Source organism: Microbulbifer sp. CAU 1566, assembly GCF_023156515.1.
GTDB lineage: Bacteria > Pseudomonadota > Gammaproteobacteria > Pseudomonadales > Cellvibrionaceae > Microbulbifer.
Map to the genome: position 1 here is coordinate 288,357 of NZ_JALNMG010000005.1, position 115,343 is coordinate 403,699.

Annotated in this window: 100 protein-coding genes and 1 tRNA gene (1 of these 101 only partly in view); 55 read left to right on the forward strand and 46 right to left on the reverse strand. The window is 56.6% G+C overall.

Annotated features, from left to right (window positions below; all coding sequences use genetic code 11):
- Positions 1-290: 290 nt before the first annotated feature.
- Positions 291-1,202, reverse strand: coding sequence for a UTP--glucose-1-phosphate uridylyltransferase GalU (gene galU, locus M0G74_RS14115; RefSeq protein WP_248218666.1), 912 nt, complete (start codon positions 1,200-1,202; stop codon positions 291-293).
- 454 nt (positions 1,203-1,656) lie between these two features.
- Here galU and M0G74_RS14120 point away from each other — a divergent pair, with 454 nt between their 5' ends.
- From M0G74_RS14120 to M0G74_RS14135, 4 genes are all read left to right on the forward strand, one after another.
- A complete protein-coding gene (locus M0G74_RS14120; RefSeq protein WP_248218672.1) occupies positions 1,657-2,388 on the forward strand; it encodes a transglutaminase-like cysteine peptidase in 732 nt (243 codons plus the stop codon).
- Positions 2,389-2,391: 3 nt separating this feature from the next.
- Positions 2,392-3,099 carry a LapD/MoxY N-terminal periplasmic domain-containing protein gene (locus tag M0G74_RS14125; protein WP_248218679.1) on the forward strand — a complete coding sequence of 236 codons (708 nt, stop codon included), beginning with the start codon at positions 2,392-2,394 and terminating at the stop codon, positions 3,097-3,099.
- A gap of 219 nt (positions 3,100-3,318) precedes the next feature.
- Positions 3,319-4,206: a hypothetical protein gene (locus M0G74_RS14130; protein ID WP_248218681.1), complete on the forward strand. Its 888-nt coding sequence runs from the start codon at positions 3,319-3,321 to the stop codon at positions 4,204-4,206.
- Positions 4,207-4,323: 117 nt separating this feature from the next.
- Positions 4,324-5,745: an O-antigen ligase family protein gene (locus tag M0G74_RS14135; RefSeq protein ID WP_248218693.1), complete on the forward strand. Its 1,422-nt coding sequence runs from the start codon at positions 4,324-4,326 to the stop codon at positions 5,743-5,745.
- Between the two features lie 12 nt (positions 5,746-5,757).
- Here the strand turns inward: M0G74_RS14135 and M0G74_RS14140 are convergent, their stop codons facing one another.
- The 4 genes from M0G74_RS14140 to gltX form a co-directional block, all read right to left on the reverse strand.
- Complete coding sequence (locus tag M0G74_RS14140; RefSeq protein WP_248218695.1) at positions 5,758-6,102, reverse strand: type II toxin-antitoxin system RelE/ParE family toxin; 345 nt, start codon at positions 6,100-6,102, stop codon at positions 5,758-5,760.
- A complete protein-coding gene (locus tag M0G74_RS14145; RefSeq protein ID WP_248218701.1) occupies positions 6,102-6,368 on the reverse strand; it encodes a type II toxin-antitoxin system Phd/YefM family antitoxin in 267 nt (88 codons plus the stop codon). Before M0G74_RS14145 ends, M0G74_RS14140 begins: the two co-directional genes overlap by 1 nt.
- Before the next feature lie 289 nt (positions 6,369-6,657).
- A tRNA-Ala gene (locus tag M0G74_RS14150) sits at positions 6,658-6,733 on the reverse strand.
- Positions 6,734-6,886: 153 nt separating this feature from the next.
- Positions 6,887-8,362: a glutamate--tRNA ligase gene (gene gltX, locus M0G74_RS14155; protein WP_160154397.1), complete on the reverse strand. Its 1,476-nt coding sequence runs from the start codon at positions 8,360-8,362 to the stop codon at positions 6,887-6,889.
- Between the two features lie 334 nt (positions 8,363-8,696).
- Here gltX and M0G74_RS14160 point away from each other — a divergent pair, with 334 nt between their 5' ends.
- The 3 genes from M0G74_RS14160 to M0G74_RS14170 are packed head-to-tail and all read left to right on the forward strand — an operon-like array spanning position 8,697 to position 12,756.
- Entirely contained in the window at positions 8,697-9,224 is a 528-nt protein-coding gene (locus M0G74_RS14160; RefSeq protein ID WP_248218702.1) for a hypothetical protein, read from the forward strand.
- A gap of 48 nt (positions 9,225-9,272) precedes the next feature.
- Positions 9,273-11,798 (forward strand): TcfC E-set like domain-containing protein, encoded by a 2,526-nt coding sequence (locus M0G74_RS14165; protein WP_248218705.1) that lies wholly within the window; start codon positions 9,273-9,275, stop codon positions 11,796-11,798.
- On the forward strand, positions 11,791-12,756 hold the full coding sequence (locus tag M0G74_RS14170; RefSeq protein ID WP_248218716.1) for a hypothetical protein: 966 nt from the start codon (positions 11,791-11,793) through the stop codon (positions 12,754-12,756). Before M0G74_RS14165 ends, M0G74_RS14170 begins: the two co-directional genes overlap by 8 nt.
- A 46-nt stretch (positions 12,757-12,802) precedes the next feature.
- Here the strand turns inward: M0G74_RS14170 and M0G74_RS14175 are convergent, their stop codons facing one another.
- Complete coding sequence (locus M0G74_RS14175; protein WP_248218718.1) at positions 12,803-13,483, reverse strand: hypothetical protein; 681 nt, start codon at positions 13,481-13,483, stop codon at positions 12,803-12,805.
- A 600-nt stretch (positions 13,484-14,083) separates the two neighbouring features.
- On the opposite strand from M0G74_RS14175, the gene M0G74_RS14180 reads away from it, so the two are divergent.
- The gene (locus M0G74_RS14180; protein WP_248218733.1) at positions 14,084-14,776 is read left to right on the forward strand and encodes a glycerophosphodiester phosphodiesterase family protein; all 693 of its coding nucleotides are present in this window, start codon (positions 14,084-14,086) and stop codon (positions 14,774-14,776) included.
- The gene (locus M0G74_RS14185; protein WP_248218740.1) at positions 14,760-15,968 is read left to right on the forward strand and encodes an FAD-dependent oxidoreductase; all 1,209 of its coding nucleotides are present in this window, start codon (positions 14,760-14,762) and stop codon (positions 15,966-15,968) included. The genes M0G74_RS14180 and M0G74_RS14185 overlap by 17 nt, the downstream gene beginning before the upstream one ends.
- Positions 15,969-16,900: 932 nt before the next feature.
- Here the strand turns inward: M0G74_RS14185 and M0G74_RS14190 are convergent.
- Both M0G74_RS14190 and M0G74_RS14195 read right to left on the reverse strand, forming a co-directional pair.
- Positions 16,901-17,122: a hypothetical protein gene (locus tag M0G74_RS14190; protein ID WP_248218747.1), complete on the reverse strand. Its 222-nt coding sequence runs from the start codon at positions 17,120-17,122 to the stop codon at positions 16,901-16,903.
- Positions 17,123-17,174: 52 nt separating this feature from the next.
- Positions 17,175-18,032 carry a site-specific integrase gene (locus M0G74_RS14195; protein ID WP_248218767.1) on the reverse strand — a complete coding sequence of 286 codons (858 nt, stop codon included), beginning with the start codon at positions 18,030-18,032 and terminating at the stop codon, positions 17,175-17,177.
- 288 nt (positions 18,033-18,320) lie between these two features.
- Here M0G74_RS14195 and dusA point away from each other — a divergent pair, with 288 nt between their 5' ends.
- The 3 genes from dusA to M0G74_RS14210 all read left to right on the forward strand — a co-directional run bounded on the left by dusA (position 18,321) and on the right by M0G74_RS14210 (position 20,813).
- Positions 18,321-19,298, forward strand: a complete 978-nt coding sequence (gene dusA, locus M0G74_RS14200; protein WP_282450199.1) for a tRNA dihydrouridine(20/20a) synthase DusA — start codon at positions 18,321-18,323, stop codon at positions 19,296-19,298.
- A 35-nt stretch (positions 19,299-19,333) separates the two neighbouring features.
- A complete protein-coding gene (tal, locus tag M0G74_RS14205; protein WP_248218774.1) occupies positions 19,334-20,278 on the forward strand; it encodes a transaldolase in 945 nt (314 codons plus the stop codon).
- Between the two features lie 79 nt (positions 20,279-20,357).
- A complete protein-coding gene (locus M0G74_RS14210) occupies positions 20,358-20,813 on the forward strand; it encodes a TerB family tellurite resistance protein (RefSeq protein WP_248218789.1) in 456 nt (151 codons plus the stop codon).
- Between the two features lie 28 nt (positions 20,814-20,841).
- Here the strand turns inward: M0G74_RS14210 and M0G74_RS14215 are convergent, their stop codons facing one another.
- The 7 genes from M0G74_RS14215 to hrpA all read right to left on the reverse strand — a co-directional run bounded on the left by M0G74_RS14215 (position 20,842) and on the right by hrpA (position 30,661).
- Positions 20,842-21,390, reverse strand: coding sequence for an STAS domain-containing protein (locus tag M0G74_RS14215; RefSeq protein WP_248218791.1), 549 nt, complete (start codon positions 21,388-21,390; stop codon positions 20,842-20,844).
- 407 nt (positions 21,391-21,797) lie between these two features.
- Complete coding sequence (locus M0G74_RS14220) at positions 21,798-23,048, reverse strand: SpoIIE family protein phosphatase (protein ID WP_248218795.1); 1,251 nt, start codon at positions 23,046-23,048, stop codon at positions 21,798-21,800.
- A 74-nt stretch (positions 23,049-23,122) separates the two neighbouring features.
- Positions 23,123-24,097, reverse strand: coding sequence for a VacJ family lipoprotein (locus M0G74_RS14225; protein WP_248218797.1), 975 nt, complete (start codon positions 24,095-24,097; stop codon positions 23,123-23,125).
- A gap of 134 nt (positions 24,098-24,231) precedes the next feature.
- Positions 24,232-25,074 (reverse strand): putative DNA-binding domain-containing protein, encoded by an 843-nt coding sequence (locus M0G74_RS14230; RefSeq protein WP_248218799.1) that lies wholly within the window; start codon positions 25,072-25,074, stop codon positions 24,232-24,234.
- Complete coding sequence (locus tag M0G74_RS14235; protein ID WP_248218800.1) at positions 25,064-25,975, reverse strand: DUF692 domain-containing protein; 912 nt, start codon at positions 25,973-25,975, stop codon at positions 25,064-25,066. Before M0G74_RS14235 ends, M0G74_RS14230 begins: the two co-directional genes overlap by 11 nt.
- A 112-nt stretch (positions 25,976-26,087) precedes the next feature.
- Positions 26,088-26,417, reverse strand: a complete 330-nt coding sequence (locus M0G74_RS14240) for a hypothetical protein (protein WP_248218802.1) — start codon at positions 26,415-26,417, stop codon at positions 26,088-26,090.
- Positions 26,418-26,686: 269 nt separating this feature from the next.
- On the reverse strand, positions 26,687-30,661 hold the full coding sequence (gene hrpA / locus M0G74_RS14245) for an ATP-dependent RNA helicase HrpA (protein WP_282450200.1): 3,975 nt from the start codon (positions 30,659-30,661) through the stop codon (positions 26,687-26,689).
- 221 nt (positions 30,662-30,882) lie between these two features.
- Here hrpA and M0G74_RS14250 point away from each other — a divergent pair, with 221 nt between their 5' ends.
- From M0G74_RS14250 to M0G74_RS14260, 3 genes are all read left to right on the forward strand, one after another.
- The gene (locus M0G74_RS14250) at positions 30,883-32,361 is read left to right on the forward strand and encodes a peptide MFS transporter (RefSeq protein ID WP_248218804.1); all 1,479 of its coding nucleotides are present in this window, start codon (positions 30,883-30,885) and stop codon (positions 32,359-32,361) included.
- Positions 32,362-32,515: 154 nt separating this feature from the next.
- Positions 32,516-33,106 (forward strand): lytic transglycosylase domain-containing protein, encoded by a 591-nt coding sequence (locus M0G74_RS14255; protein WP_248218808.1) that lies wholly within the window; start codon positions 32,516-32,518, stop codon positions 33,104-33,106.
- Between the two features lie 49 nt (positions 33,107-33,155).
- Positions 33,156-34,196, forward strand: a complete 1,041-nt coding sequence (locus M0G74_RS14260) for a helix-turn-helix transcriptional regulator (protein ID WP_248218809.1) — start codon at positions 33,156-33,158, stop codon at positions 34,194-34,196.
- 180 nt (positions 34,197-34,376) lie between these two features.
- Here the strand turns inward: M0G74_RS14260 and M0G74_RS14265 are convergent, their stop codons facing one another.
- Positions 34,377-34,688 (reverse strand): c-type cytochrome, encoded by a 312-nt coding sequence (locus M0G74_RS14265; protein WP_282450201.1) that lies wholly within the window; start codon positions 34,686-34,688, stop codon positions 34,377-34,379.
- A gap of 229 nt (positions 34,689-34,917) precedes the next feature.
- Between M0G74_RS14265 and M0G74_RS14270 the strand changes: the two genes are divergently transcribed.
- Together M0G74_RS14270 and M0G74_RS14275 are read left to right on the forward strand one after the other, a co-directional pair.
- Positions 34,918-35,772 carry a peptidylprolyl isomerase gene (locus M0G74_RS14270; RefSeq protein WP_248218821.1) on the forward strand — a complete coding sequence of 285 codons (855 nt, stop codon included), beginning with the start codon at positions 34,918-34,920 and terminating at the stop codon, positions 35,770-35,772.
- Positions 35,772-36,788, forward strand: coding sequence for a HupE/UreJ family protein (locus tag M0G74_RS14275; protein WP_248218826.1), 1,017 nt, complete (start codon positions 35,772-35,774; stop codon positions 36,786-36,788). Before M0G74_RS14270 ends, M0G74_RS14275 begins: the two co-directional genes overlap by 1 nt.
- A gap of 180 nt (positions 36,789-36,968) precedes the next feature.
- Here M0G74_RS14275 and M0G74_RS14280 read toward each other — a convergent pair whose 3' ends face one another.
- The 6 genes from M0G74_RS14280 to M0G74_RS14305 form a co-directional block, all read right to left on the reverse strand.
- The gene (locus M0G74_RS14280; RefSeq protein ID WP_160154417.1) at positions 36,969-37,445 is read right to left on the reverse strand and encodes an Lrp/AsnC family transcriptional regulator; all 477 of its coding nucleotides are present in this window, start codon (positions 37,443-37,445) and stop codon (positions 36,969-36,971) included.
- Positions 37,446-37,601: 156 nt separating this feature from the next.
- A complete protein-coding gene (locus M0G74_RS14285; RefSeq protein WP_248218834.1) occupies positions 37,602-38,798 on the reverse strand; it encodes an aminotransferase class I/II-fold pyridoxal phosphate-dependent enzyme in 1,197 nt (398 codons plus the stop codon).
- Between the two features lie 263 nt (positions 38,799-39,061).
- Positions 39,062-41,251, reverse strand: coding sequence for an autotransporter domain-containing protein (locus M0G74_RS14290; protein ID WP_248218836.1), 2,190 nt, complete (start codon positions 41,249-41,251; stop codon positions 39,062-39,064).
- A 76-nt stretch (positions 41,252-41,327) separates the two neighbouring features.
- Positions 41,328-41,843, reverse strand: coding sequence for a DUF2878 domain-containing protein (locus M0G74_RS14295; protein ID WP_160154420.1), 516 nt, complete (start codon positions 41,841-41,843; stop codon positions 41,328-41,330).
- A 95-nt stretch (positions 41,844-41,938) separates the two neighbouring features.
- Positions 41,939-43,441, reverse strand: a complete 1,503-nt coding sequence (locus M0G74_RS14300) for an FAD-binding domain-containing protein (protein ID WP_248218838.1) — start codon at positions 43,439-43,441, stop codon at positions 41,939-41,941.
- A gap of 8 nt (positions 43,442-43,449) precedes the next feature.
- Entirely contained in the window at positions 43,450-44,562 is a 1,113-nt protein-coding gene (locus M0G74_RS14305; protein ID WP_248218840.1) for a DUF523 and DUF1722 domain-containing protein, read from the reverse strand.
- A gap of 426 nt (positions 44,563-44,988) precedes the next feature.
- Between M0G74_RS14305 and M0G74_RS14310 the strand changes: the two genes are divergently transcribed.
- From M0G74_RS14310 to M0G74_RS14320, 3 genes are all read left to right on the forward strand, one after another.
- Positions 44,989-48,066 carry an FAD-binding and (Fe-S)-binding domain-containing protein gene (locus M0G74_RS14310; protein WP_248218842.1) on the forward strand — a complete coding sequence of 1,026 codons (3,078 nt, stop codon included), beginning with the start codon at positions 44,989-44,991 and terminating at the stop codon, positions 48,064-48,066.
- A 49-nt stretch (positions 48,067-48,115) separates the two neighbouring features.
- Positions 48,116-48,832 (forward strand): tetratricopeptide repeat protein, encoded by a 717-nt coding sequence (locus M0G74_RS14315; RefSeq protein ID WP_248218843.1) that lies wholly within the window; start codon positions 48,116-48,118, stop codon positions 48,830-48,832.
- A 625-nt stretch (positions 48,833-49,457) separates the two neighbouring features.
- Positions 49,458-49,880: a 3D domain-containing protein gene (locus tag M0G74_RS14320; protein WP_160154424.1), complete on the forward strand. Its 423-nt coding sequence runs from the start codon at positions 49,458-49,460 to the stop codon at positions 49,878-49,880.
- 168 nt (positions 49,881-50,048) lie between these two features.
- Here M0G74_RS14320 and M0G74_RS14325 read toward each other — a convergent pair whose 3' ends face one another.
- Together M0G74_RS14325 and M0G74_RS14330 are read right to left on the reverse strand one after the other, a co-directional pair.
- A complete protein-coding gene (locus tag M0G74_RS14325; RefSeq protein WP_248218844.1) occupies positions 50,049-50,666 on the reverse strand; it encodes a hypothetical protein in 618 nt (205 codons plus the stop codon).
- A 339-nt stretch (positions 50,667-51,005) separates the two neighbouring features.
- Positions 51,006-51,275 (reverse strand): hypothetical protein, encoded by a 270-nt coding sequence (locus tag M0G74_RS14330; RefSeq protein WP_160154426.1) that lies wholly within the window; start codon positions 51,273-51,275, stop codon positions 51,006-51,008.
- Between the two features lie 219 nt (positions 51,276-51,494).
- Here M0G74_RS14330 and M0G74_RS14335 point away from each other — a divergent pair, with 219 nt between their 5' ends.
- Entirely contained in the window at positions 51,495-52,481 is a 987-nt protein-coding gene (locus M0G74_RS14335; protein WP_248218851.1) for a rhodanese-related sulfurtransferase, read from the forward strand.
- Between the two features lie 62 nt (positions 52,482-52,543).
- On the opposite strand, the gene M0G74_RS14340 is transcribed toward M0G74_RS14335, so the two are convergent.
- The 3 genes from M0G74_RS14340 to apbC all read right to left on the reverse strand — a co-directional run bounded on the left by M0G74_RS14340 (position 52,544) and on the right by apbC (position 54,909).
- Complete coding sequence (locus tag M0G74_RS14340) at positions 52,544-52,927, reverse strand: hypothetical protein (RefSeq protein WP_248218857.1); 384 nt, start codon at positions 52,925-52,927, stop codon at positions 52,544-52,546.
- Between the two features lie 379 nt (positions 52,928-53,306).
- The gene (locus tag M0G74_RS14345; protein ID WP_248218860.1) at positions 53,307-53,672 is read right to left on the reverse strand and encodes a hypothetical protein; all 366 of its coding nucleotides are present in this window, start codon (positions 53,670-53,672) and stop codon (positions 53,307-53,309) included.
- 67 nt (positions 53,673-53,739) lie between these two features.
- Positions 53,740-54,909, reverse strand: coding sequence for an iron-sulfur cluster carrier protein ApbC (gene apbC, locus M0G74_RS14350; protein ID WP_248218875.1), 1,170 nt, complete (start codon positions 54,907-54,909; stop codon positions 53,740-53,742).
- A gap of 249 nt (positions 54,910-55,158) precedes the next feature.
- Here apbC and metG point away from each other — a divergent pair, with 249 nt between their 5' ends.
- From metG to M0G74_RS14375, 5 genes are all read left to right on the forward strand, one after another.
- Positions 55,159-57,198, forward strand: coding sequence for a methionine--tRNA ligase (metG, locus tag M0G74_RS14355; RefSeq protein WP_248218877.1), 2,040 nt, complete (start codon positions 55,159-55,161; stop codon positions 57,196-57,198).
- A 78-nt stretch (positions 57,199-57,276) separates the two neighbouring features.
- Positions 57,277-58,209: a D-2-hydroxyacid dehydrogenase gene (locus M0G74_RS14360; RefSeq protein WP_248218878.1), complete on the forward strand. Its 933-nt coding sequence runs from the start codon at positions 57,277-57,279 to the stop codon at positions 58,207-58,209.
- A 159-nt stretch (positions 58,210-58,368) separates the two neighbouring features.
- A complete protein-coding gene (locus M0G74_RS14365; protein ID WP_248218880.1) occupies positions 58,369-58,683 on the forward strand; it encodes a hypothetical protein in 315 nt (104 codons plus the stop codon).
- A 113-nt stretch (positions 58,684-58,796) separates the two neighbouring features.
- The gene (locus tag M0G74_RS14370) at positions 58,797-59,291 is read left to right on the forward strand and encodes a hypothetical protein (protein ID WP_248218887.1); all 495 of its coding nucleotides are present in this window, start codon (positions 58,797-58,799) and stop codon (positions 59,289-59,291) included.
- Positions 59,260-59,502: a hypothetical protein gene (locus M0G74_RS14375; RefSeq protein ID WP_248218895.1), complete on the forward strand. Its 243-nt coding sequence runs from the start codon at positions 59,260-59,262 to the stop codon at positions 59,500-59,502. Before M0G74_RS14370 ends, M0G74_RS14375 begins: the two co-directional genes overlap by 32 nt.
- Positions 59,503-59,520: 18 nt before the next feature.
- Here M0G74_RS14375 and M0G74_RS14380 read toward each other — a convergent pair whose 3' ends face one another.
- Positions 59,521-60,861, reverse strand: coding sequence for a nitrate- and nitrite sensing domain-containing protein (locus M0G74_RS14380; protein ID WP_248218957.1), 1,341 nt, complete (start codon positions 60,859-60,861; stop codon positions 59,521-59,523).
- 483 nt (positions 60,862-61,344) lie between these two features.
- On the opposite strand from M0G74_RS14380, the gene M0G74_RS14385 reads away from it, so the two are divergent.
- The 4 genes from M0G74_RS14385 to M0G74_RS14400 all read left to right on the forward strand — a co-directional run bounded on the left by M0G74_RS14385 (position 61,345) and on the right by M0G74_RS14400 (position 65,451).
- A complete protein-coding gene (locus tag M0G74_RS14385; protein WP_160154436.1) occupies positions 61,345-62,193 on the forward strand; it encodes a formate/nitrite transporter family protein in 849 nt (282 codons plus the stop codon).
- Positions 62,194-62,233: 40 nt separating this feature from the next.
- On the forward strand, positions 62,234-63,964 hold the full coding sequence (locus M0G74_RS14390; RefSeq protein WP_248218966.1) for a bifunctional protein-serine/threonine kinase/phosphatase: 1,731 nt from the start codon (positions 62,234-62,236) through the stop codon (positions 63,962-63,964).
- 33 nt (positions 63,965-63,997) lie between these two features.
- On the forward strand, positions 63,998-64,447 hold the full coding sequence (gene cynS, locus M0G74_RS14395) for a cyanase (protein WP_248218967.1): 450 nt from the start codon (positions 63,998-64,000) through the stop codon (positions 64,445-64,447).
- Positions 64,448-64,563: 116 nt separating this feature from the next.
- On the forward strand, positions 64,564-65,451 hold the full coding sequence (locus M0G74_RS14400) for an NAD-dependent protein deacetylase (RefSeq protein ID WP_248218968.1): 888 nt from the start codon (positions 64,564-64,566) through the stop codon (positions 65,449-65,451).
- 29 nt (positions 65,452-65,480) lie between these two features.
- Here the strand turns inward: M0G74_RS14400 and yghU are convergent, their stop codons facing one another.
- From yghU to M0G74_RS14430, 6 genes are read right to left on the reverse strand one after another with little or no spacing between them, the layout of a single operon-like run.
- A complete protein-coding gene (yghU, locus tag M0G74_RS14405) occupies positions 65,481-66,356 on the reverse strand; it encodes a glutathione-dependent disulfide-bond oxidoreductase (protein WP_248218970.1) in 876 nt (291 codons plus the stop codon).
- Between the two features lie 42 nt (positions 66,357-66,398).
- On the reverse strand, positions 66,399-66,968 hold the full coding sequence (locus M0G74_RS14410) for a transglutaminase family protein (RefSeq protein ID WP_248218972.1): 570 nt from the start codon (positions 66,966-66,968) through the stop codon (positions 66,399-66,401).
- Between the two features lie 15 nt (positions 66,969-66,983).
- Positions 66,984-67,454 (reverse strand): GNAT family N-acetyltransferase, encoded by a 471-nt coding sequence (locus tag M0G74_RS14415; RefSeq protein WP_248218974.1) that lies wholly within the window; start codon positions 67,452-67,454, stop codon positions 66,984-66,986.
- A 52-nt stretch (positions 67,455-67,506) separates the two neighbouring features.
- Entirely contained in the window at positions 67,507-68,700 is a 1,194-nt protein-coding gene (locus tag M0G74_RS14420) for a DGQHR domain-containing protein (RefSeq protein WP_248218983.1), read from the reverse strand.
- Positions 68,701-68,705: 5 nt separating this feature from the next.
- The gene (locus tag M0G74_RS14425) at positions 68,706-69,362 is read right to left on the reverse strand and encodes a hypothetical protein (RefSeq protein ID WP_248218984.1); all 657 of its coding nucleotides are present in this window, start codon (positions 69,360-69,362) and stop codon (positions 68,706-68,708) included.
- Positions 69,353-70,162, reverse strand: a complete 810-nt coding sequence (locus M0G74_RS14430; protein WP_248219004.1) for a Dam family site-specific DNA-(adenine-N6)-methyltransferase — start codon at positions 70,160-70,162, stop codon at positions 69,353-69,355. The genes M0G74_RS14425 and M0G74_RS14430 overlap by 10 nt, the downstream gene beginning before the upstream one ends.
- 480 nt (positions 70,163-70,642) lie before the next feature.
- Here M0G74_RS14430 and rsxA point away from each other — a divergent pair, with 480 nt between their 5' ends.
- From rsxA to M0G74_RS14475, 9 genes are all read left to right on the forward strand, one after another.
- Positions 70,643-71,218: an electron transport complex subunit RsxA gene (gene rsxA, locus M0G74_RS14435; protein ID WP_160154442.1), complete on the forward strand. Its 576-nt coding sequence runs from the start codon at positions 70,643-70,645 to the stop codon at positions 71,216-71,218.
- Between the two features lie 13 nt (positions 71,219-71,231).
- A complete protein-coding gene (gene rsxB, locus M0G74_RS14440; RefSeq protein ID WP_160154443.1) occupies positions 71,232-71,840 on the forward strand; it encodes an electron transport complex subunit RsxB in 609 nt (202 codons plus the stop codon).
- Entirely contained in the window at positions 71,837-74,017 is a 2,181-nt protein-coding gene (rsxC, locus tag M0G74_RS14445; protein ID WP_248219008.1) for an electron transport complex subunit RsxC, read from the forward strand. The genes rsxB and rsxC overlap by 4 nt, the downstream gene beginning before the upstream one ends.
- Positions 74,018-74,052: 35 nt before the next feature.
- Positions 74,053-75,105 carry an electron transport complex subunit RsxD gene (rsxD, locus tag M0G74_RS14450; RefSeq protein WP_248219012.1) on the forward strand — a complete coding sequence of 351 codons (1,053 nt, stop codon included), beginning with the start codon at positions 74,053-74,055 and terminating at the stop codon, positions 75,103-75,105.
- Positions 75,105-75,797, forward strand: coding sequence for an electron transport complex subunit RsxG (rsxG, locus tag M0G74_RS14455; protein ID WP_248219027.1), 693 nt, complete (start codon positions 75,105-75,107; stop codon positions 75,795-75,797). Before rsxD ends, rsxG begins: the two co-directional genes overlap by 1 nt.
- Positions 75,797-76,522 carry an electron transport complex subunit E gene (locus tag M0G74_RS14460; protein WP_248219029.1) on the forward strand — a complete coding sequence of 242 codons (726 nt, stop codon included), beginning with the start codon at positions 75,797-75,799 and terminating at the stop codon, positions 76,520-76,522. The genes rsxG and M0G74_RS14460 overlap by 1 nt, the downstream gene beginning before the upstream one ends.
- A gap of 529 nt (positions 76,523-77,051) precedes the next feature.
- The gene (locus tag M0G74_RS14465) at positions 77,052-77,765 is read left to right on the forward strand and encodes a TetR/AcrR family transcriptional regulator (protein ID WP_248219033.1); all 714 of its coding nucleotides are present in this window, start codon (positions 77,052-77,054) and stop codon (positions 77,763-77,765) included.
- Positions 77,766-78,046: 281 nt separating this feature from the next.
- Positions 78,047-80,473: a transporter substrate-binding domain-containing protein gene (locus M0G74_RS14470; RefSeq protein WP_248219036.1), complete on the forward strand. Its 2,427-nt coding sequence runs from the start codon at positions 78,047-78,049 to the stop codon at positions 80,471-80,473.
- Positions 80,474-80,511: 38 nt separating this feature from the next.
- Positions 80,512-82,944, forward strand: a complete 2,433-nt coding sequence (locus M0G74_RS14475; protein WP_248219040.1) for a transporter substrate-binding domain-containing protein — start codon at positions 80,512-80,514, stop codon at positions 82,942-82,944.
- Here the strand turns inward: M0G74_RS14475 and M0G74_RS14480 are convergent.
- From M0G74_RS14480 to M0G74_RS14495, 4 genes are all read right to left on the reverse strand, one after another.
- Positions 82,921-84,066 (reverse strand): SO2930 family diheme c-type cytochrome, encoded by a 1,146-nt coding sequence (locus tag M0G74_RS14480; protein ID WP_248219043.1) that lies wholly within the window; start codon positions 84,064-84,066, stop codon positions 82,921-82,923. The genes M0G74_RS14475 and M0G74_RS14480 overlap by 24 nt on opposite strands.
- Positions 84,059-85,369, reverse strand: coding sequence for a parallel beta-helix domain-containing protein (locus M0G74_RS14485; protein ID WP_248219049.1), 1,311 nt, complete (start codon positions 85,367-85,369; stop codon positions 84,059-84,061). Before M0G74_RS14485 ends, M0G74_RS14480 begins: the two co-directional genes overlap by 8 nt.
- 453 nt (positions 85,370-85,822) lie before the next feature.
- On the reverse strand, positions 85,823-86,425 hold the full coding sequence (locus M0G74_RS14490; RefSeq protein ID WP_248219053.1) for a Yip1 family protein: 603 nt from the start codon (positions 86,423-86,425) through the stop codon (positions 85,823-85,825).
- Between the two features lie 481 nt (positions 86,426-86,906).
- Positions 86,907-87,971, reverse strand: a complete 1,065-nt coding sequence (locus tag M0G74_RS14495) for a branched-chain amino acid aminotransferase (RefSeq protein ID WP_248219054.1) — start codon at positions 87,969-87,971, stop codon at positions 86,907-86,909.
- A gap of 924 nt (positions 87,972-88,895) precedes the next feature.
- Between M0G74_RS14495 and M0G74_RS14500 the strand changes: the two genes are divergently transcribed.
- Positions 88,896-90,125, forward strand: coding sequence for a hypothetical protein (locus tag M0G74_RS14500; protein WP_236250450.1), 1,230 nt, complete (start codon positions 88,896-88,898; stop codon positions 90,123-90,125).
- A 112-nt stretch (positions 90,126-90,237) separates the two neighbouring features.
- On the opposite strand, the gene M0G74_RS14505 is transcribed toward M0G74_RS14500, so the two are convergent.
- Both M0G74_RS14505 and M0G74_RS14510 read right to left on the reverse strand, forming a co-directional pair.
- Positions 90,238-90,627 (reverse strand): hypothetical protein, encoded by a 390-nt coding sequence (locus M0G74_RS14505; RefSeq protein WP_248219056.1) that lies wholly within the window; start codon positions 90,625-90,627, stop codon positions 90,238-90,240.
- A gap of 69 nt (positions 90,628-90,696) precedes the next feature.
- A complete protein-coding gene (locus M0G74_RS14510) occupies positions 90,697-91,206 on the reverse strand; it encodes a hypothetical protein (RefSeq protein ID WP_248219058.1) in 510 nt (169 codons plus the stop codon).
- Between M0G74_RS14510 and M0G74_RS14515 the strand changes: the two genes are divergently transcribed.
- The 12 genes from M0G74_RS14515 (at position 91,205) to M0G74_RS14570 (ending at position 104,883) form a co-directional block, all read left to right on the forward strand.
- Positions 91,205-91,687, forward strand: a complete 483-nt coding sequence (locus tag M0G74_RS14515) for a hypothetical protein (RefSeq protein WP_248219059.1) — start codon at positions 91,205-91,207, stop codon at positions 91,685-91,687. The two genes, M0G74_RS14510 and M0G74_RS14515, sit on opposite strands and share 2 nt — an antisense overlap.
- A 30-nt stretch (positions 91,688-91,717) precedes the next feature.
- Positions 91,718-92,914 (forward strand): hypothetical protein, encoded by a 1,197-nt coding sequence (locus M0G74_RS14520; RefSeq protein ID WP_160154456.1) that lies wholly within the window; start codon positions 91,718-91,720, stop codon positions 92,912-92,914.
- A gap of 89 nt (positions 92,915-93,003) precedes the next feature.
- A complete protein-coding gene (locus tag M0G74_RS14525; RefSeq protein WP_248219061.1) occupies positions 93,004-94,620 on the forward strand; it encodes a hypothetical protein in 1,617 nt (538 codons plus the stop codon).
- A 419-nt stretch (positions 94,621-95,039) separates the two neighbouring features.
- Positions 95,040-97,130, forward strand: coding sequence for a PEGA domain-containing protein (locus M0G74_RS14530; RefSeq protein ID WP_248219063.1), 2,091 nt, complete (start codon positions 95,040-95,042; stop codon positions 97,128-97,130).
- Positions 97,131-97,188: 58 nt separating this feature from the next.
- Positions 97,189-97,473 carry a hypothetical protein gene (locus tag M0G74_RS14535; protein ID WP_248219065.1) on the forward strand — a complete coding sequence of 95 codons (285 nt, stop codon included), beginning with the start codon at positions 97,189-97,191 and terminating at the stop codon, positions 97,471-97,473.
- 161 nt (positions 97,474-97,634) lie between these two features.
- Positions 97,635-98,429, forward strand: a complete 795-nt coding sequence (locus tag M0G74_RS14540) for a MotA/TolQ/ExbB proton channel family protein (RefSeq protein WP_160154459.1) — start codon at positions 97,635-97,637, stop codon at positions 98,427-98,429.
- Positions 98,430-98,528: 99 nt separating this feature from the next.
- Positions 98,529-99,833, forward strand: a complete 1,305-nt coding sequence (locus M0G74_RS14545; protein ID WP_160154460.1) for a hypothetical protein — start codon at positions 98,529-98,531, stop codon at positions 99,831-99,833.
- A complete protein-coding gene (locus M0G74_RS14550; RefSeq protein WP_248219067.1) occupies positions 99,823-100,905 on the forward strand; it encodes a vWA domain-containing protein in 1,083 nt (360 codons plus the stop codon). Before M0G74_RS14545 ends, M0G74_RS14550 begins: the two co-directional genes overlap by 11 nt.
- Positions 100,902-101,906 carry a vWA domain-containing protein gene (locus tag M0G74_RS14555; protein ID WP_248219069.1) on the forward strand — a complete coding sequence of 335 codons (1,005 nt, stop codon included), beginning with the start codon at positions 100,902-100,904 and terminating at the stop codon, positions 101,904-101,906. The genes M0G74_RS14550 and M0G74_RS14555 overlap by 4 nt, the downstream gene beginning before the upstream one ends.
- A gap of 58 nt (positions 101,907-101,964) precedes the next feature.
- Positions 101,965-102,639, forward strand: coding sequence for a hypothetical protein (locus M0G74_RS14560; protein WP_248219070.1), 675 nt, complete (start codon positions 101,965-101,967; stop codon positions 102,637-102,639).
- A gap of 74 nt (positions 102,640-102,713) precedes the next feature.
- The gene (locus M0G74_RS14565; RefSeq protein ID WP_248219072.1) at positions 102,714-103,388 is read left to right on the forward strand and encodes a hypothetical protein; all 675 of its coding nucleotides are present in this window, start codon (positions 102,714-102,716) and stop codon (positions 103,386-103,388) included.
- 43 nt (positions 103,389-103,431) lie between these two features.
- The gene (locus M0G74_RS14570) at positions 103,432-104,883 is read left to right on the forward strand and encodes a M48 family metalloprotease (protein WP_248219074.1); all 1,452 of its coding nucleotides are present in this window, start codon (positions 103,432-103,434) and stop codon (positions 104,881-104,883) included.
- A 106-nt stretch (positions 104,884-104,989) separates the two neighbouring features.
- Here M0G74_RS14570 and M0G74_RS14575 read toward each other — a convergent pair whose 3' ends face one another.
- The gene (locus M0G74_RS14575; RefSeq protein ID WP_248219075.1) at positions 104,990-106,957 is read right to left on the reverse strand and encodes a diguanylate cyclase; all 1,968 of its coding nucleotides are present in this window, start codon (positions 106,955-106,957) and stop codon (positions 104,990-104,992) included.
- Positions 106,958-107,357: 400 nt separating this feature from the next.
- Positions 107,358-108,149, reverse strand: a complete 792-nt coding sequence (locus M0G74_RS14580; protein ID WP_160154465.1) for an enoyl-CoA hydratase — start codon at positions 108,147-108,149, stop codon at positions 107,358-107,360.
- A gap of 333 nt (positions 108,150-108,482) precedes the next feature.
- On the opposite strand from M0G74_RS14580, the gene M0G74_RS14585 reads away from it, so the two are divergent.
- Positions 108,483-109,265, forward strand: coding sequence for a tryptophan 2,3-dioxygenase family protein (locus tag M0G74_RS14585; protein ID WP_248219076.1), 783 nt, complete (start codon positions 108,483-108,485; stop codon positions 109,263-109,265).
- Positions 109,266-109,455: 190 nt separating this feature from the next.
- Here the strand turns inward: M0G74_RS14585 and M0G74_RS14590 are convergent, their stop codons facing one another.
- Both M0G74_RS14590 and M0G74_RS14595 read right to left on the reverse strand, forming a co-directional pair.
- Positions 109,456-109,881, reverse strand: coding sequence for a biopolymer transporter ExbD (locus tag M0G74_RS14590; RefSeq protein WP_160154467.1), 426 nt, complete (start codon positions 109,879-109,881; stop codon positions 109,456-109,458).
- A gap of 166 nt (positions 109,882-110,047) precedes the next feature.
- On the reverse strand, positions 110,048-110,518 hold the full coding sequence (locus M0G74_RS14595) for a methylglyoxal synthase (protein ID WP_248219081.1): 471 nt from the start codon (positions 110,516-110,518) through the stop codon (positions 110,048-110,050).
- 349 nt (positions 110,519-110,867) lie between these two features.
- Here M0G74_RS14595 and M0G74_RS14600 point away from each other — a divergent pair, with 349 nt between their 5' ends.
- Positions 110,868-111,311, forward strand: a complete 444-nt coding sequence (locus M0G74_RS14600) for a hypothetical protein (RefSeq protein ID WP_248219082.1) — start codon at positions 110,868-110,870, stop codon at positions 111,309-111,311.
- 331 nt (positions 111,312-111,642) lie between these two features.
- On the opposite strand, the gene M0G74_RS14605 is transcribed toward M0G74_RS14600, so the two are convergent.
- Positions 111,643-112,515, reverse strand: a complete 873-nt coding sequence (locus M0G74_RS14605; protein WP_248219083.1) for a hypothetical protein — start codon at positions 112,513-112,515, stop codon at positions 111,643-111,645.
- 123 nt (positions 112,516-112,638) lie between these two features.
- Here M0G74_RS14605 and M0G74_RS14610 point away from each other — a divergent pair, with 123 nt between their 5' ends.
- A complete protein-coding gene (locus M0G74_RS14610) occupies positions 112,639-113,532 on the forward strand; it encodes a hypothetical protein (protein ID WP_248219085.1) in 894 nt (297 codons plus the stop codon).
- Between the two features lie 96 nt (positions 113,533-113,628).
- Here the strand turns inward: M0G74_RS14610 and M0G74_RS14615 are convergent, their stop codons facing one another.
- A protein-coding gene (locus M0G74_RS14615; RefSeq protein ID WP_248219087.1) for an efflux RND transporter permease subunit crosses the window boundary here: on the reverse strand, positions 113,629-115,343 show its 3' portion. 1,423 nt of this gene lie beyond the right edge of the window; 1,715 of the gene's 3,138 nt are visible here — the last part of the coding sequence; its start codon lies beyond the right edge, outside the window; its stop codon occupies positions 113,629-113,631.

Sequence of the window (115,343 nt, forward strand, 5' to 3'; positions counted from 1 at the left end):
GCGCCCTGCCTAAACTGTGTTACTAACCGGAAACAGCCCGGAAGCACTGCACAGACAAGATGAGACAAGCGTCACACTTTATCAGTTATTCCGGGCTTTTCAAGGCTGGTTTGAGACCTGGGCGGTCATGAACGGTCAGCCTTGTCGGGCTTTTGCTTTGCCCGCCTCTTTCCAGCCTCTTGCCTTTCGTTTTCGTTTTGCTTTTAACACAGCCGGGCTTTCCGGGTAATAAACGGCAGTATCTAGTCATTTACTACCCGGTTTTGCCGTATCTCCGGCTTGGCCGTTGGTCAGGCAGTCTCGGCAACGGCTGCCGGGCGTCTTGCCAGTAGGGCTTTGAGGTCTGCACCGATTTCTGCGTGCTGCAGGCCGTATTCCAGTTGCGCCTTCATGTAACCGAGCTTGTTGCCGCAGTCGTGGCTGTGACCGACGATACGATATGCCTCTACAGTTTGTTTTTTGAGCAGCTCGTCGATGGCGTCGGTGAGCTGGATTTCACCGCCGGCACCGGGCTTGGTGTCTTCCAGCAGGCTCCAAATCTCCGCGGGCAGTACGTAGCGCCCTACAACCGCCATGTTGGAGGGGGCGGCGTCTACTTCCGGCTTTTCTACCATGCCGTCGATCTTGGCGGTGCCGCCGGTTTGCAGGTCTGCACCCAGGCAGTCCACCACACCGTATTTGCTGACCTGGCTCCACTCTACGGGCTCTACCATGATCTGGCTGGCTTTGCTGGTGGCGAAGTTTTTCACCATGTCGGCGAGGTTGCTGGCCTTGAGGTCTGCTGCGTACTGGTCGATCAGTACATCTGGCAGCAACACGGCGAAGGGGTTCTCCCCGACTACCGGGCGGGCACAGCTGATGGCGTGGCCCAGGCCTTTGGCCTCAGCCTGGCGCACGGAAATCACGGTGACGTCTTTGGGGACGATGGAGCGTACTTCTTCCAACAGCTGGCGCTTGAGGCGGTTTTCCAGCTGGGCTTCCAGCTCAAAGGAGGTATCGAAGTGGTTTTCGATGGCGTTTTTACTGGCGTGGGTGACCAGCACGATTTCTTTAATTCCGGCTGCGACGGCCTCGTTAACCACGTATTGGATCAGCGGCTTGTCAACGATAGGCAGCATCTCTTTCGGGATGGCCTTGGTGGCGGGGAGCATGCGGGTGCCCAGGCCAGCCACCGGGATTACAGCTTTTTTTACTTCGTTCATTCCTAAGTTCCTTTCCTTCATTCTTTTTATTTGGCATCCGGTCCAAATAAATTGGAGACACCCAAATCGTGACAGGCGTCACACTTTATCAGCAAATTATGACAATTCAACAAAAACGGGGACAAGCGTCAGGCTCTGACTCCATTGTATAGATTTGTCACTTTTACCTCGGTAACGCCCTCTATTTATTCGTCAGCAAGTTGCGTACCAACTGTACGGCTTGCGCATTTTCCAACCTATTTTCTGCGCGACATGGCCCTGGTTTCTACTTACCAATCCATTTGTGGCGGGCACTTCTGCCTCAGCGACTTCGCGCCGCCCTCACTTCTCCGGCGCAGTGCCAAACTTTTAGCCGGCTCGTTCATTTTTTGAGCGAAACAATTTGTGCGAAAGCAAAGACTTCCTTGTAACTGCACTTTGGCCAATTCGGCCGTATTACTGCGCAGGAGTTGTAATGGGTAGTACCTGTGACCGGCAAAAGCCCCATAGTGACCAATGTAGATTCACGCGCCACGCTCAGCTGGTGCTGATCATACCCTCCCTGGCCCTGCTCTTCACCAGCGGCCTGCTGATGGCCGCGGCGGCGGTTGCCCCCCTCAAGTTGCCAGATGGCCTGGTGCAGGAGATGAGCGACCACTACGGGCCGGAAGCGAGAGTCCGACTACTCAGCTGGCAGTTGATGGTGAAGGAACAGGCAGCTGTACTGGAGTGGCAACGCTTACAGCACATTAATGCATTCCTGAACCGAATCCCGTTTGCCGAAGACCAGGACCACTGGCACCAGCAGGACTACTGGGCCACACCGGTGCAGTTCCTCGCCTCTAACGGTGGCGATTGTGAAGACTTTGCCATTGCCAAACTCTTCAGCCTGCAAGGCGCCAACATAGATCCAGACAAACTGCGCCTGATGTACGTCACCGCCAAAGAGCTGGGCCAGGCGCATATGGTGCTGCTGTACCGGGCCAACTCTGGGGAGCACCCACTGGTACTGGACAATATGACCGGTGAAATCATGGCCGCTCGCGACCGCACAGACCTGGCTCCGGTGTACAGCTTCAACGCCAGTGGCCTGTGGCTGAATAAGCGTACAGAGCAAAACGAACACGAAGTAAAAGTCCGCAACCACTCCGGCTCCAGCCTGTGGCGAGAACTGGTGGCACGTATGGAAAAAGAAGGAGTGCTCTGAGCAATGACTGTTTACAAATCGAACAAACACCAGTCAATCATCGGCTGGGGGCGCTTTGCGCTCTGCTGCGTGCTGGCACTTGGAGCCCTGGCGCTGTTCGGTGTACTGGTGGTGCGCGCGCAGATATTGGCAATGCAGGAATTGCAGGCCCAGGACAGCGCCAATGCCATCAGCGCGGCGTTGCAGCCTTATATGCACAGTGGCGACGGCATCACAACGGATCCAGAAGATAAGCGTCACACCGGCAACCCGCTCATCCGGGACACCTTACTCAGCGCCATAGGCCAGAGCGGCGCCTATGGGCAGATCACGTTAACAGACCCGGCCGGTAACACTCTGTATGAGCAGCGATATGCCTTGGTTGAGCCGGGCGTGCCGCTGTGGTTTCAGCGTTTGTTGCCGATTAATCCGCCAATTGTGCAAGCCGAGGTACTGGCTGGCTGGGATATTGCAGGGACTCTATCGGTAAGCCGCCACCCGGCTGCGGGCTACCAGCTGGTGTGGCGTGCGGCATTGGGCCTGACCGGGCCGGGGCTGATTCTGTTGGCAGCAGCAATCTGGTTACGGCGCCGGCGACTCCAGGCGGAAGCGCAGAGAGTGGAGGAATGGCAACGCACTCAGGACTTGCTGCAAAACCGTGTTTACCAGTTAACCGCGCAGCTGGAGATGCTCGAAGAGCGCGCTTTGTATGAAAAAGAAGCGGCTGACTAGACAAGCTCTGAGTGGGCGCCCTTTTATGTACCGAGTGTGTACAGGATTTTTCTAGCCCTTTAGGGCTAAATTTTTTCCGTTTTGTGCGCTTGTTTTAAGACATTTGTGAATATTTGCGGTGAGGTAAGTGGCGCAGTCTTCCCATTTGCGGTATAGCCGCTACAATCCTCCGCTGTTTCGAAAGGAATCTACCGAAAATAATCTTCTTTAGGGGGAAGTATGAAAAAGTCAGCATTGGGGTTCGCACTGGGTGCGAGTTTGCTGAGCAGCGTAGCTTTTGCCGATGTGGCACAGTACATTCAGGCCGGCTACTCCATGGAACAAGTAATTGCGCTTGCCGCCGACGAAGGCCTGAGCGTAGAAGAGATTGTTGCGCAAGCCGTGGCCGCCTCTCCTGAGCAGGCCGGTGCTATTGTGGCGGCCGCCGTTGCCGCCAACCCGGACAGCGCGGCCAGCGTGGTGAGTGCTGCCGTTACTGCCAACCCGGCCGTTGCAGAGGCCGCGGTAAGTGCAGCGGTTGCAACCAACCCGGCTACCGCTTCAGCCGCGGTCAGTGGCGCCGTAGCAGCCAACCCGGAAACCGCCCAGGCAGCGGTAAGCGCTGCAGTAAAAACCAACCCGACAGTAGCAGACGCTGCGGTTAGCGGTGCGGTATCCACCAACTCCGCAACTGCGGCAGCGGCCGTGAGCGGCGCCGTTTCTGCGGGTGCCAACAGCGCGCAGGTTGCTAGCGCGGCCATTGCCAGCGGTGGCGACTCCAGCGCCGTTTCTGCGGCTACCGCCTCTTCTGGCCAGACTGCTGCGGCAAGTGAATCCACTTCCGGCGAGACTGCGGCTGAAAGCACTGCAGAATCCGCTTCTGCAGAAACTGCAAGCACCGCCGGCACCACCGAAACTGGCGCTGCTGAGACTGCAAGCTCTGGTGCTGCTGAGACTGGCGGTACCAGCACCGCAGGCACTACTACCGGTAGCTCCCTGACCTCACCAACTACCCCTGCGGCGCCTGCTCCAACCACCCCGGTTGCACCGCCGATCAACCTGCCCCCGCCCCCGCCCGCTGGCTGTGGTGGCGGCAATGATTGTGGTAGCACTGCCTCTCCTAGCTGATTTAGCATCCGCTAAACAAAAAAGGCCCATCAGGGCCTTTTTTGCGTTTTTATCTCTCGTCACAGAGTTAACCAATACAAAAACTAAAACATCTGACCAATTTTGCTGTAGTTGTCCATGCCCAATCCCAGCCTGATCTCCACAATTAGCGAGAGCACCGAGCGCCTTGAGCGCACACTTTTTTACGCTCTGCTCATCCTCCTTTTCTGGCTACCCATTCCTCTTGGGTCACACCGCCCCTGGGCCTGGTCCATTCTGGAGATTTACACTTTTGTGCTGATGGGAGGCTGGCTGCTGGTTAATGTCCATGCCCCACAACTACACAGATTGCGCCCCTACGCGCCGCTGCTGATCATTTTCGCTCTGATACAAGCCTGGGTATGCCTTCAACAGCTGCCGCTACCGATCAGCTGGCTCAACACCCTAGCGCCGGAAACTGCGCAGCAATTTTTGCTCAGTAATCCCTCAGCAACGGTGGCCACACTCTCACTGGATCCCGCGCAAACCCACATTGCTCTCATCAAGGGGCTCAGTTACTGGTGCCTGCTTTTTTTGATACTGGCTCTGGTAAACACTTCTCGAAGACTCAAAACCCTGGCACTAGTGGTTGTACTGACAGGGACTTTTCAAGCGTTTTACGGCGTACTGCAGGCGCTTTCCGGCGCTGAGACCAGCTGGGTAATGGGGTACCACAACAGTGGCATTGCCACCGGTGGCTTCCGCTACAAGAATCACTTTGGCAATTTCCTGGTGCTGTGCCTGTGCCTGGGTATCGGCCTGCTGATTGCCAGCCTGAGCAACAGCAAAGGCGGCAAGCTGAAAGACAAACTCAAGAACCTAATGAACATGTTGCTGGGCGGCAAAGCAGTGGTACGCATCTGCCTGGCGATGATGGTCATCGGCCTGGTGATGTCGCACTCGCGCATGGCCAACACGGCCTTCTTTGTAAGCCTCAGCGTTACCGGCGCGCTCGGCCTGCTTCTGATCCGCCATAAAAGCCGCAGCCTGACCATTTTGCTGGTGAGCCTGATGGTGATCGATCTGTTTATTGTGGGCAGCTGGTTTGGTGTGGATAAGTTGCGTCAGGAAATTGAAGAAACCAGCTTCACCCAGGAAACCCGCGATGAAGTAAACCAGTATGGAATGACGCTGATTGAACAGCACCCGCTTTCCGGTACTGGCGCTGGCAGTTTTTATTCCTCCTTCCCCAGCGTGAAAGGCCCGGGAATCAATCTCTTTTACGACCAGGGACACAACGACTACCTGCAATTCGCCATCGAATTCGGCCTGCCCGCAACCTTGCTCATGGGAGCGGTGATTTTGTGGAGCCTGTTTCACGCCTTTGTCGCCCTGCGCACCCGTCGAGACAGCTTGATGCAGGGAGTCGCTTTTGCGGCAGTGATGGCGATTGTGGCGGAGCTGATCATGCTGACTACGGATTTCCACCTGCAGGCACCGGCGACGGCGATTTATTTTTTGATGATGCTGGGACTGGGGTGGAAGGCGCGGTTTATGGAGAGTGCCAAAAGGCACGGCTGAGAAGCTCCCTGACTAGCCCGCCAGCAATCGGCGCTGCAGTAGGCGCTGCATATCCCTACGCCCGTCCACTATCAACAAGACAAACACTTTCTGTCCATTAACCCGATAAATAACCCGGTATGGCTTAAAGTAAACTTCGCGATATTCACGAATTCCGAGCGCAGACAACTCATTCGGGTAAGCCCCGCGCTCTGGCTGCTCTGGCTGCTCTGGCTGCTCTGCGAGAGAGTTTATAACTTCTTGTAAGCGATCCAGTACCCGGTCGGCCTTCTCTTTCAGGTCAACAGTCTGGATATAGTTGCAAAGCTCTTGCAGATCGAGAGCGGCATCATTTGTCAGAAAAATAGAGTAAGCCATTAGCTGCGCTTACGTAGCCTATCGAATACGTCCGCCGCTAGCTGCACTTCCCCTTCTTCTATCTGGCGGTTTCCCAATGCCAGGATTTTGAGCAACGCCATTGTTTCCTGGGTTTGCTCATAGCTTTCGATATCCTGAATGACGACCTTGGCTTCGCCGTTCTGAGTGATGATGAGCGGTTCCCGTACTTCACCCAAGTTTCGCACTACTTCGGCGGTGTGGGATTTCAGATAGCTGATGGGCTTAATTTGGGTGGATAGCTTCATGGATGAGAGCCTCAGGCAATAAGACTGAATATAGTCTTAATTTAGGCCCATGAACAGGAAGGGTGACTCGGGCAGGCAGCCCTATACCTTTCGGGTAGAAATACTGGGGTTCAGGTTCATTGGCGCGGGATGATTCGCGGCGTTGCCGCTCACCCCTTCGGGGTCGCCTGTGCTGGCGCTCTGCGTCGCCTGACGGCTCCTTGTGAACCGGGAGCTATGCTTCCATCAAGTTAGGCTCCACCAAATACGAAAAAAGCCGCATCCTTTCGGATGCGGCTTTTTTCGTATTTGGTGGAGCCTAGCGGGATCGAACCGCTGACCTCAACACTGCCAGTGTTGCGCTCTCCCAGCTGAGCTAAGGCCCCAAATTTGGGTTGCTTTCGGTTGATGTTTCCGTCGAAAGCGGGGCGCATTTTAACAATGCTTGGCGGGCTGTCAACAAGAAAAATAACTTTTTAATCAAATAGTTAGGGACCAGACCGTCATGCCAGTCAAATCCGGCATGACGGCGGACGGAATCAGCCCAGGGAGGCGTATTCCTTCTCCCAGCGCTTCAGGACTTTCTTGCCAGCGCCACCCAGTACGTCAATAGCCTGGCGCAAGCGGGCACGGCTGAGATCTGCGCCCAGCAGGTCCATAGCATCCATGACCGAGAAGGACGCAGTGGTTCCACTGATGGCCACGAACAGGGGCGCGTTGAAGTCTTTCAGCTTGATGTCCATCTGGGTAGACAGCTCTTTTACCGCGGCGAAGATGTTGTCTTTGCTCCAGCTGCGCAGGGCTTCCAGGCGCCAGAGGGCGAATTGCAGCAGCTTCTTCTGCTCTTCCAGCTCTAGTTTGTTACCGGCGAAGCTCTCTTCGGTCAGCGGCAGTTTGCCGGCGGCGAGGAAGCTCACCAGCGGCATGAAGTCACCGAAGGTTTCCATACGGCCTTTGGCGTGGGGCAGCACCTTCATCAGGTTGTCGCGGTTCAGCAGCCATTTCTGCAGGCGGTCGGCCAGGGCCGCATCTTCCAGCTCGCGGATCCACAGGCCGTTGAGCCAGCTCAGTTTCTCCACATCAAACACCGGGCCGCCCAGGGACACACGTTTAATGTCGAAGTGCTTGAGCATTTCGTCCAGGGTGAACTTCTCGCTCTCGTCCGGCATGGACCAGCCCATGCGGCCGAGATAGTTCAGCAGGGCCTCAGGCATAAAGCCAGCGCGCTGGTAGTAAAGAATGGAGGTTGGGTTTTTGCGCTTGGACAGCTTGGTTTTGTCCGGGTTACGCAGCAGCGGCAGGTGGCACAGCACCGGCATTTCCCAACCGAAGTATTCGTACAGCAGCTTGTGCTTGGGGGCGGAGTTGATCCACTCCTCGCCGCGCAGTACGTGGGTGATTTCCATCAGGTGGTCGTCGACCACGTTGGCCAGATGGTAAGTCGGCATGCCGTCGGACTTGAGCAGGACCTGGGCGTCTACCTGGGCCCAATCAATTTCGATGGTACCGCGCAGCAGGTCGTCAATCACGCAGGTGCCGCTTTCCGGTACGTGCATACGCACAACGAAGGGCTCGCCCGCCGCTTTGCGCTTGGCGACTTCTTCTTCCGGCAGTGCCAGGTCGCTGGGCTTGAGTGTTACGCGGCCCGCTTCCTGCAATTGCGCGCGCAAGTGATCCAATTCTTCCGCAGTGCGGTAACAATGGAAGGCGTGGCCTTTTGCGACAAGCTCATCACAGTACTTTTTATAGATGTCACCGCGCTCGCTCTGGCGGTAGGGACCGTGCGGGCCGCCCACATCCGGGCCTTCCTGCCAGTCGAGCCCCAGCCAGCGCAGGCTGTCGAGAATCGCCTGCTCGGATTCCGGGGTGCTGCGGACCTGGTCGGTATCTTCAATACGCAGCACAAACTGGCCACCCTGGGCCTGAGCGAAGCACTGGTTGAACAGAGCAATATAAGCGGTGCCTACGTGGGGGTCGCCGGTGGGAGAAGGAGCAATACGGGTTCTTACGGTCATTGGACGCCTGATCGGTTGATTGAAATCAATTTGGCTGGTTTAGAGGCGCGGCATTATATCGCTGTGGTTTGGAGGCGCACAGGGGATAAGGTGCTGGCATCAAACCTGTCCAAACTGCCGCTATAGACAAACGATCGTACAAGAACGACAAGTCAGCAAGAAATTCCGTGACTAAGATCACAGAATTGGTAATATCGCCTCTAAGTCGACAAGATTGGAGGAAAATCCGCCAATTTGCTGTAGTAGACGCCAGGGAATGCTCATAAAATGCACGCCCTGTATAACAAAAGCAATTTCGTTATAACGACAACACTTTGGGATTTAGGGAAAGACCATGAAAAAAGCTCTTTTGACTAGCTCTTTTGCAGCTCTGGCCATCGCTGGTGGCTACGCCGCTGCCGCGGAAACCGAGTCGGCTACAAGCCTCATCACACTTAAGATCGACCCAGTTATTTACATTGCCAATGTCGACCCGATTATCCTGACTCCAAACCCCGCGACTCCTGCCGCCGTGTCACAAGCCGACGACTACTGTGTAGCCGGTATCGGCTTTAGCAGCTATATCGTCAACTTCACCAGTGCTAATGGGGACTTTGTTCTTAAAAATGGCACCAATGAGATCAGCTATACCGTCGGATTTGACGACGTATCGAGCTCCGGTGGTACTCCGCTGTATACCACTGCGAATTACAACGAAAATTACATCGCTCAAAGCAAGGCGGATACCAGCTGTACAGGCACGACCGAAAACGCCAGCTTCCAGATCTCGGTAACACAGGCTGCCTGGGAAGCTCAGGCAACCGAACTAGACAAGGGCACCTCATTTACTGACACCCTCACGATTACCGTTACCGCGGACTAACCCTGCGCACAGTTTGGAGGTGGGTAAACCCACCTCCGGTCTCTGGCAATGGCGCTGACACACTCCAAACGTAAAATAACCCTCACATGGCTCACGCTATTCGGGTTTACCCTTTCCGGACCACTCAGCGCGGCCACTGCTGCATTTGTGCTGGAAAGTGGTGTACCGGAAGGTTTTGCGGAGCTGACTGAGCCTCGACAACTTGTCGCCGATTTGTATTTTGGCGGAAAGCCGATTGGCGCGGCGGAGGTTATTGTTACGCCGGACTCCGTGCAATTCAGTGATCCCCTCTCAGTACTTCAACTACTGCCCAATACTCTGGCACCGGAAGCAATCCTCGCTGAACTGGCAAACCCGCAGCCGCCGAACGCGCACAAGATTTGTCGAACCCGAAAACAGCAAGACTGCGGCGCAATCTCCACCGACAGTCTCGCGGTGATTTACGACGACTCCAAGTACCGCGTCGACCTTTTTTTAGCGCCAGCCTGGCTACCTCAGCAGAACGAGGTGGAAGATCCCTACCTACCAGAGTCGAGCAGCGATTTATCACTTGTGCAGCAATTGTCTGGAAGCTGGTCTGGTGTACGAAGCGAAAATTTCCGCGACTCTCGCAGTTACAACCTGGCCGGAAAGACAATCCTCGGAATTGGAGAAGGTGCTCTCTGGAGTCAATGGTCGACGACCGATACAGGTAATGAACAAATTCACCAGTTGCAGTGGAGCCGAGACTATCGGGGGCAGGCCTATGCCATTGGCTTAATGCAGCCAGTCGGTAGTTTTAGCAATTTTGTTTCTACCCCTTACCTCTATGGTCTGGAATATCGTAGCTCCATCAGAACACGCACCGACACCAGCCATCAACAGGGCTCGCCACTGGAAGTGAACTTGCCCGTACGAGGTCGCGTTGAAGTGCACCGTGATAACCGGCTGTTACACAGTGTACTGCTAGAAGCCGGCAATCACCTGCTGGATACCTCCATACTTCCCCCAGGCTCTTACGAAATCGAAGTCCGAACTTTCGATGATACTGGCCGACCGCTAAATACATTTACCACTTTATTTTCTAAAGATGCGTTGCTTCCCCCACCGGGAGAATGGCGCTGGACGCTACAGGCCGGGCAGCCAGCTTATTCTGACCTGATGCATGCGCTACCTAAACGTATCGATGATCATTTTGCACAGGCGAACATTGCTCGCAGAGTGGCTGACGACATCGGTATTTTCTCTACCCTCGCGACTACTGAAGATGTTCAGCTTATGGAAGCTGGCGCACGCTGGGTGACACCGCACCTCGAACTATCTCCCAGCTTGGTAAAAACCACAGATGGGCGTGAGGGGCATCGTATTCAGGGGCTGTTTCATAGCGAATTATTCACACTGAGCATTTCCGATTTGAAGCTAAATGAGGCCCAAGTTGACCCTCTCGTAAATCAGTACTCACTACTACCCACGGGCCAGCGCCAGCGAAATGCAAGCCTCAACACAAGGGCACTCGGTGGGCAGCTTTCCATGCGATACAGCAAACACGACCGCCCACAATCTTTTGCCATCTCAGAGATTGATAATGAAAACAACTTCAATCCAGCTAAACGGCTGGCCACGCTCGAATTTAGCAAACTGATCCTGCGCACCCGCAGCTGGTTCGGTCGCCTGAACCTGTCATACGGCGAAGCCGATGGCGAAGCATACGGCAGTATTGGTGTTCAATTCCGGATGCGCGATGGGCGCTGGCAGCACACCGCGACCTTGAACTCTAGCCGCGAATTATCTGGGACCGCTAGAAACCGAGGTGGCTATAGCACGCAGTGGAATGATGGGGATCTTTGGGCCGCCGACGTGGAACAAGAGCTAACAATTGAAGCTTCCTCTAGCGACCAATATCTGGAAAGTCGATCCACTGTGACGGATCGCCGAGGTAGTTTTACATCAAGTTTGCGATACCTGGATGATGAATTTAACAGTGCACTCAACTATGTTGGCAGCTTCAATACCAGCATAATGAGCACCGGAGACACTCATGCCTGGGGCGGAGGACGTTCGTTTGACAGTGCTGTTATCCTCGATATCAATGGGAGTCCTGGTGACAAGTTCGAAGTGCTTGTCGATGGGACACCACAAGGTTATGCAAAAGGTGGGGATCGCACTGTTATCGATCTAGCACCTTTTCGCACATACGATCTCAGCCTGCGACCGTTGGGTGATGGTTTTTTTGAATATGAAGATGATCAGGAAGCTCTGACGCTCTATCCTGGCGGCGTTGCCCATACAAACTACGACATCAAGTCACTCGTTATTGTTATGGGGAGACTCCTCCGCGCAGGGAAACCTGTAAAAAATACCCGTATTTCAATCGGTACCTTTTCCGCCAAAACTGACGATTTGGGCATCTTTCAGTTGGAGATGTACACAACACCACGCAATATGCGTGCACCGTATCTACTCTGGGGGAATTGTAAAATTGCCTTGACCGAACAGACTTCAGGAGAAGACTGGCTAAACCTTGGGGTCATCGAACTTGGATCGAGCCACTGTGAAAAATCACAGCCGCAGCTTGTCGGGATTAAAGATGTGTAAGTTCAACCTCAGCAAACTGGCGTCGCGATTCCTTTTAATACTTACGCTACTGAGCCCTACACTTGCTCATTCGCAAGGTTGCAATGGCAATCTCGATGCCTGCGGCTTTCCCGCTACAGTGAGCCTCAACTCCGACAGGAGTCAAACCACTCAGATCTTCACCGTGCGCAGCCGACAAGGTCGAAACTCTCCGAGAGATTATTACCTTCAACTTACTCAGCCCGCAGCAACCAGTGGCAACTTCTTACTATACCCGGCGAGCGGCGAAGGCTCAGCGCTTCAAATTGAAATTTCGTTCCAAGCGGAAAGTTCCGGCCTTTTTGACCTGTCTCCTACAGGCATCGCTATAGGACCTTTCGGCGGCACACAGAATGAAACTCAAGCCGCGCTGATATTCAGCGTGACACCCGGACAAACGATTACGGACTCGTATTACGAAGGGGGTTTTCAACTCAACCTCATGCGAGATGATCCCTTTTCTCCTGGCACTACCACACAGGTCAGTTTTATCGTAGCAATCACTGTAGCTCCAACATTACAACTTAAAAGCCTGGGCCCAGTGGATTTAAGCAACGCGGGGATTGCCCCAGGGCAGCCCTTGAGTAAGACGGAAGACTTTTGTGTGGGCGGAGCTGGGTTCAGTGAATTTACCGTAAATTTATCCAGTTTGAACGGTAGCTCTGGCGCAGGAGGAGGAATCTATCCTTATACACTTATTGGACAAAGTAGCGGAGAACAGTTGTCATATTCGGTGGCGTTCACAGACGATTTCTCCGACCAAGTCGGCACTGAACCTACCAGTAGTGGCGACATTACAACCCCCTACCTATTGAAAGGCGATGCCGATTGTTCTTCCGATACAGCCCGGATAATTGTGACAGTGGAGGCTACAGAATGGGGCAAGGCCGTAGATTCAATCTATACCGACATTTTGACGGTGACAGTTACCAGCAACTGAGTTTCCCAAGTATATCGGATCCTATGCGGATACCTGACAACAGGCTTCATTCAAGAGACAAACGAAGGACGCCGCCCTCTGGCCCTCTCGTTTGAATCTTAATCTCACCGCCTCCGGAGACTTCGCCTAGATCGAGTGAGCTTTTCGCGTAAATTCGACCATGCACGTCAAGATCCGCGCATTCGGAACCGACCCGGCAATGCTCGATCTGAGCGACATCTGCGTTCACATTCCCAAGATTCTTCAGTTTCCAGATATTACCTTCACGAACAAGACTCAGGTCATAAGCGCCACTTTCAGGCTGAACAAAGACCAGAGCTTGAAATGCCACGAGCACCTTCAGCGCTGGTCTGTCACTCTTGATCTCGCCAACAACGGGTTTGAATGTAACGCGATACACTTTCTCTTCTGTCAAACCCCGCTCCAAAGACATCAGTCGAAAGCGCTTTTTCTCACCCTGAGAGAGCACCGCTTTTGCAGGACTCACAAGTAATTTAAATTCCTTTGGATCTACGACTCTGACCCTTTTCTCATCGGGCATACCCGGGTTATCAACACGAAATATTTCTGTTTGCAGATAAAGTGTCTCTTCGTCTGGATTGGTAATAACGATGTCATCCCGAGAATGCGGCGAGTCATCAAGGTACACAATGATTTTATCGAGGGACATCGCTGCCCAAACTGGATTGGCCAGCAATATGAAGATCAGCGCTAGAAATCTACTCATAGTCTGTCGCAGCAAAGGAATTATGCGACCTATTCTAATCGCACTGTGAAGGGAAACAACTACAGAGCTTCAATTACAAGGTTTTTATCAGCATCTACCCGAGGGATTTGAAGGCAAGATCCGTTTGCCCGGTTCCCTATAATCCGTCGATCGTGCGCTCCACTCGTATCCAGCACGACCTGATAGGCTGGCGCAGGCAGGTTTCCGACACATAGCCGCTGTGTTCCTTCAGAGCCTGATGGGAGAACCTTTACCGATGAAGGAATCGCCAAGACAATTTGCGCAGGTGCGCTAGAAGATGCAGCCTCGGACAATGGACAGAGAACCGCTGACAGCCCTGCCATTCCATAAAGCCACTGGGGGAATCGATATCCTCGCGCCATAGTGCCAACACCCAACCTCTAACACCATTTCTCTTCCTTTTTTAGTGTAGGCCCTTGCAAATGAGCATCCCCCCTTCGCAATAAGGCCCGTGCCGCCTCGCGCCAATTCCTCCTTGCAACCCACCCCACACCAACTATTTTTCAAATAGAGATTTCGCGGTATCTCCCACCTCTCCTATCCACACAATAAAGCCACACCCGGCGGGAACTCACATCGATGTTGATTGCGCATTTGGGCGACAAAATCCACCACCCGGAGAACACTTTGGCGGCGTTTGAAGCGGCCCATGGGCTGGGTGCCTGCGCGATTGCGACTGAAATTCAGTTCAGCAAGGAGCGCACCCCCTGGTGCTGTGCCGGGGAGGGAATGGATTTCACCAAGGTCGGGATTTCTGCGCCGCTGCACCGCCTGAAAGACCGGGACCTAAAAACACTGCCGATTAGCAGTTTTCAGCAACTGGTGGACTGGGCCAACCGCCACCGGCATCTGGAGTGGTTTGTAGAACTGAACGCCGACACCCTCGCCCGGGTGGGCGCAGAGGCGGCCATCCGGCGGCTGCGGGAGGAGATTCCCGGCAGTACCGACGCCTTTGTACTGCTTACATCCGACCTGCGCAGCCTGCGCCTGGCCCGCAGCCTGGGGTTCGATCTGGTTGCCCTGCGTATTCCCAGCGTGGCCCGCTGCCTGTCGGCAGAGGTGGTGACGCTGGCACCGGACTTTTTGCTGATTGACCAGAGCCATGTGGATTGCCAGGAGTTGCCACCGGGCCCATGGCAATGGGTGGTACACGAGATCAATACGGCCCAGGGGGCGGTACACTGGCGCCACCGAGGGGCACACCACATTCTCACGGGTAACCTGCCACTACTGATGCGCTCCCGGGAGGCCAGTAATGTCTACGGAATATGATGTTCTGGTAGTAGGCGCCGGCATCCAGGGTGCCGGCGTTGCCGAGGCACTGACTGCCGCCGGTTACCGGGTCGCGATTCTGGAACAGGAGGCCGTAGCCCACGGAACATCTTCCCGCTCTTCCAAGCTGATTCACGGCGGGTTGCGCTACCTGGAGAGCGGCCAGTTCTCACTGGTGTACGAATGTCTGAAGGAACGCCGCTGGCTACTCGCCCACAAACCAGACCTGGTGCATATGGTCCCCTTCCTGATCCCGGTGTATCGCCACAGCCGCCGTCCGGCGTGGAAGATTCGGCTGGGACTGACTCTTTACGCCCTGCTGGCGGGGCTTTTCTCACCCCATTCCCGTTTCCGCAGCATCTCCGTGAATGATTACGATGCGCTCTGCGGCCTCAACGGCGACGACCTGCTGGCGGTCTATCGCTATTACGATGCCCAGACCGATGACGCAGCCCTGACCCGCGAGGTGATCACCAACGCCCAGCGCGGTGGTGCCGAGCTGATCTGCCCCGGCAGCCTCGTAGGTGCCGAGGTCACTGACAAGTTCGTACTGGTGGATTACTTCCACGAGGGCCAGCTGAATACCCTGCACTGCCGCGCACTGGTGAACTGTTCCGGGCCCTGGATCGAGGATACCAACCGCAAGTGCGCCCCCAGCGCCAAGCTGCCCCCTTTGGAGCTGGTGGCGGGCACCCATATACAGGTGCCGCTGAAACTGGCAAACAAGATCTTTTATGTAGAAGCGGAAGACGGCCGCGCCGTGTTTGTAATGCCCTGGCAGGGGGAAACCCTGGTTGGCACCACCGAACGCCCCTACCACGGCGATCCCTCCGAAGTGGCGCCGACGCTGGAAGAAAAAGCGTATTTGCTGCGAACCCTGAAGCAATACTTCCCGGAAACCCGCCCACTGCAGTTGAACGAGCTGAGCGACAGTTTCGCCGGCCTGCGGGTACTGCCCCACGCCAGCAGCAACCCCTTCTCCCGCAGCCGCGAGACCATGATCTGCTGCGACAACGACAAGCACCCCCATATTGTGGCCGTCGCCGGTGGCAAGCTGACCAGTTACCGCGCCACCGCGCGTGCGGTCCTGAAAAAGCTGCGCCCGGTTCTGGCCGGCCGCGCCGACTGGAGCCCGATGACCGCGAGCCAACCTGCGGATACCGAGCCGAGCGCCAAGGAGCGCAATCTCTAGCTGGCACAGGGGAACTTGGTAGCCGCACTGCCGGCAGTGCCTGTCACTCCAATCCATCAAAGGCCCAGCGCACCGCCGTGACTTGTTATACTGCGCGGAGATTTACCGCCTGACAGTCGTTTTATGCCTGAAACATCCCCCCTCGCTACCCGCCCGCACACTGCCGGCACCGCCACTGTGGTTTCCCACCGCTTCTGCACTGCCCCTTTGATGGATTGGAGTGACATTAAATAAAACACATTAAATACAAATACTTACAGGACTACATACATTTCCGTACCAGTTTTGTACTACAAAAAATAATTCATCTGCTAACTGGCGTGCACCCGGCATCCTATTGAACGCCAGTTCGCTTTAGACAAAAAAAGACCCAATTAACTTCCGTGAATTTTCGTGACTGTATTGCATGGCCAACTGATCTCGCATAAGCACCTACAAGTCCGACACCTCTTCAAAACCATTCTTTTAAATATCTCAATTAACCTTTAGCATTAATCAATGGCACAAAATTTTCTTCAAGTTTTCACTTCCCCCAAAAAACCCTGAAAGTCCATGAACGAGGACACAACATAAAAATTCACCCGCCAATTAATACTCCGCTAAATCCACAGAAATTTTAGTTGTGCGTGGCGTTAAGTTCGACTAGCATCAAGTTGCTTTCTTTAAGCAGATATTTAAACAAAAGGAAATAATAGTGAAAAAGAAATCCATTTTTGCAGCTTCATTCTTTGTAGTTCTTTCTGTGGCCTCCACTTTTTCAGCAACAGCTAGCGCTGACGGATGGGTATGTGAAATTCTAAATTTGAATTGTCACAACCCTAAATAATGTCAAAGTAGATGGGCAATTTTTTGCCCATCTCTGCCAACTACTGAAACCAGCGACACGACCTATTCTTATCGCTTATTTAGGCGAAATCACCTGCAATTGAATATCAGTTATGCACCTCAGCCTCTGCTTCTTCAAGACGGTGGACCACCGCTCCGAGGCGAGCATTTACTTCGCCAACCAATGCCTGAATCATTAATTTGTGTGGCCCAATTTTTGGGCACTGTAGTGCCCACAGTAAGCTATCGCTAAATTGCTGAACTTCCCGCACCTCTTCGGCGCACTCAACAATCTCTATTACCACTTCCGTCTCGGTTCTATCGGCCATTGGACTCGCCCACCCCCAAATACTTACTGTTACTTCTTTAGGTCATGTATATTTATTTGCCCAAGGGGCGATAACGCCACCCAGCATACTTATCCTGCTCATCGAAGTCATATAGGTGCGTGTACCGCTTCAGGGTTCCCCAGGAGCGGTGCCCGGTGATCTGCGCCACTCGGCGGATCTGCAGGCCACGCTCGAACCAGTAACTCGCGGCCTCATGGCGCAGGTCGTGGAAGCGCAGATCCTCGATGCCAAGCAGGCTAGTCGCTTGCGTGAAGCGGGCACTGATCGCCTTCGATACATAGGGGAAAATCCGTGCGTCAGTTTTTGGTTGCCGCTCGATGACCGCCAGTGCCTCATCCGGAATATGTGCCCAGTAGCTCATCGGCCGCACCGGATCCTTGGCTTCCGGCACCAAAATCCGCTTCTTCTCTCTGTCCAGGCCATCCCAGCGCAGCTTGGCAATTTCCTCCTGGCGGCTAGCGGAGAAGATAGCAAACAGCACCAGCTCGTCCAGCGGCATCTTCTTGCGGTAACCGCGCTCACTGAGCTCGATGATCTGCTCCAGCTCCTCAAGTGTTGGCCTTCGGTCACGCTGCTCGGCCTTCTTTGCCATCTTGGTCTGGCTGGCCACATCCAAAGCGGCACTCACCTCGTCAGCAGCAATTGGCCACTCGCGGCTGGCCGCAATTGTCTTGAAGGCGACCGACAGCCACATAATGTCGTTCTTCATCGTCTGAGGCTTTGCCTCTTTGAGACGGCGGCGGAGGTAGTCTAGGATATCGGAGCGGCGCAGGTTCATGGCGTCGATATCTGCCAAGTCCGGCCTATTTATCAGGGCCTTAATGGTGGCGAGCTTTGAGCACCCGAAGTTACCCACATCGATAAAGTCATCCAGGTAGGTCTGCAGCACATCGCCGACCGTGTAGCCGCGGCACTACTTTTTGAGTCGTTCAGCGGGATCCTGCAGCTGCATTTCCCGCCGGTCTGCCCATGCTTTCGCCTGGGCTTTTTTGCCGAACGTCTCGCTCTCCGTATAAACTACCTTTCCATTCAGAAATAGGCGGATCTGCACCGTATAGCGCACCTCTCCCTTCGCGTTCTTACGCGCCCTGATGGTTGCCACGATTCCCCACTGGTACAAACGTGGAAAGGTATCAGACAGCCAACTTCAGACAAAACGTTGTAAAATCAAGTAGTTATGCCAAAAACCCTCTCTCACCGCTTCTGCACCGCACCTTTGATGGACTGGAGTGACAGGCACTGCCGTTATTTCTGGCGCCAGTTCAGCAAGCATGCCCTGCTGTATACCGAGATGGTCACCACCGGCGCCATTCTGTTCGGGGATCAGGAGAGCCACCTGGATTTTGATGCGGCGGAACAGCCGGTAGCCCTGCAGCTGGGCGGCAGTGATCCCGAGGATCTGGCGCGCTGTGCACAGATTGCCGAGCAATGGGGCTATAGCGAGGTGAACCTGAACTGTGGCTGCCCCAGCGACCGGGTGAAAAAAGGCCGCTTTGGCGCCTGCCTGATGGCGGAGCCGGATCTGGTGGCCGAATGTCTGGGCGCGATGAAAAGTGCAGTTTCGATTCCGGTCACGGTGAAACACCGCATCGGCATCGACGATATGGAAGACTACCCGGGACTGACCCGCTTTGTGGAAGCCCAGGCCAAAGCCGGCATCGACACCTTTATCGTTCACGCCCGCAAGGCCTGGCTGAATGGCCTCAGCCCGAAAGAAAACCGCGAGGTACCGCCACTGAAATACGACATGGTGTACCAGCTGAAGCAGGACTATCCAGACCTTGAAATTGTGCTGAATGGCGGCATCAATTCCATTGACGAGTGCCTGCAACATTTACAGCGATTAGATGGTGTTATGCTCGGGCGTGCGGCTTACCAGACGCCGGGCATTCTGGCACAGGTGGACGCGACCCTGTTTGGCGGTGAGCCCGGGCCGACACCGGCGGCGGTGGTTCAGCGGATGTTGCCCTATATCGAAAACGAATTGAGCAAGGGGCAGCGACTCAATCACATAACCCGGCATATGATGGGTTTGTTCCAGGGGGTACCCGGTGCACGGCGTTTTCGCCGACACCTGAGTGAGCAGGCACACACCGCCGGGGCCGGTCCGGAAGTACTGGAGCAGGCGTTGGCACTGGTGACCGACGCCGCATAAGAAATTCGAATGATTGATATAAGGAAGTGGGGAAGATGAACAAACTGGAACAACTCAAGCAGCGCAGCCTGGTGGTGGCCGATACCGGCGATATTGAAGCAATTCGCCGCTATCAGCCGCAGGATGCGACCACCAATCCTTCCCTGCTCTACAAAGCCGCACAACTGCCGCAGTACGAACAGCATGTAAAAGATGCCCTGAGCTGGGCGGAGAAGAACGGCGGCGATGTGATCAATCAGGCCTCCATGAAGCTAGCGGTGGCCATTGGCTGCGAGATTCTGCAGCTGGTGCCCGGTGTGGTTTCTACCGAGGTGGATGCACGCCTGTCCTTCGACACCCGCGCCAGTATTGAGTACGCGCGCAAATTGATTGCCATGTACCAGCAGGCCGGTATTGATCGCGAGCGGGTGCTGATCAAGCTCGCCTCCACCTGGGAAGGTATTGCCGCAGCAGCGGTGCTGGAGCAGGAAGGTATCCACTGTAACCTGACACTGCTGTTCAGCCAGTGCCAGGCCGTTGCCTGCGCCGAGGCCGGAGTTACCCTGATCTCACCCTTTGTGGGCCGCATTCTCGACTGGTACAAGGCCAGCACCGGGCGCGACGACTACACTGCACAGGATGACCCGGGTGTGGTTTCCGTGACCAGTATCTACGAATACTACAAATCCCGCGGCTACCCCACCATTGTGATGGGTGCCAGCTTCCGCAATACCGGAGAGATTGAAGCCCTGGCGGGCTGCGACAAACTCACCATCAGCCCGCAACTGCTACAGGAATTGCAGGACGATGAAGGCGAGCTGGCCGCAGGCCTCAACAGCGACATTGTCAGCCTGCCGGCGCCGAACACTCAGCTGCAGGAACCCGAGTTCCGCTACCAGCTGAATGCCGATGCCATGGCCACGGAAAAATTGGCCGAGGGTATCCGCAACTTTGTCGCCGACCAAATGAAGCTGGAAGAACTGCTGCAAAAAGCCCGCTGAAACTCTCAGCAGGGTTTTCTGCAGACACCCACTGACTACAGAAGACTGATAACACCAATCGAAAAAGGAACCCGCGATCATGCTGCAACAGATTCGAAAACTGTTTGAACAGATTGGTCGCGGGGATAGTGTGGAAGTGCGCACGGAGAAAGACGTGCGCATGATCAGTGCGGCTTTACTGGCAGAGATTGCCACTGCTGACCAGAAGGTGGACGACCGCGAGCGGGCGGCACTGGTACAGCTGCTACAGCAACACTATCAGTTGGACGGTGACACCGCGCAATCCATGGTCGAGCGCGCCCTGACCGAGCGCCACGAGGCTACTTCCCTGTATGAATTTACCCAGTCGGTGAACACCAACTTCAGTGAGCGTGACAAGTACCTGCTGGTGAAGCAGATGTGGCAGGTGGCTTTTGCGGACGGTGAGATAGATGCGTTTGAAGAGCATCTGATACGGCGGGTAGCGGAGCTGATTTACCTGCCCCACGGGTTGTTTACCCGCGCCCGCGCGGAAGCCCGGGACGGGGACAGCTGATCCCGACCGGGTCCTTTTTAACGTTCAATCAGTGGGATACGGCCTTTTTCGGGCCTGATGCGGTATGCGCAGCCTGCTCGGTTTCCAGCGCGTGCACCAGATCGCGGAAGGTGGCTTCGTTCTGCTCGTTCATACTCATTAGCACCCGGTGTGCTTCCAGTACCATTTCACGAGCGGTGTGCTCATCCGGCGCGTTGCACTTGAGCGGTGCAGGCTCTGCCAGATAGGCGTCATTGTGGGCGTCGCTGCTGATATCCATCAGTGCTTCAAAACCCATGGAATCCAGCAAGTGCAACAGGCCGCGGTTATCGCAAAGCACCAGCGGTTTGGACACGCCGCGCTCTTCCGCGCGAATAGCGATCTTCGCCATCAGGCCCAGGGTCGTGCTATCCACGCCCTCCGCGCCATTGAGGTCGAAAACCACGCCACGAAAGTCGCCGTGAGAGAACATCTTGTCGATAAAGTTATCGAAAGACGTGCAAAGATTGAGGCGCACATCGCCCACCAGTTTGACAACATAGATGCCCTGGTGGTCACCAACCATTATCTGCCCGGACTGCATAGTAACCTCAAACACACCCTGCCCTTGTCCCGAGCGAAGATGCGAGATGGATAAGTTGCGGCTTGTGACCGCGCACAGTTCCTTGTGCAAGCGTAGCCAACCGGCCGGGGCCTAACCCGGTGCCAATTGACTCCAAAGTGGGCGGAGCTTACTCCTGCCCACTTGCGCTGACAAGACCAGTGTGAACGGGCGCACAATTATGACCAGACGGTCCGGAATAACTGCTTCATTCTCCGACACTGGCTACAGCGCTTGCTCGAGCCCGCAGCCGCCGATCTCGCAGGCACCCTGCCCACGCACATCAGTCTCGGGCACATCCAATGAACCCAACATGAACGGCCTCTGACGGCTGTTAACCACCGCTTTTGCATGAAGATTCGAGATGTACCGTAAACCGGGAAAAGGCTGCAAAAAGCAGGCCGCTATGCCCGCTCGTCTTGCCTGAGGGTGAGAATGGTAATGTCGTCGGGGAAGGATTCGGCGGTATCCACCTTGAGGGCAGCGCAAAGGCTTTCGAGGTCGCCCCGGCTGTGATCGATTTTTTGCAGCAGCTCCTGCTCCTTCTGCAGCAGGTCTCCGGGCAGTAGTTCGAGTACACCGTCAGAACAGGCCACCAGTCGCCAGTTGGCGGGCAGATTGCAGTGGCGCACTTCCCAGTCGCCGCGCTCAAACAGGCCCAGCGGGCGGCCCTTGCCCTCAAGCCAGCGAGCACCGTCGCGGGTCACCAGGGCCGGAACCGGCACTTGGCCGGCGACCGCGTAGTGCAGCTGGCGCGCGCGGCTGTCCACAACGCCGACGAACATGCTGGCGTGCTTGTCCAGGCGGGTACCGAGCAGCTCCTTATTGATCATCGTCAGGATATCCGTGAGGTCCCTATCGATGGTATTGAGCTGGCTGAACAGGGGACGCTCGCGCAGCAGGTGCATGATGCTGTGCTTGATCAGGGCGGTCACGAGCGCGGAGGAAACACCATGGCCGGACACGTCGACCAGATAGAAGGCGACAAAGCGCTCGCCAAACAGCCCGTAGTCGATGAAATCGCCACTCAGGTAGAGGGATGGCAGCAGGCGGTAGGCCGCCTCGATACCAGCGGGGTACTGGTAGGGGGTACGCGGCAGCAGATGCTGCTGCAACTGGCGGCCCGCCTCATGGTCGCGCTGCAACAACGCGATATGGTCATGCAGCTCGCGGTTGCGCTCTTCCAGTTGCTCGCGGTATTCGCGGTTCTGCTCCGCCAGGTCCCGGGCCTCGGTAATGCGGGTAATCGCGTGTTCGATGACGGTGGCATCGGTGATCGGCTTGAGGATGTAGTCGCTGGCGCCCAGGCGCAGGGCCTGCACCACATCGTTCACTTCACTGTTGGAGGCAAGCACCACCACCGGGGTATCCGGCGACAGCCGCTTGATTTTGCGCAGCACTTCAAGGCCGCCCATATCCGGCAGGTGCAGGTCCGTCACCACCAGTTCGTGAAACCCGGGAGAGAAGTGCCCAATGGCCTCTACGCCATTGGTCACCCGGGTCACCGTAAACCCGAGGCGAACAAGGCTCTGGTGCACGAGTTTGCAGGAAGACTGGTCGTTGCAACCCAGAAAAAGGGCGCGTTTCTGAGAGACAGGTGTCAGCCCGGAATCGGCGGGCTGCACAGTGGGAGAGTCACCTGTCGCAGTAGTCATGATACAGGCACCGGTATAGGTCAAGGCCCACCGCTAACGCGCAGCATGTGGGCTTGTTTTTATTATTTGTGACTTCAGAAGTCGTATTCATCCAGGTCGCCGCCGAAATCGTCTTCCTGCTCGCCGTCGTTGATCAAAAACTCCCGGCGCTGAAGGTAAGCGTCACGCATCAACACATAGCGATCGCCCTGCTGTACCAGTGCTTCTGCCTGTAGCAGACTGGCGCGCGTTTGTATCACATCCACCATTTTCAGCGTGTATTCGACGGAGTTTTCGTCCACGTAGGTCAGCGGGTTGGTGTACCACTCTACCACTTCGCCGGGTACATCGCGCACGGTGGACGGCCCCATCATGGGAATGACCAGGTAGGGGCCGGAGGGCACACCCCACACTGCCAGTGTCTGGCCGAAATCTTCGCCATCACTGGGCTCCAGTCCCATGTGCTGGGCCACATCAAACAGACCGGCAATACCGATGGTGCTGTTGATCAGGAAGCGGCCAGTATCGTTGCCCGCCTGGCCCCATTTCCACTGCAGCACGTCGTTCAACACATTGTTGACCTCGTGCAGGTTGGAAAAGAAGTTAGTGACCCCGGATTGTACAAAAATCGGGGTTACCTGGCGGTAGCTGATGGCAACCGGCTTCAGGAACCAGCGGTCCGCTGTATCGTTGAAGCGGAACATGGCGCGATTGAACCCCTCCCAGGGGTCGCGATCTTCCGGTTCCTCGGCGCTGGCAAATTCACCCGCCGGGTCGAAGCCGTATTCGTCTTCAAGCTCTGAGCCGAAGTCGTCACCGGTATCCCCGGTAGTACCACTGGTTGCACCGCTGTCGTTGGCGCTATCACCAGTCCCCTCACCACCATCACCAAAGGGATCTGCCTCATCGGCGCCCGATGCGGGTGGTGTCGGCGGTTTGGCCGGAGAAGTTGCAGAAGGAGACTCATTGGGAATCTCAGCGAAAGGATCTGACGCATCCTGCGCCAGCGCGATGGGTGCCGACAGCAGTGCCGTCAGGGCCAAGGCAGAAATTTGGGTGCGCTCAAGCAATTCCCTGCTCCTCGCAAAATAAAGTCGAATGTTCAAACCAGGATCTTAGTTTCCGTTTGCGCGATTTTAACACTGGCCGCTAAGCCAGCATAGCAGCTGACAATATTGGTCAATGCGGTTGTTAGGCGTGGTAATTAGCGAGCACCGCTCTGTGGCGGTTTGAACCCGGACAGGATATCCAGGTTGTGTAATTTTCTGAACAAATCGACCCCGAACGCCAGCAATTGCTCGGGGTCCGGGTGCTGAATGTCCGCCGCCAGCTTCTGTAATAACTGACGGCCACTCACGGGGGTATCGGAGTGAGATTCGGCCAACTGTAATAAATGTGCGGTAACACCGTTGGCTTCCAGGAACGCCACTGTATCAGCCCGATTGCGATAAACAACCAGAAACGTCGGTGTTTGCGGTGGGTCGACCGGCTGATACGCCGGGCCTATCTGGTGTACCGGGTAGTGATAACTGAGGTTCCAGGCCAGCGGCGACACCAGTGGCGCCCAATCCAGCATTTGCTGCGGTGTATATTCGCGCGGCAAATCATCCGGGAAAATCGACTCGCTAACGTCCAGAGCCAGTTCTACCCATTCGTAGTGGGCCAGCTCCAGCATAAACGGCGGATCCTGCTCGCTGTCCGACGCGCTGCTGCGCTCATGCTGTAAATACTGCAGAAACTCTTCACTGATCTGCAAAAAATACGGACTTTCTGATTGGTGCCGCTGTACAAAGTCCCGCACCATGGCATGCCAGTGCGCGTCCTCGACAATACTGCGCAATACCGGAAAGCCACCGGCAATAAAGGATTCGATATTGTTGTAAATCAGATCGCGGTAAATACCCATGCGGCGGTCTTCAATACCCGCCGGCGCTTCCACGTCTGCCGGCGCGCGCAGGTGGGCGGCAAAATAGGTCTGCATCAGCTGGAAGCCGGCTTCGCCGTCCCTCTCGCTTGCTTCTTTCTTACTCTCGTCTTTAACGGCCACGGTGCACCTCCAGGGTCACCGAAGGGGCACCTTGTGACAACTCCGGTTGCGGCGATCTACTCGCCCACTCTGAAGTGCGCCACGGCTGTTGATAACCGCGAATATGCTCTACTTCGCGACACAGTTCTGGCAGTGGTGGGATATTAAAATCGCGCTCCAGCAAAGTCGGAATGGGACCGAATGCCTCATAGGCGCGCTGCAGCAGTTGCCACACCGGATCGATCACCGGCGCACCGTGGGTGTCCACCTTCAGGTCTTGCGCTTCGTCAAAATGCCCCGCCACATGGGCATAGCGAATGCGCTCCGGGGGCAGCGCCAGTAAAAAGGCTTCCGCGTCGTAGCGGTGATTGATGGCATTGACGTAAATATTGTTGACGTCCAGCAGCAGATCGCAGTCGGCTTCAGCAAGCACCGCTTGGAGGAATTCCAGCTCGGACATTTCCTGCCCGGGCGCCGCGTAGTAGGAAACATTTTCCATCGCAATGCGCTGTTCCAGAATATCCTGTACCCGGCGAATGCGGCCGGCCACATAGTGCACCGCCTCTTCGGTGAAGGGGATCGGCAACAGGTCGTAGAGATGTCCGTGGTCAGAGCAGTAACTCAGGTGTTCGCTATAACAACGGATATTGTGGTCGCGGATAAACTGCTTGATGGAGCGCACCAGGGTTTCATCCAGTGGTGCGGGAGAACCGATAGACAGTGAAAGCCCGTGGCTAACAAACGGAAAGCGCTCGGTATGTTCCCGAAACCAGCGGCCGTAGCGCCCGCCCACGCCAATCCAGTTTTCCGGTGCAACTTCGAGAAAATCCACCTGCTCCACGGACAACGTCTCACCCATCATTGAACGCCGCAGCCCGAGACCGGCGCCCTGAACGGGGAATTGGTGAGGATTCGTTTTCATGTGATCAGGTGTTTAATGGGACTGGAAACGAGAGAAACAAAAATAAGAATTTTCGATGGCAGCAACCCGGCACTGCGCCAGGTTGCTACTGAAGGTCAGATTCAGGTAGCGATCAACCGCCGCACTTGCCTTCGCCGCATTTACCTTCTTTCTTTTTACCTTCACCACACTTGCCTTCGCCGCACTTACCTTCTTTCTTTTTACCCTCGCCGCATTTGCCTTCGCCGCATTTACCTTCTTTCTTTTTACCCTCGCCGCACTTGCCTTCGCCGCATTTACCCTCTTTCTTTTTAGACTCATCATCCTGAGCCATTTTCAGGTTGTAACCGGCAGACAGCTCAGTGGCGGTAAAAGGATTGGCAGCGCTGGACACGCTCAGGGTGGCAGAGGCGATAAAAGCAGCACCAACGGCGGCTGCGAGGGGCAGGTTCTTCTTGTTCATGACATTTCTCCTTGGGAAATGGTCGTATCGAGTTTGTGTTCACGCGAACGGCGCGAAAACCGCCGTTTCCGGATTATAGTTTGCCGGGAGTGGATTGGCTTAGCCTTTAGACCGGAGGTCCACTTCACTGGTTCGGGGCAATTTCCCGAAATGTGAACCAGGCCACCAATCACGGAACCCGCCAAACCTCAGCCGGACATTCTTATGTCGTGCCGGAGAGCCATTTCTTACACCCAAAGCCATCCATACGGGAACAGTGCGGCCATGGATCAACCTGCCTGCAGCTCCGTCCAGAGTTTGCGCAGGCGCTTGATGGAGACCGGCATCAGGGTTTTCAGGGTCTGGGCGAACAGCGAGATACGGAATTCTTCCAGCATCCAGCGGAATTGCAGCAAGTCGGTATCCCCCGCCAGCAACAGGGCGTCTGTTTTACTGGCCAGTGCCTGGTAGGGCTCGTCCGCCTCCTGGAATTCCGCGGTCAGTCGCCGGTCCCGGTTCGGATCCAGCGCGGCCTTTTCCAGCCGCACTTCGATCCCCTTGAGGTAGCGACCGTACTGCCGCAGCCACTCCAGGGGTGTCTGGAACAGGAAGCCGCGGTAGAAGAGCCCCTGCAGCTGGCGGTTGATATCCGCGACCGCCAGTGCCACCGCCAGGTTTTTCTGTTGCTTGATCTGCTTGCGCAGCGGCACCAGTTGCGCCAGTGCCTTAACCAGCACATCGGCCATTTCCTGGGCTACCGCCACCAGCTTTTCCCGCCCTTTCAGCGCGGCGAGGAAATCCGCCTCGCTGCGGGGCCAGTTTTCGTCACTCCAGAAACACTCGCGCACGGCCGCCATCAGTATGTCGTCGGCCACCTCTTCGCGGCGGCCAAGATCGGCGGCGCTCAGCCCCAGCTCTTTACCTTTCAAAAGCTCCTTGCGCAGATACTTTACCGGCTCCGCCAGATGCAGGATCGCCAGGCGACAGATACCCGCACGGGTCAGCAGTCGGGCCTCTCTGGGGTTGTCCAGCAATTTGAGATCAACGCTGTCCTTGTTGGCGACCAGTGCCGGATAGGCGCGCACCTTGAGGCCGCCCTGATCCAGCTGGTGGGTCTCCGGAAGGTCGCCAAAGTCCCAGCTGGTAATACCCTCGCGCTCAAAGCCGTCACCGGCGCTGGCCAGCTCCTGCTGCACCCGATCGCGGTAGCGGGCCTGCAGGATTTCCAGGTCGCGCCCCTGATCCAGCAGCTGCCCTTTCTCGTCCAGAACCTGGATATTGAAACGGTAAAAATCTTCCACGCCCTGTTCGGCAGTGATCCAGGCCTCATCCGGCAATGCCTGCGCGGTCTGGCGCTTGAGCTCGTGGGCCAGGGCCTGCCACAGGGGGGTGTTGTCCGCCTGCATTCGTAGCAGCGCCTTGTCCACCGCGGCCGGCACCGGCACAAAGTGTTTGCGGTACTGCTTGGGCAGGTTCTTCACCAGGGCGATACATTTGTCCCGCAGAATGCCGGGTACCACCCATTGCAAGCGCGCTGCCGGTACCTGGTGCAGGGCACCCACGGGCACCTGAATACTCACCCCATCTTCCGGCTTGCCCGGTTCAAAGTGATAACTGAGCGGGAACTCGATACCACCACTGATCAGGCTGTCCGGGAACTGAGCTTCGCCCACGTGGCCGGCATCCTGCTGCATCATCAGCGCCCGGGGCAGGAAGAGCAGCTGCGGATCTTTCTGCTCCGCTTGTTTGCGCCACTTTTCAAACCCGGCCAGGTTGACCACCTCCGCGGGGATACGCTCGTCGAAGAAGCGGAACACCACCTCGTCATCCACCACGATATCCCGGCGGCGGGACTTGGCTTCCAGGTCTTCCAGCTCTTCCAGCAAGTCGCCGTAGTGTTTGAAGAACTTCCCCTTGCCGCGATAGCGGCGCTCTACCAGTGCCTCGCGGATAAACACTTCCCGCGCGGTTTCCGGATCCAGCTTGCCGTAGTGGATCCGCTGTTTGTCCACCAGCACCAAGCCGTAGAGGGTAATTTTTTCAAACGCCATCACCGCGCCGGAGCGCGGGTTGTAATGCGGCTCAAAATAATTGCGCTTGATCAGGTGCTCGGCGCACCCCAGCACCCAGTCGGGCTCGATTTTGCCCACGGTGTGGGCAAACAGGCGGCTGGTCTCCAGCAACTGTGCTGCCACCAGCCAGCGCGGCGGTTTCTTGAACTGGCCGGAGCCCGGGAAGATATGGAAGCGGCGGTTGCGGCAGCCGAGAAACTCTTTGTTTTCGTCGCGCACGCCGATGTTGTCCAGCAGGCCCGGTAGAATGGCCTTGTGCACACTGGCGTAATCGGCGGGCTCCGGGTTCATTTTCAGATCCAGATCGCGGATGGCCAGGCGCAGCTGGTGGTGTATGTCCCGCCACTCCCGCAGGCGCAACCAGGACAGGAAGTTTTTCTGGCACCATTTGCGCAACTGGTTCTGGCTCAGTTCCTGGCGCTGGGCTTCATAGCCGTTCCACAGGTTCACCAACGTCAGGAAGTCCGACTGCTCGTGCTGCCACTGTTTGTGCTTTTCATCGGAGGCCTGGCGTTTTTCCGCCGGGCGCTCGCGGGGGTCCTGCACCGCCAGGGCGCTGACGATGATCAGCAGTTCCCGCAGGCTGTTGCAGTTGCCGGACTCCATCAGCATGCGTCCGAGGCGCGGATCCAGCGGCAGGCGTGAAAGCGCGCGGCCGAGCTTGGTGACGCCGCCGTTGCGGTCCACTGCCTTCAATTCCTGTAGCAGGTTGTAGCCGTCGTTGATCAGGCGCTGGTCCGGCGGATCCACAAACGGAAATTCGCGGATATCGCCGATGCGCAGCTGCAGCATCTGCAGAATCACCGCCGCCAGATTCGTGCGCAGGATTTCCGCATCGGTAAATTCCGGGCGCTGCAGAAAATCACTTTCTTCGTAGAGGCGAATACAGACACCGGCACTGACACGGCCACAGCGACCGGCACGCTGGTTGGCGCTGGCCTGGGAGACGGCCTCCACCGGCAGGCGCTGGATTTTGCTGCGGTAGCTGTAGCGGCTGATGCGCGCGGTTCCGGGGTCGATTACATAGCGGATACCGGGCACGGTGATGGAGGTCTCGGCAACGTTGGTGGCCAGCACTATCCGGCGCCCCTTGTGGGGCGCGAACACCCTGCTCTGCTCTGCCAGACTTAAACGCGCGTACAGCGGCAGCACGTCGATATGCGGCAGCTGTGCGTCGCGCAGTGCTTTGGCACACTCGCGGATTTCCCGCTCGCCGCTCATGAAAATCAGGATGTCGCCGCCGCGGCGGGGTGAGGCTTTCTCCTCCTGCAGCAATTCCTCAACGGCAGTGATTACCTGCTCGTTTAGATCTGCATCGCTGTCCGCGGGCGGGCGGTAGTGGATGTCCACCGGATAGGTGCGCCCGGAAACTTCAATAATCGGCGCACCGTCGAAATGCTGGGAAAACTTTTCCAGGTCGATGGTGGCAGAGGTAATGATCAGCTTCAGGTCCGGGCGTTTCGCCAGAATGGTTTTCAGGTAACCCAGCAGAAAGTCGATATTGAGGCTGCGCTCGTGGGCCTCGTCGATGATCAATGTGTCGTATTTGGTGAGCAGCGGATCCCGCTGGATTTCCGCCAGTAGGATACCGTCGGTCATCAGCTTGATATGGGTGTGCTCGGTGCTCTGGTCGGTAAAGCGCACCTGGTAACCCACGGAGTTGCCCAGGGATTGGCCGAGTTCTTCCGCAATGCGATTGGCCACAGTGCGTGCGGCGATTCGCCGCGGCTGGGTGTGACCTATCTGGCCGTAAATGCCCCGCCCCAGTTCCAGGCAGATTTTCGGCAGCTGGGTCGTTTTACCGGAACCGGTCTCGCCGGCGACCACCACCACCTGATTCGCGGCGATCAGCTCGGCAATCTCTTCCCGCCGCGCCACTACCGGCAGCCCTTCCGGCCACTCCACCTTCGGCAATTTCGCCCGGCGCGCCTCTGCCAGCGCCACCGACTCCGACAGTTGTTTCTCCAGCTGGCCAATCATGCGGTCCGCGGGCTTGCCTTCTTTCAGACGCCGGCGCGCATTGGCCAGGGTTTTGCGCAGGCCAAAACGGTCTGCCCCCATACTCTGGGCGATCAGCTGCTGATAGTGCGCCTCGTTTTGTGCGAAGTCGGGCTGCTTTTGAGCCGGGGCGGAACCCTGATCTGATGTGGGGTTCGGTTCCGGGCTCAATTCTCGGTTCGGTTTTTCGGGCATAAGTTGACTGGCAATTCAGGAAAATACTGCAAACGGGCGATTATACCCGCTGGGGACGGCCGGGGTCTGTTCCTACACTTGCGTGCGTTACGTCTACCCTATACTCAGGGAGATGGCGCGCAATACAACCTTCAATTGGCGGATTGCGCGCGACAAATTTCCATCGTGTTCAGACCGGGCCTGTGACTGCAGGCCTCGTGCCGTCAGCGTGAGGAGCCTTCATGCAAGACCTGAAGCCAAAACCCCCGGCTAACGCCGGGGAGATGATGGGCCACCCGAAGGGGTTGTTCCTGTTGTTCGGAACCGAGATGTGGGAGCGCCTCAGCTTTTACGGCATGCGCGGCATCTTCGTGTTCTACCTCACCTCCGCGGCAGCGGCAGCGGCATTCGGCTGGGAGGCGCTGTCGGACAAGGAGCTGCAATCCAAGGCCCTCAGCTATCTGGGCACCTACGCCATGCTGGTGTACCTGACACCGATCATTGGCGGTTGGATGGCGGACAACAAGTGGGGCCAGCGGCGCTGCATCATGTTCGGCGGTGTGCTGATGATGCTGGGGCAGTTCGCTCTCGGCTTCCCCCACAAGTGGCTTCCGGATGGCTCCCAGCTCTCCATGCTGTGGCTGGGCCTGGGGCTGATGATCATCGGCAACGGTTTCTTCAAGCCGAACATTTCCACCATGGTGGGTGACCTCTACGACGAGGGTGACCGGCGCCGGGATACCGCCTTCACCATTTTCTACATGGGGATCAATATCGGCTCGATTCTCGGTTATCTGGTGATTGGCTGGATCGGCGAGAAGGTGGACTACCAGCTGGCGTTTGTGGTGGCCGGCCTCGGTATGCTGCTGGGCCTGATTCTGCAGATGACCCAGTCGGACAAACTCCTCGGTCAAATCGGCAAACAGCCCTCGGCCAAGGTCGGCCTGAAGGCGAACCTGGGAGCCGACAAGAAGCGCGCGCTGACCCCGGAAGAGCGGGATCGCATCAAGGTAATCCTGATCCTCGGTCTGTTCACGGTGATTTTCTGGGCCGGGTTCGAGCAGGCTGCGGGCTCCATGAACCTGTTTGCCAAGTACAACACCGACCTGCACATCTTCGGGTTTGAGATCCCCGCCAGCTGGCTGCAGATGGTGAACCCCCTGTTCATCATCATCCTCGCGCCCGTAGTGGCGAGCATCTGGGTTGGCCTGGGTTCTGCCGAGCCAACCTCGCCGGCCAAGTTCAGTCTCGGCCTCATCTTCCTCGGCCTGGGCTTTGTATCCATGGTGGGCGCCGCGCTGCAGATCGGCGATTCCGAGACCATCAAGGCCAGCCCCTGGTGGCTGGTGGTGGCCTATATCTTCCACACCCTGGGCGAGCTGTGCCTGTCACCCATCGGGCTCTCGATGGTGACCAAGCTGGCACCGCTGCGCTTCCTGTCGCTGATGATGGGACTCTGGTTTGCATTTATCGGCATTGCCAACAAAGGCGCGGCGGAGATCGGCAAGCTGGTGGGTGAATCCGGCCCCCTGGCCACCTTCGGCGGCGTGGCAGTCGCGGCGATTCTTGCCGGGGTGATTCTGTTCCTGATTCGCGAGAAGCTGGTGGACTGGATGCACGGTGCCGAGGAGGAACACACGGTGGTGAAAGACACCACCAAGGAAGAGATCGGCATCACTGCCGACCACGATGTGGCACCGCAGCGGAAGTTTGGGGAATAGCCCCCTTCACCGCTTGCTGAAAACGTAAAGCGAAACAGAGAGCCCCCGTCACCCGACGGGGGCTCTTTGTTTGCGGGCTCTCTGTTTGGGGGCACTCTGGTTAAGTAACAGGCCGAGATACCACAAGCGGCGCCCTTCCCGTAAAATCCGCTGCATGAGCGACCCCAAGATAAAAAAAGCCAGCCGCCTGCTTTTGCTGTGCCTCACCAGTCTGCTGCTTCTGGCCAGCGCAAACGCGTCCGCCCAGGCCAAAGAGGTGGACCCGCTGCTGTTGCAGGCCCTGAAAACCGCCGTGACCGAGGCGGACTCCTTTGTCGACCGCTACGACGCGGAAGTCTGGCTGATGGCCAAATCCCAACCCCTGGCCCGCTATATCAAGGACCCGGAAGAACGGATGCACGTATTGAAAGCCATCCACCGGGAAGCCACCCGCGCCGAGCTGCAGCCGGAAATCGTGCTGGCGGTCATTCAGATTGAAAGCGCCTTCAATCCCTATGCCGTATCCCGCGTGGGCGCCCAGGGCATGATGCAGGTAATGCCCTTCTGGAAGAAGGAACTGGGGCGCCCGGAAGACAACCTGATCAACATGGACACCAACCTGCGCTACGGCTGTACCATCCTCAAGCACTACATCAAGAAAGCCAAAGGCAATATGCCCAACGCCCTGGCCTACTACAACGGCAGCTACGGCCGGCACACCTACAGTCGCAAGGTGCTGGACGCCTGGGTTGAGCGCTGGCGCTAACGCTGGCGCTAACGCTGGCGCAATGCAAAAAAATCAGTAGAGGTACACCGTGAGTTACGCATTTTTTACCGGCGCCACCTGCAGCCTGCTACTGCTCGCGTCGATGCGTATCGGCTTCACCCGTCGCGGTGGCAGCCCCTGGATACAGGTACTGATTGCCGGGGCATTTTTCTATCTGTTGCGCCCGCTGCTGATTGTGGCCCACCCCGCGGTCGACCTGCTGATCGATATTCCCACCATGCTGTGCCCGGCCGCTTTCTGGCTGTTTGCCCATCACCTGTGCAGCGAGAGCCAGCATTTTCCCCGCTGGGGCTGGGGGCTGATTGCCGTGGATCTGGTGCTCGGGTTTGCCGCACAGTTTGAATTGCACCCGCTGCTCTACCCCATGGAACAACCCTTCAAGCTGGCCCTGATCGGACTCGGGCTGCTGACGTTGTGGCAACAGTTGCAGGCCGACCTGGTGGCTGAGCGTCGGCAGTTGCGCATTGCGCTGCTGATTGCCGTCGGCGGCTACATGTCGATTGTTGTCTGCGCCGAGTTCCTGTTTTCTTACTACCCGGTACCCGCGGGCGTCCCCGCCGCCCACTCGGTGATGACCTGGCTGCTCACCTTTGCGGTATGTCTGTGGCTGCTGGCCCTGTCACCCAGGGCACTGGAGGAAACCCTGCCGCAAATTATTGCGGAGGAAGCAGAATCGGCTCTGCCGGAGAAGCAGGATAAAGAAGCGGCGCCACTGGACGCACAGGGTCAGCAACTTCTGCACAAGCTGCAACAGCACATGGACGACGGTGGCTACCGCCACACCGGGCTGACGATTCGCGAATTGGGAGAACAGTTGGATGTGCGCGAACATATCCTGCGCGCGCTGATTAACAAGCACCTGGGCTTTCGCAATTTCAACGAGTACCTGAACCAGTTTCGCATCGACGAGGCCAGCCGACGTCTGGCCGACCCCGGTGAAGCCCACCTGCCGGTACTCAGCATCGCGCTGGATATCGGCTACCGCTCACTCAGCCCGTTCAACGCCGCCTTCAAACGCCGCCACAACCAGACACCAACGGAGTACCGTCGCGACCAGTTGCCGGCGTGATGGTTCAACGAGCGCGAGGACTCCATCGACAATATTTTAGGATGATAAATCCGTCAGATTTTTTTCAGTTTCCGCAAGCCAAAACGCGCCCTCTGGGCCACACTGAATCTTGCAGGACCTGCTTTGCAGGCAATTAGCCCAGTCACCAACTCGTCTGTAGAACAGGCTCCTGCAAACCTTTTACGGCTTGGGCGATGACATATATTGGATCAGCGCCTTGTAATCGTCGTCACTGCAACCGCTGCACATGCCACCGGGTGGCATGGCATTCAATCCGTTTTTTACGGAGCCCAGCAGGGCATCCATTCCTTTGTCCAGCCGCGGTTTCCAGGCTTCTACATCATGCACCTTTGGCGCATTGGCCACGCCGGTATCGTGACAGATATGACAGGCCTGCTTGTACTTGTCTTCCACGGCATCCGCCATGACCTGGCCACTCGCCACCAGACTGCCAACAACCATACACAGCGCTGAAAGTGTCATCTTTTTCATCATTCTCTCCCTCGGGTGCGCATATTCAAAACGCCATTACCCGTAAGCCGTACAAATCCAGCACAGAGTGTAGATTCCTTTTAGCGTCAATAACCACACTTTTATTACTGCCTTCCGATATCCATCCGAAACCAGCCCGCCAATTTGCGTTCCATGAACTATGCTCAATGGAATAAGAAATTTCTCCCATTACCCCAGCAATAACAGTTCTAAGCCGGAGTAACCCAAGATGCTGCATTGGATCAAGGATCCCAGTGCCCAGTTTGCCCTGATCGGGGCCCTGCTATTCGCCATCAACAGTGCTTTTCAGGGCGACCAGGCCGCCGATACGGAAGACATCATCGTCAGCGAAGCCCGCATCCAGCACCTGGCCGGCATATTTGAACGCGGCTGGCAGCGCCCGCCGGAACCGGCAGAACTCCAGGGGTTGATCGACGACTTTGTGCGCGAGGAAGTCCTCTACCGCGAGGCGGTAAAGATGGGACTGGACCGGGACGATACGGTAATCCGGCGCCGCTTACGCATGAAGATGGAGCTGTTGGCACGGGACCTGGTCAACGCCATTGAGCCGGCCGAACAGGTGCTGCGGGACTACCACCAGCGCCATATCCAGAAATACACCCAACCCGCCCAGTACAGCTTCGAACAAATCTTTCTCAATAGCGACCAGCGCCCGCAGGTTGCCGAAGATGCCCGCATGGTGCTGACCAAGCTCACCGCCGGTGGCAACCCGCGCAAACTGGGCGACAACAGCCTGCTCCAGTTCGAAATGGAATCCGCCAGTGTCGAGCGCATCGATCGTCAGTTTGGCGCCGATTTCTCGCAACAATTGCTCGAATTGCCAGACAACGAATGGAGCGGGCCCCTCACCTCGGCATACGGCGAGCACCTGGTAAAAATTTCAGCCCGCCAGCCCAGACGGGAGACCGAATTCAGCGAAGTGCGCGCAGAAGTGCTGCGGGACTGGCAACAACAAGAGCAGAACAAGATTCTGCAAACCCAGTATGAAACCCTGAGGGACAACTACCGAATTCAGATTTCCGCAGCTTCCACCACGGCAATGTCCAGCGAGGCCAGCAGATAATGAAAAAAATTCTGATCCTTGTTGTTACGCTGCTACTACCCGCGTTATCTCAGGCCCACGAGCTGCGACCGGCCTCACTCAGTATTATCCAGACCGCTGCAGAAACCTTCGATGTGACCTGGCGGGTCCCCGCCCGCGGCGACTTGCGACTCTCCCTCAATGTCGGCCTATCCGACGATATCCACGCCAGTGGCTTGCCGGTGGCGCAATTCGTCGGTGCCTATTATGTGGAGCGCTGGCAGGTCAGCCACCCCGCTGAGCTGATTGGTAGCCGCATCGAAATTGAGGGGCTGGCGAAAACCATGACCGATGCCCTGGTGCGTATCAGCTGGCTCGATGGCCGCGAGCAGATGAGCCGATTATTACCGGATAACCCCAGCCTAACCATTGAGGCGCTTGCGGGCACCGGTGAGGTGGCGGCTACTTACTTTGGGCTGGGAGTGGAGCACATTTTACTGGGCATCGATCATCTGCTGTTTGTACTGGCACTAGTTGTTCTGGTCAGTGGCTGGCGGCAACTGGTGGCGACGATTACGGCATTTACTCTGGCCCACAGCATTACCCTGGCGCTGGCGGTGCTGGGTGTTGTTTCGGTACCCCAGGGACCGGTGGAAGCAGTGATCGCGCTCAGTATTGTGTTTGTGGCGGTAGAGATCCTGCACAAGCTGGAGGGACGCAAGACCCTGGCGATTCGCAAGCCATGGCTGGTGGCGTTCGGGTTTGGTTTGCTACACGGGTTGGGGTTTGCGGGCGCGCTGTCGGAAATCGGTGTGCCGGAGCACGCGATTCCACTGTCGCTGGCGGTGTTCAATCTGGGGGTTGAGGCGGGACAGTTGGCGTTTATCCTCGCGGTCAGTGCACTGATGTTGCTGCTGCGGCAGATGCCACTGGTGCACCAGTGGGAAATACGCACCGGGCACACGGCCACGGTAGCGTCGGCGCTTCCCGTGGCGTATCTCGTTGGCGGTTTGGCCGCCTGGTGGTTGATTGATCGGACGATTGCATTGGTGGTTTAAAGACTGGATAAAGCGAGCGCATTGGCGGTCCTGCCCCGGGTGCAGGTTTTCAGGACCGCTGTGAATACATCCCTGTACGCTGCGTCGGCAACATCCCTGTTGCCGACGCTCCTGAAAACCTGCACCCGGGGCACGCCCTTCGCATCAAAAATTCACTTCGTAAGCTACTGTATTTCCACATCAATCCTGGAACAGAAGCTCCAATGGATACCCGGTAAACGGCTTGGTTTTTTCGATCACCAGGTGGGAGGTCATGCGGGTGATGGCGGCGTCTTCATCCGCCAGTAGTTGTTCGGACACGCGGTTGAAGTCGGCGGCATCCGGGCACACAAAGCGCAGCATATAGTCGAATTCGCCGGACATTTTCACGCAGGATACGATCTGCTCGATTTTGTTGATGGCGCGGCGAAAGCTTTCGCTGGTTTTGGAGTCCTGGCGCTTGAGGGCGACGTTGACGTAAAACTCTGCGTGACGGACTTTTTCCAGATTTACCTCTGCCTGAAACTCACGGATGAATTTTTCGCTGGTGAGTTTTTTCACCCGCGCCAGACAGGCGCTTTCGGAGAGCCCGATCTGATCCGCCAGGTTGAGGTTGCTGATGCGGGCGTTGGTCTGCAACACATCGAGAATTTTGAGGTTGTGACGATCAATTTTCACGTTTCTAGTACGCTTCTTGTTTTCCGCGATCAAGTAAGTTGCGGCTTCTGGACAATAGGTTCTGACGACCAGACGGGTAATCGGGGTCAAATTTTTCACAGCATAGCGGGAAAGCCGGCGTGCGCAAACACACCCTGCTTCCCGCACCTATGAATGTCATCCCGCCTTGAGGCAACCGCCAGTAACAAATCGTTCGATACGGTCCAGCGCGCGCATCAGTTCAGCGTCATCCGCGGCCAGGGTCAGGCGCACATGGTTGACGGCGCTGGGGCCAAACGGCTTGCCCGGCAGTACCGATACCAGCTCCTGATCCAGCAGCGCGCCGGCAAAGGCGTCGCCATTTTCGGCGACGGCAGACACATCCACCATCACGAACATGCCCGCCTCCGGGGAGTAGCAGCTAAGCCCGGGAATTTTACCAATACGCTCGACAATCAGGTCACGGCGTTTTTCGTAGGCGTCGCGCATCTGCTTGACGAAGTAGGTATCGAATTCCAGGGCGAAGGCGGCGGCTTCCTGGATAAATTGCGGCACCCCAAAGATGGTGGCGCCGGCGTATTCGATCAGGCGCTCCACCAGTTCACCCTGGGCCACTGCCCAGCCCAGGCGCCAGCCGCTCATGGCGTGGGATTTGGACAGGCCGTCAATCACGACCACATTGTCCAGCTGTTCCGCGGCAGTGCGCAGGGAGGTGTGGCGGCGGGCGAAGGTGATCATGGAGTACATCTCGTCGGAGATGAGCCAGATATTGCGGGCACGGCAATAAGCGGCCAGTTCGCGCAGCTGTTCCGGGGTGGCCATGGCGCCGGTGGGGTTGACCGGGGTGTTGATCATGACCGCGCGGGTGTCGTCATTAATGGCCTGCTTGATGGATTCGATATCGAAGGCGAACCCCTGCTCGGCGGGGCAGGCGACCTTTTTTACATCCAGCTGCAGGGCGTCGGTGATGGGTACGTAGCCGATGTACATGGGCTCGGGGATGACGATCTGTTCGCCGGGGTTGAGCAGGCAGGAGAGCACCGCGTAGATGGCATTGGTGCCGCCGGGAAAGACGACGACGTCGTCCGGGCTACAGGGGTGCGGGCTGACTTTGCTTTCGATGTCGGCAATGGCGCGGCGCAGCATGAGTTCGCCGGCGGCCGGTGAATAGTGGGTACGGCCGACGCCGAGGCGGGCACGGGCAAAGTCGAGGATGGGTTCCGGGGTGTCGAAGTTGGGGTCACCGACACACAGGAAGATGACATCTTCGCCTTTGTTGGCGAGGGCGTGGGCGCGGTCGCTGACGGCCCAGACGTCGGCGTCTGCGGAGTGGAGGGCCTGGCTCTGTTTGCTGAATCGCGGGATGTACATCATCGGGTCCATCTTTCGAGGTTGTTATGAATACTTCTCAGGTAACAACTAAGGTAACAACCGGCGGGGTAATTCATGCCGCTTAGGGGCGGGTGTTTTCGCAGCAGGCCGATTTTTTTGCGGCGTTTGCCGCAGAAAATGCGGCCCAGATCAGACCAAGACTCTGCGCACTGCCCACCAATCGTGGCGGGCAAGCACTGGGGAACCATTTTCGGAACCGCTGTGAATACATCCATGTAAGTTGTTGAGTCCTTTTAAGTACCCGGTCAAAACCGGTAATTCAGACTCAACCCGCCCACCGTATCCTCCGGTCGTACCAGTACATCGGCAGCCACCCGCAGTTTTTCGGTGATGTTCACTCCCACCATGGCACCCACGCCGTTCTGGAAGTTCCCCGCATTTTTGCTGCGGTAAGAAGGCAAACGGGCCCAGTTGCGATCAATGGAGTTGACCCCGATTCGCAGATCGGACTCATCGTCGCCCGCGGTGTGCTCTAGCCAGAATTCGCCGTACCACTGGTGCTCGGCAGATTCGGGGCTGTTGTAGAAGAAGCCCGCTTTGCAGCGGCGGTAGTCGCGCTCCTGGCCGCGAACCCAGAGGCCAAGAGGGTCCAGGCGCTGGCCCCAGTCGCCGGTGTAGGTGTAGTCATCGATGGTTTTTTCATGGAATCCATTGACGTCGATCTGCAACCACTCGGCGGAGACAAAGGGGCCCATGTGACTGTCGAGATTCGGGCTGGCGTCGTAGCCGCCGCGCACGAAGGCGCTGAAGCCGTCGCCATCGGTGTTGGCGTTGAGGCGGTGGCGGAAGCGGTCGCCCAGTGTGATGTCGCGGTGGATGTCATCGTAATCGATGTCAGCGTAGCCGATGCCACCATCGACGAACCAGAAGTCGTTGTCCCAGCGGGCAAAGGCGCTGAGGTTGAAGTTGCGGGATTTGGCGAAGAATTCCGGCGGTTCGTATTCGCTGCCGCCGTAGGACATTCCCAGGCCCCACTCCAGTTGCTTAAAGCCCGCGAAGCTCATGCCAAAAAAGCCGTCCCAGGCCGCAAATTCATCATTGATCGCGGGATCGGTGCCCAGCTCGGCATGGCCGACGCTGGCGCCGAAGAAAACGGTGGTGTAAGGGTCGCGGTAGCGCTGTGCGATCAGGTGGTTGTCGATGTTGATACGGTGCTGGCGTGAATTCTGATAGGCGAGGTCCGGGAGTACACCGAAATCGACGGCCGCGGTGAGGGTTTCGTAGTAATAGTCTGCGAGTAGGCGCTGGCCGGCCAGGGTCGGGTGAATACTGTCGTAAAAAATCAGCATATTCGCGTTGGGGTTGGTGCCGTTGGCGCCATATACCGGGTGTGGGTTTGCGCAATTGATATAGCAGGTCGCACTCTGATTGATATTGGCGAAGCCGAAAGCCGATGGCATTTGCACCGCGAGCTCCAGTACCCCTTCCATATCCAGCAGCAGAATATCGCCTACTTCATTCACCTGCCGCCGCAGCCTGTCGTTAAACCACTCGGTTCCCTGGTTTGCATAATCGATAAGGGCGCGCCCCTGCGCGTAGACCGCCGGGGTATTTCCGATGCGCGGGGCATTCGTCATGACAATGTACTTGGCGCCAGCGGCTTTCAATTCGCTGCCCGCCGTGGACAGGAAAGTCGCTGCCCGCTCCATGGACCTCAGCGAGAGGTTACCGGCACGCACACCATCGAGAATATTGTTGCCACCACCATTGAGGAAATAGAGGCTGTTGGAATTCGGTACATTTTGCGGCAGGTATCCCTGGCCGGTGGCAAATGGCACCCCGGTCAGAGTGATATTGTTATTCGGGTCGTCCACCAGTGCCTGCAAGGCCACCGGGTCGCCAAATGCGGCAACCGCGGCCTGGGTTTCTGCCGGACTCAGGTAGGGGCTCTCCCCCGCCGCCGGATCACAGATGCCGTCGCTGCCACAGCGGCTGGAGTCCGGCAGTATGGTGGTGAGGCTGTTGTGATCGGCCACGGTGGTATCGGGAAACAACTGGCGAAAGCGCTGTGGTCCCACCAGGTCCAGCAATACATCGGCGGTGCGGTTGCCGCCAACCGCCCAGTTGGGGCCGTTGGTCAGTACCGAATTGGTGATCTGCTGCAGCTGCTGCTCCGGCGTACCCGCAGCCGGCGCACAGGGAATGGCGCCGCCAAATTCAGGCCCGAGCCCGTAGCAGGAATTTTGTTTGGGAACACCCAACATGTCTGCGAGAAAAGACGCCGCCGGCTGCTGTGGGTAACGTCCTTGCGGGTCCTCTGAGGTGAACACACCGGCATTGCCGTTGTCGGACAGGCTATCGCCAAATACGACCAGGGACTCGAACAACGCTTCTTCTGCCCGGCTCTCGGGCGCGTGCAGCCCTGCAGCAATGACCAGGGCTATCGCCGCCGACAGCCGGGCCGCGCGGTTAACGTCATGTCTATCTCGCAGCACTGGGCTCTCCTTGCCTACGCGAAAATTCGTGGCAAGTATAGGTCAGCTGTGAGGATCGAATTTTACCGGTAAGGGTTCAGGTGGCACTGCTTTCTGCGGATTCCATCTGTTCCACCAAAGGCACCAGGACACTACTGAGAAATGCCGCCAGCAGGCTCCACACCAATGCGATACTCAGCAGGCATTGCCACACTGGGCGCCCCCAACCGGCAGGGCCGAAGTGTACCGAATTGAAGTAGAACACCGGCGCCACCAGCAACCCCGTCAGCGCCGCGTACCCCGGTTTGCTGATCAGCCAGGACAGGGAGTAGCGCATGGTGGTGGCCAGCATGGCCCAGATGCAGATAGCCCAGGCCGGGGGAAGGTTGGAGTGGTAATCCTGCACACCGCTGGCCATAAAGCCCCACTCGATGGCAAAGCCACAAAAAATAAAGCCCAGAATAATGAAAATATCCCGCACGTCCCGCCACATCACAAAATGTAGTGCCAGCACAAGAAACAACGCAATCAACGCCATGGCATTGCCATACAACAGGGCCGTCCACCATCCGGCGACGAACAGGGCGAAATTTGCGAGTTTTTTATAATTCATCAGCCACTCATTTATCAGAAGCATTCTGTACCGCGAGCGCGTAGCCAACCACCGAAAGCCAGAAACGGGGGTATCAAGAATAAATCAGAGGATCCTTAAGACTTCAAGTTAGCAAATACTTCAATTGCGTGTTTGCGGGATTCAGTCACATTACAGATGGGCGGCGGGTAACCCTCACCGGAAAACAGGTCTTGCGTGATGGCGGTTTCCGGCGGGCAGTGAATCTCCTTATTCGAGAGATGCGCCAACTCCGGAACATAGCGGCGAATAAACGCCCCGTCCGGGTCAAACCTCTGCGACTGGCTGTAGGGATTGAACACCCGGAAATAAGGCGCGGCATCAGTACCGGTGGAAGCCGCCCACTGCCAACCGCCATTGTTTGCGGCAAAGTCTGCATCCACCAGTTGCTGCATAAAATAACCCTCACCCCGGCGCCAGTCCGTCAGCAGGTTTTTTGTCAGGAAAGACGCCACTACCATGCGCAGCCGGTTGTGCATCCAGCCGGTCTGGTTCAGCTGGCGCATGGCGGCATCCACAATGGGAACACCGGTATTGCCTTCACACCAGCGAGTAAAGTCCTGGGTACGGTCAGACCAAGGGACCTGTTCCGTCTCCGGCTTGAACGGCTTGTGGCGACAGACCCGGGGGAAGTTCACCACCAGGTGCTGGTAAAACTCGCGCCACAGCAGTTCGTTCAGCCAGGTAGTAGCGCCCTCACTCGCCCCCTGCCAGCGACCGTCATTTTGCCCCAGCGCCATCTGTACGCACTGGCGGACGGACACGGCGCCACAGTTCAGGTAGGGAGACAGTCGCGAGGTATTGTCGCGCGCGGGGAAATCCCGCCACTGCGCATAGTCGTCAACGTTGTCGGCAAATCCTTTCAGCAGCCGCAAACCCGCCGCTTCCCCTGCCGGCCAGTCCAGTACCTGCGCGTCGCCACCGGGCGCAACGCCGTAATCACCCACGGTATCGGGTATCCGTCGCACCAGATTGTGGTCGCCGTCGACGGCGATCCAATCCGGCCACAGGGCCATATGATCCGGCCCCAGTGCCCTGGGAGCCGGCAGTGGCGCAAAGCCATCGCCGCGATTGTCGTGGCGGGCAATAAAGGCGCGCTTGAAAGGGGTAAACACCTTGAAGCCATCCCCGCTGCCGGTGGTGAGGCTACCGGGGGGAATCAGGGTGCGATCGGTAGAGAATTCCACCGGCACCCCGCGGGTTTTCAGCCCCTGCCTTACCGACTGATCCCGCTGCAGCTCATTGACCGGGTACTCCGCATTGGCGAAAACGGCGTCGACCTGGAGTTTGTCCACAATCTGCGCCAGTGCACCGGACACATCAGGAAATGTCGGTAACTCCAGGAAGTACAGCGGGACACCTTTCTTCTCCAGCGACAGCTGCAGCTGGCGAAGACTGCGCAAACGCATGGCCACCACATTGTCGCCATCGCCGTGACTGCGCCAGGTTTGCGGGCAGGCAATAAAAATCGCCGCCACGGCTTTACACCCTTTGGCGGCGCGATACAGGGCAGTGTTGTCGGCGAGGCGCAAATCGTTGCGCAACCACACCAGCCCCCGTTGATAGGCTTTTTCAGGCATAACTCAATTCAATGAAAGTCGCACAACCCCAGCTCCGCGGGCTCTGCCGCCAGCAGTACCTGGCTGTGGATAAAACTGTGGGGACTGCGCGGAATATAGTGACGGAGCAACGTCAGCACCGCAGACAAGGGCTTGTATCCCAGGCGATATTCGTCGATCAATGCCTTGAGTTCCGCCTTTTCCTGCTTGTCGAGAAATTCCCGCAAGTGACCCGCACTGTGCATCAGTGCATTGGTTCTGTCTTTGCGCGAGGCCGGGCGCGACAAGATCTGCATAATCCGCCCGCGCACCTCAAATGCCAGCGCGTCTTCAGACATCGCCTTGGAGTCTGCCAGCAAACGACCCAGTTCGCGCGTCTGCTCTTGGTGGTGCGCCAGCAACAGATATTTGTAAGCCGTGTAAAACTCGATGATACGTGCGATACGGGAAAGCGGCTTACCGGTTTTGCCCCGGAGCTTGTCGTGCCACTGCTTATCCCATTGCTGATCCCAGGTCTTTGCCGATACTTGCTCCGCTTGCTTTCCCTCCGTTAGTTTTGCGCCTTCATTTTCTTCCGCGCCGACTTCTGCCACGTTTTCCACATAGCGAAACCACGCATCGTAGGCGAACACTCGGGTGAGAAAGTTTTCTCGCAGCTCACTGTTGTTCAGGCGCCCCACTTCTTCCATCGGCAAATGGGGAAACTGCTGCTGCAAACGCCGGGCAAAAACGCCAACCCCTTCACTGTCGATCCCGTGACCATTGTCCAGGTAGCGACGCACGCCGTGGAGTCCGCAACTGGGAGAGTTCTGCATAAAGATATAGCCGCGCACCCTTGCCAATTCGGGCACCACCGAATCCGCATACGCCCTGAGCGGCTCGGTTACATCGACTTCGGGGTTCTCCACCCCGATCACACGCACCGCATCCACCGGCGCACTGGCCTTCTGCACCAGCAGGTGGATCGGCTTGCGCGGTACCCCCATGCCAATCGCCACTTCCGGGCACAGTGGCACATACTCAAAGCACTGCCCCAGCAACTCGGTACACACCTTGCTGTGCTTGTGCCCACCGTTAAAGCGCACGGCATCACCCATGGCGCACTGGCTGATGCCGACGGGGATTTTCCGGGAAAAGTTCATATGGTTATCTCCAGCCTCCGGGACACCAAGCAAAGTGCTGCCGAACCGCAGCGAGATCCAGTAGAGAAACCCTGCAGAAATTGCACGAACATCCTCCAATTCCTTAAAAAGTAGCGTCGCAGGCCACCTTTATTCATTCCACTGCCATCCGCGTGTGCCTGGGCATTCGAGTTACCCCGGGGGCAAGTTTTCACATCAGCTTAGTAAGTACGATGAAAAACATCCTGCGGATGATGACATGTGAGCGATATGGCGTGCTGCGCAATTTCCACCTAGTGCCTCCCCATTTGCCGAGAGTGGCGCTCAGCCTCCTGCTGATTTCCCGGTAATTGTTGCGCAGCCCGCCACCGCCGCTAAAATGCCAGTCCTTCTTTATATATGTACCAACTTGCAAGACATCCGTCTTACCAGACCCCGGGGCCCGGAATGATTCCAGCACTGCGCGAAATCAACGATGTACAGGCGCTCTACCTGCAGTTCCTCAAGGCACTCAAGCAGGAGGGCTTTCACGGCGAGGCCAGCCCCAGCTATGCCAGCCGCACGGTGCTCTCGACCGATAATTCCATCTACCAGGTGCTGCCCCAGGCGGTGGTCTATCCGCGGGATCTGCACGATCTGCAGTTGCTGATGCGCCTTGCCGACCGCGAGGAGTTCCACACGGTGGTACTTTCCCCCCGCGGCGGCGGCACCGGCACCAACGGCCAGTCGCTCACCGATGGCATCGTGGTGGATATCTCCCGGCACATGAACCGCATCCTCGAGATCAATGTAGAGGAAGGCTGGGTACGGGCACAGACCGGGGTGGTGAAGGATCAGTTGAATGCGGCCCTCAAGCCACATGGGCTATTTTTTGCCCCGGAGCTGTCTACCAGTAACCGCGCCACCATCGGCGGCATGATCAATACCGACGCTTCCGGACAGGGCTCCTGCCTCTACGGCAAGACCCGCGATCATGTATTAGAGCTGAAGACGGTGCTGATGGGCGGCGAGCTGTGGCACTCCCAGGCCATTGACGACGCCGAGCTGGCAACGGTCTCCGCTCAGGAAAGCCGTGCCGGCAAGGTGCACGGCCTGGTGGACGGTATCGCGCGGGACAAGCAGGCCCTGATCGAGGCCAAGTTTCCCAAACTGAACCGCTGCCTCACCGGCTACGACCTGGCGCACATTCGCGATCGCGAGAAAGGCAAAGACGGCCGCTTCAACCTCAACAATATCCTGTGCGGCTCCGAGGGCACCCTGGGCTTTATTGCCGAAGCCAAGCTCAACCTGCTGAAAATTCCCAAGTGCGCGGCACTGGTCAACCTGAATTACGACCATTTCCAGGACGCGCTCAAAGACGCCAGTGACCTTATGAAAGCTGGCCCTACCTCCATCGAAACCGTGGACAGCAAGGTGCTGCAGCTGGCCATGGGCGATATCGTATGGGAGAGCGTAAGCGAGTTTTTCCCCCAGGACGATCGGGCCGTAAACGGCATCAACCTGGTGGAATACACCGCGGACTCGGAAGAAGAACTGGACGCGGCGCTCGGCAAGTTCACCGCCCATGTGGACAGCCTGATCGGCCAGCCGGGCAAGAGTTTCGGCTATACCATCGCCCGCGGCCACGCCGAGGTAAACAAGATCTGGGGCATGCGCAAACGCGCGGTGGGCCTGCTGGGCAACGCCAAGGGCGAAGAGCGCCCTATCCCGTTTGTGGAAGACTGCGCGGTGCCGCCGGAAAACCTCGCCGACTTTATCGCCGAGTTCCGTGCAGCACTGGATGAAGCGGGTTTTGCCTACGGCATGTTCGGTCATGTGGATGCGGGCGTGCTGCACGTGCGCCCGGCCATCGATATGAAGGACCCGGAGCAGGCCAAGCAGGTTCGGATCATCACGGAAAAAGTGGTGGATCTGGCGCAGAAGTACAACGGTTTGCTGTGGGGCGAGCACGGCAAGGGCGTGCGCTCGGAGTTTGCGCCCGCATTCTTCGGCGAACTCTATCCGGAGCTGCAGAAGATCAAGGCCGCCTTCGATCCCCACAACCAGTTAAACCCGGGCAAGATTGCCACCCCCAGCGTCGCCTCCAGCCTGCTCAAGATCGACCAGGTGCCGACGCGCGGCGAACACGACCGGCAGATCCCGGTACAGGTGTGGGAAGGCTATTCCGAAGGGGTTTACTGCAACGGCAACGGCGCCTGCTTCAACTGGAATCCGGACGATGCCATGTGCCCCTCCTACAAGGGCACCCGCAACCGCATCCATTCCCCCAAAGGCCGCGCCTCACTGATCCGCGAGTGGCTGCGCCTGCTGGCAGACAGGTCCGTCGACCCGGAAGCCGTAGCCCGCAAGAGCCGCGAGCAGTCCTTCATTATGAGCCTGCCGGGGCGCTTCAAAAACTCCCTGGCCAAGGCCCGCGGCGAATACGATTTCAGCCATGAGGTGAACGAATCGATGCAGGCCTGCCTGGCGTGCAAGTCCTGCGCCGGCCAGTGCCCGATCAAGGTGGACGTGCCCACCTTCCGCGCCAAATTCCTCGAGCTTTACTACGGCCGCTACCTGCGCCCGCTGAAGGACTACTTTGTCGGCGGACTCGAGTTCATGATGCCGCACCTGGCGCGGGTGCCACAGCTGTACAACTTCCCCCTGCGTCTGAAGCCGGTGCGCTGGTTGATGGAGCGCGGCCTGGGTCTCACCGATTCCCCGGCACTGTCGGCCACCCGGCTGGACAAGGTAATGCGCGAGCTGGGAGTAGCCTACGCCAGCCGTGAAAGCCTGCGCGCCATGGGACCGGCACAGCGGGCTAAATCCGTGGTGATCGTACAGGATGCCTTCACCAGTTATTTCGATGCCGAGGTAGTGGCGGATACCCTGCGCCTGCTCAAGCTGCTGGACTTCAATCCCCTGGTGGCGCCCTTCCGGGCCAACGGCAAACCGCTGCACGTACACGGCTTCCTGCGCCAGTTTGCCCAGACCGCGGCCAGCAACAGCGCCATGCTCAACAGCCTCGCCGACAGCGGCGTGCCGCTGGTGGGCATAGACCCTTCCATGACCATGACCTACCGCTCCGAGTACCAGAAGCTGCTGGGCGACAAGGCTCCTAAGGTTCAGTTGCTACAGGAGTGGCTGGCGGAACACACCGAGCACCTGGCAACCAACAAGAACCGCCTGCAGTCAGGCAGTTTCACACTGCTGCCCCACTGTACCGAGCAATCCAACGCGGCCGGCTCCTCGCGCCAGTGGCAGCAGGTATTTGCCGCCCTGGGTATGGAACTGAAAACCCAGTCGGCCGGTTGTTGCGGTATGGCGGGTACCTATGGCCACGAAGTGGCCAACCGGGAAACCTCGCGTACCATCTTCCAGCAGTCCTGGGCGCCCAAGCTGAATGGCGATACCAGTGCCATTGTTGCCACCGGCTACTCCTGCCGCTGCCAGAGCAAACGCTTTGCCGACACAAATTTGCGCCATCCGTTGCAAGCACTACTGGCGCAGATCGAAGATTCGGGGTTTACTGTCAGTAATCACTAACTTCCCGTCCCGCCGAAGTGCTATCGGCGGGCTTTGGAGATTGCTGGCCATGCCAACCGCTGTAGCCCCCCGACTCCTGACCGCCTTCGCTGCTGTTGTTCTGGCCACGCAGCTGGCTGCAGCGCCCGCCGCCACCAACGCTCAGGAGCCCGCGACACCATCGGCGGTACTGGTGGCCGAGGCGGAAGAGTTCGCGCTGGCGGGCAACTACGACGATGCCCTTCCTTTATATGAGCGCGCCATCGCGCAATTGGAGAGTGAGCCCCACCGGCAAAACCAGCTGCGCTACCGCTACGGGATCATCCTCAATGCCCTGGGCGCCCAGCGCCCGGACCTCTACCCCCTCGCCCGCACCCAGTTTCAGGGAGTGCTGGAGTATGTGGAGTCCGCACCGGGCCTGCCGTTTGAGCACTCCGCCGCCCGCGTGCGCTCCGCCATCGCCCATACCTACCACCAGCAGTCGGCCCTGCAGGAAAACCCCAACAAGCGCGTGGCCATGCTGCGCAACGCTTATCAGCTCTACGCCGGTGCCATAGAGCAACTGCGGGAAGAGCAGGACTGGCAGAACCTGGCGATCACCGCCTTCAACATCGGCCAGGTGTGCGAGTGGCAGGGCAATCTGGAAGAGGCCATTCAGTGGTTGGAGCAGGCGGTATCGCTGGATCGCCGCCACGGCTTTGCGGATCTGGAGGAAGACCAGGCCTATCTGACTGCCCTGCGGGAACAGGTCAATCCCCAGCGCCCGGTCGGCAATACCGCCATCTGACTCCCCCTTCCCCCGGGGCTGCCTTTCCCTGCCCGTGCAACAGCAGAGAATGGATTTCCCCGGCCTTTCCTTCCTACCTGACCAGAGAAACAGGGATGGCCAGCCCTTTTTCTATCAGGCTAATAGTCTGAGCCTTTCGATATTCAGCCCAATTTCCCTCCCCAGCTCCCATTACAACGCTGTCATCGATACGCACAGGTAGTATTGAACCGGCGGTCGCAGATTTTTCGAAAAAAATTATGTTCCACAAAAGCGGCGGTCACAGCGCCCTGATCGCCCAAAATTCCACCAAAAAAAGATGACATCGCTGTCATGGGTGAATTGTGATCAGAAAACAGAGATCCATTGAAAATACTCAAGAGCAGTCGCCACCGTCATAAAACGGTCACACTCAGGTTATTTTTTCTAAATACGAGGAAAAAATTAAACAATCCGACTCACAGACAAAAGCAAATGAATACCCTGTACGGACGTCTGCCGCTGTCAGCGGAATGATTGATTCCTCCCCCGCGATCTTTAATATGGCCCTTCCTGATCAAACATTGATCACATATGACGAAATCAACTTGGAGGCCGGGCAGACATTTAGAGTCTGTGACCAAAGAGCTTTCGGAGGTAATTAAATATGCGACAGAGTCTTAAACAGTATGTAATCGTACTTGTAGCTTCCCTTGCGGCGCTGGCCGGTGGCGATGCCTTTGCCGCAATCAAGAAGGACCCTGCCGACAAAAAGAAGTCTATGACCGTCACCGCGACCGCCTACAACTCCATTGAAGGCCAGACCGATGACGACCCCTGGACCGCAGCCTGGAACAACCGTCTGCGCCCGGGTGACAAAATCATCGCGGTTTCCCGCGACCTTGAGAAACACGGCCTGACCAACGGTGCCAAGGTCCGTATTGAAGGTCTGCCGGGTACCTATACCGTGCGCGACCGGATGAACAAGCGCTACAAAAACCGCATCGACGTGTGGATGGAAGAAGACATCAAGAAAGCGCGTAGCTGGGGTAAAAAGAAGCTGAAAATCATCTGGGACCACAAGAAATAAGTCGGCTGCGCCAGTGAGCGCCGACCGACCCAGCGAAAGTTCACAGGGCTTTGCCAAGCACGACTTTCACATACAAAACCCCGCAACTGCGGGGTTTTGTCTATTTGGCTGTTCCGATTTTCCGGTTCGGGTTTTACGGTCCAGAGTTTGATGACCAGAGTCTAGCCGTCAGGGTTCCGTCGTCACCGAGATACCGGGCAACTCGCGGCAGCGTTCATTCTTGATGTAATAAATGCTCGGCTGGCGCGACTGGTTGTAGCGGTGTTCCACGCCCTCGTCGCGAAACACCAGCAGGTACTCTTCTTTCACCCAGCCTTTCTCGGTGCGGTACTCCGTCAGCCACAGCAGTGCCGGAGAATTCTCGTGGCAGTGGCCGTAAAACATGCGGGTTTTTTCCACCAGTTCCTTGGTGAGGTAATCCCGGTATTGCCCGGGATAACTGAACCTTTCTCCCGAAAGATCCACATCCGCCACGCCATCGGTGTCCGCCTGGGCGCGATCCCGGGCCCGGTCATCGGACCGGCTGTCGTGGCCAAGCTCATCCAGGGCAGCAAATTCCTGGGGCTCTGGAGGCTCCTCGCGCTCGGTATCGCGGGGTTGTGACGCGAGCTGGTCGCCGTCAATTTTCTCCAGGAAAATCGCGGTATTTTCATCGCAGTCCACACAGGTTCTGCCGGCGATAATCGCGTAGCCTTTCAGCTCCGATATCAGCCGCGCCTCTGCCAGGTCTACGTTGATGGTACGGTTATCCGAGAGTTTCAGCTCTATGCCGGAAAAGGCGGGCATTACTGTAGAAAAACAGAATAACGGGACAGCCAGGAGGGGAAGGAATTTTTTCATGCAGAGCAACCACACTTAATACATCTGCAGACCGCGGTAACAGTCGGCGCCGCCAGGGCAAACTTCCTTGATGCCCGATGGCGGCGCCACGATTGGGTAGTGCTGTTACACTGTCGCGATTCCCTTCTATGTATAACCTTAGCAGGCCATGAAAAACCTGCAGGGGCGGACGGTTATTATTTGCAATCGCTCTTGCGGCAGGTGGCGCGCGAAACTAGACGCCCGCGCACCTTGTGGTCTTGTGGTCTTGTGGTCATGTGGTCATGTGGTCATGTGGTCATGTGGTCACGGCGCCTCCCAGCTGCCGCTTGCCTCCACCGGCCCGATAAATGCCCCCACGCCCTCTTCCTTCAGGGCATCCAGCGCTTCCTGTAACGCTTCTTCGTCGGTGTCAAAGGCGTCTTCCCACACCGTGGTGTTGTTGTTCTCATCCACAATTTCCAGCAGCCAGCCGCCCTCGCCATCTTCATAGATGTCGATACTGACGGTGTGATTGCCATCGCCGTAACTGCGGCTGAGAGGGGAGTCTTTGGGAGTGAAGTCGTCATCGGCCATGGGAGAACCTCGCTGGTATCCGTGGGGCTGGGGGGAAAGTTGGCGGCCAATCTGACAACTTGTGAATCATCGGTCAAGGCCTGTCCTTCACTGTCGAAAAAGTGTACGACAGCATGGGGAAATTTCGTTAGAATGCGCGGCGATTTTTTCGTATCGCCTTTAAAACCCGTTTCTCCCATTGCCCCGGATTTACGTTCCGGCCTGCATAAGGACCTCAGCATGAACATCGTCGTCTGTGCGCTGTACAAATTCGTCGCGCTCGAAAACTTTGAATCCCTCCGTGAACCGCTGCTCAAGGTGCTCCTCGATAACGAGGTACGCGGCACCCTGTTGCTGGCCCGCGAGGGTATTAACGGCACTGTCGCCGGCAGCCGCGCGGGTATCGACGCCCTGCTCACCTACCTGAAATCCGATCCGCGCCTGGCAACGCTGGATTACAAGGAGTCCTTCACCGAGGAAATGCCCTTCCTGCGCAGCAAGGTGAAACTGAAACGGGAAATCGTCACCATGGGCGTCGAGGGTATCGACCCGCGCCACACCGTGGGTACCTACGTCAAACCTCAGGACTGGAACGCACTGATTTCAGACCCGGAGGTACTGCTGATCGACACCCGCAATGACTACGAAGTGCAGGTGGGCACCTTCGAGCACGCGGTAAACCCCAACACCACCACTTTCCGCGAATTTCCCCAGTATGTGAAAGACCACCTGGATCCGCAGCAGCACAAAAAAGTGGCCATGTTCTGCACCGGCGGTATCCGCTGTGAAAAGTCCACCGCTTACCTGAAAGAACAGGGATTCGACGAGGTCTATCACCTGCAGGGCGGTATCCTGAAATATCTGGAAGAAGTGCCCAAGGAAGACACCCTGTGGAAAGGCGAGTGCTTTGTGTTTGACGACCGGGTTACCGTCAACCACGATCTGGAGCGCGGCAGCTACCAGCAGTGCAACGCCTGCCGCATGCCGGTGACCGATGAGGAGATGCAGTCGGAACTGTTTGAGCAGGGCGTCAGTTGCCCCCATTGCCACGATTCGGTTTCCGAGGCGGACAAGGCGCGCTTCCGCGAGCGGGAAAAGCAGATTCAACTGGCCAAGACCCGCGGTGAGAACCACCTGGGGCAGGATGCCAAGGCCACTACCCAGGCCCGCCGCCAGCACAAACAGGCGCTGCGTCGACAACAGGCAGAGCAGGCACAGCGCTCCTGACGCTGGTTCCTGGTTTCTAGTTCCTGGTTTTTATGGACGCATGGGATGTATGAAGTGCCTGCTCAGGTGGGCACTTCGGCAGAGCTGGTCAACCAGCTCATGGCAGCCGCTTCCGTCAGAAAAGAAAACAACTCCAGTCCCCCGTCCCGGGCATGGTTGCGCATTACCGCGGTGGTATTGAGCTGTGCCCGGTTTAACATGGCAATGCGGGCCCCCTGCAGGGCTGGCAGTTGGCCAATATAGGCGCCATAGCGCTGTTGTTGTTCCAGCGTCATCGACATCTTGGTGACCCGGCGCACATCCGCAAGTACCCGCAAGGGTTTGAAATGGCCGTATTTCGCCACCAGCTGGCGCACCGCTTCCATCCGGTTTTCGTAGGTAGCCTCTCCGTACAGGAGCATGGTGACTACCCGACTCTGATTGTCATATCGGATCTGAAAACTCATTACTGCAATTACCCCAATGCAATCCGTACCGCCGACACTTCCTGAAGAACCCAGAACAGAAGCGGCAAACTTGCCATTTCTGCTGTGCGCGCCATTTTAGACCAAACAGTCAAAAATCCCATGTAGCAGCGGGACTTGTGACTCAAAAGCGCCAACATGGTCACATTGTTGGCCCAACCAATCAGTAAGCATTTTTCAAACCAATTTTGGTTCACGCGTACCAATACTGTCGGACAAAGGAGAAAAATGACGGGAGAAGCATCGACAAGCAGAGGAACGATGAAAGTTAGGGTGAAACAGCAATGGAGGGCTAAGTCAGGAGCACGGGGAAGAGTACAGAGAGGGCACAGAGAGCGGCAGACCGCTGACCAGTAGCTTCTCAGCTAGAGAGTAACCACTCTTCTGCTGCCCGCTCGGTAAGAAATTCCGAAAGCTTCAGGCCGGCCGCCAGAGCCGCCTGATCGATGGTGTGATTGGGGTTGCGTTCAAGGGAGTGCAGTACCGCCACGCGGCCGTGGCTGGTGCCGGTCTGTTCCGCGACAAAGCGGCCAAATAGTTTGCGCTCTTCCAGGGTCAGGTTTATTTCGGCCTGGCGAACATCTACCAGCACCCTCAGCGGGTGCAGGTGCCCGTACTTCTCGCCCACCTGACCGGCCGATGCCAGCTTTTGCTCGAGATCCACCGGACCAAAAAACACCACAGACACAATTCTGGTGTCGGGAAGAAAGCGAATCTGAAAGCTCAAAGTACCATCTCCTGAACAGGGGCTGGTATGAAGCTCTGCGCATTCTCAACCAACCCCAACTTAACCGCTAATCCTGCGCAATCTCGGGCATCGCTCCCTCTTCGCCCGAACCCAGCCATACCTGTGCCGCGGCTTTGCGCGCGACTTCTTTATATAGAGCCGCCACTTCACCGTCCGGTTCCGCGACAACGGATGGCGCTCCTCCGTCCACCTGCTGGCGAATCGACATGGCCAGCGGCAAACGGCCCAGCAGACAGGTGTGGTAGTCCGCCGCCATTTTGTCGCCACCGCCGGTGCCGAAAATCGGCTCCTGGTGGCCGCAGTTAGAGCAAGTGTGCAGGGCCATATTCTCGACAATACCCAGTACCGGTACCGATACCTTGCGGAACATCTCCACCCCTTTAATGGCATCCACCAGCGCCAGATCCTGGGGCGTGGTAACGATTACCGCTCCTGACAAGGCCACTTTCTGCGACAGTGTCAGCTGGATATCGCCAGTACCCGGGGGCATATCCACCACCAGGTAATCCAGCTCTTCGCCTTCAGCGCCCTCGCCCCACAGGGTCTGGGTGAGCATTTGATTCAGGGCACCACTGGCCATGGGGCCGCGCCATACCGCCGGCGTATCTTCCGTAAGAAGGTAGCCCAGGGACATGGTGCTGATACCCTGTGCAGGGACCGGCACAAAGAATTTGCCGCCTTTTACTTCCGGGCGCAGTCCCTCAGTACCCAGCATGGTCGGCAGGCTCGGGCCGTAGATATCGGCATCCAGCAGGCCTACCGAGGCGCCTTCGGCCGCCAGGGCCAGCGCCAGGTTCACCGCAGTGGTGGACTTGCCCACACCGCCCTTGCCGGAGGCAACCGCGATGATATTTTTCACCGCCTTCAGTGACTCGGGCACATCACCCATGTCTGTACGCGGAATTTCGAAAAACAGATCAGTCTGAATGCTTGCGCCGGCCAGTGCACCCGCTGCGAGCGCCGGTTCACAGACGGCGCGGATACGCTGTGCCCAGGCTTCCTCCTGGCTGGCACAGGGATAACCCAAGGTTACGCCGGTGTAGACGGTGCCGTCCTCATAGCCCACCTCAATATCTGCCTCCAGCTGATCCAGCGGCAAGCCGGTTGCCGGGTCCTCCAAGGCACCGATGAGCTCCGCGATCCGCTCCAGCTGGATCTGGACCTCTTCCGGGATGTCTTCGTGGTCATGTTCGTGGTCATGATGATGGTCGGTCACTCTGCGATCCTCGCTGGCACTCAAATTCGGCCGGCATTGTGGGGAAGGTCCGCGGCCAAGACAAGCCTAGCCTTTCCCGCTGCAGGTGCCTTGCAGGCCCCATTTCTGCTATATTCCGCGCTCTTTTCGGGCCATGCCCCGCGGCAGCCGCCAGTCCCGGAGCCCTGTAGCGCTCCCGCCCCGGTGCCGCCACTAACGTCAGTCTCAATGTCCGTCTCAATATCAGTCTCGCAGCCTTTGGAATTCAAGATGTCTCACACCGACCATCAGCCCAGAAACATCCTCGTCACCAGTGCCCTGCCTTACGCCAACGGCTCCCTGCACCTGGGCCATATTCTCGAGTACATCCAGACCGATATCTGGGCCCGCTTCCAGCGCGCCCGCGGCAACCAGTGCCTGTACATGTGCGCCGACGACGCCCATGGCACCGCCATCATGTTGAAGGCCGAGCAGCTGGGACTGACCCCGGAACAGCACATCGCCAATATGCAGGCGGAGCACGAGCGGGATTTCAACGACTTCCTGATCGGTGTGGATAACTACCACTCCACCCACTCGGAAGAGAATCGCGAACTGTCGGCGATGATCTACAAGCGCCTGCGCGAGAACGGCCACATTGCCTCGCGCACCATTACCCAGGCGTTTGACCCGGAGAAAGAGCTGTTTCTGGCAGACCGCTACATCAAGGGCACCTGCCCGAAATGTAAAACCGAAGACCAGTACGGCGATAACTGTGAAGCCTGTGGTGCCACTTACAGCCCCACCGAGCTGATCAACCCGATTTCCGCCATCTCCGGTGCCACCCCCATCGAGAAAGAGTCCGAGCACTTCTTCTTTACCCTGCCCGCGTTCACCGACTTCCTGAAACAGTGGACCCGCTCCGGCACCCTGCAGAGTGAAGTGGCCAACAAGCTGTCCGAGTGGCTTGACGAGGGCCTGCAGGAATGGGATATCTCCCGTGATGCCCCCTACTTCGGTTTTGAAATCCCCGATGCACCGGGCAAATATTTCTACGTATGGCTGGACGCACCCATCGGCTACATGGCGAGCCTGAAAAACTACTGCGACAAGAACAACCTGGACTGGCTGGAGTATTGGAAAAAAGACAGCAGTGCCGAGGTGTATCACTTCATCGGCAAAGACATCGTCAACTTCCATGCCCTGTTCTGGCCGGCCATGCTCGACTCCGCCGACTTCCGCACCCCCAACAAGGTGTGTGTACACGGCTTCCTGACCGTCAATGGCAAAAAGATGTCCAAGTCCCGCGGCACCTTCATCAATGCACGCAACTATCTGGATCACCTGAACCCGGAATACCTGCGCTACTACTTCGCCGCCAAACTGACCGCCGGTGTCGACGACCTGGACCTGAACCTGGACGACTTCATCGCCAAGGTGAATTCCGACCTGGTGGGCAAGGTCGTGAACATCGCTTCGCGCACCGCCAAGTTTGTCAGCAAGACCGGCGGTGCCCTGTCCGCAAAACTTGCCGACGAGAGCCTGTGGAACCAGTTTGTAGAAGCCGCGCCGCGTATTACCGAATACTTTGAAGCGCGCGAATACAGCCGCGCCACCCGTGAAATCATGGCCCTGGCCGACGCCGCCAACGCCTGGATCGCCGACAAGGCGCCCTGGTCCCTGGCGAAAGAAGAAGGCAAGGAAGACGAAGTGCTGGCGATCTGCTCCCAGGGCGTCAACATGTTCCGCGCACTGATGACCTGGCTGGCCCCGGTACTGCCGGAAACCGCCAAAAAAGCCGAAGAATTCCTCGGCGTGGCACTGGACTGGAACAGCGCCGTTACCCCGCTGGCTGGCCACACCATCAACAAATTCAAACCGTTGATGCAGCGCGTGGAAAAAGAACAGGTAGATGCCATGCAGGAAGCGGCCAAGGAATCTCTCGCGCAATTGCAGGCAGAAGCCAAAACCGTCACCGGTCCACTGGCTGACGACCCGCTGGCAGAGCAGATCCAGTTCGACGACTTCGCCAAGGTAGATCTTCGTATTGCCCTGATCGCCAACGCAGAACACGTGGAAGGCGCCGGCAAACTGCTGCGCCTGACCCTGGACCTGGGCGGCGAAACCCGCAACGTGTTTGCCGGTATCAAGAGCGCCTACAGCCCGGAAGACCTGATCGGCAAACACACCGTGATGGTCGCCAACCTGGCCCCGCGCAAAATGCGCTTCGGTGTCAGCGAAGGCATGGTGCTGGCCGCCGGCCCCGGTGGCAAAGACCTGTGGATTCTGGAACCCCACGCCGGTGCGCAGCCTGGTATGCGTGTGATGTAAATCAACTGTTGTAGGAGCCTGCTTGCAGACTCCTACCGTTCCACAAAACCAAATTTCGATTCCCAGCGAGAGACAAACATGCGCGGCGTATTCCTGGACACCCTCACCATGAAACTGGAAGAGTTGGATACCTCGGCACTGGAAGGGTCTCTCGACCACTGGGAATATTTCGAAACCACATCACCTGAGCAAACCGCAGCGCGTATTGCCAATGCGGACGTGGTGATCAGCAACAAAGTGGTGCTCAACCGCGCGCTGATCGAAAACGCCCCCAACCTCAAACTGATCTGCGTTTGTGCCACCGGCACCAACAACATCGACCTCGAAGCCGCCGCTGAAAAAAACATTCCGGTAAAAAATGTTGCCGGCTATACCGGCAGCTCCCTCGCCCAGCATACCCTCGCCCTGATGCTCGCCCTCGCCACCCGCTGGCACCAGTATGCCGGCGATGTGCAACAGGGCCGCTGGAGCCAATCGCCGATTTTCTGTCGACTCGATTACCCGGTTGTGGAACTGGCAGGGAAAAATCTCGGCATCATCGGCCACGGCGACCTGGGACAGAAAGTCGCGCAGCTGGGTGAAGCCCTGGGCATGAATGTTCTGATCGCGGAATCGTTTACCGGGGAGAAAAAATCCGGACGGGTATCGCTGCCGGAGTTACTCGCAGAGTCCGATGTCATCAGCCTGCACTGCCCACTCACCGAGCAGACCGACCAGCTGGTAAATGCGGACTTTCTCGGGGCCATGAAAAAAACGGCCTTCCTGGTCAACACCGCCCGCGGAGGCCTGGTGGATGAACAGGCACTGCTGGCAGCGCTGAAACAGGGCGAGATTGGCGGCGCAGCGCTGGATGTACTCAGTGTGGAACCACCACCGGCGGATCATCCGCTGCTCGCGAACGATATCCCCAACCTGATCATCACACCACACAATGCCTGGATCAGCCGCGAGAGCCGCCAGCGCCTGCTTGACGGCGTAGTCAGCAACATTGTTGATTGGCGCAGTGCCTGAAGGGTTAGTAAATGGTAATTGAAGGTTAACGATGCCCACAGGTTATAAGGCCACGGGCTTGTGAGACCAATTTCACCATCCCCACCTCTCTCCCTGCCCACAAGCCCCCACGCACCCTAGGATACTGGTTCACCTTGACTGTTGTTGAAGGAGAGCCTCATGGCAAGCGCAAAAGCCCCGCATAATTCCGGCCGAGAGAAACTGCACCAAGCCTACAACCTGGCCGGTGAAGCAGCACACGATACCGCCGAACACATGAAGACTCGCGCCCGCGAGACCGCAGACCACGTCAAAGCCAGCGCCCGCGAGACCGCGGACCATGTAAAAGCCAGTACTCGCAACACCATGGAAAAGGGCAAGCAACGGGCCCACGATGTCGCCGAGCGGGCGGAAACCTCCATCAAGGCGCACCCACTGGTCAGTGTCGGCTGTGCTTTTGCCGCCGGCTGGTTGATTGCAAAAATCCTCAAGTAGCCAGTATCGATACCGTTCGGTTTTCCGGGTATTCACACGGACATCCTGCTGGAGAGCACGAGTAATGCCTATGCCAAGAGGAGTGCCAAGAGGAATGCCAAGAGGAATGATTGATGGCCGGTTCTGATCGATCCAGAAAACCCGACGACACGGACAGCCGGGATCACGCCCATGGCGCTGATCCCGGTCACGCGACAGAAGCGCCACCACCGCCACTGGCTTCCGAATTGAATGCACTGATGGATCGCGCCGAGGCGACCATGACCCTCGCCTCCGCTTGGGCAGAAAACTTTACCAGCCTGGTGCACCTGGAATTTCAGCGCACGCTCAGTGCGGGCAAGCGGATAGTCGTACTCCTGCTGTTTCTGTTTTTCCTGACCGTGGCGCTGATCGTGAGCCTGTGTGCGGGTCTGGGATTACTGGGCTATTACTTCTTTCAGTCGGTGTATATCGGCTTCGGTATTTTTCTGCTGTCGCAATGTCTGATTGTTGCCGGCATCCTGCTGTCGATGAACAGCCTCAAAAAAATGCTCGGCTTCGACGAATCCCGCAAACAGGCCAGAGAGGCGCTTAACGATGTCACTGCGCTCTTTAAACCGGCAGATTGAAAGCCGCCGCCGGGCGCTGGAACACCAGCGCCGCTGCGCCCTGCAACTGATGGAACAACAGCGGGCCCAAACGCTGGTACAGGCACAGCGCGTCCCCCTGCCTCTGATCATGGGGTTGGCGTTTGCCGCGGGGTTTGTATTACAGCGTTTCTACAATACGCCGGCGCCGAGAACGTTGCTCAACTGGTATCTCACCTTGAGGGCCTTTTGAACCTGCCATATTGAATCGTTAGCAAGCGGCTTTATCCGCAACGCTGGCATGGCTTCTGGAGTCTTCGCCAAGCCGATCCCCAACCTGAATAATTTTCGCCGCGACATCCACCAGCTTCAGATTCATTTCCATCGCCCGCTGCTGCATGGTGCGATAAGCATCCTGCTCGCTCAATCGCAGCCTGCGCATCAGTACGCCCTTGGCGCGCTCTACCAGTTTCCGCTCGGTGAGTGCGCGGCGGGTTTCCTCCAGCTCTTCACTGACCCGGTGAATATGCGCGACCTGGGAGCGAATCAGCCCGTAGAGCGAATGCGCCAGGTTCTGGCCGTGTAAGGGCGGCACTCCGGCCGTGGAATCGCTCCCATAAAGCCCCGGCACCTGGGGATCAAACAACACCGCCAGCGCCGGTAGACGGCTCCAGTCGGCGGATTTCATCTGCTGTAACTGCGCATAGTGGTGCCCCAGCTCCGACTGCGCATCGGCAACCCGTTTGCGGCTCACCTTGAGCAAACGCGCGGCCATGGCGTCCTCCAGCCGGTGCATGGAATCAATACGCGCAGTGGCCAGTTGATACCAGACCTCACTGATATCCGCCGCAATCGGCTCACCGTCTTTCAGACCGGCGATGACCAGGCGCAGGCGCTGCAAATCCCGTGTCTCCTGGCTCTCCTCGATGGCCAGCCAGCGCGCCAGTTCAGTTTCCCCGGCATATTCGGAGAACAGTTCCAGACTGCGCAGTTGGCAAGCCTGCAAGTGAGAAAGACGGTGGTGCAGGCTTTCGTCAAACTGGCTGCCGGTAAAGCCAATCGCACCCCAGGCGCGCTCCTGTCCGGCAAATTCTTTGGCCTGCATAAAATTGAACAGGGCGACCAGCAATCGCGTTACCTGCGGGTCATCAGCCACATCGGCGGCCTCGAACACCACCGACAGCAGGCCGGCGATCAGCCGGCAAAAGGCATCGGTGGATTCCAGGGCACTGACTTCAAAGGCATCAATATGCCGGCGCAATTCCACCAGTTCATCCAGGCCGTGCAGTGAGTAGGCAATGCTGTTCAGCAGGCGCATATCCTGGGGGTTATGGCATCGGTCTGCCTGTAAATAGCGATCATGCAGCAAGCGGCGGAAGGCGACCTCGCTTTGGCCACAGCATTCAACCTGGGTGTCACGCAGGGCACTGAATCTGAAACCTGCGGAAACCAGGTAGATATTACTGATGCCCCGCTCCCGCTGTAGCTGGTGCACCAGGTCGGATACGGTGGTTACCAGCTCACAACTTCCGCTAAGCCGTTGCAGCGCCTGAATCTCTGCGCGCTTTGCGGCCAACAGAAACTGTTCAGCATCTTCACTGTGCTTGGGCATATCGGGGCTCCCGGGTAAACCAGAATGGGTAACCTTGATTCAGCAATAAACATTCCAGCCCAGCGCAGCACGATTTGTTCGGCATAGCGCGGCTCAGCTCGGCGTGAGAACTTTCTTGCGCACCGCGGATTTCGCAGCACCAAAATAGTGCACGAATAATGGAAGAGTGCGCCAGCTTCCTCAATATTCCTGCACCGGCCCCCTGTCTTTCACGCGATTCACACCGAATTGAAAAGTTGGCACCGAGATTGCTTTTATCTCTGGTGTAAAGATATTGCGCAGCGAATTGCGCAGCTCTTTCTGGGCGAAAGCCCGCTACAAACAAATACACTGGATAAAGGCGTCCATCACTTTCCGGCAGCGGCCGGTCTGTGTGGGCGCTTTTTTGTGCCTCGGAATTCTCAGTGACCCGCAGCTTTCGGTTTATTGCGAATCCCGCACAGGTGGATTCCCGATCCAACAACTTCCAATAAGGTGATCACCATGGCTTATCTCGCTCCATCAGAATTTGTGACCAAAATGGTCGATGCGGGGGAATCGAAGATTTACATGTCCACCCGCGACACCCTCGTTCGCGCCTATATGGCCGGTGCCATTCTCGCGCTGGCCGCCGTTTTTGCGGTAACGGTGGCGGTAGCCACCGGCTCCCATCTCGTCGGTTCCATCCTGTTCCCGGTGGGGTTCTGTATGTTGTACCTGATGGGTTTCGACCTGCTGACCGGGGTATTTGTACTCGCGCCGCTGGCGTGGCTCGACAGACGCCCAGGCGTCACCTGGGGCGGTATATTGCGCAACTGGGGGCTGGTGTTTGTGGGCAACTTTGGCGGTGCGCTGACTGTTGCGGTGATGATGGCGTTCGTGTTCACCATGGGTTTTAACACGGAACCCGGTGCCGTCGGCGCCAAGCTCGCTTCCGTAGGCGAGGCTCGCACCCTGGGATACGCGGAATACGGTGCAGCCGGCTGGTTTACCATTTTCCTGCGCGGCATGCTGTGTAACTGGATGGTATCCATGGGCGTGGTGGGTGCAATGATCTCCACCAATGTGAGCGGTAAAGTCATCGCCATGTGGATGCCAATCATGCTGTTCTTCTTTATGGCCTTCGAGCACTCGGTGGTGAATATGTTCCTGTTCCCCACGGCCATTATGATGGGCGGTGATTTCTCGGTGATGGATTACCTGATCTGGAACGAAATCCCCACAGCTCTGGGTAACCTGGTCGGCGGTCTCGCCTTCACCGGCCTGACACTCTTCACCACCCACTACAAAACCGCACCCAAGCGCCAGTTGACTGCAAAGAGCAGCGCAACGGGTAAAGAAGCGCTGGCCTGATGGTCACGCAAAGCCCCGCTGCTCGCGGGGCTTATTTTTTATGAACAATTCTCTTTTACTGGATGTCGGCCAGCACAGCAGTGCGGGCCTTAAACCGGAAAACCAAGACCACTGTGGTGCCTACCTGCCACCAGAGCCACTACTGGGCATGAAAGGTGCGGCGGTTGCGATTGCCGACGGTATCAGTTCGAGCAGTGTCAGTGCCATTGCCAGTGAAACGGCGATCAAAAGCTTTCTCGACGATTACTACTGCACCTCCGACGGCTGGAGTGTACAGAACGCCGCCGAGCAGGTGCTCAAGGCCACCAATGCCTGGCTCTATGGCCAGACCCAGCAGAGCCCCTTTCGTTTTGATAAAGACAAGGGCTACGTCTGCACCTTCAGTGCCGCGGTTTTCAAAGGCACCGAAGCCCATTTATTTCACCTCGGCGACTCGCGCATCTACCGCTTGCGCCGCGGCTCACTGGAACAACTCACTCACGACCACCGCCAGTGGCTGGGCGAACACAACAGTTACCTGAGCCGCGCCCTGGGTGTAACACAACACCTGGAACTGGATTACCGCAGGCTCACTCTGGAACCCGGCGATCTGTTTATCTTCACCACCGACGGCGTGCACGAGTCCCTCTCGCAACGGGCCCTGATCCAGCACTTGGACAACCCGTCCAGCTGCCTCGACACCAGCGCCAAAACCCTGATCGCTGCCGCACTGGCCAATGGCAGTAGCGACAACCTTACGGTGCAACTGGTCAGGGTCACCGCGGTTCCAGAAGAGGTGCCCGCGCTCATCGAGCAGGCCGGCTGCTTGCCCATTCCACCGCTGCTGAAGGCCGGTGAACATTTTGACGGCTACACCATCGAGCGCGAGATACATGCAAGCAGTCGCAGCCACGTGTACCTGGCGACCGATACCGCGAGCAAGGCCCGGGTTATTCTCAAAGCGCCCTCGGTGGATATTGCCGATGACCCCGGCCACCTGGAGCGATTATTGATGGAGGAGTGGGTCGCCCGGCGCGTCAACAGTGCGCACGTTATTCGCGCTGCCACCACCCACCGCCCGCGCAATTATTTGTATATCGCCATGGAAGTGGTCGAGGGCCAGACATTGCGCCAGTGGATGATCGACAACCCACAGCCAAGCCTGGAAAAGGTACGCGGTATTGTCGAGCAGCTCGCCAGGGGACTGCAGGCGTTACACCGAGCAGAAATCCTGCATCAGGACCTGCGTCCGGAAAATATCATGATCAGCCGCGCCGGCACCGTCACGCTGATCGATCTCGGCTCTGCCCGGGTGGCGGGCATCGCGGAAACCGCCGCGGAAAACGGACAGCTGATTCTCGGCACCGCCATCTACTCGGCGCCGGAGTATTTTCTCGGGGATATGGGCACACCACGCTCGGATCTGTTTTCACTCGCGGTACTCACCTACCACCTGCTTTCCGGTGCCTTTCCCTATGGCACCGGGGTAGCGCGCTGCACAACCGTGTCAGCACAGCACAAATTGCGCTATCGCAGCGTGTTGAGCGAATTCCGGGAAATTCCCGCATGGATTGATGCCACCCTGAAAAAAGCACTGCAACCCAATCCCCTGCACCGCCATGAGGCGCTTTCAGAGTTCGTCTATGAGCTGCGCCACCCGAACCCGCAATACCAGAGCGCAAACCGGCCGCCGCTGATCGAACGTTATCCGGTGCGCTTCTGGCAAACAGTCAGCGGCGCTCTGCTGCTGGTAATTTTTTATCTGTTAAACCTGATATCCAACACCCACTAAACCCCGAAAAGTACTCTTTCAAGGAGAAACCCCATGATCAGTAACCGTCAGCAAGTCACCGATATGATTCTCGTCGCCAAGGTCCGTAAAAACCTGAAGTGGGTACAAGTGGCCGATGCCATCGGCCAGTCCAAGGAGTGGACCACTGCCGCCTGCCTGGGGCAGATGACGTTGAGCAAAGAGCAGGCCGCCGTGGTTGGCGAACTGTTTGATCTCAGCGACGAGGCGGTGGCCTGGCTGCAAATCGCGCCCTACAAAGGCTCGCTGCCCACCGCTGTGCCCAGCGACCCGCTGATCTACCGCCTCTACGAACTGGTGAATGTGTACGGCACCACCATCAAGGAACTGATCCACGAGGAATTCGGCGATGGCATCATGAGCGCCATCGACTTTTCCATGGATATTCAGCGGGAAGAAGATCCCAAGGGTGACCGGGTGAATATGGTGATGTCGGGCAAGTTCCAGCCTTACAAAATGTATTAACTGCCCCCGTTTTCTCCCGATTCACGCTGGCGGCGGCCCTGTCGCCAGCGTCATGCCGATGCAACCTTTCCCTGCCAGACTCGCTACAATACCGGTCCAGACCCGAGACCCGTACCATGAGCCTGAGCACCATTTCCTCTTCTGAATCCAGCACGGACAACACCGTTGCGCCACCCGGCACTTCTGCCGAGCTGGCCGCCGCGCAGCTGGTGGATTTTATTCACCGCTACCCGCGCCTGATGATATTGACCGGCGCCGGGGTGAGCACGGATTCCGGTATTCCCGACTACCGCGACCACAAAGGTGAGTGGAAACGCAAACCGCCAGTGGATCACCGGGATTTTATGGCGAGCGCAGCCACGCGCCAGCGCTACTGGGGGCGGGCACTGATCGGCTGGCCGGTGATCCGCAATTCGGCACCGAACCCGGCGCACTTTCACCTGGCGGAACTAGAGCGCCGTGGGCATGTGCAATTGCTGGTGACACAGAATGTGGACCGCTTGCACCAGCGGGCAGGCAGCCAGCAAGTGGTCGACCTGCACGGGCGCGCGGATGAAATTCGCTGTATGGAATGTGATTACCGCGCCAACCGGCAGACGGTGCACGACCGCAGCTACGATCTCAATCCGGCGTTTCGACATTACACCGCAGACACAGCGCCGGACGGGGATGCCGACCTGAAGGTGGATTTCAGCGGTTTTCAGGTGGCGGATTGCCCGGACTGTCGCGGCATTCTGAAACCGGACGTGGTGTTCTTTGGGGACAATGTGCCGAAGACCCGGGTGCAGTCGGCATTGGATGCGCTGCAGCAGAGCGATGGACTGTTGGTGGTGGGCTCGTCACTGATGGTGTATTCGGGGTTTCGCTTCTGTCGCTATGCGAAGGAGTGGGGCAAACCGATTGCAGCGCTGAATCTCGGGCGTACCCGGGCCGATGATTTGATAGATTTGAAATTGAGTGCGGGGATTGGGGAGACCCTAGAGCAATTACTGAAATCGCTCTAGGGCCCCGAGCTAACTAGCGGAGAAAACGTTTATTCACCTGCAGCATCGCCAATCTTGTCCTGTGTACGCAACTCAAAATCGCTGGCGTCATGGCGCTCATGCAATTGCTGTGACGGCTCGCCCCAGGTCCGGTTCACCATCTTGCCCCGTTGTACTGCAGGGCGATCACCAATTTCCTTAACCCAACGATTGACGTTCTTGTAGCTGGTCGCATCCAGAAATTCCGCCGCGTCATAAGCGTCGTTGTTCACCACCGCGCCATACCAGGGCCAGATGGCCATATCGGCGATGGTGTATTCCCTGCCCGCTATAAACGGGTGGGCTGCCAGTTGTCGATCCAGCACGTCCAGCTGGCGCTTTACTTCCATAGCGTAACGGTTAATGGGGTACTCGTATTTTTCCGGGGCATAGGCATAAAAATGCCCGAAGCCACCACCCAGGAAAGGTGCCGAGCCCATTTGCCAGAAAAGCCAGTTCAACGCCTCGGTGCGCTGCTCCGGGGTATGGGGCAGGAAGGCGCCGAATTTTTCCGCCAGGTACAACAGGATGGAACCGGATTCGAACACACGAATGGGCGGCGTGGTGCTGTGGTCCACCAGCGCCGGAATTTTGGAGTTGGGATTGATATCCACAAAGCCACTGCTGAACTGATCCCCTTCGGTAATGCGGATCAGGTGGGCATCGTACTCGGCACCCGCATGCCCGAGCGCCAGAAGCTCTTCAAGCATAATCGTGGCTTTGACGCCGTTGGGGGTCGCCAGCGAGTAGAGCTGCATCGGGTGCTTGCCCACCGGCAGTTCCTTGTCGTGGGTCGGGCCGGCAATGGGTCTGTTGATATTGGCAAACTGGCCCCCGCTTTCACTGTCCCATTTCCAGACTTTCGGTGGGGTATAAACATCCGACATATCAAAGACTCCTGAATTTATGGGAAGAATAGGGTTTAATCTCTATGGCAGATCAGGCAGGTTTTCTGCCACTTCCTCGTAAGTGGTGCTGATTTGCAAAACCTCAACGACCTGCGGCAACGGCCGTTCATATATTTTCGGTATATCCCGCTCTCCCGGTAAGCGAATTGCGTAGGCCAACTGCTCTACCGGAGGACGACATTCTGACGTCACGCCCAATTTGTTTCCTCGGGGGTCCAGTCGATACCAACCGTGCTCCTGCAAATAAACCGCGTTAAGCCCATGCAAGCAAAATCGTTCCTCACTGTCATCCAGCGATAAGCGCTGATAGCAGAGGCCCGCTGGTATCCCGTTCGCTCGCAGCAAGGCGGCCAGCAAGTGGCTTTTCGCAAAACAAAATCCTGTGCCTGCCTCCAGCACGTGCGAGGCTGCACAGGTGACAGGATTAATTCGAAAATCCCAGCTGTGCCGGATTTCATCCCTTACAAATTCGAAACAGCGCTTAACCGTCTCCTGCTGGCAACCTGTTGCTGATCGAAGCTGGCTTGCCGCCTTTTGCACCTCGGGGTGCCCGTGGTCAATAACTGGGCAGGTCTGTAGGTAAGCGTCCATGGTCTAAAAATACGGTCAAAGGTGGATACACATAAACAAGCTATTCGGATCATCTACATAGTCAGCGAATGGCGCACACAGTTCAAACCCGTGACGAGTGTAAAGCCGGTGGGCCGGCTTGAAAAAATCCATGGAGCCGGTTTCCAGGCTCAGGCGGGTGTACCCGCGTTTGCGCGCTTCTCCGAGGATATGCTGCAGCACCGCAGTAGCGATTCCCTTTCCTCGCGCCGTTGCACCGGTGCGCATGGATTTGATTTCGCCGTGCTCACTAGTAAGTTCCTTCAATGCGCCACAACCGACCAACACACCGCCATGGTAAGCAGACCAAAAAGTTATTTCTGGGCTACGTAACCCTTTCAAATCCAGAGCGTGCTTGCTCTCGGGAGGCGAAATCGCGCGCATATCGTCGATATGCGCCTGCAAAAAAACAGCAATTTCTTCTCCAGAAAGATCATCCAAAATAATTCCAGATAAATCGTCAGTCACTATAAATCCTTACAAGAACTATTACCTGAACCACCCAAACCAAATAAAAATTTTAGTCCTCAAGCATGTCAGACATCTTCACTTCCCCCCTCAACATTTTTAAGAATGTTGCTTGGCCGCCACTACCAGGAGAAAATCTTCGTGTCGTAAATGCTGAGTCCTCGAAGTCTAAAGGTTCAAAATACCGGGAGAAATTTTCAATCGTCGGAATATCGCCAAACCGAGCTGCAGCATCACAATAAACGTCTGAATACAAAAATTTCATTAGCGCTTTAAAGGCATTTGATCTAGGGAGCAAATTACCAACCCGATCTGTCTCCTTCCATGCTGTAGGCCATTTTTCTCTAACAGAAGAAAAGTAGTTGTATATGATTTCCGCAATATCCAAATCGCGACCCTCGATAAACATTTTTCGAAATGGAGTTTTACTCCACTCCCAGTCCGCAAGAGAAAGCCTCTTCCCTTCCAAAAGCAAGTTTCGGTCAAGAACCGGATCGATAGATATAAATTTGACCAGCGCCTCCACAAATGAGGCCTGGGTCAGCGGCTCCTTGCCACGACCAGGTGTTGCCGTACCCAACCTCTTAATCCTTTTATAAAAAGGACTACTTTTTTCATCATCCAAAACTACAGCCACATCGTGACATGTTTTATGAGGACTTCGAGCTTTGGCCAGTTCGGTCAAATCATAAACCAAGCTTTTATTTACTTTTGTTTGCGCCAAATTAACTGTGGCAAAGATATTTGCCTGCTCCGAAATATCCGCCCCAATAAAAATAGATACATTTATATCAAATGATCTTTCATCAAACTGAAACTCCCAATTTTCATTTTCATCCATAAATGCAGCTATTCGGTGCTGACCATCGATAACTTTCGCGATTCGATCAAATGGGATTCCATCCTCGTCAACATCCACTTCAGGAAGATAAGGCTTTAACGTCAACACTGAGCTTTCGGAATCATATTCTGCGCACTTACCATCAACAGCAAGAATCACTGAAGTTGGAAAAGTTGCATCCGAACCTTCGATATATTTTTTTATTTGTTTAATTCGCCTATCACTAACCGGCCGTTGAATTCCCAAATATTTTTCGACATCCCGTCGCTCTTGCGCTAATCGCCGAACATCCCTATATGAAATTTCCACAAGATCCTTTGCAGGCATAGAAGCAATAAAAAAATCTCCAATTGGCTGGGAAACCTTTAACACATTCAACGCCAACTCTTTCGGCACTTTTTCCATACAAATCACCCTTTAGCCAACCGTTTTCTAAACTCCATAGACTTTTCATTTTCATCAGCTCTTACATGATCTAAAAAGTTAAATTCGTTACCAAAGCTGTCAAGAATAGTCAGGTACCAACAATACAGTGAAAAAACGTACAAATACGGAGCTAATGACTCAAAAAAAACAAAAATCAAGCTTTCCTTAAAAGCTTGACTCGCAACCTTGTCAATTGTGAATGCGACCACACTTAAAACTAAAACAACTACCGCAACCAAGCAATTCAACCAATACCCTTCGAAAAATTTCCTAAAAGACATAAACCGACTATCACCGCCATCAAGTCGCGGAGATTTTTCAGTATAGCGCTCATAGATAAGGTACAAAAACGGAGGAATAAATGCGGCCGTATATACAAGCAATTCTGAAGAAGATAAAACAGTTTTCAGTACAGCGGTACTCCACGCCCCTCCTTCAGCCAAAGTAAAAAACAATGCCAACAAGACAGGCGACGTTGCACTTAACCAAAGAACAAAAAATTTCTTAACCGACCTCTGATGGCAATCTAAATTAAAATGAAAGATCGAGTTCAAAATTGGAATTTTAAGGAGGATCAACCTTGCAAACTTCAGAAACCTTGAAAAAACTTTGCAAATCCATTCACCCACACTCAAAAGCATTTTATCACGACCTCTTCATACTTCCCTCTGCTCGCCACACTCCCCGAAATCGTACTCTTCCGCTTGAGAGTTGTTATTTCACCGACCCCAGAGTACAAATCGACAATACTTGCGTGACTTGCATTTGTTACCATTACTTTTGCGCCTTGTGAACAAGCGGCCTCAACTGCATCCTTTAGGCGACATTGATCCGACCATGTAAATATACTTTCGTTATACTTCACAAAGCCATTTTTGTTATGGAGCACGGTGTAGGGAGGATCAACAAATAGAAAATCCCCTTTTTTTGCCATAGAAATAGTTTTTTCAAAATCGCAGGACTGCAAGGTTACGTTGCGCAAAAGCTTTGAGATAAATTCAAAATCATCTTCTTCCTGGAATACACTGCTTTTTGTTCCAATTGGGACATTGAACTCGCCCTTCCTATTAACCCGGTACAAACCATTCCAACACGTTCTATTTAAATAAATAAATCGAGCTGCCCGACCGACATCGCTGCGAGGTTTTGACGAGCGAAGTTTATAATAATAGTCAAAGTCGTGCTTTTTATGGTGTTTCTTAAGCTTAGAAACAAGTAATTCCCAGTCATGCTTTATCACGGAATAAACATTAATTAATTCATCATTGCTATCGGATAAAATGGCGCGTCTTGGCTGCAAACCAAAAAAGACTGCACCCCCACCAAGAAAAGGCTCAATAAATCGCTCATAAGAAAAATCAAATAAAGAACTATGAGACTCCATCAACCAACGTTTACCACCAGCCCACTTTAAAAAAGGAATATTTTTTTTTGTACTCACAAGCGAAAACCACAATGCATTGTCGATCCGGCGCACTATTCGCAGCCAATCGGATGCTAACAATACGGCGTAATTAAAATTCAAAATTTCGTTATAGTGTCAACAATATCCTACTCAGAGCGATCAAGACACCACTTTTGTGGCGAACATCGTGCTATCAATTCCACAACCTTTGGTGAGATTTACTGCCCTCAACCCACCCCCAGCTGGTCAACTTTTGCACAGATCGGTTGAGGTGAAATTGGCAACCTCCCTTCCAGATGAGAACCGTGCGCTGCGCTCGGCACCCCGCCATTGTTGAAGCCCCCCTGCCCCTCCCCCATAATACCGCCCCAATTTCAATCAATGCGCCGCCTGTCGCCAACTGCAGGCAAGTGCCCGCAAACGGGCAACTTGCTAGTCTTGTTTAACAGGTGCCCAAATTTTGTACTACGCCAACTCAGTACCCGGGGCCAAAGCGGTGGCCCGAACGGAATCACTATGACCGAATTCACCGTCATCCTGCTCTCCACCATTCTGGTGAACAACTATGTGCTGGTGCAGTTTCTCGGCCTCTGCCCGTTTATGGGGGTTTCCAACAAGCTGGAAACGGCCATCGGCATGGCCGGCGCTACCACCTTTGTACTGACGCTGGCAGCTATTTGTTCCTATCTGGTGAACACCTACCTACTCGAGCCCTTTGGCATGGAGTACCTGCGCACCATTTCCTTCATTCTGGTGATTGCGGTGGTGGTGCAGTTTGCGCGGATGTTTATCGAGAAAACCAGCCCGCTGCTGTACCGGGTACTCGGTGTCTTCCTGCCACTTATTACCACCAACTGCGCGGTGCTTGGTGTGGCGCTGCAGAACACCCTGAAGGCAAATAATTTCGTGCAGTCCACGCTTTACGGTTTTGGCGCTGCGGTGGGCTTTTCCCTGGTACTGATTCTGTTCTCCGCGATGCGCGAACGACTGGCGGTGGCGGATGTCCCCAAACCCTTCAAAGGTGCAGCCATCGGCATGATGACCGCGGGCTTGATGTCCCTGGCCTTTATGGGCTTCAGCGGACTGGTATAAGGAGGAGGCGACGATGGAATGGCTGTCTGAAGTATCCACGCCCCTGCTGATTCTCGGCGGTATGGCACTGGCATTTGGCGCCCTGCTGGGTTTTGCCGCGGTGCGCTTCAAGGTGGAGGGCGACCCGATTGTCGACCAGATCGACGCCCTGCTACCACAGACCCAGTGCGGCCAGTGTGGCCACCCCGGGTGCCGCCCCTATGCCGAAGCCATCGCCAATGGCGAGGCCATCAACAAGTGCCCTCCGGGTGGGCAGGCCACCATCAATGAGCTGGCCAACCTGCTGGATGTGGAAGCTACCCCCCTGGATGCCGAGCACGGCGTGGAAGACGTCAAGAAAGTGGCGTTTATCCGCGAAGCGGAATGTATCGGCTGCACCAAGTGCATTCAGGCCTGCCCGGTCGACGCCATTGTCGGCGCCGCCAAACAGATGCACACGGTCATCGTGGACGAGTGCACCGGCTGTGACCTATGTGTAGAGCCGTGCCCGGTGGACTGTATCGATATGGTGCCGCTGGAAACACAGCTGCAGCAGTGGCACCCGCATAAACCCAAAGACGGAATTCAATTGATCGCCAGCGACCGCCCCGATCTGCACCCCAGCGACCGGAGTGCAGCATGAGCCAGGTAGATGAACGACAGAGCGCCAGCGAGCGCCGCGCTGCCCGCGAAGCCCACCTGATCGCCAGTGAAAAAGCCCGGGACCTGTCCCGGGAACTGAAGATCAGCGATTTCCACGGCGGTATCCACCCGCCGGAGAACAAACACCAGAGTACCGGTGAAGCCATCGGCACTATTCCCCTGGCGGAAGATTTGATCGTACCGCTGAATCAGCACATCGGCGCCACCGCCATTCCACTGGTGAAGTTGGGCGACCTGGTCTTGAAGGGCCAGAAAATTGCCGAGGCCGACGGCCCGGTGAGCTGCCCGGTACACGCGCCTTCCTCCGGTAAAATCGTCGCCATCGAGCCCATGGCGGTACCGCATCCCTCGGGGATGGTGGCGGACTGTATCCAGATCCGCACCGACGGCCGCGATGAATGGTGTGCGCTCACTCCGCTGGAAAACTACGCGGAGCGCGATATCGATGACGTGCTGGAGCAAATCCGCGACTGCGGTATCGCCGGCATGGGCGGCGCCGGCTTTCCCACCGCGGTCAAACTGAACCCCCGCGGCGGTGCAGAGATCGATACCCTGATCATCAACGGCACTGAGTGCGAACCCTATATCACCGCGGACGATATGCTGATGCGCGAGCGCGCAGAGGAAATCGTCAAGGGTGTGGAAATACTCGCACACCTGCTGGATCAGCCAGAGCGGGTATTGATCGGCATTGAAGACAACAAACCGGAAGCCATCCAGGCGATGAAAAAGGCGGCCGAAGGCACCCGCTTTCACGTAGTCGTTTTCCCTACCAAATACCCCTCCGGTGGTGAAAAGCAGCTGATCGAAATCCTCACCGGGCGCGAGGTACCCAACGAGGGACTGCCAGCCCATGTTGGCATCGTGTGCCAGAACGTGGGCACCGCGCGCGCGGTGTATCGGGCGGTAGCACTCGGTGAGCCGCTGATCAGCCGCGTCACCACGGTGGTGGGCGAGTCCCTTGAACGGCAGCGCAATATCGAGGTGCCACTGGGCACCCCCATCCGCCACATTCTGGAAAACCACGGACTGGATCGAAAACAACTGCAGCGTATCGTCATCGGCGGCCCCATGATGGGCTACACCATCGAGGACGAAAACGCGCCGGTGGTGAAAACCACCAACTGTATTCTCGCGCCCACCAATAAAGAGTTGCCGCCACCGCCGCCGGCCCAGGCCTGTATCCGCTGTGGCCTCTGTGCGGAAGCGTGTCCCGCCAGCCTGCTGCCGCAGCAGCTGTACTGGTATGCGCGGGCAGAAGACCGGGAAAAACTGCAGGCCTACAACCTGTTCGACTGTATCGAATGCGGCGCCTGCTCCTACGTATGCCCGTCGAGTATTCCCCTGGTGCAGTACTACCGCGCCGCCAAAGGGGATATCCGCGAGGCGCGTCTGGAAAAAGAAAAGGCCGACCGCGCCCGCGAACGCTTCGAATACCGCAAACTGCGCCTGGAAAAAGCAGAGCAGGAAAAAGAAGCCAAACGGCTGGCACGCAAGCAAGCCGCCGAGGAAGCCCGCAAGCAGCGGGAGCAGAATGCCGACAGCCCGGAAGCGAAAGCCGCCAAGCAGGAATCGGATGTGGTGGCCGCGGCCCTCGCCCGGGTAAAAGCCAAGCAGGCCTCCCCGGAGCAGCAACTGGCCCGCGCCCAGCGCACCCTCACCAGTGCCGAACACCGGGTCCAGCGTATGCAGGGCAAGGTCGCCGAGGCGGACGAGGCACAGAAGGCCCAGCTGGAAGCCCAGCTCAAAACTGCCGAGCTGAAACTGCAGGAGGCCCGCGACAAACTGGCAGAAGCCGAAAAGCTGGCCGCCAGTGCCCCCGCACCCGCGGAACAGCCGCAAGCCGAGTCAGACTCGGGGTCAGAATCACCCAGCGTCACCGACGACAAGCTCACCGTGGCCGGCGCTTCTTCGTCTGCCGCGGGCGATGCCATTGCCCGGGCCAAGGCCGCGGCGGCTGCCCGCGCCAGCCAGAGTCCGGAAGAAAAGCTGGCCTCCGAGATTGAAGCGCTGAAAAAACGGGTAGAAAAAGCCCAGGCGCGACTGGAAAAAGCACGCAGTGAAGACGACCCCAACACCGTCGCCTTCGAAACCGCACTGAACAAATTGCAGGAAAAACTGGCGGACAAACAGCGCCAGGCCGGCGATCAGGCCTGACCGGGAAAACGAACCGGGAAAATTAGAGAATCCATATGTCCCTGATGCGAATCACTTCCCCCCACGCCCACTCCGGCCAGAGCACATCCAGAGTGATGCTGCAGGTGGCCGCGGCGACCATCCCGGGCGTACTGGCGCTGGTGGTCTACTTCGGGGTGGGTGTGCTGTTCAATATTGCACTCTGTGTAATCACCGCGCTGGCCTCCGAGGCGGCGGTGATGAAACTGCGCAAGCGCCCGGTAGGCTTTTACCTGAAGGATTACAGCGCGCTGGTCACCGCCCTGCTGCTGGGCATCGCCCTGCCCCCCTACTGCGCCTGGTGGCTGCCGGTAGTGGGTGCCTTTACCGCGATCGTGCTGGCCAAACAGCTCTACGGCGGCATGGGCTACAACCCCTTCAACCCCGCCATGGTGGGTTACGTGGTATTGCTGATCAGCTTCCCGGTAGAGATGACCCGTTGGGTGGCGCCGGCGGAGCTGATCCAGAGTACACCGGGGCTGGATGAAACCCTGTCGCTGATGTTCGGCGGAATGAATGTGGATGGCTTTACCCGCGCCACCCCGCTGGAAATCGTGCGCCACAACCAGTCCACCATCCTGTCCCAGCTGTACGAGATGGAGCCGGTATTCAGCAAGGGCGCCATTGCCGGCCTCGGCTGGGAGATGGCCAACGTCGGCTTTCTACTGGGTGGCCTCTTCCTGCTGTTCCGCCGACTGATTACCTGGCACGCGCCGGTGGCCATGCTGGTCACCCTGGCAGCACTCTCCGTGGTTTTCTACGATGGCGGCAGTTCCCTGAGTGAGGGCTCACCGCTGCTGCACCTCTTCTCCGGCGCCACCATGCTCGGTGCTTTCTTTATCGTCACCGACCCGGTGAGCGGTTGTACCAGCAACAAGGGCCGGCTGATTTTCGGCGCCGGCGTCGGCCTGCTGGTATTTGTGATTCGCGCCTGGGGGGCCTACCCGGATGCGGTGGCCTTTGCGGTACTACTGATGAACTTCGCCGCGCCCTTTATCGACAATTACACCCTGCCCCGCACCTACGGCCACAAAGCTGCCCGCAAGGCCACCGACCTGGAGGAACAGTGATGCTGAAGCGCTCCATCGGTAGCAACGCCGCCATTCTCGCCCTGTTTGCCCTGGTCACCGCGGGTACCCTCGCGGTGACCCAGATCACCACCAGGGAGCCCATTGAGCGGGCCATTCGCGAGGCCTCCGCCAAGGCGCTGCTGGAAATCATCCCCATCGACCGCCACAGCAATGACCTGCTGGTGGACACCTACCCCATTCCCAAACAGTACTGGGCGCTGCTGGGACTGAAGCAGGAAGCCAACATCAACCTGGCGCGGGAGCCGGGCGGCGCCATCAATGCGGTGATTATTCCCGCGGTAGCCCCGGACGGCTATTCCGGCCCCATCCGCATTCTGGTGGGCGTGAACCGCGATGGCACCGTGGCCGGCGTGCGAGTCACCAACCATGCGGAAACCCCGGGCCTCGGCGACAAGGTGGAAGTGAAAAAGAGCGACTGGGTACTGTCGTTTAACGGCACCTCACTGCAAGACCCACAGCGGGACCAGTGGAAAGTACAGAAAGACGGTGGCGCCTTCGACCAGTTCACGGGTGCCACCATCACCCCGCGGGCGGTGGTGAACCAGGTGCGCAAGGTGCTGGACTTTGTGGCCGAGCACCACCAGCAGATCTTCAGCGCACCGGTATCCAAGCGTGCGGTGGAAGTTGAGCAATCCCCAGAGCAGCAGCCAGCAGAAGCGGAGAACAACTGATGGCCACTCCCAGCCCCACGCCCGACTACCGGGAAATTACCCACAACGGCCTGTGGAAAAACAACCCGGCGCTGGTACAGCTGCTGGGACTCTGCCCGCTGCTGGCCGTTACCGGCTCGGTGGTCAACGCCATTGGCCTCGGCCTCGCCACCACCGCGGTGTTGGCCTGCTCCAACCTCGCCGTCTCCCTGGTGCGCCACCAGATGCCGGAAACCGTGCGCCTGCCCGCCTCGGTGATGATCATCGCCACCTTTGTGACCTGTGCCGAGCTGCTGATGAAAGCCTTCACTTACGAGCTCTATCTGGTGCTGGGGATTTTTATTCCGCTGATCGTCACCAACTGCGCCATTCTGGGCCGCGCCGATGCCTTTGCCAGTAAAAATCCGGTACTGCCTTCACTGCTGGATGGACTGATGATGGGCGCGGGGTTCAGTGCAGTACTGATTGTGATTGGCGCAGTGCGGGAAATTATCGGCCGCGGCACCCTGTTCAGTGATATGGACCTGCTGCTCGGCCCGGTGGCTGCCAACTGGACACTGCCGGTGCTGGGGCAGGATTACAGCGGCTTCCTGGTTGCAGTTCTACCACCCGGGGCCTTTCTCGTCGCCGGCCTTCTCATCGCCGCGAAAAACGCCATCGATGCCCGTATTGAACGCCGCCGTATGGCCAGTGTGAACATTGTCAGCGGCAGTAAAAGGGTAAGGACGACAGGGAAAATTCATTGACGGTGCCAACCCGTAATAATGGGCACAACAAATTATCAGCGCGTTGAATTATTAGCGTGTCACTAAGAATAAATTATTCAACTTTTAAAGCCGACCCAGTGTCGGCTTTTTTACATCTGCGCCATGACCAATTGGCCGTTGCTTTCAAGCCAATTTATGCGACTCACGATAAAATTGGTCTACTTTCCGAAGCATCCTTCAACTAACGTTCTACTGTAATAAAATGTAATGGGATTTACTTCACAATCCGCCATTCCTGAGTAGCTAAGCCCCCGCACATCGTTAAAATAGCCGTCCGTTCCAGCGTGTCTTACCAGTCGAATCTATTCATGGCGATAAGCCCGCGATATTCGTTAGACTGATCGCATAACGATAAGACTGCTGCACTTTGAGAGCGGGAAACTATGTTTAGGCCACGTCGGTACAGGCAACGTCGCCCACGTTCATACAACGCTATTTTCATCTGGATTTCGTATTACCTGATATTCGATAGCTCACTGCTTACTACTCCAAAGGAATTACCCGCACCATGACTTTAGACAATGGAAAGTCTGAACTGGTCTATCAAGGGCGCAAAGCCCAGCGTGCCGATAGCCGCCAACGCCGGAAAGCCATCCTCGAAGCGACCCTGCGGCTCATTGTCAAAGAAGGAATCCGCGGTATTCGCCACCGTGCCGTTGCAAAAGAAGCAGCCGTTCCCCTCGCAGCAACCACCTATTACTTCAAAGACCTGGACGATCTGATCAGTGATTCGTTCACCTACTTTGTCGAACAAAATATTGATCAAACCCGGCACCTCCAGGAAGAGAGTTTTAGCGCCGCGCGCCAGCTCACGCCGGAGCAGCTGGCCTCCCCCGCCGGACGTCGCCACCTGATCCAACAACTGACTCGCTTTGTGCTATCCCATATTCGCGCCCAGGCTAGCAACCGCGATCTTCGAGTCATTGAGCTGGCATTCAAAAATGAGGCGTTGCGCAACGAGCAACTGACTCGCGCGGTGCGCATGGCAAACCAGGCCACAGAAAATCTGATTGTGGAATTCTTTGACCTGCTGCAGGTCGCGGACTCCCGCGCGGCAGCCCAGATTGTGCACGGCACAATCCTCAATCTGGAATTTCAGGTGTTAAGCAACGCCGTGTCACTGGACTCGCCCCTGTTGGAGCGCACCGTGACGATGATGATCAAAGGACTGATCCCGGCACAAGTTGAAGAAGACGCCCAACAGCCGCTGGCAAGCACCTAACACTGCTCGCTCCCGGCCTAGTTACAGCCCATATACAGTCCCCTTACCGCCCCCAAACCGGCACCGTAGGAGCAGTCATTGCCTGCGCTGCCGGTTGCGCTGGCCACCGCCTTCACATGCGGCTTCCCTCATCTTTCTTTTCCCCAGCCTTCCCTGGCTCCCCAAACACCACCGGCCGCCATCCCTGTCTAAACTGAAAAGACGCCGGCATTACAAGGTCCGGCGCTGCCAAATAGCCTGCCAGGGCCGCCCCAACATTACAGGAACCTGCTGGAATTCAGATGTACTCGGACAGGTCACAAGCCACACTGCCCTATCGCTGCGCCGTCATATTCCTGGCCTTTACCCTGGCGTGGATGGCGACCGGTTGTCAAAAGAAGGCACCGACTGCGCCCGGTGCGGGTGAGACCGAAGCCACCGCAATCACAACACCCGAAGCACCCTCAACAGGGAACGAGGACCCGGAAGCCAGCAATAGCGAGGAAGAGCGTTCAGCGAATGCCGACGACGAGAAAATCTCCCTGCTCACTGACCCCGATAGCCCGGTCATGTCCCCGGAGCTCGCCGGCGAATATCCCATCGACAGGATCAAAAACTACGAAGAAAAAGGTGACCTGAGCGCCATCGCAAAGCACGGCAAGCTGCGGATTCTTGTGGATATCGGCAACATCGCATCGCTCCACCGCGCCGCCACTCGCCAGGACCTGGAAATCGACCAGGCGCGACGACTGGCGGCTCGCCTCGGATTGGACCCCGTGGTTTTGCATGTGAATAATTTCTCCCAGCTGATCGAATACCTGGTCCAGGGCAAAGGTGACATTATCGCGAATGACCTGGTCATTACCGATGAACGCAAAGCACTGATCGACTTCTCAACCCCGGTAGCCAATACCAGGCTGGTGCTGGTTTCGCACAACGACACGCCTGATATCGACAAGCAGCCAAGCCTGAAAGGCAAAGTACTGGCGGTTACCAGAGGAACTGTATTCGAAGAAAAAGCCAAACGCTTTGCCAGTGAACATCCCGAACTGGTGCTCAAGGTGGTTGACACCAACTATGTGGACCTGGCGGTTGAGGTGGCGCAGAAAGATATCGACTTCACGATTCTCGACGATGCCGCCCTCAGCCAGACAATGCAGTTTCGCGATGAACTGAAGAAAAATCACACCTTCCCGGAGCCGCTACAAATCGCCTGGGCCATCCGCAAAGACTCACCGGAACTGATGAAGGCGATCAACGACAAAATCCGCCATATCAAGCTGACAAGATCGACAAAGCGGGTGGTCGATGATCTGGATAAAATCAAGAAACGCGGCGTCCTCAGAGCCATTACACGCAACAACCCCGGCAGCTACTTTATGTGGAAAGGCCGTGTACTGGGTTATGAATTCGAGTTACTGGAGGCCTTTGCCAAAGACCAGGACCTTCGCCTGGAAGTTATCGTCGTGCCGGATCACGCGTCGTTTATAAAAATGCTGGAGGACGGAAAAGCCGATGTAGCCGCAAACCTGCTGGCACCGACACAGCGGCGAAAATCCCAGGGAATGGCCTTCAGCAGCCCCACCCATATGGCAAAAGTCGGGGTGGTATCCCTCAAGAAACAAGACGACGAGCAAGGACTGGAAACTCTGTCCGACCTGTCCGGGCGCACCGTGTACCTGAGAGAGGGCAGCAGTCATTTTGACCTGTTTCAGAAAATCAAGGAGCAGGTTCCCGGGGTCAATCTGGAGCTGGTTCCTGAAACCCTGGATATACAGCAGATTTTTGATCACATTGCCACCGGCGAGTACGACGTCACTTTTTCCGACGATATTACCGTCAACATGGAGCGCAGCTGGCGCGACGACCTGCACTTCGACCTTGACCTGAATGACGATCACGCACACAGCTGGATGGTTCGGGATAACAACCCGGAGCTGTTAAAAGCCATCAACCGATTCCTGGAAAAGAAGAAAACCGTCGAAAAGCGCGCGCAGCTCTACAAAAAGTATTTCAACTCCCCCAGGCCATCACGGGATGAAATCATGGCGTTGACGGCAAAAGGGGAAATCTCGCCTTTTGATGGGCTGGTACAAAAGTATGCCAAGGAGTTTGATTTTGACTGGCGACTGGTGATCGCCCAGATGTTTCAGGAGAGCAGTTTCAATCCCAAAGCGAAGTCCTGGGTTGGCGCCCGCGGACTGATGCAGGTCATGCCCGACACCGGCAAGCAAGTCGGTGAAAAAAATCTTTTCGACCCAGAAACCAGCGTGCGCGCGGGTATGAAATACCTGGAATGGCTTTACCGAAAATTTGAAGACAAACAGATCAGTCCGGAAAACATGATGTGGTTTACCCTTGCCTCCTACAATGCAGGGCTCGGCCATGTCTACGACGCACAGGACCTGGCGGAAGAAAAAGGCTGGGACCGGAAAGTCTGGTTTGGCAATGTGGAAAATGCCATGCTGCTGCTATCCCAGAAAAAATACTACCGTAAAGCCCGCTACGGATATGCCCGCGGTCGCGAGCCCTATGATTATGTCCGCAAAATTGAGGCGCGATTCAGAACCTATGTAGCCCTGCTGGATGCCCACAAACGGCAGTCCGATGATGTCACCCTGGCCTTCCTGGCACTCCCTGCCGCCCTGTGGCAGCCCGCCCGGCTACCAGGAAAGACATTTCGCCGCCGGCGCCGAGGTAATCCCACTAACCGGCGAGTCCACAGCTAGACTTTCAGGAAAGCTATTGGATGATGTAAAGACGTACCATGAACTTGCTTTCTGTTCGCGGGCTTCTCTGCTGCCTGCTGCCGCTGCTGCTGTCCCTGTCTGCCTGCCAACGGGAATCCGGGGAGAATAAAGTTGAGGGCGCGCCGGAGCAGCCCGCCGCTCAGGCGCCGGCAAACAGCGATACCACCGACGACGATGCCTCTGCCTCTGCTGCTACCTCTGCTGCCAGTAAACCTGACGATACTGGTGAGAAAACACCTCCAGATGAAAATACCATGCGCGCCGCGCAGAAAGGCGACCTGCGCCCGGAAGCCAACTGGGCGCCGGAAACCACCGGTGAATATCCAGTCAATGCCTACGACAACTATGTGGAAATGGGGGACCTGAAGGGCATTCGCAAACACGGGAAACTGCGTATTCTCGTCGACATTTCAAATACCGACTCCCTGCACCGCGCCGCCACCCAGCAGGATATCGAACTGGATTCCGCCAAGCGCATGGCCCACCACATGGGCCTGGAACCCGTGGTGCTCTATGCCGAAAACTTTGACCAGCTGATCCCCCTGCTGGAAGCCGGCAAAGGCGACATCATTGCCAACAACCTGGTGGTTACCGAGGCGCGCCAGCAGGAAATGAACTTTTCCATCCCCACCGCAAATACCGAAATTATTCTGGTGTCAGCAAAGGATGCAGAGCCCGTCACGGATTCTTCGGACCTCAAGGGAAAAACGCTTGCGGTGACCAAAGGTACCGCCTACGAGATAGACGCGCGGGCATTTGCCGAGAAACACCCCGGGCTGGAACTCAAGATTGTTGAGAAAAACTACGTCGAACTGGTGATTGATGTCGCCGAAGGCCACCTGGATTACACAGTAGTGGAGCGGCAAATTTTCAACCTGGTTGACCAGTTCAAAGACAATCTGCAGAAAAACTACGTTTTTCCCGGTGAGCGACAAATGGCCTGGGCGATGCGCAAAGATTCCCCGGAACTGACCGAGGCTGTCAACAAGTTCGTACGGGACCACAAACTCCAGCGCACCTCTGCGCGCTCCGTCGGTGACCTCGATGTAATCAAAAAACGTGGATACCTGCGCGTCGTCACTCGCAACCACCCCGGCACTTACTATATGTGGAAAGGGCGCATCATGGGCTATGAGTACGAGCTGGCCCAGGACTTCGCCAAGCATCTGGGTATTCGCCTGGAAATTGTGGTTGCCCCCACCCATGCGGAATTACTCACCATGGTGGTGGAAGGAAAAGCGGATATCGCCGCCAGCCTGCTCTCCGCAACAGAGCGAAGAGACAACCAGGGGGTCGATTTCGGCCGCCCCTACATGAAGGAGAAGGTTGTTGTTGTCGGTGAGGAAAACGACAAGATCACCAGCCTGGAAGAGCTCGCGGGAAGAACCATTCATGTGCGCAAGTCGAGCAACCACTACGATGTCGCCCTAAAGGTCAAGAAACTGGTACCGGAAGTAAAAATTGAACTGGCGCCAGAGGAACTGAACATACAGCAGATCATCGACAAGGTCGCCGACAACGAATATGACTTGACCATCGCCGACAATGTATCCGTGAAACTCGAGCACAGCTGGCGCACCAATATTGACGCGCTGATCGACCTGCATGAAGACGACAACGTTTATGTCTGGTTGATACGGGAGGAAAACCCGAAACTGCGCGAAGCCGTCAACAAATTCTTTGACAAGAAAAGTACCCAGAAGAAAATGAAAATACTTTATACAAAGTATTTTGAAGCCCCCAAGAAAACCCGACCAGAAATCAATGAGGTCAATGAGAACGGTACCATTTCCCCGTTCGACAAATTCGTCAAGAAATACGCGGACCAGTACGATTTTGACTGGCGCCTCATCGTCGCCCAGATGTTTCAGGAGAGCACCTTCAATCCCAAGGCCAAATCCTGGGTGGGTGCCCGCGGCCTGATGCAGGTAATGCCGGATACGGGCAAGCAGATTGGGGAAAAGAATCTGTTTGACCCCGAAAGTAGCGTACGCGCCGGTATCAAGTATCTGGAGTGGCTACATCGCAAGTTCGAAGACAAAGATATCAGCCCGGAAAATATGATGTGGTTCACCCTCGCTTCTTACAACGCGGGGCTGGGACATGTTTACGATGCGCAGGATCTGGCAGAGGAGAAAGGCTGGGATCGCAGGGTCTGGTTTAACAACGTGGAGAACGCCATGTTGTTACTGTCAGAGAAAAAATATTACGAGAAAGCCCGCTACGGTTACGCCCGGGGGCAGGAACCCTTTGACTACGTGCGCAAGATCCAGGCTCGCTTCCGCACCTATGTGGCATTGCTGGAAGACTATGAGCGCAGGCAGGAGGCGGAAACCGGCCTGCTGCTGGACCCGCTTTACCCGGAATACCTGCAACTTGCCAGCCTGGAATGTTGGCGGCAACCGCCGGTTGCCGCCATATGTCGATCAGCTGCAGTTGCCAGGCATTGAGGCAATCCAGGCTTCCAACAGCTCGGTGCCTTCTTCATGCACCAGGCTGCGCCCCAGTTCCGGCATCATGGCGCCGGGGCTGGTCGATTCCACTCGGAAATTCAAAATGGAATCCGAAGGGCTGCCGGGAACAATGGCAAACAGGCGATTGCCAGAGCCGGTGCCCGCTGCTACCGGTGGCTTACACACCCCCAGGCGACGCAGATCCTGCTCGGCACTGTGCAACATCAATCCGGAAGTGTCTGCGGCACCACTGGGGTTGTGGCAATGACCACAGTTGATGTCCAGATAAGAGCGCGCGCGCTCCTCAAGTGAAGCCGAGGTATCTCGGTAACTCACATTGTGTGGCACCAGTGCAAGTTCCGGCATACCACTCAGGTAGCCCGTCTGTTGCCAGAAGAGCAGCTGGTTCTCGGTGCCGTTCTGATAGGTGAATTCCTTGTTCAGGTGTCGGGCACGCGGACCTATGGGGCGGATCGCTTTTTGCGTGTGATTATCCGCATGGCAACCGGCACACTGGTTGGCATCGGGCACCACATAGGTAAACGCTTCACTGTCACCGCTCACATTGGTCAGCTGCAAGCGCTTGGCATCACCGGCAATTTCGAGCACGGCTTCGGTCTGAGCGTCGTTCCACACATACGGCAGGGCCTGCCAGCCGTCGTTGCGTTTTACCAGCAAGCGGGTTTCGATCAGCTTGACCTTTTTCAGGTTCAGGCCGCTTTCCGCGACCCCCTGAGCATAGTCCTGGGAATAATCATCGGTACGCAACACAGTACCATCCGCAGCCTGCGGGTAGTAAAAGGTCTTGCTGATGATGGTGCCCACCGGATACTCGAAATCCTGCTCCCCGTATTCCGCACTGCTGCCCTCTGGCATCCACACGGTACGCAACTTATGCGCATAGTCTGTAAACAGGGCGGTATTGAGGTCATAGGGCGTGACACCATCGTTTAGCGACAGCTTGCCGTCGATGGATTCCACTAAATGCCAATCACTCAGGTTATCCGGAACGCTATTGCGCTCGTGCAGTGTGACCGCGTCGCGGGGTGTACCACACCCCGCAAGTACCAGCGTCAGCACTGCGCCCCCTAACCAGCGGGGCAACAGCAACTTATGCATCGGCAACCTCATTGTTTGCGTGTTGCTCTTCCTGAGGTTTTTCCTGTTCGCTATCGAACTCGAGCACGACCTGTGGCAACTTTTTCAGGTTGCACTGGTGGGCAGAAAGGTCGGTAGTGATGTTTTTGTAGTTGTTTTGCATGTCCACATTGATGATGCCGACATCTTCGTTCTGGATGCAGAGCTTCAGGTTTTCCGGCAACTTGCCATCCACCATCTTCTTGCTGTCGATAGCGCCGTCCCAGAGTACGTCAGGCAGGCTTCCGGAGAGGCCGAATTTGGCGATCTTCAGCGCTTTCAGCTCCATGTGATCCGGAGAGGTGCCACCACCGGTAAAGGTGTTGTCGTAGATGTAGATACCTTCCGGGTAAGGGTCGAAGTTTTCCTGGGTAGACTTGTCGCTGTAGTAACCCGCCGCAAAATAGCTGCTCACAATCACATTGGCGGTATCGTTATCGGAAATTTCGTTGTTGAAGATTTCCACATTGTCATTGGAGTTGATCACGATACCGGAGCCCGCAGGCACCGCGGCAACTGGCGTGCCTTCGTGGCCAAAGTTTTCGTAATTGTTTTTGAAAACCTTGTTGTCATAGACGCGGGTACTGTGCCCCGGCTGCGGCAGGTTGGGCATATTGAATACCAGGATACCACCGGTATTATTGGTAGCGATGTTGTCGTAGACATCGGCACCGATGGTATTTTCAATCTCGATGCCGGCAACGTTAAACTCGGCCCGGTTGTTACGCACGATCACGTTGCGGGATTGCCCCACATAAATACCCGCATCGGAAGCGCCAATGGCCACGTTGCCTTCCAGCAAGGTATTTTCGGTCTGTACCGGATAAATACCGTAGGCACCATTCTCCGTTGCCGGGCCGTTGGTCCACTCTACGCGGATATTACGGATGATGATGTTTTTGCCTTCATTGACTTTCAGGGCATCGCCAATGGTGTCTTCAATGGCCAGTCCTTCGAGGGTGAAGTCACTGGCATTGACCAACAGGCCCTCGGCCCCCTGAATCTGGTCTTTAAAAGACAGGATCGTTTTATCCATGCCGGCGCCGCGGATGGTCACGCCGTCCACATTCAACGACAGGCTGCGATTCAGCTGGTAACGGCCTTCCGGAATCTCAATCACATCGCCGGGCTGAGCCTGGATCAGCTGCTTGAGCAGTTGCTTCTGGAAATCCGCGGAAACGCTCGCCGCGGCCGTATCTGCGCCCTTGCTGGTGCCATTGTCCTGAGAACAGGCGGCCGCCAGTGCTGTGAGTAGAACCACACCCAGTTTCATTGGTGCTTTCATGGAATCTCCCGCTTTCCTTTATGTTTTTTTTGACTGTTATGTTTGTTTTCTTACACGTTAAGTGCGCTTTTCGTGCGCGGCCCTACTCCCGATTCGGGCCCCTGGCGGCCACAGCGGCATCTACCACTACCGTTGGTTTCGTGACTATTCTGGTTGCCCCATTATTAATTAGTACGTTTGTACCAATTTAAAAGCGCAGAACACGTCGACTGCCATTGGCCGGATAGTATCCAATGCCCAAAAAGGCAGCAACAGACAAACGGGAACCCTGTCTCGTTTTAACCAGACTATTTTTGACTGCCAAGTCGAAAATTGACAGTGGCCGGGTCCCCGAGGATCCCCTCCACCCACACATACGACAAAACCCGCACAGGCCCAGCCTGTGCGGGTTTTCATTTACCGGGAAACGTAATTCCCAGGCCAGTCTGGCCTAAATCACCAACGGGTAAACCACTAGTGCTGGAATACCGGTGCCGCCACAAAGCTCCAGAAGAGTACCGTCGCCACCATCACGACCACCGCCATGACCAGGCACACAGTGACTACGGCACTGGCAAACAAGAAGCCACGCTCTTCGGAAACATTCAAGACAATGGGAATACCCACGTACAGCAGGTACACCGCGTAGGCGACGGCCAGAGTAGCTAACAGGATATCCAGCCACAGAACCGGGTAGAGGCCCGCTGCACCGGCGATAAAAATGGGCGTTGCGGTAAAGCCCGCAATAACCATGCCCTTCATGGGATGGCTTTTTGCACCGTAGGTTTTTGCCATCCAGTGAATAAAGTAGCCGACGGCAATCACCGCAAGAATCATGGTGACGTAGAAGACGGCAACCAGGGACAGGGCGCTATCACTGGTCAGCGTGCGTATTTGTCTGCCGCTACCAATGTTCCAGCCGATTTCCGTGGTGCCAAAATACCAGCAAAGCGCCGGCAACAACGCCAGTACGATGACGTAAGGAATCTGACGGTTGAGCCCTTTTTCAGACATGCCGGCAATTTCCTGCCACTGCCTACGAGGTTGCACCATCAGGCCATAGAGATGATTCAGCATTCCCATTCTCCTCACTCGCGAGGAACCCGGCTTTTGGCCGTAAGGGAGAACCTTTTCAGGAGCCACAGACTCCTGTGTCTCAAATTGATCTGGATACTACTTGTCAAAGTGAGGGATACCGCCAAAGGCTTTTCCCAACAGTTCCAGTTTTTTATTCGCATTTAATTTGCGTATTGCTCACGCATCAACTGCGCGAACGCCAGCGTCAAAACAACAGATACCGGTTTTTATCCCCGCGGGTAATTATTTTCGCGGCATCATTTTGAAGCACTATAAATTTGTAACACCTCGGTCATGCAAGTCAACGTACCGGTAAGAAAAGGGACAAATAAAAACGCGGTCGTTTCCGCAGGAAACAACCGCATTCTAAGAAGTGCTACCGAAACACTCGAAGGGGCTTGTGAAGACTTCAACTGGCGGCTTTATTTGCCGCGAGGCGATGTAATCCGCCAGTCTTTTTGCCCGCCCGAAAAATGATGCGTCAGACGTTCACCGGTGGCACTTTTTGCATCCACCCGAAACGGTCTTCCGCGCGACCTTCCTGAATATCCAGAAGTGCCCGCCGCAACTGATCCGCAATCGGACCCGGGGCCTGGCCAAGGCGATAGCGCTGTTCACCATCGCCCAGCTCGCTGATGGGGCTGACAATGGCAGCAGTACCACAGGCAAATGCTTCACTGCAGGTGCCCGAAGACACCAGCGCCAACAGGTCGTCGATGTCCATTTCCCGCTCGTACACCTCGATCCCCAGATCCCGGGCTAGGTCCAGCAGGGAATCCCGGGTAACCCCTTCGAGAATCGATCCATTCAATGCCGGCGTGTGCAGGGCACCATCCATCACCGCAAAGAAGTTCATACCCGACAGCTCGTCAATGGTGTGGCGGTTGCCAGGGTTCAGCCACAGGGACTGGTCATACCCCCGCTCCTTGAGGCGCGCGATGCTCAATAGGGAGGCCGCATAGTTGCCGCCGACCTTACTGTCGCCGGTACCACCCACGGCAGCACGGCTGTCTTCCCGCTCCACCCACAAGCGCATATTGCCCGCATGGTAGGCCTCAGAGGGACTGGCAATGACATAAAACTCGTAGGCGCGGCTGGCCGTTACCGAAAAATCCGGCTGGGTACCCATCAGGAATGGGCGAAGATACAGGGATTCACCGCTATTGCCGGGAATCAGATTGGCGCAATGAGCGGCCACTGACTCTACCGCTGCCATAAACAGCGCCTCGGGAACCGGTGGCATGCACAGACGCTCGGCAGAGTGGGCCATGCGGGCCGCGTTGCGCTCAGGACGGAACAGACCCACGCCATCACCGTAGCGGTAGGCCTTCAAACCTTCAAAGCAGGATTGGGCGTAATGCAGCACCTTGGCGGCAGGGTCCAGGGCCAGAGGGCCGTAAGGGACCAGCTCGCCATCGCTCCAGCGACCGTCCTGAAAACGTGCCCGAAACATCACCGGGGCCATGACGGTACCAAACCCCAGCCTTTCCGGCATTTCATAGCCTCTCAGGCTGGCAATGGCTTCAGGTTGTATTTTTATGCTCACAAAGCTCTCCCACTGAAAGTGCACAGAATCAGATCAAACCAGCGGATTATGGCGTGAATCGACGCCCAATCCAAATACAGATACCACAGCAGCAACAAAATCAGCAACAAATGATAGATCAAAGATCAGATTATAGGATGATCATCGCAGGCCTACGGCATTACCGACAAGCACCCTTCCATCAGCGCCTGACTCAAAATTCTGCCGCAGTCAGCGCCGCTTCGGTTTACCCGCGGCTCGTCACTTGGTTTGCCACTTGTAGACCCCGTTAACAACAGAGTGGCGCGCACGGCTCTAGATGCGCGACAACGCGGACAGAAATTCCCACCTCCTTAAAATTAATGGCACGGGGTTTTGTGCGATCGGCGATTAAATCCCTCTCCCCTTCCGCCGGGCTGCCAGACTCAATGCATCCCTGAAATCGACTCTCTGCCTGCGGTATTACTTCGGTTTTCAGTAGCAGCCAAACACCAGAAACAATAGCGTCATCGACCTCTGGCGCCCTTCCCCACTCGCAGAATCAATGGGGCGAAAGTTCGTTGGCTATACTCAAAATACATGGACGGTGTCTGCCAAATGCAAGGGAATCCAATGCCATTTTTTGGCTTGCGACGCCCTCGCAGAACCAAAGTCCAGCGTCGATATCGACAACACACCGGGCAACCGGCAGGAAAGTGAACGAACCACACGTCAGGGAGAGAGTTTCCGTGCAACCGGAGTTGTAGCGCGGCCGCCGTATGGCAGCCCTGCAAACACCGGAAGAGTCGCGGAGTTCGAGCTTGCTCGCACATCTGTCACCAGGTTGCGGACAGGTCAGGCACAACATGGAATGGAAGTGGTTCAATCGTGACACAGACAGAATCCAGCAACTTATTTGCTATCGGCTTGATGTTTACAGCCTCAGCTCTGCTGTGTGGCTCTGTTATGGCAGATGAAGTATCTGCCCTCGACTCTGCCCTAAACAATGCCAAGGCTCCGCCGGCTGCCTATATAGAGGCCGCCTCAAAACCACTGGAGAAACCCAAGCGACAGCTGCGTCCGTCAAAAGCAGCCGACGACTACCGTCAGCGTATTGAAGACATGGAGGCCGAATACGGTGCCTACGGCGCCGGTATCGATGAACAACTGATGGGGCTTGGCAGTGCACTCCAGCGCAGTGGCGCCCACGAAGAAGCCATTGCGGAATTTCGCCGCGCCATGCTGATCAACCGGGTCAACGAAGGGCTCTATTCCCTGAACCAGGTACCCATGATCGAGCGCATGATCGAAAGCCAGATTGCGCTGAACCAGTGGGAGGATGCCAACGACAACCACGAATACCTGTTCTGGTTGCACGCAAAAAATTACGGAGAAAAAGACCCCCGCATGCTGCCAATCATCAATCAGTTGAGCAGCTGGCACTTACAGGCATACATTGATGAGCAGGGCGCGACCTTGTTCGAACACCTGATCAATGCCACCAATTTGTACGCCCTGGCGGTCGATATCATTTCGCAGAATTTCGGTGCCAATGATTTGCGCTTGGTGGAAGCACTGCGGGGACTGAAGGCCACTAACTACTACCTGGCGACATATTCCGGTGAGCCCCAGGAGGCGGTGGTGATCAACACCAATTTTGCGGGCGGTGGCATGCCGCCGGATCGCCGTGCACAGCTGGATCACTACCGGATGAACAGCTTCAGTTCCGGTAAAACGGCGATCACCAAAATCATGGATGTCTACCAGAAAAATCCGGCATCACCGCCGGCGGCCTCAGCCAAGGCCAAAGTAGAGCTGGGTGACTGGTACATGATGTTCAACAAGTGGCATTCCGCGCGCAAGACCTACGGCGAGGCCTATCAGGCACTGTGGGACAACGGCGCAACCAACCGGGAAATAGACGATATTTTCGGAAGACCGGCGGCCCTGCCCACCCTGCCGTTGCTGGATGAGGACAGAGAGGCACTGGCCAATTCCTATGTCACCGTGTCTTACGATGTAACGGCGTTTGGCAAGGCGCGCAATATTCAGATCATCAGCGCACAGCCGGAAGACAAGGTCAGCATCCGTTCGCGGGTGCGCAATGTTCTCAAGCGGGCAAAATTCCGCCCCCGCTTTGAAGACGGTGAGCCGGTTGAAACCACCGGCATCGTGCAGAAATTTGTCTTTGACTGATTGAACGTAGATTTTAAGGAAAGGGACTGTGTTCGACTGATGTAACGAGGTTGGTTGGATTTCGTAACGGGTTTGGAAAAACTGGCAGTAAAAGGGTTTTGCCACCTAAACCTCAACGATTGAAAACTGTCGAACAGACATACAGCAACAGCGGGTCGTCGTGTTTCACGGCGACCCGTGAACGCATCAGGAGAAAGCTAATGGCATTACGGAAGATCGCAAACCGCTTTACCCCCGCATCCGCGGCCAAGCACAAACTGCGCTGGCACACCCTGGCGTCCGTGGTCGTACTGGCGGCGGTTATTAGCGGCTGTAAAAACCAGCAGACGCAACAGCAGCCTCCTGCGCAACCATCACAGTCCAAATCGAGCTCTTCGAGTTCTTCACAATCGCAGTCGCAATCACAGTCGTCCAGCTCCTCAAGCAGCCAGTCCAAATCGAGCCCATCGACGGCCAGCAGTATGCCCTCGCCGAGTTCGCCCAGTAGCAGCAGCCCGAGCATGTCGACCGCCAGCAGTAGAGCGCAACCCAATACTTCGATGCCCAGTATCGAATCCGGCGACCGCTCCAGTCAGCAGGCCAGCACCGCATCGTCCCGCAATGGCGAAGAGTCACAGCGCCGCTCGCGCTCATCCAGCAGCAGCGCAGAAGATCCTACCGCCAGCAACAATCCGTCGACGCCGGTCTCCAGCGACTCGGACCGCCGTCCCGACGAATCCCGTATGCCACCGGATCCTTCCTCCAATAGCGAGGGGGAGCCGCCGGATGAAATCGATTTTTCGGAAGAACAGCAGACCGCCAGCAGCTCGTCGTCCAGTTCTTCCAGCAGCGCTTCAAGCAGCTCTTCTTCGAGCAGCAGTTCGTCCAGTAGCGCATCCGCGAGTAGTGCCAGTGCCTCCAGTAGTGCACCGAGCAGTGCTTCCAGTAGCTCGCCATCCAACAGCTCCCCGTCCAATAGTTCGCCCGCGAGTGCCCAGGCATCCGCCAGTGGTGGTCCTTCTGGCGGTGGCGCCCCGGCCAGTGCATCCAGCGCCGGCAGCCCCCCGAGCGGCGGCAGCTCGGCACCCAATGAAGCGCCCATGAGCAGTGCGGAACGGGTCGCGGAGTTGGAGGGCCAGTTTGAATCCACCATGGCCAGTTACGACGGCATGATTCTGCGCGAGCGGGACTATGTGCGTAACCGCCCGGCCTCCGCCGAGGAAGAAGCCGCCGCGGAGGATGCAGTACCCCCGGGTGAATCCCTGGAGGACCTGATTGCCACCGCTGAAGAGGAGTTTGGTGGCCAACCGCCGGCAGGAAGTGGCGAGGGCGGTGAAGGCGGTGGTCCGGAGCAGAACAATTCCAGCGGCCAGGCAACAGGTCCAGGCCTGCCAACCAAGGGCCGTAAGGGCGAATTCAACCACACCAATACCGCCACGGTGGTACCCGCAGATATCCCCTCCGGGGACGACGACGATGTAGTCGCCCGCCAGATTCGCGAGGCGGCCATGCGCGAGTCCGATCCGGAACTGCAGGAAAGACTCTGGGAAGAGTATCGGAAATATAAAAAATCTCAGAAATAAGGATGAGCAATCATCAGGGAGAGTAGTTCTATGTTTTTCTCACACACACGCACAACATTGTGCAGTCTGGTAGCCGGCCTGCTGGTGCTGACCGGCTGCACTACCACCGAAGTCCGCACTACCGCCTATACACCGCTCACGGTAGAAGACGCGACCATTGCGGAAAACCGTCTGCTGGATGTGGGCATAGTGCAGTTCAACGCGGGGCTTGAACAGGAGGAAGCACCGGAAGAGGATGACCTGGTCTTTCCGGAACTGCGCCGCGCAGAATCGCGCTATATCGCAGTGACGCTCGCCGGTGCCGTGCAATCCAGTCAGGGCTGGGGCGCGGTGCGGGTAATTCCCAGCGAACGCACCAATATCGATGTCACGGTAACTGGCACCATTGTGCAGTCCGACGGTGAAACCCTGACCGTAGATGTCACGGTGGTCGATTCCCGCGGCCAGGTATGGTTTACCAAGCAGTACACCGAGCAGGCATCACACTATGCCTACGACCGCAAACACCCCACAGAGGGCGACGCCTTCCAGGGCGTGTACAACCGGATTTCCAATGACATGCTGGTGTACCGGCAGCAACTGTCCAACGAATACATCGCCGAGTTGCGCACCATTTCTGAGATCAAGTTTGCTCGCAGTTTTTCGCCCGGCGCCTTTGACCGCTATCTGGTCGAGGACGACAAAGGCCTCTACCAGCTCACCGCCCTCCCCGCCAACGACGACCCCATGTTGATGCGGGTACGCCAGATCCGCGAACGGGATTATCTGTTTGTGGATACGCTGCAAGGATATTACGACACCTTCGTAAAAAGCATGGAAATGCCCTATCAGGAGTGGCGTGCCATGAGTTACGAAGAAGTGAAAGAAATGCGCGAACTGAAACGCAAGGCCCGCAATAACACCATCATGGGTGTCGCAGCCATTGTCGGCGGTATTGCCGCAGCCGGAGCCGGCGGTGGCGCGGCGCGACAGGCCGGCAATGTAGCAGTAGCTGGCGGTGGCTATCTGGTGAAAAGCGGCTTCGACCGCCGTTCCGAAGCCAAGATGCATATCGAGGCACTGCAGGAACTGGGCGATTCCATGGAAGCCGAAGTTGAGCCACGTATTGTCGAGCTGGAAGACCGCACCGTTACGCTCTCCGGCTCGGTGGAGAACCAGTACCGCCAGTGGCGCGAACTGCTGAAGGAAATTTATCAGGCAGAAACCGGCGGTATGCGCGATATTTAAAATTGTCTGGGCGCTGCCTTTTCTGTCGGAAAACAGCCCGCAACCAGATCTGTGACCCGGTACCGGCACCAGGGACTTGGTGCCGGTAAATGCAAAATAACAGCGAACAGTGCGGAAAAACCATGCAACACCGCGATCCATCATCGGAAGATCAGTCTTATATTCAGCCCGCCGACTTTTCCTTCGGAGGTGAATCCCAGCCCGATAGCCCCGGGGAAAACACGCACGCCAACCAGTCCGCTCAAGCAAAGCGGTCCAGCGCAAGTGGCAGGCTCACACCGATATTACTCGGAGCAGGCACACTGACCGCCCTGATCGGCGTCTTCTGGGTGCTGCCTCAGGTGGTGGAGCCGCCGGAAATCCCGGTAAGCGCAACGGTCGCCAAGGATGCATCAGGCACGGCAACAACCGCAAAATCCGCGAACAAAATAGAGGAATCGCCTTTTAGCGAAGCGGAGATTACCCAGCAGCGCCGGGATGTCCAAAAGGTACTGCAGGAAATTCTGCAATTGCAGGAAGAGCTGTTGGAGCGAAAAGTGGAAACCTGGGCGGCGGAAGAGTATTTCGCCGCACGCACCCTGGCGGAAGAAGCGGATGGTATCTACCGCCAGCGCAAATTCATGCAGGCGCTGGAACAGTACCGCCAGGCACTGGCCGGCCTGCAACAGCTGCGCGATAGTATTCCCGAGCGGATTGAATCACACCTGGCTGCCGGTCACAGCGCTCTCGATACCGGCGATGCCGCGGCGGCGAGCAAAGCCTTCGACCTGGTCCTGACCATTTCCGAAGAGCACCCCCGCGGCACCAGAGGCAAGGAGCGCGCAGCGCTTCTGCCCGAAGTGTGGCCGCATTTTACCGCCGGTAAAGAGGCCTTTTCCGACAATGCACTGGATACCGCCAAAGCCGAACTGGAACAGGCACTGAGTATCGATGGTGATACCGAAGCCGCCAAAGCACTGCTGCCACAGGTGACCGCTGCGATTCTTGAGCGAGACTATAGCGAAGCCATGTCCGCCGGCTATAGCGCTATCGCCGACAATGATTTCGACAAAGCGAAGAATTTTTTCGCCAAGGCTAAGCAGCTAAAACCGCAGGCCAGTGATCCCGACGTGGGTATAGCGCACGCCAACAATGGTATCGCCCAGGCCAAAATCGATCGGCTGTTTGCCAGTGCCGCTGAAAAGGAACAGCTTGAGGAGTGGCACAAGGCCGCAGAAAAATATCGCAAGCTGATTGCCCAGGACAGCAGCCTGGTGGAAGCACTTACCGGCAAAGCCCGCTCGGAAGCGCGCGCGAAACTCGACGACCAGCTGCAGGAGCTGCTGGCGGATCCACTCACCCTGGGCCAGGGCGCGCGCAATAAGCATGCCCGTAAAATTCTCGCGGACGCGCGCGCGCTCAAGACGGACACACCTCGCCTACAAAACCAGATCGACGCACTCGAATCCGCACTGACGAAATCCCTGATACCCATTACGGTTTTATTGCAATCGGATGCCAGCACCCAGGTCACCATTTACCACGTTGGCAAACTGGGTAATTTTTCCGAGCGCGAGATAGCGCTAAAACCAGGCCGCTACACCGCAGTGGGTACGCGCCAGGGATACCGCGATGTACGACAAGAGTTTGTCGTTGATCCTACCGGTGAGTCGCCTACGGTCACCATCCAGTGTGCAGAAAAAATTAACAGCGCCAATAACTCCTGAGTATTGAACCCACACCCCGCGGACAGATCAAAAAGCACACAGATTCACCACTGACTTGTGGTTTTCTGAGGTAACTGTCCGCGGCTTCCACCGCTGATTTTTCTGACCAGCCAACCATTTCCTCTGTCACTCAATGGTCATTTTGCACCAGCTTTTTTCCCCCTTTGCGATGCGCGAGCGCGTTTCGGTGGAGTGGACGAAAGTGTCGCCCCAGTGTCGGGAAAACAGAAAAATCAACGCCAAAAACGCCCCCGTTCAGGCTGCAATCGCCAGAGCGGGCTAAGCTGAAATGCGCGGCTCCATCTTTGGCTCTCCACCTGAACCGGCAGTGTTCCGGTGCGCCAAAGACCAGGACAAAGGAAGTCCGGAAAACAGAGCCTACGGAAAATCAATAAGTACGCAGTAACAGGAAACCATAAATGACAGCCAAGGAAGCGGTTCCCGTTCGCGACAGCGAGCCGGCCAACGAAGATGCGTCCGTCATCCAGCCGATTGGATTTACCCCTGCTCCGGTGACCTCCGGTGGCAATAAACTGCTGCTTTCCCCCAAAGCGATTGCCGTCGCCACCTGTTTGTTACTCGGCGCACTGATGTTGATTTACCTGTTGGTCGCGCGCTCACTGATATTTGAAACCCAACCGGCGGACGCGAAGGTTTCCGTCAGCGGTATGGCTCTTGCTCTTGGCGACGGCCACCTGGTTCTCCCGGGCCACTACAGCTACACCGTATCCGCCACCGGTTACCTACCCCAGAGCGGCGAAGTAGAAGTCAGCAGTGACAGCAACAGCCGCCATGCGGTCAAACTGGAGCGCCTGCCCGGTCATCTGCGGGTGGTTACAGAGCCACAGGTACCGGTACGGGTTCTGGTCAACGGAGCCGAAGTGGAAAGCAGCGAAGGCCTGGCCGAATCCATTCCTGCCGGCCGCAAGCGCATTACCATTCTCACCGAGCGCTACCTGCCATTCAGCAAAGAAATTGAAATCGAAGGCCTGGACAACACCCAAACCCTCACCGCCAACCTGCGCCCCGCCTGGGCCAATGTGCACATCACCAGCACCCCTGCAGGCGCGACCGTCAGCGTAGAAGGGCGAATTCTTGGCACCACGCCGCTGACAGCGGAGCTGGTGCAAGGGGATCGGGTGGTAGAGGTATCGCTACCACAATACAAAACCGTACAACTGCCGGTACCGGTCACTGCCGGTGTGGACCAGACACTGGCAACCGTGGATCTCGCTGCGGCCGATGGCACTCTGCGCGTCGCCAGCAACCCGCCTGGCGCGAGTGTTACCGTGGATGGCGAGTACCGCGGCCAGACACCGCTGGATTTGGCGCTGGCATCCAACAGCCGCCACCAGCTGCGCTTCTTTATGGATGGCTACAGCACCGTGGAACGGTCCGTGGATGTACGGGCCGATGACCTGCAGGACATGCATGTGGAGCTGACCGCCGTGTTCGGCCAGGTATCGATCACCAGCAGCCCCGCAGAGGCCCAGGTCTTTATCGACGGCAAGCTCGTCGGTACCGCGGGACAAACCTTCACCCTTCCTACCCGCAGCCACAATATCACCGTGCGCAAGGCGGGCTACGAGGATTACACCACCACCATCGTGCCCTCCAGCAAACTCAAGCAGAGCGTGCGCGCGGTTTTGCTGACCGGCGAACAGGCACGCTGGAGCAATGTCGCTGCGGAAATTACCCACGGTGCCGGCGGCAAAATGCTGCTCATGCGGCCCAACGCAAAATTCACCATGGGCTCCTCCCGCCGCGAACAGGGCCGACGCGCCAATGAAGTGTTGCGCAAAATTTCCCTGACACGGCCTTTCTATATCGGCAGCACCGAGGTTACCAATCGCGAATACCGCCGCTACCAGCGCATGCATTCCTCCAGCCACACCAATGGTGTCAGCCTCGATAATGACAGCCTTCCGGTGGTCAATATCAGCTGGAATGACGCCGCCCTCTTCTGCAACTGGTTGAGCGCTCGCGATGGTTTGAAAGAGGTTTACCGGGCTGAACGGGGACGCGTGGTCGGCTTCGATGCCAGCGCCAATGGCTACCGTATGCCCACCGAGGCAGAGTGGGCCTGGGCCGCACGGTACGAACGCGGTGCCATGCGCAAATTCCCCTGGGGTGAATCCTTACCCGTGGGCAAAAACTCCGGCAACTTCGCCGACAGCAGCGCCGGCCAGATAGTGCCTGCGGTGCTGCGCACCTACAACGACAGATATGCAGCAACCGCCCCGGTTGCCAGCTTCAGTCCCAACCCAATTGGTCTGTTTGATATGGGCGGTAACGTGTCGGAGTGGATACACGACCTCTATACCGTCGGCACCGGCCTGTCCCTGAAAGAAGAGGAAAACCCCGTGGGTCCGCAAGATGGCGACTACCACGTAGTGCGCGGTTCCAGCTGGAAGCACGCGGGGCTCACCGAGCTGCGCCTCTCCTACCGCGACTACGGTGCCGAACCCCGGGACGATATCGGTTTCCGCATCGCGCGCTGGATTAATTAACGGGCCTGAATGGCAGTCTCCAGACAAAATCCGGAGCAATGGTTATGGCGAGGAAAGTATGTTGAAGATAGCGCGTGTTTTCACCCTGCCCGGCGTCTTGCTACTGGCGCTGTCGGCGCCGGCACTGGGTGCCGAGGAGAACGCAGAGGAAAGCGCAAAAGAGAGCGTAAAAAAGAGCACAGAAGAATCGGCAAATACGGAAGTTATCGCGCAGCCGGTCTCGGTCGCCAAGAAAAAGCCTGCGCCCAAGATTCGGGCACAAAGCGCAGAGAGTGCCGATAGCTACGAAGCATCGGAAGAAGTATCGGAAGACCTGGCGGTCTCCTACCCGGTGGATATCTAACCCGGGGAGCCGGTAATTGGCTGCCATCGGACCGGCAGCTGGCTCCACGATCAACCACAGGTAGAACGCAGACCGAACACTAACAGACCGAATATCAATAGACAGAGCAATACCCGGGCCCTTTGCCAAAGGAATGGCCCTACAAAAAAGCGGGAAATCCCATGAAATTCAAATCTTCAGATTTTGTCTTCCAGCTGTTTGCCCTGCTCGGGGCCATCATCCTGGTACACGCCATTTACGTTGCCATTATCCGCCCCAACGCCGATGCACTGATCGCAGAGCAGATGGCCCGGGAAGAGGCCGGAGAGACCTACATACAGCAGCGCTCGCTGTACATCGTGATGCGCGACTACGAACAGGAGGCCTGTTTCGTGCTGATGCTCTGGGCCATGGCCATTATGGGCTTGAAGGCCCGGCGCAGCATGCGCGAACGCAAGCTGCTGGACCAGGCACTGCTGAATGTGAGCGAGGGAACCCCCATCCTGCCGGAAGATGCCCGGGATCTATCGCGACCGATACAGGCCTTGCCGGAAGAGGAGCGCAATTTTCTGCTTCCCCGCGCACTGCTCACCGCACTGCAGCGATTCGGTTCAACGCGCAATGTGGCCGCCGTTTCCAACTCGGTAAAAGAGGTATGTGAAACCGAAGGGGATCGCCTCGACAGCGAGCTGGCCATGGTGCGCTACATCACCTGGGCCATCCCCTCCATCGGGTTCATCGGCACCGTACGCGGTATCGGCGAGGCACTGGCGCAAGCACACCGCGCGGTAGAGGGCGATATCGCCGGGGTAACCGTGAGCCTGGGTGTGGCCTTCAACTCCACGTTTATCGCCCTGGTGATCAGTATCGTGATCATGTTCTTTACCCACCAGCTGCAACTGATGCAGGAACGCCTGGTGCTGGATACCCAAAATTATTGTGACAACAAACTGCTGCGCTTTTTGAAAGTCAGCTAACGCCAGAGGCGAACACGATTACGGCGACCTGAAACGCCCCCCGGAACAATCCGCAGGTATCCAGGGAAACGGATACCCGGCACTTAAACAGGAGCTCCCATGAGCAAAGGTGTACTGGAAATCAACGACTGCGGCCTGCGTATTTTTGATGGCACCAACGAAGTGGTGGAGAGCCCCGGGGTAGCCATCATCAACAACCGCGAAATTTTAACCGGCACCGCCGCACTGATGCGCGCCCGCAGCCACCCCACACAAGTCAATCACCAGTTCTGGCGCCGTCTCAGCCTGGAGTCGGTAAAGTCCGACAACTCTGGTTGCCGCCATCATGCAGACCTGGCCTTCTGCCACCTGAAAGAAATCGCCGGCCTGTGCGACCTGCCGGATGAAATTGCCCTGGCAGTACCCGGCAACTTTACCCGGGAACAGCTGGCGCTACTGCTTGGCGTGGTGAAAGAAAGTCCGTTCAACTCAGTAGCTCTGGTGGATACCGCCACCGCCTGTATCGGCAGTTGCGCACCGCGGGGGATTCACCTGCATATTGAACTACACCGCCACCAGACGCTGGTCAGTCGCATTGCGGTACACGAGCAAGCGGAATTGGATATTGCAGAAACCGTTACCGACGCCGGCCTGCAGCACTTTCAAGAGGCCTGGGCTCGAATTTTTACCGATGCCTTCATCATGCAGTGTCGCTTCGACCCCCTGCACTCTGCAGAAGCCGAACAGCAACTGTACGACATGCTCCCCCAGTGGATTGCCAAAGCCATGCGCCAGGGCGAGGTGATGGCGGAACTGGATGATCGCACGGCCAAGGTCAGCCTGCGCCAGTTACAGGACGCGAGCACGCCGATTCTGTCCCGGGTACGCGCGATGATTGAAAATCTCGCGGAATCCAACAGCGTGGTATTCGTTTCACACCGCTGGGCGGAAATTCCCGGCGGCGCGCAACTGGCAGAGCGCATTCACCTGTTGCCCCACAATGCCGTGGCTCAAGCGATAGAACAGCGCTGGCAGGAAATTCACAGCGACAGTGGCAACCTGCGCCTGGTTACGGTAGTGAGCGCGGCACCCGCCGACGAAATTGCCATTCAGGTGAATGCCGCCGCGGAGGCCGGTGCCACCCACCTGCTCTACGGCCATCGCGCCCTTGCGGCACAGCAACCGCTGTTTGTGAGCTGGCAGGAAGGGAAATTCAATGTCACGCCAACGCCCCCCAGCCACCCCGCAGCCACCATCACCAATCATGCCGGGCGCCTTGCCCTGCGGGTCGATGCGGGCGCAGAGCTGATGTTGAACGGCGAGCAGATTGCCGCCCCCGTCAACCTCACCGCAGGGGATCGCATCGGCGTGGCGAACTTTGAAGACGTAATTACTGCGATCAGTGTGGAGCACTATGGCGCGTAAAAACCGGCGGTTTACCACCTTCAGCCTGTCGTTCCTGGACATCATGTCCTGCGGCTTCGGCGCCGTAGCATTGATCTTCCTGATCATCAAACACGGCTCCGACCACGACATCGAAGCTGAAAACCTGGACCTGTCGGCAGAAGTGAACCTGCTGCAGGAAGAAGTCCAGTTCGGCCGCGAGCACATGGTGCTGGCGCGTAACACCCTGGACACCACCAGCGACGAACTGGCCACTACCCAAGGGCTGGCGCGACGCATCATGGAGCAGATTGAAGAGGTTAAAGGCAACATCGCCGAAGTCGATAGCAGTACCGATGAAATGGATATTGCGCGCCTACAGGACAAGCTGAAGAAGCTTGAACAGGCGAAAAAACAACTGGAAGAAGAAAACAAAAAGCTCGGCAACAATGTGCGCAAATTTGTCGGCGATGGCGACCGCCAATACCTCACCGGGTTGCGCCTCGGCGGCGATCGTATCCTGATATTGCTGGATTCTTCCGCCAGTATGCTGGGGGATGAACTGATCAAGGTGATCCGCACGCGCAATATGTCGGACGCGGTAAAACGGGACACGGAAAAATGGCGTCGCGCTAAACAGACAGTGTCCTGGCTGGTGTCGCAGTTTCCACAAGACAGCCAGTACCAGATCTACACTTTCAATACCGGGTTTCGCGCCGCCATCGTCGGTACCGAAGACCGCTGGCTGAATGTGGACGACCGTGGGCAAATGGACAACGCGATCAAGGCCCTCGACACCGTAGTCCCGGAAAAAGGCACCAGCCTGGAGCGGATTTTTAACGCCGTGAACAGCATGTCGCCACTGCCGGATAATATCATCCTGATCACCGACGGTCTGCCGACACAGGGGCTCAAAGCACCCCGCGGCAACACAATTTCCGGCAAGGAGCGCCTCAAGTTATTCCGCAGCGCGGTCAAGGCACTGCCCAAGAGTATTCCGGTCAATGTGATCCTGGCCCCCATGGAAGGCGACCCCTTCGCCGCCAGTGAATACTGGAAGCTGGCCATGGAAACCCAGGGCTCTTTCCTCGCACCCTCAAAGGACTGGCCATGAGCAAGAGACGCAACAAGCGGCAACAGGAAGAGTTCAGCATCTCTTTCCTCGACGTCATCTGCTGTGGGTTTGGCGCCATCGTTTTGCTGCTGATGATCGCCAAAACCGTTGAACCCATCGTGCTTGAGGAAGCGGAAATTGACCTGGACGGCCAGGTACAGGAACTACAGGAACAACTGGCGGAAATTCGCGGCGAGACCACCATCCTCAACCGGGATCTCAATGCCAAAAAAGAGCAGCTGGATATAGAAACCAAACGCATCGCCAAACTGAAAGGCGAACTGGAAACCCTGCACGCCCTGTACGCCAGAAAAACCGAGGGCGAAAGTGAAGAAGGCAAACTGAAAGGCGAACTGACCATCGCCCTGCAAAGCATGACCGAGGAAATGAAGCGGTTGCTGGGAGAGAACTACCAGCGCAAGAACAATGTCATCGGTGGTATCCCGGTGGATAGCGAGTATGTGCTGTTCATCATCGACACCTCCGGCAGTATGTTCAACTACGGCTGGGACCGCATGATCGAGGAGATGGTCAACACCCTGAACCTCTATCCCAACGTCAAGGGCATCCAGGTGATGAACGATATGGGGGACTATATGTTCTCCAATTATCGCAACAAGTGGATTCCGGATACACCCGGACGCCGCAAGGCAGTACTCGATCGCCTGCGCTCCTGGAACCCATTCAGTAATTCCAGCCCGGTGGAAGGCATCCAGAAAGCGGTCAGAACTTTTTACGACCCCAACAAAAAAATCAGCATCTATGTACTGGGTGACGAGTTTACCGGTAAATCGATCCGCAACGTGATGATGGCGGTAGACCGGGTGAATGCACAGCGGGGCGAAAACGAACGCATGGTACGCATTCACGCCATCGGCTTCCCGATCCAGTTTTCACGGCCGCTACACCTGCAGACCACCGGCCTGCGGTTTGCCGCCCTGATGCGTGAGCTGACCTATCGCAATGGCGGCACCTTTGTAGGACTGAACGACTTCCGTTAGCGGGATGCAATTGAAAAGGGGTTGCCAGCAACCCCAGAGAGAAGCCCTGGAGCTCATCATGAATCGCTTGTTAAATGGACTTGGCGCGATCAATAAAACAACCCGGCTCGGCCGACTGGCAAGCCTAGCACTGCTGTCGATCTTACTGGCGGCCTGCGCGCACACCGTTGCCGTCGACGGCGAATTTCCCGCACCCATCGGCAGCCCTCACCCACTGACGGTGGGCGTCTACCTGAGCGATGACTTCCGCAAATTCACCTATAGCGAAAATCGCGATGACCGCGATGAGTGGAACATCGACACCGGGCGCGCACAGAAAAACCTGTTCGAAACCGTACTCGGTTCCATGTTTAAAGAGACCATCAATCTCGCCCAGTATCCTTCTAATCTCCCACAAGGACTGGACCTGGTCATTGTGCCGGAGGTGCGCGAACTGCAATTCACCATGCCGCGGGAAACCCGGGTCAATATTTTCGAGGTGTGGATCAAATACGATATGCACGCCTACAACCAGCAGGGCGACTCTGTGGCCGAATGGGTGATCACCGCCTACGGAAAAACCCCTACCGCCTTCCTCAAGTCACAGGAGGCTGCACTGGCGCAGGCCATCAATGTAGCCCTGCGGGATGCGGGTGCGACCCTGTACACGGGCTTTAACCGGGTGCCGGAACTACAGGCATTTATTGCCGATAAGCAGCGCGCCCTGAGCATGCAAACGGAAATTAACGAGTAACGGCATATTGAGAGGTGCGCGGTAACGGCCCACTTCTCACTCGAAAATGGAACAAGGTTCCAAGGAGTCTACCGGTGAAGTTTCTGACCCTGATGTTTTCCCTATCCCTGCTGGCTTTGTTTAGCAGTGGTTGTACCACCGTGGTAATCGATGAGTACCGCCGCAGTTCCGGCGAGCTGGCGCTGGGAGATTCCGTGGTAATTCTCGGTCGCCGTCATTCCAGTGATTACGAAACCGAACCAGACCTGATTTCCTGTGTGGGCAATACCCTCCACAACCCCAAGGCCGGGGTCAATATCATTCCCGAACAGCAGTTTGTGGACGCACTCTACCCCTGGTTTGAGCCGCGCACCGCGCCCATGCACATCAAATCCCTGAGTCGCTTGATGGATAATCCTGATGTGCGCGATCGCATGGAGAAATACGGGGTGAAATACATTGTCTGGATTGACGGTTCCACCGAGACCACGTCCAGTGCCGGCTCCATCGGTTGCTCTATTGGTACTGCAGGCGCCGGCTGTTTCGGTTTCGGCACCTGGGACAAGGAATCCGATTACGAAGCGTCGGTTTGGGATTTCCGCGACCAGGAGTTGTCCGGAAAAATCAGCGCCGATGCCCAGGGCACCTCCTATATGCCCGCCATTGTCGTACCTATCCCGCTGATTGCACGGGTTCAAAACAATGCCTGCAAAGGCATGGCGGCACAGCTGCAGGAATTTTTGCTGCCACCACAATCCGCCAGCCGCTAACGCGGCGCCCCCTCACTGGAGACAATAACGACAGGAGCCCCAGATGCACACACTCAATAAACTACTGGCAGCCATCCTGCTGGCAACTGCAGCTGGCTGCGCATTTAATCCAGCCACCAACCGGCCGGACCTGGTATTGATGTCGGAAGAAAAGGAAATCAAGATCGGGCGCGAAATGCACGAGAAGCTGATTGCCAGCACCCCGGTTTACAATGACCCTATTCTTACGGCCTATGTGGAGCACGTTGGGCAAAAGGTTGCCAAGGCCAGTGACAGGCCCGACCTTACCTACCACTTCACCATCATCGACAGCCAGGACATCAACGCTTTCGCACTGCCCGGCGGCTATGTCTATATCAACCGCGGACTGCTGACCTATCTGCAGTCAGAAGCAGAAATGGCCGCGGTTCTCGCCCATGAGGTGGGGCATATTACCGCCCGCCACGCGGTGCGTCAGAAAACCGCTGCCACCGGCGCCGGGGTTGCCTCGGTACTCTCAGTGCTGGTGACCGGTAGTGGTGTGGTAGGTGATGTAACCAACCTGTGGAGCACCGCCGCCGTCAAGGGCTACGGTCGCGATATGGAGCTGGAAGCAGACCGCTTCGGCGCCCAGTATCTCTACAATGCCGGCTACGATCCCCAATCCATGATCAATGTGATCGCCCTGCTCAAGGATCAGGAAACCTTTGCCCGCCGCCGCGCACGTGTAGAAGGCAAAAAACAGACGACCTACCACGGCGTTTTCTCCTCCCACCCCCGCAACGACATCCGCCTGCGGGAAGTGGTCGAGGCCGCAGGAGACCTGCCGGAAGACAAGAAAATTACCAAGGTGGAATACTACCGCGAGAAAACCGAAGGCCTGGTGTACGGTACCAATGTGCAGGAGAGTGAAAAGAATCGCTTCAATCACAAAAGCCTTGGCTTCTCGCTGCTGTTCCCCGAGGGGTGGGCGGTAGAAAACCAACGCAGTGCAATCGTGGGTACTGCCCCCGATAAATCCGCGAGTATCACCATCAAGGTCGCGAAGCGGGATGGCAATCAGCCTGCGGATATGGCCCTGCGCGGTGTCTACGATGTACGCACCCTGGAACAAGATGAGGCGCTCAACCAGTATCAACTGGAGGGGCATACCGGAAAGTTGCCGCTGGAAAATGCCGATACGCCGGACCGTGTCGCCGTTCTTTTTTACGGCAGCCGCCAGTATATTCTGGAGGGCAAGGTGAATGAAAAACCCAAAGATACCGAGGCGGCCTCCCAATACGACAACCTGTTCCTGACCAGTATTCGCAGCTTCCGTCCACTGCGCAAAACGGATGTGGTGCAACCGGATATCAAGCGGGTGCGCTATGTGCAGGCCAATGATAAAACCACCTTTTCTTCCCTCGCTCGCCATATGGAAATCGGCGAATACGCGGAAGAGCAGTTACGGTTGCTGAATGGTTACTACCCCCGTGGCGAACCCAAAGCCGGTGAGTGGATCAAGATTGTTCAATAGCAAGTTACCTACCGCGATTGGTCAAAAAAAAGGGGCAGCCAAATTGGCTGCCCCTTTTTTTGTAACGGATGATTTTCAAGATTGCCCGCCTAATCGACCAGCATCTTCAAGCCGGCTCGGGATGGACGACACCAGTCACCACACGCCCCGTTTCTGCCGCTGTACCGGCACTCTCCGGGGTATATTCCACTACCGTGTTCCGCCCGCGCTCTTTCGCGCAGTAGAGCGCGTGATCGGCCTGGCGAAGCAACTGCTCGATGCTATACACAGTGTCTGCCTTGCCGCTCTCCAAGCCATCGCCGTGGGCCACGCCGATACTGGAGGTAAACTGCAGGCTGCCCGCCGGACACTCCAGACGAATGGCGGCAATGTTGTCCCGCAAACGCTCCGCGGTGTGCAGCGAATCCGGCTTGGTCTCGGTAATCAGCAGGGCAAACTCCTCCCCGCCCAAACGTCCAAAGACATCGGTTTCGCGAATTTTGGTCTGGATGGTACGGCTGAACTCCCGCAGGGCCTCATCGCCAATGCCGTGGCCGTGGCCGTGGTTGTCATTGATGGCTTTGAAGTGGTCGATATCAAACATCAACAAACTGACCGGCTCTCCCTTGCGCACGGCCCGCTTGGCACAAAGTGCCGCGTCCTCAAGAAAGCTGCGGCGATTGCGGATCCCGGTGAGAGGGTCGGTTCGCGCTTCCAGCTCGGCCCGCTGCTTGGCTTTTTCCAGCTCCTCTGTTCGCGCGCGCACCAGCCCTTCGAGCTTGACCTTCGACTGCTCCAGGTGGCGGCGGTACTGTCGCTCAGACTCCAGCCCCTGCATGCGTAAACGGCGTAACTTGATTCCCATCGCGGCCATGATCGTGATCATCTCGATAAAGGAGCTCAGCGGCGGCAGGTAGTAATTCACCAGGTTGTGCTCGACATAGCCCAGATCCCGCAGGGCCTGGTAGAAGAGCCCGGACAGCAACAGTGTCCAGCCCACAGCAAATACCACCGCTTCACTGGAGCCCTGCCGCCAGCGCACCAGTGCGATCACGGTAACCGCAGGGTAGAGCAACAGTGCCAGGGTAATACTGATCAGTGCTACTGCTTTGATCTGCAGCAAGGCACTGAACAGCAGCACCCCGGCATTAATGATCATCAGAATCGGGATGTAATCCAGCTTCGGGGTATATTTGCGGGTCTGGAGGAACAGGCGATCAAAAATCACACCACTGAGAATACTGACCGCACCAGCAGCCGACATATAGCTCCAGTGGAACTCATTCTGAATCACGTATTGATGGGTAAACCCGAGAATTGTGCCCCAGGCGACGATTTTCGATAGACCGTAACCAAAATACGCAAAGAAGCTGATTTCCCCGGTGGTGAGACCTACGATCAGGGCAAAAATGGAAATCAGGGCAATTCCTCCGAACAGAAACGACAGGATTGCCGTTTCTCCGGTATGGACCTTGTTCAGCTGCTCCGGTGTCCAGATTCGCATGGACGGGAACACAAAGCCGGCCTCTTCCGAGTCAAAACGCACCAGAAAAGCCATGGATTCCGCAGGGGCCATGGTAACCGGCACCACAAAGCGATTGTGAAACACCGGTCGCGTGGCAAAAGGGGCCCCCATATCCATACGCGCAATTTCAGCAAAACTGGAATTTTCCGCGGCCGGCCCACGCTGTGCGTAGGCCTGCAGGTGAATGAGCTGGTGATCCACATATTCCAGGTTCAGCGTGACACTTTCTGCCGTGGTGTTCCGGAGTACAAAGTAGGACCAGTAACTCCCCTTTTTCAGCCCGGTGGACCCGGCACTGTTCAACGGCTGGAAGTCGCCTGCCGCCAGAGCCCGCTGTGCGTCCTCCAGGCCTGCCCGATCGCTGGCATCATGCCAGATGGCCGCCTGCCCGGTGCGCTGGCTGCCGTTCTCCAGGGTGCGGATGTCGGTAACCGCTGCCCCAAACTGGGTATCCGTAACCACTTGTCCCACGGTCACTGCAGGCATGAGCAGCACGGACAGGCACAGTGAGACACACAGGATCAGGGGTATTGCGGACAGAGAAAAGGGGAAGCGAATTTCTGTATTCATGGTCCTGAAAGCCAGGTTGCGGCAGAACACCTGCGCGAATGCGAATTAGAAGCACCGACCGTTTTGGATCTTATTTGCTGAACCTATTTACCGTACATATCGTCTTTCAGTACATATCGTCAGCGGAGCCACCGGCGGATTGTGGCCAAACAGCTAGGAGTGTACCCGATTCGCGAATTGATAATCATGTCCGTTTTGTAACAGTAAAATAGCTACCCGGCCATTAACAAGCCACAAAAACCCAAACCAGTTCAAATTATTGGAAATAAATGCCACAAGGTTTCCATATAAAGAAAAAAGGCCGCCTTGCGGCAGCCTTTTAAGGTCTAACAATTCTGTTCGATGCGGATTGCGCTATTGCTCATAACGCAACCAATAGCACCCTGTTACTAGAGCGCATTCAGTCAAACTTGGAGAAATCTGCAGGCCGTTTCTCCATGAATGCGGTGGCCGCCTCGCGAAATTCCGCGGACTGCAGCCGCGCCTGGAAGTGACCCGCCTCCTCGCGGATAACCTCTATTCCCTTTTCAAAGGTACCTTGGCGCAGCAGCTTTTTGGTCAGGCGCACCGCTTCTGGCGCCTTGGTGACCAGCTCCCGCGCGTATTCACGAGCCCGTCCCAGCGCTTCTCCGGAATAGACCACCTCATTGCAAATATTCACATCCGCTGCCGTCTGGGCATCGAACTTTTTACCCAGCAGCAGCAATTCCGAGGCTTTGGCGTGCCCCATGATACGAGGCAGCAGGAAGCTGGAGGCGTACTCCGGGCAGAGACCCAGATTCACAAAAGGCATCTGGAAAATCGCCTTGTCATCGGCAATGGATAAATCACAGTGCAGCAGCAATGTGGTGCCAATGCCTACCGCGACGCCACTGACCGCAGCGATCACCGGCTTGGGGAATTCATACAGCGCCTTCATAAACTGGAAAACCGGAGATTCCTCACCACTGGCAGATCCACCGAGGAAATCCGTCAGGTCATTGCCGCTGGTAAACATACCGCCGGTGCCACTGTGGGTCCCGGTAAGGATCACGACCCGAATCCCCGGGTCGGTGGCGGCGCTGTTCAGTAGATCTGCCATCGCCGAGTACATCGCCATGGTCAGTGCATTCTTGCGCTCGGGGCGATTGATGGTGATCTCCAGTACCCGATCGGTAACCTGGGCCTGAATTTCTGCACATGTGCTCTGCATAAGGGGCTCCGCGTATTCTGTCGTTATCTCTGTCTGTGTGACGTCTGTTGCGATGAAACCAGGCTGCACAAGCCGGTCATCTCTGTAGTGGTGTCTAGTGTAGCCACCCTACCCTCTAGCACGAGGTCCGAATCGATCATTTTGGGTTACGGATTGGAAGGGACCTGGGTACTCAAGCTAAGGTATTCGACCGAAAACTGCTTTTCCAATAAGGCACAGCTAGACCTTATAATGCGGCCAAGGTTATGCAATTTTAAGCAAATTCAGATTCACAAAACCCCTGATACCGGTACAGACATTTCGGTCGGGGTGTCAAACAGGAATACGCCAGCCATGACGGTCACATACAGCTCCTACCTGAAAGTTGATGAACTGCTGCAATGCCAGCACCCCCTGTCCGAGGGGCCGGAGCACGATGAACTGCTGTTTATCGTTATTCACCAGAGCTACGAGCTGTGGTTCAAGCAATTACTGCACGAACTCGACTTCCTGGTGCGCCTGTTCAACGCTGGCGAACGCAACCGGGCGCTACACACCCTCAAGCGTGTGGATGCCATTTACCGCACCCTGATTCAACAGGTCGATATCCTGGAGACGCTGACGCCGCTGGAGTTCTCGTCCTTCCGCGATCGCCTGTCCACTGCCAGCGGCTTCCAGTCCTACCAGTTTCGCGAGCTGGAGTTCTTGTATGGCGCCAAGGATGCAAAGAAGCTCAGCAACTACGAGCCGGGCTCTGAGCACTACCAGCGCTTGCAGAAACGTCTGAATGCCCCGACCCTGTGGGACGCATTCCTGCGCTTCCTCAGCCACGAGGGGCACGAGATACCAGACGCCGAACTGAACCGCGACTTTAGCCAGGTTGCCCCGCCATCACACGCAGTACAGAAGGTTCTAATCGACGTCTACCGCAACGACCCCCTGGTCAGTGACATCTGCGAAGCCCTGGTAGATATCGATACCTCCCTGCAGCAATGGCGCTACCGGCATGTGAAGATGGTCGAGCGCACCATCGGTAGCAAAATGGGCACCGGCGGCTCCAGCGGCGTAGGCTACCTGCAGACCACCCTGTTCAAGCCGGTATTCCCGGATCTCTGGGCCATTCGCTCAGAACTCTGAGCCCTACTCAACTCCTGGCCCCGCCCGGCGAAAGCTTCGCCGGGCGGGGCCAGGACGGGCCTGCTACAGCACTACTAGCCGAAACATCTAGAACAAACTTCTAGAACAAACTTCTAGAGCGAAAAATCAGGCACAAAAAAAGCCAGCATTAAGCTGGCTTTTTTCTGCGAGAAGCGGGACCTGTAAAAACTTATTTGTCTTCGTAAGGTACCAGTGAAACCTGAATATTCGGGTTCACCTCTTTCGCGGCGTCAGCGATGGTGACATAAGTGTCCGCGCTGGACTTGTTGTGCGCGCGTACAATCACGATCGCCTGCGGGTTTTCCGCAAAGAGCTGGGCAATACGGGCACGTACTGCACGGCTGTCGATACGGTTGGCACCCATCCAGATCTCGTCAGCTGAATTCACGGTCAGCAGGATGTTCTGCTTGTCCGGATTCGGCGGCGTGTTTTCAGTCTCATTAGGATCGGGCACGTTTACGTCCAGCGCCTTCTCTTTTACGAAGGATGCCGTCACGATGAAGAAGATCAACATGATGAACACGACGTCCAGCATGGGCGTCAGATCAATATCGGCCTTTTCTTCTTCTACGGCCTTACCGCGTCGTCTACTCATAAAACACCGTACAGTTTTTTAATACGAATTCGCCGGTTACCCGGTCTAATCAGGTGGGGAAGATTGCCGGGAAATGGCCATCAATGCAAGTGCAACCTTTTCGCGCCAAATTTACCCCATAAAAATCAATAACTTAGCCATAAGCCTCAACGGAGAAGCTTAAAAATCAAACAGCCAATTCCCCTTTCCGGGCGGCCAGATAGCCCTGATAGTCAGGTACTTGCCGGGAAAAACTGCGCGTCATCAGCTCGGAATGGATCATCATATCCGCACTGCTGGCATTACAGGCCACCGGAATATTCCACACCGCTGCGATACGCAGCAACGCTTTGACGTCCGGGTCATGGGGCATGGGCTCAAAGGGATCCCAGAAAAAGATAAGGATATCCACTTCTCCCTGACAAATTTTGGCGCCCAACTGCTGGTCCCCGCCCATGGGGCCGCTGAACAGCTTCTCCACCACCATATCGGTAGCAGCCTCTATCTGGCTCCCGGTAGTACCGGTACCCAGCAGCTGATGCTGCTCCAGGGTTCCCCGATGTTTGCGGCACCACTCGATCAGGCCCGCCTTGCGGTTGTCGTGTGCCACCAGTGCAATGCGCTTGCGCGCGGCAATCGGCTGATCTATGTAATCCACGTAACCCCCAAGGAAATAATGGTTAACTCAGATGTCCCCCTCCGGGTCAGCCGCCACAGACCTGACCGAAAACCCGCAAGAATATGGGGGATTATGCTAAATTCCGCGCCCGCCATCCATCTCGGTATTATTAACTCGGTGAATTTCCGTGCTGGCCGCGGTATCAGCGCAGCAATTTGAGGTGAACATCGCGGCGTTAAGGGCACAGTTACTCGATAACACCAACCGATAACACCAACCGATAACACCACCCAAAAACACCAAGGGTACCCGGCGACAGCACGCAAACCTGCCTGCGGGTATAATCCGCCACCAACCAACGGCTATGCCTTCATATATAGGAGTGATTATGAGTGTCGGCGCCTGGGAGCCAGCTAATCAAGCTTCCAACGATCAATCGCGAAAGGAAATCGACCAATCACTGTTGCAGCAGATTATGCATGCGATGGAAGCCGTCGGCGCAAAGGCCGAGGCAGCCACTGATCCAGATCTGGGCGCGCCCGATCTGACCGGCTTCGAAGCCTCACTGCGTAACGCTAACTGGCTGGCGGGGCTGGCGGCAAACCAGTGGCTGGAAGAAGCCGCCCACTGGGAAGATGCACAAATCTGGAGCCTGATCCGGTTTTTCACCCTCGCAGAAATGCAACTGCCGGATTGGCAGGGTGGTGCCGAATCGCCGGTGATACCGCTTGCCAAAGCCCTGCGCCAGCGCAAGGCGCCACTGGCTCGAGCGCAATTACTCTGGTTGCGAGAGCACTCCGATAACCGCTACCTGCCTTACGGTCCTCTCTAGCTTTCTCTCTAGGCCAGCCGGAAGAGCAGAAGGAAAACAGAAAAGGCGTATCGCGATACACGATACGCCTTTTTTCTTGGTGCCAGTTATAGGTGCCAGTTATCGGTGCCTTTTATCGGTGTCGGCTTTTGAGCGCTCGGTTTAATACCGCGTGTCTTGATACCTGGCGCTGTGGACCCTCAAGGTTGTGAGCTATCAAGGTATTAAACACTTCGGCTTTACATCGCTGTCGATAGCAATTCTCCCATCGCCATTTCGACTCGCTGCTGTATCACTCCTTACTACCTGAATACGACTTCTCACCAACCTCCACAAGGCCCCATTAGCCGCACTAGTCTTCAACGCGGAAGAGCTGGCTTCGCAGGGATTCCGCCGTAACCGGCACCCGGTAGTTCACCGACAACTCCCGCCAGAGAATATATCCCTCGGCATCAAGCAACCAGGCACTGGGGCGGGCTGCATCCCGAATCCACGGCTGTAACAGAAACGGCGCCCCACACCGGGTGACAAAAGGAGCATTTTGCGTGTCCGCCCCCGACAATTGTCCAACGTTCAGGCCAAGCAAACTCTGCGACCACTTCCTCACCGGCTGTGTACTCCAGAACACCAGGCCGACATTCCGCCGCTGAAGTTCTGGCAACAAAGCGCGCAAATGGTGCACCTGATTACGACTGTCAGCACAGTAGCTGCCCCGCAAAAATACCAGCAGCACACCCGACAATTGATTTTCGCGACAATAGTCCACAGCCTGCCAGTGCTCTTTTTCCTCATTTTCACTCACGCCTTCAGGCACTCCTTCACCCGAGCCGACAATCCCAAGCGAGGGGAAAAGTGAATTCACTGCGGGCAGTGTCGGGTGCGACAAGGCGCTCAGGTGGTAGAGATAGATCAATAAAACAAACAGGTTGAAGATCGCCAGATAAATCGGCCATCCGCGCTCGGTATCTGTCAGCAATACAATAGCCAACCCCAGCAGTACCGCGGTAAAAGCGCCCGATTCACGGATATCACCAGTAAAGTTTCCGCTAAACCGATAACGCAGCAACATCCATACGGGCAGTGCCCAGCTATTAATTAATAACCCAAACCAGGCTGCGTTGCTGACACCGCGCGAATCCGATAAAAAGCCGTGAATAGCCAGAAATCCACAGCTCATTAACCAAATAAACGCAAGAAAGGTAAAAAAAGCCTTAAATTTATTCATTACAGAGTAAAAACGCCCCTAAAACACTTGCATTCAAGTATATAAATAAGCTGCAATTAGCGCGATGAATTCCACTCATCCAAAATAACACCTAAATACTAAATTTAGACACAGGGATATTTTATGGCCGGACGTAAAAAAGTCGCCTCAGCTAAAGCTAAAGTCGCCAAGGCTAAAGTAGCCAAGGTAAAAGTAGCTAAGGTAAGTGACGTAGCAAAGCTAGAGGCGGAACTCGCGTCTCTGAAAGCCCAACTAGAAAAAGCCCGTAGCAGCCAGGAAGCCGATGCCAAAAAAGCAGCCGACAAGGCCGCTAAAGATGCTGATCAGGCTGCCAAGAAAGCCGCCGCCGCACAGGCCAAGGTAAAAGCGGCTCGCGCGAAGAAGAAGTCTGCAGCTCAGCAGAAGCAACTGAAGGCCGCCCAGGCCGCCGCTGCCACCGCCAAAAAGGCCGCAACTGCCGCCAAGGCCGTAGCGACGGATGCCAAGTCCACTCTGGCAACCATCAGCGCCGACAACAAGCTGGCAACCAAGGTGGCCAAGGCTGTTGCCAAAGAAGAAGCTGCGATCACCAAGAAGCTGACCGCTGCCGAGAAGAAAAAAGCCGCGGCTGAGAAGAAGAAGGCTACTGCTGCAGCCAAGAAGAAAGCTGCTGCTGACAAGAAGAAAGCTGCCGCTGCTGCCAAGAAAGCCGCGGCTGCTGCCAAGAAGAAGGCTGCTGCTGCGAAGAAGAAAGCCGCTGCTGCCGCCAAGAAGAAAGCCGCTGCTGACAAGAAGAAAGCCGCTGCTGAGAAGAAGAAAGCTGCCGCTGCTGCCAAAAAAGCCGCTGCAAAAACCAAAGCTGCAGCCAAGAAAAAGCCTGGTCGCCCAGCCAAGAAAGCGGCTACCAAGACCGCAGCCAAGAAACCGGGTCGTCCGGCCAAATCTGCTACAGCCAAGAAGCCTGGCCGTCCGGCTAAGTCTGCTGCCGCTAAAAAGGCCCCTGCTCGCCGCGGTCGTCCGCCAAAAGCAAAAGCCTAAACTGTCATTTCTGGCAGACAGAACGAAAAACCCCGGCTCGCCGGGGTTTTTTTATTCCTGTTATTCGTTTCTTTTCCGCCTCTAGCCAACCCCCAATTAGCTCTTTCGCGTCATACGCAGTAGATCCCTGAGCGCCGGTGGTAATGCCAGCATTACCGGTGTCACGATCAGTGTGAGCAGTGTTGAGAACGTCAATCCGTAAACAATCGCACTGGCCAGCTTAACCCAGAAGGAGGCAATCACCCCGTTCGCGACAACCGTGCGTCCGACCATATCCACACTCACCCCCAGCGCCAATGGCAACAGGCCAAGGATAGTGGTTGCGGTGGTAAGGAATACCGGTCGCAATCGCTGTGCCGCCGCCTTCACTGCAGCCGCACCATGACTCAGCTCCGGTTCAGCCTTGCGGACATAGTTATAGGTATCGATCAGTACGATATTGTTGTTCACCACAATGCCCGCGAGCGCCACTATGCCGACACCGGTCATAATCACGCTAAAGGTGCTCTGGGTCAGGGTCAGCCCCAGCATCACGCCCGCGGTAGACATAATGACCGACGAAAGAATCAATGCCGACTGATAAAAACTATTGAACTGAGTCACCAGCAGGATAAACATCAGGAAGAGCGAAAGGGAGAAAGCCACCTGCAGAAACACCAGTGACTCGCTCTGGTCCTCATCTGCCCCCCGGTACAACAGCTCTACCCGCTCATCCACCGGGTTCTGCGCCACCCATTCGCGAATTTCCCGCAATTTGCTGTCAGCCAGTACCCCATCTTCCACATCCGCCTTGATCTGCATACGGGTAATGCCATCAATGCGCTCGATTTTGTCCACCTTGGGGCCCGGTTCGGTGGTCACAAAGCTGCTTACGGGAACGGCCCCGTTTGGCGTATTCACTTTTAATTGATCCAGTGCCGTAATGCCGCGTGCGTAGTCCGGATAGCGAATACGGATGTCCACCTCCTCATCGGAATCATCCGGGCGGTATTCCGCCATCATTACGCCGTTGGTCACCAACTGCACCGCCCGGCCCACGCCCGTAAGGTCTGCGCCATAAAGTGCCGCCTTCGCCCTGTCCACCTTTACCCCCCACTCGATACCCGGGAGCGGTGCGGTATTGACGATATCCCGCAGATCAGAAAATTCGGTTTCCAGCGCCCGGTGCAGGCGCCAGGTTTCCGCCAGCAACTGATCGTAATCGCGGCTGCGCAGCTCCAGCACAATATCCTTGCCTACCGGGGGGCCGCCTTCAAAGGCATTGGCACTGGTCTTGATTCCGGCAAAGTTGGCGGTGCGCTGGCGGATATCTGCAAAGATCTCACGACTTTTGCGCTCGCGCTCCACCGAAGGCAATAACTCCACCAGCAGATTCGCAATCTGATCCGGCGCTTTCTCGGTATTGCCGGAAATGCCACCGGATCCAATAGCCGAGTAGACCACGCGCACTTCGGGTACATCCATCACCGCGGCCTCTACCTGGGCCACCAGTACTTTCTTTTCTTCAATGGAAAGGTTGCCCTGCGCGCGCACCTCGACATTGCCGTATTGCTCTTCCGTCTCGGTAAAAAATTCCACCCCGGGGTTGAACTTGCTGAACGCCATAAAGATGCCGACCAACACCAGAATTGTGGCACCGAAGGAAGTAAACGGGTGACGCACCACAGGATCCAGCATGCGCGCGTAGAAACCGGTCACGCCCCTCAGAGCCACCGGGTCGCCGCCCTCCAGTTGTTTGAGATACTGCTGGGTCTGCAGGTCCATATTGCTTTTGCCAAACACAGACCCTAACACCGGCGCAAAAAACAGGG

Excerpts from the sequence above, each read along its gene's own strand:
- M0G74_RS14175 (WP_248218718.1), bottom strand. The coding sequence starts at position 13,483 with ATGAGTAGATTTCTAGCGCTGATCTTCATATTGCTGGCCAATCCAGTT.
- M0G74_RS14500 (WP_236250450.1), top strand. The coding sequence starts at position 88,896 with ATGGCAGATGAAGTATCTGCCCTCGACTCTGCCCTAAACAATGCCAAG.
- M0G74_RS14120 (WP_248218672.1), top strand. The coding sequence starts at position 1,657 with ATGGGTAGTACCTGTGACCGGCAAAAGCCCCATAGTGACCAATGTAGA.
- M0G74_RS14600 (WP_248219082.1), top strand. The coding sequence starts at position 110,868 with ATGAGTGTCGGCGCCTGGGAGCCAGCTAATCAAGCTTCCAACGATCAA.
- galU (WP_248218666.1), bottom strand. The coding sequence starts at position 1,202 with ATGAACGAAGTAAAAAAAGCTGTAATCCCGGTGGCTGGCCTGGGCACC.
- rsxA (WP_160154442.1), top strand. The coding sequence starts at position 70,643 with ATGACCGAATTCACCGTCATCCTGCTCTCCACCATTCTGGTGAACAAC.
- M0G74_RS14530 (WP_248219063.1), top strand. The coding sequence starts at position 95,040 with ATGACAGCCAAGGAAGCGGTTCCCGTTCGCGACAGCGAGCCGGCCAAC.
- M0G74_RS14255 (WP_248218808.1), top strand. The coding sequence starts at position 32,516 with ATGAGCGACCCCAAGATAAAAAAAGCCAGCCGCCTGCTTTTGCTGTGC.
- M0G74_RS14560 (WP_248219070.1), top strand. The coding sequence starts at position 101,965 with ATGAATCGCTTGTTAAATGGACTTGGCGCGATCAATAAAACAACCCGG.
- M0G74_RS14570 (WP_248219074.1), top strand. The coding sequence starts at position 103,432 with ATGCACACACTCAATAAACTACTGGCAGCCATCCTGCTGGCAACTGCA.
- M0G74_RS14380 (WP_248218957.1), bottom strand. The coding sequence starts at position 60,861 with ATGCCCAAGCACAGTGAAGATGCTGAACAGTTTCTGTTGGCCGCAAAG.
- M0G74_RS14555 (WP_248219069.1), top strand. The coding sequence starts at position 100,902 with ATGAGCAAGAGACGCAACAAGCGGCAACAGGAAGAGTTCAGCATCTCT.
- M0G74_RS14140 (WP_248218695.1), bottom strand. The coding sequence starts at position 6,102 with ATGGCTTACTCTATTTTTCTGACAAATGATGCCGCTCTCGATCTGCAA.
- M0G74_RS14135 (WP_248218693.1), top strand. The coding sequence starts at position 4,324 with ATGCCCAATCCCAGCCTGATCTCCACAATTAGCGAGAGCACCGAGCGC.
- M0G74_RS14540 (WP_160154459.1), top strand. The coding sequence starts at position 97,635 with ATGAAATTCAAATCTTCAGATTTTGTCTTCCAGCTGTTTGCCCTGCTC.
- M0G74_RS14300 (WP_248218838.1), bottom strand. The coding sequence starts at position 43,441 with ATGCCTGAAAAAGCCTATCAACGGGGGCTGGTGTGGTTGCGCAACGAT.
- M0G74_RS14275 (WP_248218826.1), top strand. The coding sequence starts at position 35,772 with ATGAAAAAAATTCTGATCCTTGTTGTTACGCTGCTACTACCCGCGTTA.
- M0G74_RS14265 (WP_282450201.1), bottom strand. The coding sequence starts at position 34,688 with ATGAAAAAGATGACACTTTCAGCGCTGTGTATGGTTGTTGGCAGTCTG.
- M0G74_RS14575 (WP_248219075.1), bottom strand. The coding sequence starts at position 106,957 with ATGAATACAGAAATTCGCTTCCCCTTTTCTCTGTCCGCAATACCCCTG.
- M0G74_RS14335 (WP_248218851.1), top strand. The coding sequence starts at position 51,495 with ATGAACATCGTCGTCTGTGCGCTGTACAAATTCGTCGCGCTCGAAAAC.
- M0G74_RS14545 (WP_160154460.1), top strand. The coding sequence starts at position 98,529 with ATGAGCAAAGGTGTACTGGAAATCAACGACTGCGGCCTGCGTATTTTT.
- M0G74_RS14315 (WP_248218843.1), top strand. The coding sequence starts at position 48,116 with ATGCCAACCGCTGTAGCCCCCCGACTCCTGACCGCCTTCGCTGCTGTT.
- M0G74_RS14305 (WP_248218840.1), bottom strand. The coding sequence starts at position 44,562 with ATGAACTTTTCCCGGAAAATCCCCGTCGGCATCAGCCAGTGCGCCATG.
- M0G74_RS14375 (WP_248218895.1), top strand. The coding sequence starts at position 59,260 with ATGTCACTGCGCTCTTTAAACCGGCAGATTGAAAGCCGCCGCCGGGCG.
- M0G74_RS14160 (WP_248218702.1), top strand. The coding sequence starts at position 8,697 with ATGAAAAAAGCTCTTTTGACTAGCTCTTTTGCAGCTCTGGCCATCGCT.
- dusA (WP_282450199.1), top strand. The coding sequence starts at position 18,321 with ATGCCAAAAACCCTCTCTCACCGCTTCTGCACCGCACCTTTGATGGAC.
- M0G74_RS14330 (WP_160154426.1), bottom strand. The coding sequence starts at position 51,275 with ATGGCCGATGACGACTTCACTCCCAAAGACTCCCCTCTCAGCCGCAGT.
- rsxB (WP_160154443.1), top strand. The coding sequence starts at position 71,232 with ATGGAATGGCTGTCTGAAGTATCCACGCCCCTGCTGATTCTCGGCGGT.
- M0G74_RS14385 (WP_160154436.1), top strand. The coding sequence starts at position 61,345 with ATGGCTTATCTCGCTCCATCAGAATTTGTGACCAAAATGGTCGATGCG.
- M0G74_RS14510 (WP_248219058.1), bottom strand. The coding sequence starts at position 91,206 with ATGGGCGCTTCATTGGGTGCCGAGCTGCCGCCGCTCGGGGGGCTGCCG.
- M0G74_RS14270 (WP_248218821.1), top strand. The coding sequence starts at position 34,918 with ATGCTGCATTGGATCAAGGATCCCAGTGCCCAGTTTGCCCTGATCGGG.
- M0G74_RS14235 (WP_248218800.1), bottom strand. The coding sequence starts at position 25,975 with ATGAAAACGAATCCTCACCAATTCCCCGTTCAGGGCGCCGGTCTCGGG.
- M0G74_RS14190 (WP_248218747.1), bottom strand. The coding sequence starts at position 17,122 with ATGGCCGATAGAACCGAGACGGAAGTGGTAATAGAGATTGTTGAGTGC.
- M0G74_RS14590 (WP_160154467.1), bottom strand. The coding sequence starts at position 109,881 with ATGAGTAGACGACGCGGTAAGGCCGTAGAAGAAGAAAAGGCCGATATT.
- M0G74_RS14465 (WP_248219033.1), top strand. The coding sequence starts at position 77,052 with ATGACTTTAGACAATGGAAAGTCTGAACTGGTCTATCAAGGGCGCAAA.
- M0G74_RS14130 (WP_248218681.1), top strand. The coding sequence starts at position 3,319 with ATGAAAAAGTCAGCATTGGGGTTCGCACTGGGTGCGAGTTTGCTGAGC.
- M0G74_RS14420 (WP_248218983.1), bottom strand. The coding sequence starts at position 68,700 with ATGGAAAAAGTGCCGAAAGAGTTGGCGTTGAATGTGTTAAAGGTTTCC.
- M0G74_RS14585 (WP_248219076.1), top strand. The coding sequence starts at position 108,483 with ATGACGGTCACATACAGCTCCTACCTGAAAGTTGATGAACTGCTGCAA.
- M0G74_RS14295 (WP_160154420.1), bottom strand. The coding sequence starts at position 41,843 with ATGAATTATAAAAAACTCGCAAATTTCGCCCTGTTCGTCGCCGGATGG.
- M0G74_RS14480 (WP_248219043.1), bottom strand. The coding sequence starts at position 84,066 with ATGCATAAGTTGCTGTTGCCCCGCTGGTTAGGGGGCGCAGTGCTGACG.
- M0G74_RS14185 (WP_248218740.1), top strand. The coding sequence starts at position 14,760 with ATGTCTACGGAATATGATGTTCTGGTAGTAGGCGCCGGCATCCAGGGT.
- M0G74_RS14165 (WP_248218705.1), top strand. The coding sequence starts at position 9,273 with ATGGCGCTGACACACTCCAAACGTAAAATAACCCTCACATGGCTCACG.
- M0G74_RS14170 (WP_248218716.1), top strand. The coding sequence starts at position 11,791 with ATGTGTAAGTTCAACCTCAGCAAACTGGCGTCGCGATTCCTTTTAATA.
- M0G74_RS14470 (WP_248219036.1), top strand. The coding sequence starts at position 78,047 with ATGTACTCGGACAGGTCACAAGCCACACTGCCCTATCGCTGCGCCGTC.
- M0G74_RS14490 (WP_248219053.1), bottom strand. The coding sequence starts at position 86,425 with ATGCTGAATCATCTCTATGGCCTGATGGTGCAACCTCGTAGGCAGTGG.
- M0G74_RS14370 (WP_248218887.1), top strand. The coding sequence starts at position 58,797 with ATGGCCGGTTCTGATCGATCCAGAAAACCCGACGACACGGACAGCCGG.
- M0G74_RS14220 (WP_248218795.1), bottom strand. The coding sequence starts at position 23,048 with ATGACTACTGCGACAGGTGACTCTCCCACTGTGCAGCCCGCCGATTCC.
- M0G74_RS14325 (WP_248218844.1), bottom strand. The coding sequence starts at position 50,666 with ATGCCCGCCTTTTCCGGCATAGAGCTGAAACTCTCGGATAACCGTACC.
- cynS (WP_248218967.1), top strand. The coding sequence starts at position 63,998 with ATGATCAGTAACCGTCAGCAAGTCACCGATATGATTCTCGTCGCCAAG.
- rsxC (WP_248219008.1), top strand. The coding sequence starts at position 71,837 with ATGAGCCAGGTAGATGAACGACAGAGCGCCAGCGAGCGCCGCGCTGCC.
- M0G74_RS14320 (WP_160154424.1), top strand. The coding sequence starts at position 49,458 with ATGCGACAGAGTCTTAAACAGTATGTAATCGTACTTGTAGCTTCCCTT.
- M0G74_RS14535 (WP_248219065.1), top strand. The coding sequence starts at position 97,189 with ATGTTGAAGATAGCGCGTGTTTTCACCCTGCCCGGCGTCTTGCTACTG.
- M0G74_RS14425 (WP_248218984.1), bottom strand. The coding sequence starts at position 69,362 with ATGCTTTTGAGTGTGGGTGAATGGATTTGCAAAGTTTTTTCAAGGTTT.
- metG (WP_248218877.1), top strand. The coding sequence starts at position 55,159 with ATGTCTCACACCGACCATCAGCCCAGAAACATCCTCGTCACCAGTGCC.
- M0G74_RS14580 (WP_160154465.1), bottom strand. The coding sequence starts at position 108,149 with ATGCAGAGCACATGTGCAGAAATTCAGGCCCAGGTTACCGATCGGGTA.
- M0G74_RS14340 (WP_248218857.1), bottom strand. The coding sequence starts at position 52,927 with ATGAGTTTTCAGATCCGATATGACAATCAGAGTCGGGTAGTCACCATG.
- M0G74_RS14285 (WP_248218834.1), bottom strand. The coding sequence starts at position 38,798 with ATGATGTACATCCCGCGATTCAGCAAACAGAGCCAGGCCCTCCACTCC.
- M0G74_RS14610 (WP_248219085.1), top strand. The coding sequence starts at position 112,639 with ATGGCCGGACGTAAAAAAGTCGCCTCAGCTAAAGCTAAAGTCGCCAAG.
- M0G74_RS14365 (WP_248218880.1), top strand. The coding sequence starts at position 58,369 with ATGGCAAGCGCAAAAGCCCCGCATAATTCCGGCCGAGAGAAACTGCAC.
- M0G74_RS14525 (WP_248219061.1), top strand. The coding sequence starts at position 93,004 with ATGCAAAATAACAGCGAACAGTGCGGAAAAACCATGCAACACCGCGAT.
- M0G74_RS14360 (WP_248218878.1), top strand. The coding sequence starts at position 57,277 with ATGCGCGGCGTATTCCTGGACACCCTCACCATGAAACTGGAAGAGTTG.
- M0G74_RS14145 (WP_248218701.1), bottom strand. The coding sequence starts at position 6,368 with ATGAAGCTATCCACCCAAATTAAGCCCATCAGCTATCTGAAATCCCAC.
- gltX (WP_160154397.1), bottom strand. The coding sequence starts at position 8,362 with ATGACCGTAAGAACCCGTATTGCTCCTTCTCCCACCGGCGACCCCCAC.
- M0G74_RS14520 (WP_160154456.1), top strand. The coding sequence starts at position 91,718 with ATGTTTTTCTCACACACACGCACAACATTGTGCAGTCTGGTAGCCGGC.
- rsxG (WP_248219027.1), top strand. The coding sequence starts at position 75,105 with ATGCTGAAGCGCTCCATCGGTAGCAACGCCGCCATTCTCGCCCTGTTT.
- M0G74_RS14475 (WP_248219040.1), top strand. The coding sequence starts at position 80,512 with ATGAACTTGCTTTCTGTTCGCGGGCTTCTCTGCTGCCTGCTGCCGCTG.
- M0G74_RS14485 (WP_248219049.1), bottom strand. The coding sequence starts at position 85,369 with ATGAAAGCACCAATGAAACTGGGTGTGGTTCTACTCACAGCACTGGCG.
- M0G74_RS14180 (WP_248218733.1), top strand. The coding sequence starts at position 14,084 with ATGTTGATTGCGCATTTGGGCGACAAAATCCACCACCCGGAGAACACT.
- M0G74_RS14605 (WP_248219083.1), bottom strand. The coding sequence starts at position 112,515 with ATGAATAAATTTAAGGCTTTTTTTACCTTTCTTGCGTTTATTTGGTTA.
- tal (WP_248218774.1), top strand. The coding sequence starts at position 19,334 with ATGAACAAACTGGAACAACTCAAGCAGCGCAGCCTGGTGGTGGCCGAT.
- M0G74_RS14250 (WP_248218804.1), top strand. The coding sequence starts at position 30,883 with ATGCAAGACCTGAAGCCAAAACCCCCGGCTAACGCCGGGGAGATGATG.
- M0G74_RS14410 (WP_248218972.1), bottom strand. The coding sequence starts at position 66,968 with ATGGACGCTTACCTACAGACCTGCCCAGTTATTGACCACGGGCACCCC.
- M0G74_RS14550 (WP_248219067.1), top strand. The coding sequence starts at position 99,823 with ATGGCGCGTAAAAACCGGCGGTTTACCACCTTCAGCCTGTCGTTCCTG.
- M0G74_RS14390 (WP_248218966.1), top strand. The coding sequence starts at position 62,234 with ATGAACAATTCTCTTTTACTGGATGTCGGCCAGCACAGCAGTGCGGGC.
- M0G74_RS14125 (WP_248218679.1), top strand. The coding sequence starts at position 2,392 with ATGACTGTTTACAAATCGAACAAACACCAGTCAATCATCGGCTGGGGG.
- M0G74_RS14310 (WP_248218842.1), top strand. The coding sequence starts at position 44,989 with ATGATTCCAGCACTGCGCGAAATCAACGATGTACAGGCGCTCTACCTG.
- M0G74_RS14460 (WP_248219029.1), top strand. The coding sequence starts at position 75,797 with ATGGCCACTCCCAGCCCCACGCCCGACTACCGGGAAATTACCCACAAC.
- M0G74_RS14400 (WP_248218968.1), top strand. The coding sequence starts at position 64,564 with ATGAGCCTGAGCACCATTTCCTCTTCTGAATCCAGCACGGACAACACC.
- M0G74_RS14240 (WP_248218802.1), bottom strand. The coding sequence starts at position 26,417 with ATGAACAAGAAGAACCTGCCCCTCGCAGCCGCCGTTGGTGCTGCTTTT.
- M0G74_RS14505 (WP_248219056.1), bottom strand. The coding sequence starts at position 90,627 with ATGCTCGGGCTGCTGCTACTGGGCGAACTCGGCGAGGGCATACTGCTG.
- yghU (WP_248218970.1), bottom strand. The coding sequence starts at position 66,356 with ATGTCGGATGTTTATACCCCACCGAAAGTCTGGAAATGGGACAGTGAA.
- M0G74_RS14210 (WP_248218789.1), top strand. The coding sequence starts at position 20,358 with ATGCTGCAACAGATTCGAAAACTGTTTGAACAGATTGGTCGCGGGGAT.
- rsxD (WP_248219012.1), top strand. The coding sequence starts at position 74,053 with ATGTCCCTGATGCGAATCACTTCCCCCCACGCCCACTCCGGCCAGAGC.
- hrpA (WP_282450200.1), bottom strand. The coding sequence starts at position 30,661 with ATGCCCGAAAAACCGAACCGAGAATTGAGCCCGGAACCGAACCCCACA.
- M0G74_RS14515 (WP_248219059.1), top strand. The coding sequence starts at position 91,205 with ATGAGCAGTGCGGAACGGGTCGCGGAGTTGGAGGGCCAGTTTGAATCC.